The organism is Paenibacillus sp. plas6 (genome assembly GCF_057221655.1).
Map to the genome: position 1 here is coordinate 2,353,358 of NZ_CM170151.1, position 115,343 is coordinate 2,468,700.

The following is a 115,343-nucleotide window of genomic DNA, read 5'->3' on the forward strand; positions in this document are numbered from 1 at the left end:
ATCAAGTACTATGGGGATTTCCTCATCCTTCAGGGGCCAATGGTCATCGACAGAAGCAGTATGCAGAGAAGCGATCTTGTATGATGAAGCAAGTTGAGAGATGGAAAAATATTAAAGCAGATTGTCAGAGGGACTAATGGCTTGAACAGGTTATCTTTATTGCTACTTCTAATATATCCAAAAAAGGGATTCGGTTACAGTATATTAGCAATAGTAAGCTCGAAAGGGTGTAATGTGGAAAACAGACTAAATAAAAACAGAAGTTATGCAGCCTTTGTTTAGATGAAAGTTTACCAGACAGGGCTATATTATTTTATTTGAAAAATAAAATGATTATAAGAGTAATTGTCAGTATCATAAAAGATATTGCGTAATGTGACGTTACCTGATATTATTAAATTAAGCGAATACTTCTACTTACTATTTTTCTATTTTTTACTCTTCCTCTTCTCTTTAATAAGTATTGGATACGTTTTACACTTATACCGTAATTAAAATCTACACAATATGATTAACCAAGTTAAATTAAACTTTTAAAAAATTCGAAAAAACATAGTAATTATACAGAAGGACATATTGGAAATTATAAAGAAATGCTGGATAATACCTTTATTATATGCTAAATTTCGATTTATTTCCTTAAAATGGAAACAAATGTTTGGTATAATTGCACTAGATTTTAAAAAGTTAAAAGAAGGAGGTTAAAATCATAATGTTAGGAAGTTGTGAAGTCATTAGTCCAGGTTATAATTTAGAATTACTAGAAGAACAATTACCTCAGAATATAAAAAAATTGTAATCGATCTGATTAATAGCGATTCTACGTCAAGCTTCTACTACAAAATTCATAGAAATGAGGATTATTTTAGCATATTACTTATCGAGCAAAATAAAAAAGAAGACTTTACAGTCTGCCACTATTTAACAACTGATAACTATTCATGTTCACAGAACGATTACACATATATGAACATTTCTTTAGAAACCCTATCTGAAATATATTTGAATTACTTAAAGCAGTTAAACTATTTTAATTTTTTGTTGGAAATTACACGTTCGTATTCTTCTTCAATGGTCTTGGTCAATAGTTCAGTAGCTGTCATATTTAATTTTTTGGCAGCCTCGGCAAGCTGCTTTTTGATATAGACTGGTACATCATAATGAAATTTCACCTTATTACCATAGGCCATTGGTTTACCTCCCTTGTTCCATAACTTCTTGGTATTTTTTTTCAATTAGCCGTATGAGCAGTTGCGTGGCAGATATATTTTGTATTTCTGCAGCTTCAATCAATTTTTCTTTAACTTCAGGTTGAAAGGCATAAGGTAATTTGATTCGTGGTTCACTTATATGCCCTTTTAAATTTTGTTCTACTTGAATAGCAATTGAGATTAACTGATCTAAATTTGCCTCATTAGAAATTTCAACACCGTATCTAGGTAATGCACGAACCAAATAGTTCCGTAAAGCTTTTTGCTCTTCTTCAGCAATTTTAATATTAAGCTTTCCATTTTCAACAGTTAATGCACTATCTACATTATAGCCAAATAAATTAATCGAATATTTCATAACAAGTAACCTCCCTCTATAGCATTATTATAGAGCGTTTTGATACGTTACACAATACCAAGTCTGAATTACTTTCTGTCCTTTATTAAATCAACAAATATTGCACTGCCATATGCTCTATAGTTTTCAATTAAACTATGAGTAGCAAGAACAACTAATTGTGTTTGAGAAATACCTGTTTTTTCCGACATCTCAATTAACTTTTCTTTTACTTTGGGTGGGAAATAAACAGGTAATCGTGATGACTTGTCCCTTTCTGCCATATAATTCACCTCTTTCTAAAAGATAACATAAATAATGTGCTATGTTAACGTCTTTTTTGTGCTAAAATAGCACATTATTTTGTATTTCTAAAAATCAATGTAAAAAACCTGTTGCCATTCTTGCGTTCAATATTGATGGTCAAATAAAACTTTTGACTGATTCAAATATAAGATAAAGAAATTCATCTTTTATAAAGAGGAGTGATTTATTATGAAACGATTGATCGGACTTGTTTTAATATGTATGTGTTTACTCTCTGCATGCACGGTGAGCTCACAATCAATCAAGGAAGAGGATCCGTTAGTAAATTCAAAATCTTTGCTTTCTTCTCAGATTAATTTAGATGAATTGGAGTTAGCATCTGCAACGGAGTATCAATCAACAGAATATTCTAAAGCGCAATTGCAGCAATTAGCACAAGATAAAAATAATAAGGACTATATGCAAGTAGTTCATAATTTCGTTGAAAAAGAATTAAACAGTTCAATACTGTATGTTGATTCGCTTGATGGCTCATATAATCCAAAACGATTAACGGTTGGCACAAGCGATGGAGATGTATATTTATTTAAATTAGTCCGTTATCATAATTACAATGGAATTTGGGCAGTAAACCAATACGCTAAACTCGACAGCCTAGATATTGAACGCACTATAAAATATGAAGAGATTGAACTTAATCAAGCGGAAAAGGTTATACAGGACTGGGCCAATGAGCAAATCATGAAAAGACAGCGCAGTCAAAATTACATGATTGTTAATGACAAAGTATTTATTTTACTTACGGCAAATGAAGGGGAGAATGTAGAGCTTATCGACATCCGCGGGAATAGTGAACGTATTGTTGTAGCTCATGGCAACAGTAAACTTGATACAGAGGTTTATGGGGAAAAGCCATTTGTCTTAATTCAGGTGCATTCACCCATATTAGAAGTTAAGTTTAATCAGTTTAGCGAAGTTCAAACGGAACATTCGAATTTATTTCTTCCTTAGAAAAAAATGAGTGTCTAATTTTCCCACACATAGCTAAGCGCAAATGAGAGATACTGTCTAATGAGGTGATAATAATGGCTAAAGCAGGGATGAGACGCCCAGACCCTAAAGAACCCCATGGCACAGAAAGTAATCATAAAATGCATATGCCCAAAAATGATATTCCACCAGTCCCTGAAATTCAAGGGAAAGCAAAAAACTAATGGTTTAGCCGCTTAAAGAAAAGTAAGCAGAAAGCAAGTAGCGCTTCGGTTGCGACAGCGCTGTTTGCTATTTATGCAATGTTGCCGGAGAGCGAATTTATCTATTGAATAAATCAAATAAATTACCGATGCCGCCTTCCCCGCGAGATTTACCGCCGCCGCCTTGAATAGCAGGAGCTGCAGCAAATACACGGCTTGCCAAGCGGCTAAAAGGCAATGATTGAATCCATACTGTACCTGGTCCAGTTAAGGAAGCAAAAAATATTCCCTCACCGCCAAATAGTGCAGTTTTAATACCGCCGACCGCTTTAATGTCATATGTAACTTCCTGAGTCATTGCAACAAGACAGCCTGTATCTACCCTTAAAGTTTCACCTGGCTGGAGTTGTCTCTCATAAATCGTTCCTCCTGCATGAATAAAAGCTAGTCCATCTCCTTCAAGCTTCTGCATAATAAATCCTTCGCCGCCGAAGAAGCCGACTCCTAGCTTACGCTGGAACTCAATTCCGACGCTAACCCCTTTCGCTGCTGCAAGAAAGGCATCCTTCTGACAAATGATTTTTCCTCGATACTGACTTAAATCCATAGGAATTATTTTACCTGGATAAGGTGAAGCGAAATAAACGCGTTGCTTTTGGTAGCCTTCATTCGTGAACATCGTCATAAATAAACTTTCACCTGTTAACAAGCGTTTACCTGCACCAAGCATTTTGCCAAGAAAGCTATTATCATCTTGACCAGAGCCATCTCCCATAATTGTTTCCATTCTAATAGCTTCATCTAGCATCATTAAGCTGCCAGCCTCTGCAATAACTGTTTCCCCTGGATCAAGCTCAACCTCAACAAACTGCATATCATCGCCATAAAGCTTGTAATCAATTTCGTGGTTATTCATTAAGATAACCCTCCTTATTTAAGCATGTCCCTCGCTAATATTATACTGCCAGCTCTCCAAGTATGTATATGTGTATATCGTGCATAATGCGATCATTTGGAATTAATTACATAAAAAATATTGCAGCGGTCATACTAACGCTAATAGCTAATCGTGATGTTACATAGATAGCCATTGGGTGGAAATAAGACGAATGGAAACAGTACTTTCATAAATTTACTACCATAGGAGGTTAGTATGAGCTACAAAGATCATGATAAACATACATTAACGAATCAACAAGGACATCCTGTAACGAATAATCAAAATGTACGAACTGTAAGTAATCGAGGTCCGATTACACTAGAAAACTATGATTTTCTTGAAAAAATCAGTCATTTTGACCGCGAACGAATTCCTGAACGGGTTGTCCATGCGCGTGGAGCCGGAGCTCATGGATATTTTCAATCATACGGAACCGTAAATGGCAAACCAATTTCTCATTATACAAGAGCAAAAGTTTTTACGAATACTGAAATTAAAACGCCTGTCTTTGTTCGTTTCTCGACAGTTACGCACGGTGCAGCTTCCCCTGAGACGCTACGTGATCCGCGCGGGTTTGCAGTCAAATTTTATACCGAGGACGGAAACTGGGATCTTGTAGGAAATAACTTAAAAATCTTTTTTATTCGTGATCCGCTGAAATTCCCTGACATGGTGCATTCCTTTAAGCCTGATCCTGTGACGAATGTATCGAATCCTGAGCGAATGTTTGATTTTCTTGCAAAATCACCGGAAGCGACACATATGATTACGTTTCTGTTTTCACCTTGGGGAATTCCAGCTAACTATCGTCAAATGCAAGGATCAGGCGTACATGCCTATCGCTGGGTAAATGCAGAGGGCAAGTCTGTACTGGTGAAATATCATTGGGAGCCATTGCAAGGCATTCGCAACCTAACGCAGAAGCAGGCTGATGAAATTCAAAAGCTAAGCTATGATCATGCCACCCGCGATTTATATGAGGCGATTGAACGAGGAGATTATCCAGAATGGGAGCTTTACGTGCAAATTATGGAGGATCATGATCATCCTGAACTAGATTTTGATCCGCTCGACCCAACGAAGCTTTGGTATAAGGATCAGTTTCCTTGGTATAAAGTAGGCAAGATGGTGCTGAACAAAAACCCTGAAAACTATTTTGCTGAAGTGGAGCAAGCAGCATTCGGTACAGGGGTGCTGGTAGACGGGTTAGACTTCTCTGATGATAAGCTATTACAGGGCAGAACTTTCGCGTATTCAGATACACAGCGTTATCGTGTTGGTACAAATTACTTGCAATTACCAATTAACGCGCCGAAAAAACGAGTTGCAACCAACCAAGAAGGAGGACAGATGAATTACCGTACAGATTTTGCTGCAGAGAAAAACCCTCATGTTAATTACTAGCCATCTTTCCTTGGAGGGCTTACAGAGGCGAAAAACGGAGGTAAGGAATTTACACCATATGTAGAATTTTATACACAAGGGAAATGCCTATTGAATACGATATGCTATCAGAAAGTGAGGATGATAGCATGTCAGAGGCATTTCCTATATCAACAAGAACATTAACGGTTACCGCTGGCGAGGATAAAGTGATTCATTATCCTGAAGTGGTCGGTTTACAGGATAAACATTGGCAGAATACCGTAAATGCTCTAATTGCCAAGCAAGCGCAAGAACTAATTGATTTACAAGTAGCGGGAGATATGTCTACCGTTAGTACATTGCTTGGTCAATATGAGTTAAAAAATAATCAACGTAATATATTGAGCCTTATGCAGAGCAATTATATATATCGTTATCAAGCGGCGCACGGCATGACCGTTGTGGCGTCGCTGACATTTGATATGGAAAAGCAGCGGGTCTACAGCTTAAAGGATTTATTTAAAGAAGGCAGTGATTATGTAAAGAGTCTATCTGAAATCGTAGCAAAGCAAATTAAAGAGCGCGATATTTTTGTGCTAGATCCACCGTTTACCAGTATTTCAGCTGAACAACAATTTTATGTTGCTGATAAAACGTTAGTACTCTATTACCAGTTATATGATTTGGCGCCATATGCGTATGGCATCGTCTACTTTCCTATTTCGATTTATGAGATTAGTGATATTATTGATGAGGAAGGACCATTAGGGAAATTAATGTAGGGAAAAATCAATTTGCCAAATAATTTGAACCAGTTAACGTCAAAAATCCCCAAGGCGGTGCAAACGAAACTGAACCTTGGAAAACCATTAACCAATGGCATCAGTTCCAAGCCTTACACTAGTCTTGGGGATATATTCGTCAGTAGTAAATTAGCTAATCAGATGATACGCTGCATTATGGCAAAACATTGCCTGCTGCACGATAAATGCTATACCATTCTTCACGTGTTAAATATATTTCGCTTGCTTTGCAGCTATCCTCTAAGCGCTTCATATTCATTGTACCTATAACTGGCTGCATTTTTGCAGGGTGACGCAATAACCAAGCAATGGCGATCGTTGTGTTGCTTACGTTATACTTTGCAGCTACCTCATTAATTTGCGCATTTAGCTCTGGAAACTTATCATTGTCAAGAAATACACCTTCAAAGAAACCATATTGGAATGGGGACCATGGCTGAATAGTAATATTATGGAGTCGACAGAAATCTAATACGCTGCCATCACGATTGATTGCTGCCGCATTTTCCATATTTACATTAAAGCCTTGTGTAATCATTGTCGAATTTGTAATACTAAGCTGTAATTGATTTGCAATGAGTGGTTGCTTAACGTATTTTTGCAGCAATTGAATTTGCATCGGATTTTGGTTGGATACGCCAAAATGACGAACTTTGCCTGAGCTTTCAAGCAGATCGAATGCTTCTGCAACTTCCTCAGGTTCAACAAGTGTATCTGGACGATGCAAAAGCAGCACATCTAAGTAATCTGTACGTAAACGTTGCAAGATGCCATCGACAGATTTCAAAATATGCTCTTTAGAGAAATCAAACATTCCTTGGCGAATGCCACATTTGGATTGTAAAATTATTTTTTCTCGCACATCATCATTCATATGTATTGCTTCGGCAAAGATCGATTCACATTCCCCGCCGCCGTAAATATCGGCATGATCAAAAAAGTTTGCGCCAAGTTCAAGGGCAGATTGGACAAAGCGCTCTGCCTCAACCTTATTCAAAGAATTTAATCGCATACATCCTACTGCTACAACTGGAACCTCAAGATTAGACACACCAAGCTTTATTGTTCTCATTTCATTATCCTCCTTAATCGTAACGCTAAGCTGGAAAGTCATATCTTAGCAACTACAGATATTAGTTTTAATATCAGCATAAGTCTAAGACAGTAAATCGACATCATATGACCAATTCCGCATATCGTTATTGTCGTATGTTATGTTAAATATGTCCATATACTCAAACACAGGATTATATGTAATTTTGTCTGATGATGATTAGCCATTGATTACTTTAAGGATAACCTGTCTAGTACGCGGTCCATCAAACTCACATAAGTAGATACCTTGCCATATTCCAAGCACAAGCTTGCCTCCATGAATAATAACATTGGCACTCGAGCCTGTCGTAATCGCTTTTAGATGTGCTGCCGTGTTTCCTTCTGCATGTCGATCCAGCTCATGATGCCAAGGATATTGCTCATCTAGCCTTCTTAGTACATCTCGCACAACATCAGGATCTGCATTTTCATTAATTGTAATACCTGCTGTAGTATGCGGGCAGTAAACAAGTACATACCCTTCGTTAACACCAGTAGATTGTACATATTGAACAACTTTACTTGTAATATCGATCATCTCATCACGTTGATGTGTTGTAATAGTTAAAGTATGCATCATTGCAGTGAGTCCTCCTTTATTAAAATGTGACGTGACTGCTGTTAACAGCAACCACTAGTGAGTATTTCACCGATATTTATATTCCGTATTGAAACTAATCAATCAATTGCATCTAGTTTTTCTGATATCGTCTGTAACTTAACCAAAGTTAATAATCACTAACGGCCATCCTTATTTAGTACAGAATAGATTAAGTATAGCATATGTTGGAACTGAATCTTCCAATTATTTGCATACATCGTACTAACATATTTGCTTGGAGAGTGATTTTCAAAATGAATCATCTTAATCAAACAATAGAAAATACTTCGACTTCTGTCATGTATTTGCGCCAATTGGAACAAGAAAAGCTGAAAATATCTCGTGAACTGCACGACACTGCTTTACAAGATCAAATTATTGCACTAAGAGAGCTCGATTTATTACTAACAGAACCTGAGCTTGAAAATATGCTCGAGCTGAAAAAACGGCTAATACGAGTGCGTGAGCAGCAAGCAAATAGTATTTATACATTACGTAACTTCTGTCAAACTCATTTTGTCCCAAGACTTTCAGATGGAGAATTGCGTCATCATATTCAATTTTTACTTGATCATTTACAGCTGCGTACAAATATTGAAGTTATTTACGCTAATCACTGGAAGAAAAACTTAGAGGGAGAACGTGCCTTACATACATATCGCATTATTCAAGAGCTGCTCAACAATACAGAAAAGCATGCAAATGCTAAAGTAGTGGAGCTTATATTGTCCCAAGATAACGACTACTACGAAATTCATTATAAGGATGACGGCGTGGGCTGGGATGGCTCACTAAGTCAATATGATTGTCACGAAATGATGAAATTAGGGATGAAGGGGCTTTTTAGCAGAGCGGAATATTTGCAGGCTGAAGTAAAGCTCAATAGCTCTAAGCAGACAGGATTTCAAATTATGTTGCGCTTTCCGATGAGCGGTTAACTGGACAAGCAGTATTTGCAGCAAAGCAAAACTCCCATCAGTATTCAGTAGTTTACTTGTTGCAGTCAAATTGATGGGAGAAATAAACTGTTCAAAATTTTAGATTAATGATAGGAAAGTAGTTTTTTACGATAATCGCTGGGAGATACTCCATTATATTTTTTAAATACACGGCTAAAGTAAAAGCTGTCATGGTATCCAACCAGTTCGGCGACTTGAGCAACCGTATAATGCTGTGCGCGCAGTAGCTCGCGTGATCGCTTCATACGGAAATTTGTTAAGTAATGATTTGGAGTCATACCGGTATATCGTTCAAATAAATAAGCAAAGCGTCTTCGTTCAATGCCAAAGTATTGTGAAATTTGTGTGACTGAAATTGGTTTATTATAACGTTCATGCATATATTGCACTGCTTGCAGCATTAATTCCGTTTTTGCGGAAGTGATTTGCTGCTGTACAGCCTGCAATGTACGTTGAAGCAGTTGATAGAAGTCAGATTTGATTTGCAGCTTAGTAAACGGAGTTGCCTGCTGATAGCGTGTAACAAGTGAATGAATTTGCTGATTTAGATTTGTGCACTGACCGGTATGCATAGCAAAAATTTGAGAATATAGTGAATAGTTCGCTTGTTCCTCACTAGGGATGCGATAATTAACTGCCGAGTAGCTCCATGGTTCATTGCCAATTATTTGGATAAGGATCTTCATTTTTGCCGGGACATGCAAGATGACTCCTTGCTCAAGTTTATAATGAGCTCCATCAATCGTAATATATGCCGAACCGCTATGGGTAAAGACCAGTCCGCTACAATCGACAGAGGTATAACCGCATGTATCTCCATGTTTTTCCGAAATCGCATATGTGTAGGCTTCGACAAACTGGACAGGCGCATCTGTAAAATAATCTATAAGTTGATTAATATGATAATTCATATGCTCACCTCGAATATATGTAATATTGCCTAAATGATATTGATAATTATTATCAATTAAAGTTTATCAAACTTCTCCTAAGCTTGTACATGGACAAAATACCAAAATACGATAGTTACTTAGCATTACATTTAGAATTCAAGGCGCCTTATTCTCCTCCTGGATAAAGAATGACGTGGTATAAAAAAAGCACCCTTGAATTATATTGGATTAACTAGTAGGATCCAATATATTTTTAGGTGCCTTACAATTTAAAATCAAAGATGCTTTACTAGATGTAAAGGTATTATAGTGTAAGAACATTGATTGTAATTATTAATCGTATGCATTACCTGCTCCCGATATAGGATTGGTATGATAGTTCGAATTATAGATTCTTACATAAAGAGTAGTTTCTTTTGGTACGCTGCTAAATACATGAGAATACCAAGTTCCACTTTGATAATAGATGCCATCTATTGTCCATTGAGAGCCGTAAACTGTGTCGGATCCAAAAAAGTTCTTCTTAACTATTCCAATTTTTACACCGCTAGGATGTGAGGAGGAATAATCAGGCTCAGACCATCCAGAAATAGATATGGTAGAATCTGCTGAACTTGATTTAGTAAAGCTGGTTGTGGAGTAGATATATGTTGCACCGTGATTACTGTCCCACTCATTGTATTCCCAGTATGCTACAGCAGCTGCATTAATTGATTGTGTGAACAATATTAAAGCGAATAGAGATACTACAAAACTTAGAGTGATTTTTTTCATATTTACCTCCTCGAAAATTTGCAAAAAAAAAATGAATTGATGTGCTATAATTCATTACTATCTAATTTTTTTTGTGTTTCAGCATCTGGATATACATCTTGTGTTTCTTCTATAAGTATTTTCCAACCTTCTTTTGTATTAACAACATCTAATACAACATTAAACTTACCAGTATACTTATTTTCTACAGTTACTTCTGCTGAATATTTGTTATCATCTACTTTTTTCGTTGAAAGAACATCAGCACTATAATACTCGTCATTTAACAACATTTCTTGATAGCCTTTTCGTTGTGCTTCTAGGTTTGGATAAGTTTTATCAATAACTAGAGACATAACGGCATCTAGATCTTTATCTTGAATAGCTTGTAAGTAATCTGAAACAAGTTGTTTAATAGCACGTTCTTCTGTTTGATTTGCATTAGATATTGTTCCGCTAACATAAAATGCAATCACAACGATTAAAAGAGCGAGTGCACTGAACATAAAGGCTCTTAATTTAATACTCATGATTTATTTCCTTCTTTCCAAATTTAGATTAGTTGTAGGCTAGCTTACAGCTTTTCTCATCAGGTGAAGTTTCTTTTGAATGGAAGAAATCCCTCCTTTCCTAATAAATAAAACTAATTAAGTTAAGGCTGTTAAGTCCTAGACTACATTATTAACATTCTACCTTAGTAGATAGTATTAGAAACTTATTTATCACAAGTTTATAAATATGAATCATAGGTGAAGCTCTATCCACCAATATAAGAGCTATTTGTTGCACTTATTGATAAAAATACGAGTAACAAAGCAAGGTATTAACATAATAACAACTTTCTTTGTACCACAAAAGTTTCTTTTATCTATAATTATTGTACAAGGTAATATAAGTTGTTTAACTTTAAAAATGTTGCATTAGGGAAAAATATGACGTATACTATTGTAAAAATAAGTAAGGAAGAGGAGATAAAGATGAAGTTCAAAGCTGTAAAAGGATGCTTAATGATGCTTGCTATTGTTCTATCTATTGTACTTACTGGATGTCAGTCAAATGCTCAGCATAATCAAGCTAATGATAACGATACGAAATTGAAAGTCGTAACCACGATCGCACAAATTGCTGAGCCTTTATCTGTCATTGGTGAGGATTACATCGAATTAATCAGCTTAATTGGTACTGGTGTCGATCCACACTTATATCAAGTGACATCAGGCGATATTAAGCGATTAGAGGAAAGTGACATTATTTTTTATAGCGGATTGCATCTTGAAGCAAATATGCTGACTGCCTTCGAGGAGATGAAAAAAACGAAGCCGGTTTTTGCTTTAGGTGACGCTATTCCAGAAGAACAATTGCTCAAGGATGAAACAGGAGCAACAGATCCGCATATATGGTTTGACATTCCGATTTGGAAACAAGCTTTACGTTCAGCAGTTGAAGAAATTATTCAACTTGTACCTGATTATAAACAACAATTAACAAAAAATATGGAGCAATATTTTGCCCAGCTAGATCAGCTTCATACAGAAAATCAAACTCGTCTTAGTGAAATTGCGGCGGAACAGCGGATTTTAGTCACTGCTCATGATGCATTTGGTTATTTTGGTAGAGCATACGATGTGAAGGTAGTTGGCTTACAAGGGTTAAGCACAGAGGATGAAATCGGACTAAGCGATATTGAAAATGCGATTGATCTCATCACTGAGCATCGCGTACCAGCTGTTTTTATTGAAAGCAGTATTAATCCAGCAAACGTTCAAGCGGTTATTGAAGGAGCGAAAAAGAAAGGGGTGGAAGTTAGACTGGGGGGAGAGCTATTTTCTGATGCAATGGGTGCTGAAGGAACGATGGAAGGCACGTATATCGGAATGTACAGACACAATGTAACAACTATATTAGATGGGCTGCTCGGAAGAGGTGAGTAGGGTGAATGTCATTACAGTTAAAAACTTGTATGCTGCTTATCGCAAACATGAGGTTTTATCAGATGTAAACTTCCAAGTTAAGGCAGGAACGTTAACTTGCATTGTTGGACCGAATGGTGCAGGTAAGTCAACGTTAATCAAAAGCATGTTAGAGCTTCATCCGCGCAATAAGGGTGAAGTAAGCTTTTGGGGCAGACCGTATAAGGAAATGAAAAAGAACATTGGCTATGTACCGCAGCGAGGTTCGGTAGATTGGGATTTTCCTACAGATGCTTTAGATGTTGTGCTTATGGGCTTATATGGTCAAATTGGCTGGCTTAAGCGACCAAACAAGCTGCATCGTGAGCAAGCGATGAATGCGCTGCGCATGATGGGAATGGAGCAGTATGCAGATCGACAAATTAGTCAATTATCAGGTGGGCAACAGCAGCGAGTTTTTTTAGCGCGCGCTCTTGTGCAGGATGCTGATCTTTATTTTCTTGATGAGCCACTTGCTGGTGTCGATGCGGCAACAGAGCATATTATTATGGATACGCTGCAAAGTTTGCGCGACCGTGGACGTACAGTTATCGTTGTACACCATGATTTGCAGACAGTAGAAGATTATTATGATCATGTGCTGTTACTTAATCGCTCGGTTATCGCTCATGGAGCAACCCCAGAAGTATTCACTGCAGACTATTTAATGAAAACTTACGGTGGAACGTTGCGCTGGCTACGGGAGAAGGTGCAGCAATGAACTGGTTGTCTTACAATGCACAATGGGTTTTGTTAAGTACATTACTGCTAGGTATGGCAGCGGGAGCAGTAGGTGTGCTTTCCTATTGGAAAAAACAGAGCTTAATGAGCGATACATTATCTCATGCTGCACTACCGGGGGTTGTTATTGGTTTTATGCTAGCAGGAAGTAAGCAACTTTCGATTATGCTAATAGCTGCTGCGATTAGTGCAGTGCTGGGGGCATGGCTTGTGCAAACGATACGTGAATCATCACGTGTAAAAGATGATGCTGCTATGGGAATTATTTTATCTGTATTTTTTGGCTTAGGAATAATGTTGCTTACTTTTGCTAACCGTATGCCTGGCGGCGGACAAAGTGGACTAGATCATTTTATTTTTGGGCAGGCAGCAGCAATGGTGCACAGTGACGTGCTCACAATGCTTGTTGTTGCCAGTATTGTACTTTTTATTGTTATCTTGCTGTTTAAGGAGTGGAAGCTAATATTATTTGATGCTCGTTTTGCTCAAGGGCTTAGTTTTTCGCTTAAAGTCATGAACAGTATCTATTCTGCACTGCTTGTGCTTGTTATTATCACGGGGATTCAAGCGGTGGGGGTAATTTTGCTTGCGGCACTGATGATTATTCCAGCAGTGAGCGCAAGGTATTGGAGTCATTCATTTGGTGCGATGCTGCTAATTTCTATTTGCTTTGGCGGCGGGGCAGGAGTAATCGGAACAATAATCAGCACATGGGGCAAAGGCTTACCGACAGGTCCATTTATCGTTGTTACAGCAGCTGCATTTTTTATTGTTTCTTTAGTGTTTGGTAGCAGTAAAGGCTTGCTTACAGTATGGTATGCTCGTCGTCGAACGATCAAAAAGACTTCTCCTCAAATGCTGATCGCTAATCAATTTGTGGAAGGTGAGCGCACATGAGTTACTCAATGTGGATTTTGCTGACGGCCTCGCTTGTCGGTATATGCTGTGGCTTAGTAGGCGTGTTGCTCATTCTGCGCCGTATGGCGATGATGGCAGATGCCATTAGCCATTCTGTCTTGCTGGGGATTGTTGTAGCATACCTTGTAACTTTGCAGCTTAGTGGAGTCCATATGTTTATCGGTGCTGTTGTGGCAGGGTTAGCTACAGCTCTGCTTGTGCAAGTTTTTAATCAGCTTGGTGTGCAGCATGAGGCGGCTATCGGCATTGTGTTTACAACGTTATTTGCGATCGGTGTAATCTTGCTAGCGACGAAAGCTGGAAATGCGCATCTTGATATCCAACATTCATTAATGGGTGAAATCACTTTTATTCCATGGAACACTGTTGAATTACCTTGGTTAGGTGCTGTTCCTAAGTCAGTAGTTAGTTTAACTATAGTGTTAGTCGTTATTCTAATTGTGCTGTTGCTATTTTATAAGGAATGGAAACTAACGACGTTTGACGCTGTATTTGCTGCTAGTATAGGTATTCCTATAACATTGATGCATTATTTGTTTTTATCGCTTGTATCATTAACGAGTGTTGCAGCCTTCGATGCGGTTGGGGCCATTATGGTGGTTGCTATGCTTATTACTCCTGCAGCATCTGCTTATCTATGGACAGATAAATGGTCAACTATGCTACTGCTTAGCTGTTGCTTCGGTGTTGCTGCAGCTTGGCTTGGCTATTTTGCGGCGGTATGGCTTGATACGTCCATTTCAGGAGCGATGGCGTTTGCTACAGGTATCATTTTTATGATTAGCTTTTTGGTTGCTCCACGCTACGGAATTATTGCTAAGTATCGCCAAGCATAAGAAAAGGACTGGTATATACTCACAGCGAGCATATTACCAGTCCATATTTTTATATTTAATCTATTTAGCTGGAACCCATAAAGTTTCAATTTGCTCAAGCTCAACATCTTTCGTTTCAGGAACCTTTTTCAATGTAAAGAAGAAGGTGAAGATTGAAAGTGCTGCGAAAATTGCAAATGTAATCGAAGACCCGATAGAAGCAATAAGCGACGGGAACGATTGAGAAATTACATAATCGGCAACCCAAAGGGCAGTAGAACCGATGGCAGTAGCGATACCACGCACATGGTTAGGGAAAATTTCAGACATAATAACCCAAACTACTGGTCCTAATGAAACTGCAAAAGATGCAACATAAATAAGCAAGAATACAAGCAATAGTGTGCTGCTTGATTCAATCGACTGGAACGCAACACTAATGACAATTAAGCTAATCGCCATACCCGCTGAGCCGATCAGCAGTAATTGTTTGCGTCCTACTTTGTCGATAAGCCACATTGATAGAATTGTAAAGGCAAAGTTAATAAAGCCAACCAAAATCGTTTGGATAAGGGCAGCATTTGTACCAGCTCCTGCTTGTTTGAAAATCTCTGGTGCATAGTACATAACTGCATTAATACCTGTGAACTGTTGCATAATTGCTAGCACTACACCAACAACTAGAGCAGCACGTAATGTTGGACTATTAAATAGTTCGCTAAAAGTACCTTTTTTCTGCTTAAAGGATTCCTCAATTTCAACAACTTCGTGTTTGGCCATTTCGGGACCATGTACTTTATTCAAAATAGCTAATGCTTGCTCGCGTTTACCTTGCTTCATTAACCAACGAGGGCTTTCAGGTACGAAAAACAAAGCGACTAGGAAAATTAGGCCAGGAATTGCGCCTACACCAAACATCCAGCGCCAAGCATTTTCAATTTGCCAAGCATGATCTCCACTATTTGAGATCCATAGGTTTACAAAGTAAACGACAAAGATACCTGTTACTGTTGCCAACTGATTTAAGGCAACAAGTCGTCCGCGATATTTAGCTGGAGAAATTTCCGCATTGTAAAGTGGACAAAGTGTGGAGGTAATACCGATACCTAAACCACCAATGATACGCGCAATAATATATCCGTTAAAGCTTTCAGGAATTGCAGCACCGATACAGCTAATCATAAATAATACTGCAGCAACGATAAGAACACGCTTTCTGCCGAACTTATCACTTAATATGCCAGCGAATGCAGCACCTACAATACATCCGACAATTAAGCTGGATACAGCCCAGCCTACTTGAAAATCATTCAGGCTGAAGCGTTCCTCCATAAATCCAATTGCTCCGGATACTACAGCAGTATCGAACCCAAATAATAAACCGCCAATTGCGGCAATTATGGAAATAAGAGTAACAAATTTTAGGCTAGAATTTTGTTGCTTTGTCATAAAACGTCCTTTCCAGCACATGATATGCTTCTTGATAAATTCACCTTGCTGATTGTATCATGAGCGGAATGCTGTAAATGATTTAAATGCCTTCACTAATTTGTGTTAAACTAGCACAATTTTAATTATCGACTTCTTCGGCGTCCTGTGCAGCACGATAAGCCGATGGTGTAACACCTGTTACTTTTTTAAATACTCGACTAAAATAATTAGGGTCATTATAGCCGACAAGATGACAAATTTCTTTCAAACTCAGATCTTTCGACGTCATCCATTGCTTAGCTTTTTCTATCCGAATTCGCGTAAGATAATCGATAAAATTTTCTCCAGTTTGCTGCTTAAATACCTTACTGAAATAATAAGGATTCAAATGCACATGTTCAGCTACATCCTCCAAAGATAAATCACGTTGGTAGAAGCGCTCGATATAATGGATTGCTGCATCAACGAGTGAAAAAGTTTGCTGCTCTCGCTCTTGTTGAATAAGAGCAATCGCTTTTTGCACATAGGCATACTGCTCATTTTTTAAAATAAAATGTGGCTGTGGTTGCAAGTGTTCAATTTGATGGAAATAGCAAATTTGCTCAGGTTCCATAATCGTAGTTGAAGCAAACACTGCCTCGTAATAAGAGCGGCGTGCTCCCGAGATGCCTTTATGCACATTGCCAATCCCAATATGAACCTCCTGTTGCGGAACAGATGCTTTATATTGGTTCATTAACTGCTTACTTATGGAACTTGTTAAATCCATTATTTCTCGTAAAGCATCGATCGATTCATGAATAATAAACAGCACAATATGCTCATTAATATATGGACTGCTAATGATTTGATAACGTGAAGTAATACTAAGCTGCTGCTGGATATGAAGCGTCTGTTGCTCTAAAAGGCTTCGATGTTGCTCGCCTTTTGGTAAGGCGACAACAATAGCACATAGCAAAGCTGGTGTTATTTCCAAGGAATCAGCAATATTATTAATTTCTTGTTCATTAATTTCATTTGCAATAAGACGAAGAGCTAGCTCTGATTTAACTAGAGGCAGCAGCTTATTCAAGCGTTGTCGATTTTCTTCAAGCATATCTTGATTCTGCTGCTCTTGCTCTATTTGCATAATTAACCGCTCAATTAAGGCTACAATATCCTGTCGTTTAGCTGGTTTTACAATATAGTCTTTAGCCCCAAGTCGGACTGCTTCCTGAGCATATTCAAAGCTTTCATAAGCTGTAACTAAGACAAATTTCGTTTGAGGGTTGATTTGCTGAATAGCACGAAGTGCCTCTAAGCCATCCATACCTGGCATACGAATGTCTAAAAAAACAATATGCGGTTTATGAATGCTAGCCAGCTGTAGTGCCTCTCGTCCGTTTTCAGCTTCAATTACGGTGATTTTCTGCTGCATCATGTTACTAATGATCCAGCGCATACCTTCACGCTCTAAAGCTTCGTCATCAGCAATCAATATACGATACATATAATCTCCCCCTTTTCTTACATTTCATACTTTGAAAATCGCAGATCGCAGCATGAGATTTTTTCGTTTCCATTTGTAATGTACGTCTATCATTATCGGCTTTGTTTCATGTGTAACAATTGATTAAACCTGTCTAGGAATTCGTAACGTTATTGTCGTTCCTTGACCTAATTCACTTTGAATTTCGACGCTATGCCGCTCGCCGTACAGCAGCTGCAAACGTCGGAATACGTTATGTGTTCCTATTCCTGTTGAATGCCCGCTAATTGGGCGTTTATTGTTAAAAGAATCATGCTCATATTGCAGCAATTGCAAGCGAGTTTCCTCATCCATTCCTCTACCGTTATCAGATATCGTAATCCACGTATACTGCTCGTTACCATATATGCGCAGTGTAATTTTAGCACCATGTTCAAGCTTTTCAATTCCATGTACAAAAATATTTTCTAGTATAGGCTGCAGCGTAAGCACAGGAACCGTTGTATTAAGTTGTTCCTCATCAATTTCAAGTTGAAATTGGACACGTTGGCGATAACGAGCTTGCTGTATGTAAACATACTCCTCCGCATGTTTTACCTCATCACGCAGCGGTACTGGTGTATCAAGCTGTCTTAGGTTATAGCGAAGCAGATTAGAGATTGCAACGGTCAGATCGCTTGTCTGCTCTGCACCTTCAATTAACGCTAGCTTAGATACAACATTTAAGGAATTAAATAAAAAATGAGGATTAATTTGATTTTTTAGTACCTCTAGTTCCATCTCTTTTAACTGCTTGTCCTTTTCTAATGCTTGCTTTTCCGCTTCAATCCGTTGCTTTAAGGCTGTTTGCATATGTTTAAATGCGGCGGCTAAGCTATAAAAGTCACTTTTTTTACTGTATTGTGGAATTTGTTGATTCAAATTACCTTGGGATATTCCTTCTGCTGTATTGACAAGTTTCTGTATTGGGGTAGAAATCGCTTTGGAAATAATATAAGCAAGCCATAAGCATAGTAATAGAGTGCTAAGTATTAACATAATTCCCGCAATACGCATCTTGTTTACCTGATTCAGTATCGTTTGATAGCGCTCTTGATAACTTGCAAGTTCTAAGCCAATTAAGGTGTAGCCTTCCTCGCTAATAAATGAGGCAAGCAGTTGAGCTTCATCAAGATAACTGCTTAATGCTAAAGAGTTTTCTTGAGCAGCAGCGTTAATAAAGCGCTGGGCAATTTCTTGAAAGGAAATCATTAATTGCTCCAGGCTAAATGTCTCTGCAGTTGCATTTGCAGTCGGCTGGTAGCTTTTTAATTGCTCGATTAAGAGTGAAAGCTGTTCGTTGTTATTTTCTAAATCACTCAGTTGCTGTTCTTGACGGTTAGTTAGCCATTGATTAGCAAGCTGAACAGTGTGTTTTGTATGCTCGTTAATGTTCTCGTATAACAGTAGTCTTGCTTGAAACTGAGCATAACTTTCATTTACACGATGACTGCTATTAAAAAGTAACAAGCTTATTGCACCATGACATAGGAACAAGAGTGGGAGAACAACAAATAATAAATTACGTATTTTCATGGTGTTTCCTCCGATTGTCTGGCACTTAACACGGTTGTTGGCACATAAGTTTTAGCCTGATACGACAAATCATTGAATTCACTATATAACACATCGATCGCTTGCTTGCCGATGATAAAAGGCTGTTGCACGATACTGCCGACAATACGACCTTCAGCAATTAACGCCTCTGTATTGGCTAAGTTATCAAAGCCAAAAACAAGCACATCCTCTTTTCCTATTGCATCTAGTCCATCAACAATGCCTATTGCATCAAGTCCACTTAAGCCAACAATGACATTTATTTGCGGATGCTCCTCCAGCATTTCGATTGTCATTTTAGCAGCCTGCAGGCGAGAAATATTAGAGGAGCGCTTGTTTATAATTTGAATTTGGGGAGAAGATGATAGTGCAGAGCGAAAAGCATTAAGTCGAGCAAGCTGATTATCAGCTTGCTCACTGCCTATAATAATGCCTAGTTGAGCATCCGACTGCACGCGTTGCTTGACCAGCTCAGCAAGCTGCTCCCCAGCAGCAAGATTATCCGTTCCGACATAGGCGATTCTAGGGCTTTTTGGAGCATCAATATCTACGGTAACAACTGTAATATTTTGCTCTGCTGCCTTAGCAATTAACTCCTCATATTCTGTCAAGCCCTGTACGATAATGCCATCAGGTTTAGCGGCAATCGCCTTTTGCAACAACCGCTGTTGCTCCTGAGCATTGTTGCGAATAGGACCGATATATTGCAACAGATAGTCATATACCTCAGCTTGTTCTCTTGCACCTTGCTCTAACAGCTTCCAATAAGGAGTGTCCAACTCTTGTGCAATTAATATAATACGTTTTTGCACATCAGTTTGCGGTTTGCTCTGTTCGAGCTCCTGTAAGGCGGCATGGATGTTTAAGCCGGAATGAATAAAAACGATGAGAGATATTAGCACAGATAACGATAATAAAATCGAAATCAAACGTTTATACATGTTAAGCTCCTATCCAAATTTAATCGTGCTAGTGTTAGCATGACCGTAAGTTATATGAACTATTTGTCTAATAGTCAGATTATCATATCCTGAACGTAAAGCATACATATTAAAACTATGACAGTCGCAGTAATGTAAGATAAAATATAATGGAAATTAATTACTATCAAATTAGGTTTTACAAACAATACAGCTATACTTCGGAATAGGAGTAAAACAGATGACAAATCAATATGGACAATTATGTTGGGCAATGTTAAAGACAGGTATTATTGGATTTGGAGGCGGACCTTCAGTTATTCCGCTAATTCGTCATGAGGCTGTGCAACAATATCGCTGGCTTAGCGATGAGGAATTTGGCGAAATTTTCGTCCTGGCTAATACTTTGCCAGGCCCGATTGCGACAAAAATGGCGGGTTATTTAGGTTATCAATTAAAAGGAACATTGGGAGCAATTGTAGCGATCATGGCTCATATTCTTCCTTCTTCATTAGCAATGGTGCTATTAATGTCGATGGTTGGCTTCTTTAGTCATTCTCCGATAGTGCAGGGGATGATTAGTGCGGTAGTGCCCGTTGTTGCAGTAATGCTAGGGATGATGGCCTATGAATTTGCGGAAAAGGCATTTAAAGGCTTGGGAATCGTTGTCGGTCTTGTAAGCACGGCAATAGCGTTAGTGCTACTATCATGGCTTGACCTGCATCCTGCAATCGTCATTGTACTGTTTATGCTTTATGGTAGCTTTCATTATGCTTTACGTGCAAAACTTCAAGCTCGTCGTAGCAAACAAGATCAAGGAGGGCAATAACGTTGGATTGGATAGAGCTTTTTCGTTTATTTCTTGCCTTTCTTGTTTCCAATATTTTGGGTTACGGCGGTGGACCAGCTTCCATTCCGCTTATATATGAGGAAGTGGTAGAACGTTATTCATTTGTGTCACAGGGAGATTTCTCTAATATTATCGCTTTAGGTAATGCCTTACCAGGACCGATAGCAACTAAAATCGCTGCTTATGTCGGTTATAGTGGAGCGGGGATATTGGGCAGTCTGATTGCCTTAATTGCAACGATCGTGCCATCTGTTGTGGCGCTAATTATTATGCTAAAAGCATTAAAAAAGTATCGTGAATCGAAAGCAGTAAAAGGGATTAGTCTATTTGTACAGCCAGTCATTGCCGTGCTAATGATTGTACTAACGTGGGAAATGGTAGAGGATTCTGTCCTCGATATTGGCTGGATTCAAACTATTTTGCTAGCTGTTGTTGCTTGGTGGGCGATGGCAATAAAAAAAATTCACCCAGCCTTTATCGTTGTTGGTGCTTTTGCTTATGGAGCAATTGTTATTCCGCTTTTGGGATAAATGTCTTTAAAACGAAGGGTAATGTAACTTTTGAAATCTTAGCTGTACAATTAAACCTGATGCACTCCTTTATCTTTTATGGAAATGTATCAGGTTTTAATTTTGTTATTGCTTACTACAGAAATAGTACGTAATATCATTGGTTTTGGTTTGAATATGTCCTAACATGAAGGTTTTCTGTCTTAACCTACAATATGAGCGGGTTACATTGCATAACTATATCGAAATAAAGCATAGATACTTGTTTTGCTGCTATTGTATCAGCAAGAGTACTAATGCCTTGCATAAAAAGAAAAATCCGAGTTAGCAAGCATAAGCTTACTAAAACTCAGATTTAACTGGTTAATAAAGTTGATTAACTTATATACATGTAATACATTGTATTTACAAAGTAAGGCATTAAACTACCATTTACATCCCGCGTGCATATTGATATGGAGGGTTAATGCTGCCTGTTATTTTCTTAATTGCATGCAGAGCCCAGTATGGATCATCTAGCATACCGCGGCCAATAGCTATTAAATCAGCATTTCCTTCTGCCAAGACGGATTCAGCAACTTCAGGTTGCTCCAGTCTGCCGACTGCAATAATTGGAACTCCCGGAAAAGCGTCCTTATATGCTTTAGCAAGCGGTACCTGATAACCAGGAGAACTATTAGGCTGAACAGTCGATACTGGTCCTTCTCCGCCAGAAGAAATATGGAAGCAATCTACTCCTGCAGCTAAATAGCGTTTGGAAATTTCAATTGCGTGCTCCACATCATATCCGCCTTCCATATACTCCTTTGCAGATATACGGAATAATAACGGCATTTGCTCTGGCATTACACTGCGCATAGCTTTAATTACTTGTTCACCAAATAGGGCAAGATCTTTGCCATATTGATCCTCTCGTTTATTAATGGCAGGTGAGTGGAATTGGTGAAGCAAATATCCGTGCGCACCATGCAGCTCGATGCAGTCAAACCCAGTAGCTACAGCACGTTCTGTTGCTTCCTTAAAGCGCAGCACCATTTCCTCGACTTCCTCTGTTGATAAAGCATAAGGCTTAGGTGTTGTATCATCGTGAGATACGGAGATGCTTGATGGCGCCACTGGAAGCGGGGCATCCTGTGCCTTGCGACCAGCATGAGCAATTTGAATACCAGCTTTGGCACCGTAACGATGTATTGTATCAACGAGATTTTTAAAAGCAGGAATATGTTCATCTGACCACAGGCCAAGACAACGATTCGTAATTCTGCCGCGCGGTTCAACATTTGTCATTTCTACAATGATTAAGCCTGTCCCGCCAATTGCGCGTGAAGCATAATGGATATTATGCCATTCCGTAGGGATGCCATCTTGAGCTTCAACAGAATATTGACACATCGGTGCCATGACAATTCGATTTTTTAATTGTAATCCTTTTATGCTATAGGGTTGATCTATATAGGTCATCCATATCTGCCTCCTTCATTCTTGCTTCAGCATTATTTCATTATGTATGACTGTAAAAAGTATATCATATTAAAGGTAATATTAAAGGCTTACGACATATTGCAATCTTATTCAGCAAAAATATTCGTAGCCCCAGTAATGAAATCAAGCTGCCCGATCGGACAGCTTGATTAGCCGTTACATATTATGTTAACCTGCTGGTCGATTATTTGTATAATCTATTATTTTTCCAATATATTAGCAGAGCCATTTAGGAACCATGTTCTACTGCCGTCTTTATTTACTTTTGAATCTATTAGAAAATATACGGATCTTCCGTCCCCTTTTTCCCATAACAAAATCACTTGATCTTGTTTAGGGCTCCACACCATTTTTATACCATTCAAAGTATATTCTTACAAATGTTACTTGTGGATAGTACCCATTGTCACTTGCATACTGCATACCTCGAACGTAAGAAGTTGAACCAGGACCGCAAGTTGTCTCAAGATAAATATCTCTAGAGTAACTAGGGCTTGCTGAAGCTGAGCTGATGAACAAAAAATAACGGGAATAATAAATATAGCCATTCTACCGCTTATCAAATTAAATCCTCTAATTGTCCATTTGATGGGGAACTAACCTAGAGTAAACTATTAAGTAATTAAATAAATTCACTTTCATTAATCCGTACCAAGATTGGTTCGAACATACATTTACAATTATAACTTAAAATTGTATTTTTTTTTGCAGTCGTCTTAATATGTCCTATTTTCATCATAAGTGAATGTTATGATCGCTTAGTGAACTCGTAAAATGATCTAATTAATTCCTGCTACAAAATAATGAAAACTTACTTAAAAGTTGAAACGGAACGGAACGTGAAAGCGTAAATAGACTGTTGCTACTTGTTCCAAGTCAATTAGCTTAAGCTTTTTAAAGCATGCGGTCATGCGTTCATATTCAATCCATACATAATCTCAGCACAGATCGCTCTAGCTCTGACGAAATGACTGTTGCTTATTATAAAATGAAACGAGATTGGCGATATGCTGAGAGCCTGGAAAATTGCGCAAATTATAAAGCATACCTTGAGCAATAGCAGATTGTGGAGTATTGCTTTGCAGCTCCTGCTTCAATAGCATTAATGATTCCTTCTCTAGATCTTGCTCAGCTTGGGACAACGCTATTTCAATTTGCTGCTCTATTTTTTCAAGCGTCACGACAGCTCTGGGGAAACAGGCTGGATGATCAAAGGTGTCCTTAGTTAAAAAAGTTTTTCTGGAATGAAGAGCCAGCGCATGAATTTTATCGATAAGACTTTCTGCCAGTGCAGGGATGTCAATCGGTCTTTGTTCAAATAAAATATATTCTATATATCCCTTGAGCAGTCCTTTAACACAAACGACTAGATCATACTTCGTTTCGGCGACAGCTTTTCCATAAAGCGAATCCAATAGCTCAAGGAAGGAATAAGAAAACTGTTGCTCGTAGAATACTAGCTTTTGAATGACTTGCTCTTCAATTTGCCTTGGACGTTCCCACGTGAAAATAGTCGCTAGGCTTCGATGAGATAGCACAAACTCAAATAAATGTGAAAAGTACAAATAGAGCTTGCGTTCTGTATCTATGTTGCTGCTGACTGCTCGGTCAATAGTTGTGCTTATTTTAGCTGTGATATGATCGATAATGGAAAGGAATAATTCTTCCTTTGATTTGAAGCTTAAGTAAAAGGCTCCTTTGGAAATTCCGCAATACTCGGTTATTTCTTGTATTGATGTGGATTCATAACCTTTTTTTGCGAATAGTTCAATCGCAGCATCAACAATTAATGCTTTTTTTGACATACTTTCACTCCTTGCTTTAACTTGACCTAAAGTCCAAGTTGACAACTGACTGATTGGTCATTAGTATAAAAAACAGATTAGATATAGTCAAGAAAGGATAGGTGGATCTGTGAACTCTATTGTAAATTTTGTTGTACGGAACAAACTAGCAGTTTGGCTTCTTACTTTAATTGTATTGTTTTCGGGAATGTATTCTTCATCTCGTATGAAAATGGAGACGATTCCAGATATTTCAATTCCTTACTTAATTGTAATGAGTGTTTATCCTGGGGCAACTCCCGAACAAGTCATGAACGAAGTAAGTATACCGCTTGAAAAAACGATTGAAAACTTAAGCGGGGTAAAGACGGTACTGTCTAATTCATATTCGAGTATGGCAAATATCCAGGTTGAATATGATTATGGTACCGATATGGATGAGGCGAAGCGTGAATTAAAGTCTGCGCTTGAAGATGTTGTCTTACCAAATAATGCACAAGAACCTATGGTGACAGCAATTAGTATGAATATGATGCCTGTACTTGCGCTTAGTATCAGTAGTACTACTGAGGATATTGTAGAATTGACAAGCACAGTAGAGGACATTATTCTTCCTAAATTGCAAAAAGTAGAGGGCGTTGCATCGGCTTCAATTACAGGTCAACATATTGAAGAAGTAGAGATTACTTATAATCAAGAAAAAATGGAAAGCCTCGGTGTAACTGAGGAAACCATTTCAAACATGATTAAAGCAAGTGATATGTATACTTCGCTTGGGTTGTTTGAATTTGCTGAAGCTGAACAAGCGATTGCTGTTGATGGTAAATTTACAACTCTGGAACAGTTAAAGGAAATGTTAATTCCGGTTACACCGAATGAACAGCACCCAATGCCATTCGCAAAGCTTAGTGAGCTTGCTAATATTGAATTGGTCGGTAAAGTAAAATCACTTTCTCGCACAAATGGTGAAGATGCAATATCGATCCAAATTATTAAAGCGCAGGATGCGAACACGGTTACTGTTGTCAATGCAGTAAAAGATTTGATGAAGGAAGAGCAAGAGCGCTTAACTGGACTTGTTGTTGAAACAACACTAGACCAAGGAGAACCGATTGAAGAATCCGTATATACGATGGTAGAAAAAGCGTTATTTGGCGGTCTTATTGCGGTTCTCATCATTTTAATTTTTTTACGTGACTTAAAGTCAACGATTATTGCGATTGTTTCAATCCCAGTTTCAATTTTCTTGGCTTTACTTATTTTGAACTGGCTTGATATTACATTAAACATTATGACGCTCGGTGCGATAACGGTAGCAATTGGACGGGTTATTGATGACTCGATTGTCGTTGTCGAGAATATCTATCGACGTCTTCATCTTAAAGGGGAAAAGCTTAACGGACGAGCATTAATTCGCGAGGCAACAATTGAAATGTTTAAACCAATTATGTCCTCAACACTTGTAACGGTGGCTGTATTTGCGCCGCTAATGTTCGTAAGTGGTATGATTGGCGAATTGTTTGTTCCATTTGCATTAACAATGTCATTCGCATTGCTTGCTTCCTTGTTAGTTGCGATCACGATTGTTCCAGCATTATCCCATTTCTTATTTAAGAAAAAACTATACAGTGAGAAAGAGGATTCTAAAAAGCATAAAGAAGCTGGAGCGCTTGCGAGAAAATATCGAGGATTGCTTGATTGGACACTAAGACATAAAGTGACGACAATTCTTATTTCCTTAGCATTATTAGCAGGAAGTGTTGGATTGGCATTTACTACAGGGCTTAGCTTCCTAGGCAGTGACGAAGAAAAAGTAATGTACTTAACGTATTCTCCTAAAGCTGGTGAGCTAAGAGAGGATACAATTAAATATGTATCTGAAGTTGAGCAAAAGTTGCTCGAGCGTGATGATGTAAAAATCGTACAAATGTCTATTTCCTCATCAGATAGTGCTGATACAGCAACGATGATGATGGGTGGCGCTGGCGGCGCATTAATGTATGTTATTTTTGATGAGGATATGGACAACTTCCAAGAAGTTCGTGACGAGATTGAACAATATGTTACTGAAATTGGTCATCCAGGAACTTGGAAAAATCAAGGCTTTATGACAAGCTCACTTTCAAGCAATGAAGTAAGTTACACGTTGTACAGTGAAAACTTGCAGGATCTAGAGGATTCCGTATTGATGGTCGAAGAGGTGATGCAAAACAGCTCACATCTTACAGATGTTTCCTCTTCCCGTGAAGAAAGCTATAAGGAATATGTATTCCATGTCGATCAAGCGAATTTGTTACAGTATGGGTTAACAACTGGTCAAATTGTAATGATGCTATATCCAGATAACTCAAAAGATGTGTTAACAACGCTTGAAAAGGATGGCAACAAAATCGACGTTATTGTTCAAAAAGAAGCATTTACACCACAATCGGTTAATGATTTACTTGCAATTCAGGTGCCTACCGCAATGGGTACTACTGTGAAACTAAGCGAAATTGTTGAGGTTGAAGAGGGCTATGCATTAAATACGCTAGCTCGAAGCAAGGGTCAATATTACGCAACGGTTTCAGGAACAATTATCGGTAATGATGTCTCCAAGGCATCAAACGAAATTGATAAACAAATCGACGAGCTTGAATTCCCTAAAGGAGTCGAGCTTGGCAGTGACGGCGTAATGGCTGATATATTAGAGGCATTTACTCAGCTTGGTATAGCGATGTTGGCAGCTATATTAATTGTTTACTTTATCCTTGTTGTAACGTTCGGTGAGGGCTTGGCTCCTTTCGTAATCCTGTTCTCATTGCCATTTACTATAATTGGGGTAACGGTTGGCTTGTTTGTTGCAGGCGAAACCATTTCTGTTCAAGTTATGATGGGGTTACTGATGCTAATTGGTATCGTTGTAACTAACGCTATCGTGCTTGTAGACCGAATCATCCATATGGAACGTGATGGTATGGGATTGCGTGAAGCAATTTTAGAAGCAGGTACGACACGTCTTCGTCCAATTCTAATGACAGCTATCGCAACTATCGGCGCGATGATTCCGATGTTGTTTGGTGGCGGAGGAGGGCTGATCTCCAAAGGCTTGGCGATTACTGTAATTGGCGGTTTAACAAGTTCAACGTTGCTAACGTTAATTATCGTACCAGTCATTTATGAAATTTTCTCTAAAATGTTGAAGAAAAACCGTCGTGAAGTAATGGATAACTAGTCAAAACAGAACAGCTTCGTTCAACTGCATTTAGCAGGGTGAACGAAGCTGTTTTTTAATTGCTTGGTTATTAATAATTTGCTTGATAAAAAATGATGCGGTTAATCAAAGAGGAACATTAATTGTAGAAGCAACAGTACGGATATAAGTTGCTGCTTCCTTATATTGCTCATTAGTGGATAAATGTTCGATAATAACTGGAATATCCCGTTGCAGTGCGTGCAGGCGCTTTAGCAGAACGTCGTAACGCAAGTTGCCGCGACCAGGAATCACTTCATCCAGATGCATTGTAAGCTTTGGCTGCAAATTAATATCTTTTGCATGCACGTTAACAATATGGGCTCCTAGCTTATTAATGAAGTCGTTAATAAGTTGATCGTTATGGTAATAGGTATGTACGCTATTAATAATATTAACTGGATCGAAGTGAACAGCGAATTGTGGTCGATCGATTGCCTTAAGCAGTTTAACGTAGCTATCGGCGCTATTAGGATATACCCAAGGCATCATTTCAAGAGCATATTTTGTTCTTTTTGGCTTAACTTCATCAATAATTGAGCGCACCGTATCAACAATGAAAGTAAAAGTGTCTTCCGTTAAGTTAAGCTCATGTGGACCGTCCCATACTTCTCCTCTTGAACCAGCAATATTGACACATACACGTGCTCCGATTTCATCAGCTAGTTGAAGTCGTTCAATACAGTAGGCTTTAGCTTGCTGAGCTATTTTTTGATTTAAGCTAATTGGATTGCTCCAAGCGCCAACCTCAGCAATAACAATATCGTTTTGCTCAGCAACTTCAAGATATGCCTTCATTAAGTCTTGATCTTTTCCATCAAAAGGACAGGGGCAAGCGCGAAATCCAGCTTGTTTCATAGCTTTTGCCCACTCATCTGGACTTTGCTTATCCATAAATACTTGTCCGCCAAGACGCAGCATAATGTTATCCTCTCCTTAATATACTGTTGTACGATGTAGATTGATAGAAATCGCTGTGAAGCAAAAATTGCTTTTGTATTTCTCTAGCGTCAGAATATCATGAACACGCGTTTATGTAAACATGTTAGTATAAGTTATGAAGCCTTATAAATGAATTAATGAAAAGTTGACAAGAAACAGACAGTGTGGCTAATATAAATGTAAACACGTGTTCATCGGAGGAAGTTTTGTTGAAGAAAGCAAAGATCAATAGTAATGAAGTAGCTTTATTAGCGGGTGTTTCACGTAGTACGGTGAGCAGAGTTATAAACAATTATGATAACGTGCCGCCAGAAACGCGAGAAAAGGTAATGAAAGCTATTAAAGAGCTAAACTATTTTCCTAATGTATCAGCGCAAATGCTGGCTGGTAAAAAATCTCGAACAATTGGTTTGTTTATTGTCAGTTCAAGTGAAATTGTTGATGATATTTTAACAAATATGATGATCGTTAGCGCTATGGAAAGCGCTTCTGATTTGAATTACTATTTGCTCACCTATATTATTCGCGATATTACAGACGAAAGTACAATGAATAATGTGCGTGAAATGTTTCATCAGCGGCGTATTGACGGAGGCATCTTTATTGCTGTAAAGACGGAAGAGCCGCTTGTCGATGAGCTTATTCGGGATGGGTTTGTTGTTGGTGTATTTGATCAAGTACATAATGGAGACCATCGAGCCAATCGTATTGTTGCAAATATGAATAATGTATCAGGCATGAAGCAAGCGATTGCCTATTTGCTAGGCTTAGGTCATCGCAAGATTGGCATAATAAATGGAGATCTTAAGCGTCTTTCCGGTATCCAACGATTTGAAGGGTTTATGGACGCGATGCAGCAACAAGGTCTGCAAATTAATGAGGATTGGGTGCTGGCAGGAGATTTTAATGAGACGGCTGGCTTTGAGGCGATGGATAATTTTTTGCATGGGGCTAAAGAGCAAGAATTGCCCACTGCTTGGATTGCTGCGAACGATAGCGCAGCATTTGGCGTAATTCGTGCCTTGCAAAAACATCAGCTTTCCGTCCCTGAGCATATGTCGATTATTGGCTTCGATGATCATGTTCTTAGCCAGCGTCATCATCCGCCATTAACAACCGTTAGAGTAAACTTTAAGCATATGTTTAAAGATTTGATGCAGCTGGTAATTAGCCAAATTGAAGAGCAAGGCGTACGGCTTCGCGAAGTAACCTATGACTGTACTTTAATCGTTCGCGAGTCTTGTCGACGCCTTTAGCATTTGAGGAAAAGTGATCAAGGCAAAACACAGACAACTACTGATGGTACAGTGAATTGAAATAAAAGGAGAAATGACAATGTCAGGCTTATTAGGAAATAACGTAGTTACGCAAATTGGGATTTTGGTGCATGATGTAGATAAAGTGAGCAAAGCATATGCAGATTTTTTTGGAGTAGAACAGCCGCAAAGCTTTTGGACCGATGATTATGAGTTAGCTCGTACAGAGTACAATGGTAAACCGACGACTGCTAAGGCAAAGCTTGCTTTTTTTGATATGGGCTCGTTGCAGTTGGAGCTTATTCAGCCAGATGAAAATGAAAGCACATGGAGACAGTATTTAAATGAGCATGGTGAAGGTGTGCATCATATCGCTTTTGAAGTAAAAGGAATGAATGAAAAAATAGAGCTTTTAGGCAAGGCGGGCTTTCCATTGCAGCAGCGCGGTGAATATACAGGGGGACGATATGCTTATATTGACACCTTCCCACAATTAAAAGTTATTCTTGAGTTGCTAGAAAACGATTAAAAGATAAAGGAGAAACTGGCGATGAACGTATTGATTACAGGGGGAAATCGCGGTTTAGGGCTAGAGCTTGTGCTGCAGGCAGCCAAAAGAGGGCATCATGTATTGACAACAGTGCGAGATAAGCAAGGCGCTACACAGCTAGCACAGGCACTAGATAGTCATGCGATACCGAATAACAAAGTAACTGTTTTTCAGGCGGATGTACGTGATGAAGCTTCTATAGCTGCTATTGCCGAGCAAGTGCGACAATCTGGAGTAATGCTAGATAGCATTATTAATAATGCAGCAGTTCTTCTTGGTAGGAATGCAGATATTGAAAGCTTGGATTTAAAAGAGGTAGAGCTTAGCTTTGATATTAATCTGTTTGGTCCGATACGGGTTGTTAAGCATTTTCTTTCCTTGCTCCGTGATCAAAACGGCACTGTCATTAATATATCGTCAGAGGCAGGCAGCCTTCAGGGGGCATACGGAGGAGATTACCCGTATGCCTTGTCTAAGGCTGCCCTCAATATGTTTTCCATGCAGCTAAAACAATTGCTAGCTAAGCGCGGAATCAATGTCTGGAGTATTCATCCTGGTTGGATGCGAACAGATATGGGGGGCACTAATGCTCCATTATCTCCTAACGAAAGTGCGGTAGCAATTATTGATATTATGGAACGAAAAGTTGCTGTGAAATCCGATTTAGTTTTCATTGATTATAGCGGTAAAGCAATGCCGCTTTAGAAGGTGACAAAAAATTTAATAAAGAAAGCGTTTTATTTATTTTTTTCTTAACAATTGTTGGATAACCATTTGTAATTCTCAAGCAAAATGGATATGATTAATAAGTATAGGTAGTGGAATCACGTTAGGAGGAATAATTAATGGCATTGGAATCAATGAAAGACATGTTAAACAAAGCGCTTAAAGGTGGATATGCGGTTGGTCAATTCAATATCAACAACCTTGAATGGACTCAAGCGATCCTTGCTGCAGCACAAGAAGAGCAATCACCAGTAATTCTTGGGGTTTCTGAAGGCGCAGCTCGTCATATGGGCGGTTTCAAAGTTGTTACTGCTATGGTTAAAGCGCTAATCGAGGAAATGAATATTACAGTTCCAGTTGCGATTCATCTAGACCATGGATCCAGCTTTGAAAAATGTAAAGCTGCAATCGATGCTGGCTTCACTTCTGTAATGATCGACGCTTCTCATCATCCGTTTGAAGAAAACGTTGAAACAACTAAAAAAGTTGTTGAATATGCACATGCACATGGCGTTTCTGTAGAAGCTGAGCTAGGTACTGTTGGCGGTCAAGAAGATGACGTTGTTGCTGACGGCGTAATCTATGCTGATCCACAGGAATGCTTAGAGCTTGTACAACGTACAGGTATCGATGCACTTGCTCCAGCTCTTGGTTCTGTTCATGGTCCTTACAAAGGCGAACCAAAACTAGGTTTTGATGAAATGGAAGAAATCTGTAAGCTTACTAATATGCCTCTTGTTCTACATGGTGGTACTGGTATCCCTACAGAGCAAATCCAAAAAGCAATTGCTCGTGGTACTTCTAAAATTAACGTTAACACTGAAAACCAAATTGCTTTCACTGCTAAAGTTCGTGAAGTGCTTGCTAACGACAGCAAAGTTTACGATCCTCGTAAATACATCGTTCCAGGCCGCGATGCAATTAAAGCAACGGTTGTTGGTAAAATTCGTGAGTTTGGTTCTAACAATAAAGCGTAATAAATCATTAAGCTTTATTAGCTAGACAAGCTTAGGTGGATTCAATCTAACCTATTATTGAACAATTTAAGACCGTAAGCTCTATAGGTAATATACGATAGGGCTTGCGGTCTTTTACTTGTTTCCTTATTTAATTTATATAGGGAAGCTAAGGGCTAAGGTTTTAGTTTAAATGTTCCTGTAACGGGGTTATGATCGCTGCTGACAAATTGGTTATCTGTTGTATCGACACTAATAAGTTCTACGTTTGAGGAAATAAGAAAACCGTCGATGATTGCTGTAAAGTTATTGCCCGGCTCATATGGAATATCTAGCGTGCGCACTGTTGGTACACTGTTGTTAACAGCCCAGCTAAAGTTTGAAGGGATTAGATCCTCAGGGAATTTTTGCAGCCATTCTGGCCAAGTTTGCTGCGATTTAAAACTATGAGGATCTGTTCCAGGCAGAGCGTGATTCCAATCGCCACCGACAATAATATAGTTATTTTTAGCTGACTCGGCCTCAAGATAGTTGCGTAAAAACTGCAGCTGCTGTTTACGGATTTCTCCGCCCTTGTCAAAGGCTGATAAATGAACATTTAATACAATAAGCTCCTTGCCATTATCTACTGGCATGCGCAACTCGATAAAGGCGCGATCAAGCTCAAACAACTGCACAGGCCACTTTTCCTTGCCAGGTAAATCAAAGCGAGTTTGTTGTGAAATCTGATATTTGCTTAAAGCGAGCAGTCCGCTTTCTACCTTGCCCATTGGATGAAATAAAGGAACAGGAACCCATTTTACTTTGTAATTATAGGCAAATACACTGCTATGTAGCGGGAAGGCTTCCTGGAGGGCAGTCACTTGGTTAACAGAATACGAGCGAGAGGCATTAACATCAACCTCTTGCAGTAAATATACATCAGAATCTAAGTTAGTTAGCAGCGTTGTTGTCGTTTGTAAATTTTTTTGCACTTGTTCTTTGCTGGCAGCGCGGGATCGTTTTCCGCCATCCATAAAAAAGTCTTGTTGCGCATCAAGTCCAGCATAGCCGATATTCATTGTTGTAATCGTGAACGGTCTAAATACTTCGATTGTGTTATGTTGAGGGTGACGTATAAGTAATTGTTCTTGCTGCTCAGGTTTATAATCTGTTATGGTGATATAACCGATTAAAGCACCAAAGGATAAAAATAATATTCCAATCAACCAGCCAAAGAACTTAAAAAAGCGTCTTTTCAACATATCCCCTCCTAAAAGAAAGTGAGCAAGCTATAATTTCATTATAGCATTGCCATTTATGTAAAAGGAAAAATTATATAGTAAAAGCTGTTTAAAATGTAAATACTAAGACGAGTGAAAAGAGCATAAGCATCGTATACCAATCAAAAAAATTACTTCTTTATCCAGGTAGTAAAGATGTATAATAAGGTATATATAAATTACGTTCAAATAAGCTGTCCGAGAGTATGCTCTAATATTATGTCATTGTCTCGGGAGCTGCAAATAGTTCGGAGGTTGTGCCTAATGGAAAATGAACAAATTGTATTAACACAAGAAGGATACGACAAGCTAGTTGAAGAATTGGAACAATTGAAAGGACCTAAACGTCGTGAAGTAGCGGAGCGTTTGAAACTGGCGATTAGCTATGGGGATTTGCGTGAAAATAGCGAATACCATGCTGCGAAGGATGATCAAGCATTTATGGAAACTCGAATTAAACAGCTTGAAAATATGCTTCGTAAAGCGACTATTGTGAAGTCCAATCCGAATGCTGGTGTACAAATCGGTTCGACAGTTGTATTGTATGATGAAGAATTTGATGAAAATGTGGAATATACTATTGTAGGTCAAGCAGAAGCTGATGTAGCAAATAATCGCATTTCCTTTGAAAGTCCACTAGGTAAAAGTATTATTGGTAAAAAGGTGAACGATATTATTGAAGTAGAAGCGCCTGTCGGTACAATTATTTATAAGCTTTTGGAAATTAAATAATAAGCAAGTCGGTTTAAATTAACTACATAACCGTGCATTCAATGATTCTCTTCTAAAATTTAGATGGGGAATATGTTGATTGCACGGTTTTTTATTATGCAGGAAAAGGGGTAAAATGTATAATTGGTTTGTTATAATAAAAATGATTAATAATTTAATTAACGATGAAAAATGTCTTCTAAAAATTTTAAAAATCAATCAAATTAGATATTGACTATGCAAATTTGATTGGTTATATTTACGTTAACGAAATAACTAATAATTAATATTTGAATTAAGAAACGTTTGCGGAATTTACCTTGCGAGCAGTAAGAATACTGTTTTTTGAAAGCGATTACTGTAAACGTTTTCTTGTTAAGAAAGGAGGTTAAAGGCTAATTAATCTGACCATGCTGCTTGAATCTTAGATAAAACAGCTAAGCGTAAACAGTAATCAGAAGGGGATTTTTTGAATGGAGCTAGCAATCTTATTTGAAGGAGGCAAGCAAAATGGTGCGTAACAAATTAAAGTTATGGTTGTGCACTTTACTAGCATTTATGCTTATTTTGCCGAATGGCGCTATATTATCAGCACAAACAGCAACTGGTCATTGGGCAGAGAGTACTTTGAAAAAATGGGAGGAACGAGGATTGCTGCCTGATGGGTTTGAACCGAATGAGCAGCTAACTCGACTAGGCTTTATTAAAATCATTAATCATGTGTTAGGGCTTAGTGAGCTAAGTGATATTTCATTTAGTGATATTGATCCGCAATCAGATGATGCTAGAATCGTTAATATCGCTGCTACGGCAGGATATATTAAGGGCTATGAGGACGGAAGTTTTCGTCCAAATAAGCCGATTTTACGAGAAGAAGCAGCAGTTATTTTAAGCAGAGTTTTTTCAGTTCATAACGCTAAGCAAAGCTCAGCTTTTAATGATGATGCATCGCTCAAATCTTGGAGCAGAGCTTCCGTACAATCATTAGTTGCTGAGGGATATTTAAATGGGTATCCAGATGGAAGCTTTAAGCCTGAAAAAGGGGTCACATTTGCTGAGCTAGTTACGATGCTGGACAATATTGTTGATGTTATTATTACGGAGCCAGGCGAGTATAGCGATCTTAAAGCAAAAAATATTTTAATTAATTCACCAAATGTTGTCATAAAAAACAGCTCGATTGAGCGTAATGTTTATATTAGTAAAGGTGCTTCTGCAGGCAATGTAGATATTCAAAATAGTACAGTTGGTAGACGAATTATAGCTGACACGCAAGAGGGCATCACCTTAACCGATGTTAGATTCGGCGATGCAACGACTCCAGCACCAAGTCATACTCCAACTCCAGAACCAACTGCAACTGCGACTTCGCGGCCAACAACGAAACCAACAGCATCACCAGCGCCAACCACATCACCGGAGCCGACAATATCACCGGAGCCAACCACATCACCGGAGCCGACAACATCACCGGAGCCAACCACATCACCAGAACCATCAACGTCACCACAGCCGACAGCAACACCAGAAGCTCCTCAATTTGCTGAAGTATCGGTTCATGATCCTTCAATTGTAAAAGCTGATAACCAATATTATGTATTTGGCTCTCATGGGGCTGCTGCAGTATCCTCAGACTTAATTGGATGGGAATCGATTGGTAATGGCTATGCAGAAACTAATAATAAACTTTACGGCGAACTAGTTGAAAATTTGCAGGAATCATTTAAATGGGCTGGTTATAACGATTCGGACAGCTTAGGAGGCTTTGCTGTTTGGGCACCTGATGTCATTTGGGTTGATGAATTTGACAATGGAGATGGTACTACAGGTGCATATCTAATTTTCTATTCAGTATCATCTACCTATATTCGTTCAGCGATAGGGGTCGCAGCTTCAAAAAATATTGACGGCCCATATCAATATGTTGCTACTATCGTTTATTCTGGTTTTACGAATGTATCAGCCAAGGATGCCAACAGCAACATCGACAAGCATTGGCAAAATACAAATATTGCAGATCTAATTGAAGATGATGTAATAGAAAATGTACGTTTAGACTGGTTTAAAAACGATGGAAGCTATAATAATTCTTTATTCCCGAACGCAATTGATGCAAATTTATTCCGTGATACCGAAAATAGATTATGGATGAGTTATGGCTCCTGGTCAGGTGGAATTTTTGTTCTAGAAATTGATCCGACTACTGGCTTACCAATTTATCCAGGAGAAGACGGAGAAACGGAAGATGGTCGCATGATTGACCGTTATTTCGGAACAAAAATTTCAGGCGGCTATACAAAATCAGGTGAAGGACCTTATATTAAATATGATCCTGAAACAGAATACTTCTATCTTTTTGTAACCTATGGCTGGCTTGGTATTGATGGGGAATACAATATGCGAGTATTCCGTTCCAAATCGCCAACAGGTCCATTCCTTGATGCTGCTGGCAACAACGCAGTTTTGCCAAACTCATCAGCATCGCTAGATAATTACGGTAATAAACTAATGGGGCATTATTCATTTGATCGTTATGTAGGAGAGCCTGGAAGTGGTAACGGTATTCAATATATTTCTCCTGGACATAACTCAGTATTGCTCGATGAGGATGGAAAACGTTTTGTCGTATTCCATACGCGTTTCTCGCAAAGTGTTGACGGTCATCAGCTTCGTGTACACCAGCTAATTGTTAATGAAGATGGCTGGCTTGTTGCTACACCGTATCGTTATAGCGGGGAAAGCTTAGCTAAAGTAACAACTGACGAAATTATCGGCGAATATCGCTATATTAATCATGGTCGTGATGTCTCAAAAACTGTTCATCATTCACAATATATTAAGCTGGAGCAAGACGGTACAATTAGCGGGGCTGTCAGCGGAACATGGGAATTGAAGGATGAATATAACGCAGTTCTTTCAATTGATGGAAAGCAGTATAAGGGAGCATTCCTCTATCAGTGGGATTCAGCTTCAGAAGCTTATGTGATGGTTTTTGCCGCAATGAGCAATGAGGGAGTAAATGTTTGGGGAAGCAAGCTGGACTATATAGAAGGACTTGCTGAGGACATTCTCAATGATTTGTCAATTGGCAATACAGAACTTGTTGCTAATGACTTTACATTACCAACAATCGCAACGAGAGGAATAGAGATAAATTGGAGCTCATCAAATCCAGAGCTAATAACTAATGAAGGAAAAATAACTCGACCATCCTCTGCTGAAGAAGAGGAAGTAGTTACGCTAACAGCAAGCTTTACAGTAAATGGTGCGCAATATTCCAAGCAATTTAACGTAACATTAAAACCAGTGCCTGCAGCGAGCTTAAAGGCGCATTACGCCTTTGAAGATAACTTAACAGATTCATTAGATAGCAGTATGACAGGAACAGTTGTAGGCGATCGGATCATTAGTGCTGGCGGTTCAGTTTCCTACGATACAGGCATTGTCAATAAAGCTGTCTATTTTAACGGTGCGTCTGGCGTGCTGCTGCCAAATGATTTACTAGACAGCTATACTTATTCCGTGGCAATGTGGCTTAAACCTGAACAGCATACTAACTATACGACAGCGTTTTTTGCAGCAGAATCTACCGATGATTGGATTAGTGTATTGCCTGGAGGCAATGCGGCTGGTGATACGCAGCTATGGCATCGCGAAGGGAAAATTGATCGTTGGTTCGATGCTAAAGGAAAAGGTAAATTAAAAATTGGTGATTGGACGCATCTTGCGTTTACCGTTGAAGAAGGCTTAATTAGTCTTTATATCAATGGGGAATTAACATATCGCAGCTATGGTATCGCTGACCTATTCTCCGATGGCGACTCGATTAGCTCGCTTGCTGTTAACTATTGGGATGCTCCATATAAAGGCTATATTGATGAGTTAAAAGTATACGATGGCATACTGACGCAAGCTGAAATTCAAGCTCTGTTAGATGATACGATTGATGTAACTGGCATCTATATGCCGATTACAGACAAAATCATTTCAGTAGGGCAGACTTATACGCCTAAGCAAGTTGCTGCTATGCCAGGACCAGCAGCGGACACAGAATTAATTTGGAGCATTGATGATAACAGCATTGCTTCGATTCATTCGCAAACTGGTGCAATTACGGGGCTCACTGCAGGAAAGACTACCGTTACAGCAATTTCAGCAGTAAATCCGAGCATTTCGGAAAGCTATACCTTATATGTCGTAGATGGTCCAGTCGCTTACTATGATTTCCAGCAGGATCTGGATAACAAAGCGATCAATGGTCTAGAGTCGGCAACATATGTAGGCAATGTTATCTCCAGCACTACTGCTGATCAGCCTAGCTTTTCTAGCTTCAATGACCAAGAACAGGAGCATACTGGTCTAGTGTTAGATGGCAGTCACGGGGTTGTCTTGCCTAATCATTACTTTAGCGGTCAAGATTATACGATTTCTACTAGAGTAAAATTTGACCAGTTTAGCTTATACAGTACGCTGTTTTTTGTCCAAAATACTGAAGGAACATGGCTAAGCCTAGTTCCAGGAGGCTTAAATTTCGATAACGATGCTAACCGCACAGGACAATACTTGTTATGGTCAGGGGACAAAAATTGGTTTGACGGCTTAAGTGGAGTGAAGCTAGAAACTGATAAATGGGTAACTTTAACCGTTACGGTGCAAGGCAGTAACCTTAAGCTATATATTGATGGTGAGTTAGTGAATCAATACAGCAATATGCCGGTATTGTTCAATGAAACAGATGCTTCGACAATCGCTATTGCCGTCAACCATTGGGATGCACCAACGAAAGGCATTATTGATGAGCTATATATTTTCGATTATGTCTTAACTGATGAGCAGGTTGCCGAGCTTCATAAATAAGATGGGCTGCTTAACTCATGACTTAAGGAAAGATAAGCAATAAAGCAGAGCAAAATAATTATTGTAGATGTTTTATGGGATAATAAAAAGAGCCTGGGACAAAACTTGTCTCTTAAAACAAGCAAACGGTGAAATCTGTTCAAAGATTTCACCGTTTGCTCATTTTAGGCTCTGTTTTTCTAATGCTATGCTACGTTCGTAGCACATATTTCCTTAAGTTTACTGCCATTAAGGCAAGTCCAATCTCATGCTCAACTTTCCGTTTTCCTCGAACTGAAAAGCGAGTGAAACCTAAATTAGCCTTCAAGAATCCAAAAACTGGTTCTACGTCAATTTTTCGTTGACGGTAGATCTCCCCTGTTTTTTCTTCTGAAAGCTGTTCTTGTACATATATTTTTTGTTGTTCCCAACGATCGTTTATTAACAGTTGTCGATTTCGTCCTTCTCCTGCCTTTGTGCAGCTTGTTCGGAAGGAACAGCCTGTACAATCCGAACATGAATAGATCTTAAACTGACGTTGGAACCCGCCTTTATCTTTACGAGTAGCATAGCGTTGAAAGGTGAGATATTGATCATTAGGGCAGGTATATCGATCTTCCTCCGTATCGTACTGCCAGTTTCTCGGTTGAAAGGGATCGTTCTTTACCTTCTTCTTTTGTTCGCGCTCATACATCGTATACTTCATCAATGGAACACGCTTGCGATTGGTGATGACATCCTCATAGTTTTGTTCACTTCCATAGCCTGCGTCCGCCACGATGTAGGTAGGTAAGTCGAAGTATTGGTTTTCAATTTCATTAAGAAAAGGAATGAGCGTCTTCGTGTCTGTTGGATTAGGATAGATCCCATACGCCAGTGTATATTGTCCTTCTGTCGCAATTTGTACGTTGTATCCAGGCTTTAACTGACCATTCTTCATATAGTCATCTTTCATCCGCATAAACGTCGCATCCGGATCGGTTTTCGAATAGCTGTTTCGATCTCCAAACTGTTGTTGATGCTGCTTGTATTTTTTCTTTCGTTCAATCCATTCACGGACTTGCTTGAGCATTTGTTTTGGCACTTTACGCTTGCTTCGTAATTGCTTTCGTTCGCTCGTATTTTCGGATGCTTCCATCTTTTCTGTATAGCTTTCAACCACGTGTTCGAGGTGTTCTGCGATCTCCAACAAGTTTTCCGTAGAGAGTTCCTGCTCATGTTCGAGCTCTGGAATAATCTTTTGTTCCAATAACTCGTTGTACAATTGATTCGACTTCTCGATTAGACGAGTATGATGCTTGTCCACGGCTTTTTTCCATACAAACGTAAACTTGTTGGCATTCGCTTCAATCTTTGTACCATCAATGAAAATCGCTTCTTGGTGAATGATCTTTTCTTCTACTAACTTCGAGCGAAATTGAACAAAGCACTGGCGGATTAATTCCTTCATCTCAGGATGAACACGGAAACGATTGATTGTGCGGTAGCAAGGTTCGTAGCCTTGTGCCAACCACATCATCCGAATACTGTCTTTCGTTAGAGCTTCAATTTTACGACCAGAAAAGGCAGATTGGGTGTAGCCACATAGAATGATCTTGAGCATCATGCGAGGATGATAGGATGGACAACCATCACGACGAACAAACGAACGAAACGCTTCATCGGGAATACTTTCGACCAAATGATGAATGGCAAACGCAATATCTTTTTCATTTAATTTAACTTCTAAATTTAGAGGCAAAACTAATTGGTTCATGTTATACTGTTTGTACATAAGGAACACCTTCTTTAATGTTTTTGTAGGAGTACTAAAATTTTAACAGATGGTGTTCCTTTTGTATTTAAAAATTTAACGGCGATGACATTTTACTTTCGTAAACGTCACCGCCGTTTTTAGTTAGGCTGGGTTATTTTGTCCCAGCCTCTTTAGCTTCATTTTATCAATATGACTGATTACAATTTTGATGTTAATGCACGCATCGCCTTAAATAATTGAAAGCGCGAATAACGAGCATAGGCGCGAATTGGACGCGGCAGCGGCTTCCAAGTACCGCTTTGATTTAATGTATTATGAGCTAAAGCTAAAATAATAATCAATGTTCCGCCAATTTCAAAGGCATTAATGCTGTAGCCTTGGAATGCAATAATAATAAATGTTGTAATTGGAACAAAGTTAATAAATAACACACCATGTGTAGATGATAGTAATTGTAATCCTTTATTCCAGCTAAGAAGTGCGATAAGTCCAGGCAGCAAGCTCATAAATGCCATTTCATATTTAATCGAAACTAACGTTTCTAAGCTCGGTATGCTTAGCCAACCAGCCGCAGTTGCTATAGCAACTACGATGAATGCGACACCATTACCAAGCAGACAAGTTATTGTAGAATAACGCAACGTCGACCATGTCTTAAATTGCGAACCGCCAAGCGAATAAACGACCCAACCGATGACGCCAATAAAAATCGAAAGCAGCGGGAGAAGTTTGCCGTCGGCCGTTGTGAAAAATGTAAAGTCGCCGCGAGTAATAACAAATAGTGCTCCTATAAAAGCAACGAAAATATTACGCAATGTAAATGCACTTGGTCTGCGACGAGCAAAGATCCAAAGCAAAATAATTGTAATAACTGGCATTAGCACTTCCATAATTGAGGCGATAATTGTACCTGTCGTCCCCATCTGTTGTTGACCTAGAAACACACACATATTGTAGACGACAAATGCCATCGAGCCGAAAAAGGTTAACGCTAAACCGCGACCTTCGAGGCGGAATGCAGCTTTGCCTTCTTTAACAAATAAAATGACTGCAAGTAAGATGCCAACAATAAAATAGCGAATAAATGAAAAATAGAAAGGATCAATATGTTTTAACGCTTCATGTGCAACTGGAAACATTGCTCCCCATGACATACTAGCGATTAAGCATAGCGCTGCACCAAGTAAAATCTTATTTTTGGCCACGAGTATTCTCCACCCTAATTTAAGATAAGTTATGTACGGTCTTTATCATTACGTACTTTATCATATTAAAATCGAGATAACATGTAAAATGATTGTAAATAAAGTTTATTATCATTTATAATGATATTTAAACTAGGATGCAAGGAAGATTGCAATGGAATTAAACGATCTAATTATATTTCAGAAGGTTGCAGAGCTTGGGAGCATTAGTAAGGCTGCTGCAGAGCTTAGTTATGTGCAGTCCAATGTTACTGCGCGGATTAAGCTGTTGGAGAAGGAATTGCATACGCCTTTATTTAGCCGACATAAGCGCGGTATGATTCTTAATTCTGAAGGCAAGCGATTGTTAGAATATGCAAAAGATATTATCGCTAAGGTGGAAGAGCTTAAAATGAGCTTTCAGGATAAAGCAGAAGCGAGCGGGCTATTGAAAATCGGGATTGTGGAAACAGTAACTGCACTTCCGCATATTTTATCCTCCTTCAACGATCATTATCCGAATGTTGAAGTTTCCTTGATGGCAGGAGTTACCGATCAATTAGTACAGGATGTGCTGGATATGAAGCTTGATGGGGCATTTGTTACAGGTCCGCTCCGGCATCCGAATGTAGAGCAAATTCCAGTCATTTCTGAGCGGCTTGTTTTGGTAGCAAAGCGAGATAGCTTTACGATGGATCAGCTTACAACAACACCGTTTCTGCTCTATCATAAAGGCTGCGGTTATCGCGGTCGGCTAGAAAGCTGGATGAAGGTTGAAGGGATTATTCCGCGAAAAATTATGGAGTTTGGTACATTTGGAACGATTATTGGAAGTGTGGCTGCTGGTATAGGTGTAACAGTTATTCCGCAATCTACGGTAACGGAGCTTGTTGAAAAGCAGGTTGTCGAGGAGCATCCTCTGCCAGAGCCGTACTGTGATATTACAACGATCTTTATTTGGCGCAAGGATGCGTATATTACACGTTCGCTGGCGCATTTTATCGAGGAGATTCGCAATCATAGTCAGGACAAACTTCGTATAAATTAAGCAAGATAAACTTATTTCTACAATAAAAAATAAAGTAACTTGAAAAAATATAAAAATACAGGCACAATGGAGTAGAGCAACCTTTTATTCGTTTACTGGGAGTGATTATTATGGAGCTTGGAATTTCATCATTTGTCGAGACTACTCCTGATCCACATACTGGAGAGCTAATCTCTCATGCAGAACGGATTCGACAAGTTGTAGAAGAAATTGTGCTTGCTGATGAGGTAGGGCTTGATGTGTATGGTGTAGGAGAGCATCATCGTCGAGATTATGCTGCATCAAGTCCAGCAACGATATTGGCTGCAGCGGCTGCTCGCACAAAAAATATACGGCTGACAAGTGCAGTAACTGTGCTGTCCTCAGATGATCCTGTTAGAGTATATCAACAATTTGCAACCGTTGATGCAATTTCGAATGGGCGTGCAGAAATTATGGCAGGCAGAGGATCGTTTATTGAGTCCTTTCCGTTATTTGGTTATGACTTAAACGATTATGATGAATTGTTTGATGAAAAGCTGGATTTACTTATTAAGTTAACGCAAAATGAAATGATTACATGGAGTGGCACTCATCGTCCAAGCATTAATAATCGCGGTGTTTACCCTCGAGCGGTACAGGAGCCGTTGCCCATTTGGATCGGCAGCGGGGGAAATCAAGCGTCTGTAATTCGTGCTGGTGTGCTTGGCTTGCCGCTTGTGCTTGCGATAATTGGCGGGAGTCCGTATCATTTTGCACCTCTTGTAGAGCTGTATAAGCGTGCCGCACAGCGCAGTGGACATGATATTAGCAAACTTCCTGTTGCCTCGCATTCGCATGGCTTTGTCGCTGACACGTCAGAGCAGGCTGTAGAACAGTTTTATCCATCGACAGCTGCTGTGATGAATCAACTTGGCAAGGAGCGTGGCTGGAGCCCTTATACAAGACAAACCTATGATTATGCGCGAAGTATCGAAGGGGCATTGTATGTAGGTGATCCAGAGTATGTCGCACAAAAAATTATAAATTTACGCAAACATGTTGGCATTACTCGTTTTATGCTTCATATGCCACTTGGCACGATGCCGCATGATCAGGTGATGCACGGAATTGAGCTATACGGAAAAGTGGTTGCACCGATCGTGCGTGAAGAAGTGGCAAAGTGGGAGAAAGAACAAGGAATAAAAGCATAATGGATTATTAGTAAAAAAATGCCCAGGCCGTTATTTCAGACAGCTTGGGCATTTTTTCTTACAGCTGCTTTACCATATGCCAATAAGGATGATGATGCAGCATTTTTTGTCCAACTGGAGTATAGCCTTGGCGTAAATAAACTTTTTTTGCACGTTCGTTGTCAACATCAACAAGCAGTGCGATTTTATGAATCCCCTTGTTAATAGCGTCTTGCTCTGCTTGCAGCATTAATTGAGCGGCCAAACCTTGCCCTCGATAGTTAGGAGCAATCGCTAGCGCATCAATGTAATATTCATCAGGTTCGGCCTCAAGCTGATGCTTCACCTCTTGTTGCAAGCATGTAGAACGAAATTGCTCAACAGGTGCGTACAAGGCTGGGGCAGCTTGTCCGCTATAGCAAAGAATCATACCAGCCACTTCTCCAGCCTGCTCAAAAACTTTAATTTGCTCAGCGCTAAAGCGATTGCCCTTCTGTAAATAAAATTGAGCGAGGATACTTGCTGCTGCATTAGCATCCCTTTCTCCCGTATATAGCTCTGTTAACTCACCAATTGCCGATATAATTAATGCAACAACCTCTTGTACATCCTTTGCTTCTGCAGCTCTAATCATATTATTGCTCTCCTTGTTACAATAGCTTAAAAAGCGCAGGCAAGGAAGCAGCACTCCATTACCTACGCTTTTTATTAATACGTTCTAGTGATTAAGTCCACTAAGTCGAAACATTGCTTTCGCTTTATGAACATCTTATTAATCATATTATTACTTTTTATCAATTGCTACAATTAGCATCTCATATGGAGCAAGTGTCCACTGACCAGCATTTTGCTCTGGGCGAGTACGAGCAACAAAACGATACGCGCCATCAAGTGCTGGAATAGGGGCATTTGCATTGCTAAAGTTATGAATAAAAATATATTTAGCTGCTTCATTCTCACGGCTTACAGCATAAACTGGAGCTGGCAACTGTACAGGCAATGCTCGTTCTAGCTCTAGCTTTTGAGCTAGCTCATAATAGAAGTCTTCGTAGAAAGCATCTTCAAAATGACTGCCAATATGATAAGCTTCACCTTTACCAAAGGAATTACGAGTAAGTACAGCACGACCAGCATAGAAGTCATCACGATAAGTCATTAACGCCTCTGCGCCATGTAAATTTACAAGATCGCAAAGCATTGTGCAACTATAGCTGCCAGATAGCTTGCCTTTTGCAAGGGATTGCTGAACTACACCATAGTTTGTTTCGTGATCATATAAACCATCGATTTCTTCACTAACTAGACCTAGCACCTCAGTTAGGCCATGTGGCGCATCACCCATAAACATTAAGTCGTTTTCATTGACCATGCCAGTCCAATATGTTGTAATAATCGTCCCGCCATTTTCAACAAATTGACGAAGTTTATTCTCAAAGCTGGCACGCAGCATATAAAGAAGCGGAGCAATAACTATCTTATAACCTTCTAGCTGGCATTCCATATCGACAAAATCAACAGAAATTCCTTGCTTAGCAAAGGCACGATAATGAGCCTGAACTTCTTCAATATAGCCCATACCTTTGTTGCGAGGTCCTTGAGAATCTTCTAAAGCCCATTTATTTTCCCAATCGTATACGATAGCCACTTCAGCTTTAGTTGTTGTAGCTGCGATTTGCGGCAATTCAGAAAGCAATTGACCTAGCTGAGCAACTTCCTTGAATACGCGTGTATCGTTGCGATCGTTATGGGAAACTACTGCACCGTGCAGTTTTTCGCTGGAACCACGACTTTTTCTCCATTGGAAGTATTGAACAGAATTTGAACCATGGGCTACTGCTTGCATGGAAGCCAGTAGATGCATACCTGGTTTTTTAAGTTTAGATACGCTTTGCCAGTTAGTGCTGGACGGCGTGCTTTCCATTAGCAGGAATGGTTGCTTTTTAATAGAACGCATAAGGTCATGCATCATTGCTGTATCTAGACCGATTGAAATATCGTCACGTTTATGCCATACCGGATAGTTATCCCATGAAATTATATCGACATCGTTTTTGAATTTGAAGTAGTTTAAGCCATCAAAGTAATACATAAAGTTAGCAGTTACAGGCAAATCTTTATTAAATGGCTTAACAGCAGCGATTTCATGTTTCATAAAATCTAGCGTTTGGTCAGAAACAAAACGCTTCCAATCAAGGTTCATCCCATGAATTGCATTTTCACCATGCGGTGCAGGCGATTCAATTTCAGAGAAGTCGCTGTAAGTGTGGCTCCAGAATGTTGTCCACCATTGCAAATTAAGCTCTTCAATTGTGCCATATTTATTTTTTAACCAATTACGGAATGCCTCTTGGCAGTATTCACAGTGACATTCTCCGCCATACTCGTTAGAAATATGCCATAATTTAACAGCTGGATGTTTCGCATAACGCTCAGCAAGTTTAGCATTAATAATGCTAATTTTTTCACGATATACAGGAGAAGTATAACAATGATTATGACGTGCTCCGAATAGATTGCGCTGACGATTAGGAGCTACGCGCAATACTTCAGGATATTTTTTTGCAAGCCACATTGGTCTTGCACCTGAAGGTGTTGCCAAAAATACAGAGATACCGTTTTCATATAAGGAATTGATAACGTTATCTAACCATTCAAAATTAAATACACCTTCTTCAGGCTCTAGTTTTGCCCAAGAGAAAATACCTACAGACATAACATTGCAGCCTGCAGCTTTCATATATTCGATATCTCTTTTAAGAATTTCAGGATCATGCAGCCATTGCTCTGGGTTGTAATCTGCTCCGTGTAGTAAAGCATCCGAAAATAATTGCTTCATTTTTCGCTCTCCTTTAAATATCCGATAGTAGTTCAAACTTACTGAATAATCGACAAGCCGTGCTTCGCTTTCGAAGAACGGCTTGTCGCCACTCCAGCGCAATAAGCCGATTGAACTATAGCTTACTGCACATGTTGTGTTGTTATAGTGATGCTTAATTATTTTTTTGCTTATTTTACTGAGCCAAGCATACCTTGGACGAATTGCTTTTGCAATAGGAAGAAAATAAGCACTGTCGGAATTGTTGTAATAACAATTGCCACCATAATAATCCCGTAGTCAGGGTTATAAGATGATGCTAAGGATGAAACGATTAGCGGCAATGTTTTCTTTTCCGTCGTACGCAATGCAATCAACGGCCAAAGGAAGTTATTCCAGTTTGACATAAATGTAATGATCGCTGCAGCAGCATAAGTTGGCTTCATTGTTGGTGCGTATACATGCGTAAACAGTTTCCATTCATTTAAGCCATCGACACGTCCAGCTTGAAGTAGCTCACGCGGGAACGACTTCGTATTTTGCATAAAGAAGAAAATCATAAATGCTGTTGTCATAGTTGGTAAAATTACCGCTACCGCTGAGTTCAACAATCCCCAGGAACTGAATAGTTTGAACAACGGAATCATAATTGCGGCAAAAGGCATCATCATTGAAAGCATAAGAACACCAAATAGTCGATCTGTACCTTTCGAACGATAAATTTCAAAGCCATAACCAGCTAAAGAACAAAGAATTAAAGTTAAAATTGTACCGACAACTGCAATGATTAGTGAGTTGATGAATGCAGTGCCAATATTGGCAGTGTCAAATAGATTATTGACATTGTTCATAAATTCTGAACCAAAGCTAAATTTACCTTTAACAATATCGCTTGATGAATTGGTCATCCCAATTAGCATCCAAACGAATGGGAATAACGAGACGATAGAAGCAATAAGTAGAAAAGCATGCTTGAAAAACGCTCCTAAAATTCTCATTTTTTCTCACCTCCGACTTTCATTTGTAGGAAGGCAAGTACTGCTACGATAATAACAATCGCATAAGATACAGTTGCTGCATAACCGAAGTTAGGCGTGTAAACGAAACTCAAATTGTAAATATATTGCGAAATCGTCATTGTAGAGTTACCTGGTCCACCGTTTGTAATGTTAACGACCTCATCGAATAGCTGTAATGTACCATTTGTTGAAATGATCGCTGTAAACAAGATAATCGGTTGTACCATTGGAATAGTAATTGAGAAAAATTGACGGAATTTAGAAGCACCATCTAATGAAGCCGCCTCATAAATACTAGGGTCAATATTTTGCATAGCAGACAGATAGAAGATCATGTTATAACCTGTCCAGCGCCATGTAATGGCCAATATTATAACAACACGAGCCCAAACCGGATCCATTAACCATGCAATAGGTTCGTTGATAATATGCAAATTCAAGAGCAGTTTATTGAATACACCATCAACTGCGAAAATACTTTTGAAAAGAACTGAATAAGAAACCAATGATGTTACACAAGGCAAAAAGATTGCTGTTCGATAGAAACCTTTAAACTTCAAATTTGGAGAATTCAACAAGTGCGCAATAATCAAGCCCAAGAACAGCATGATTGGAACTTGAATCACTAAGTATAAAATTGTGTTCAATAATGCCTGACGAAAAATAGGGTCTGATAATAGTCTGGAATAATTTCCTAAACCTACAAATTCGGATACATTACCTTTACCGGATTCAAAGCTTAAAATGAACGATTGAATCATCGGATAAAAGCTAAACAATAGGATTAATGCGGATGGCAGTATTACAAACTGCCATCCGATTAGAGAGGATTTCTTCATACCGCCCCTCATTTGATCACCTGCTAACTGTTAGGATTATTGTACTTGTTGTTCAAATAGTGATTGAACGTTAGCAAGACTTTTCTCGATGTCTGCACCATTCAAGATATTTGGAAGCTCATTTTTCAAGGCATCTTTAGCTTCTTGAGTGTACATGCCTAGAGAGATACCAGGAACTTGAGTAGACCATTCTGTAAAGTCTGCATAGATTGCTTGATTGCTAAAGAACTCAGAAGTTTGTTGGTATGCTTCACTAGAGAATGCTGGGATATAAGAACCAACACCGCCAGCTTCAGTTAGGAAACGCTCATAGAATTCGCTGCTACCGCCAATTGTGCTGCCTAGGAATTCCATTGCTAGATCTTTGTTAGCAGAGTTTTCAAGAACGAACCAGCTTGAGCCGCCTTCGTTAGATGCATTTACGCCGCCTTCGATGTTAAGACGAGGAGTTGGAGCTACTGCCCATAGACCTTTTTGATCTTCCGCTTCCATAATAGAAGAGATTTGCCATACACCAGAAGTAACAGTTGCAACGTCACCAGAGTTAAAGCTTCCTACAAATTCACTCCAACCAGTAACAGGTTTTGCGATACCAGAATCAGAAATCGCTTTATATACACGAAGTGTTTCAGACATAACAGGGTTATTTACGAAGTTACCTTTGTTATCTTCAGTAATGAACCAGCTGCCAGCAGATTGAAGCATAATGGAATGCAATGTTTCATCGTTAGGGTTAAGAGTTGTCATATATTTACCAGTTTTTTCTTTAACAACTTTACCGATTTCAATGAATTCATCCCAAGTAATATTTTCTAAATCTTCAGCAGTGAAACCAGCTTCAGATAGGTAGTCTGTACGATAGAATAGACCAGTTACACCAACGTCAAATGGAATACCGTAAATTTTACCGTCTACAGTTGCCGCATCAACTTTATATTGAGAGAATTGGCTAAAGTCCACGTTGCTGTTTGTAAAATCAGCAAATGTACCAGGGTAAGCATTTACATACTTTTGAATGTTAGGGTCATTCACCAAAATAATATCTGGCAATCCTTCAGAAACGCCAGCTGCCAAGTTAGTGTTAAGTTTTTGCTCCAAGTCAGCTTTCGCCATATCGACTACTTCAAGCTCAAACTCAGGATGTTCTTTTTGATAAATATCAGCTGCGATATTTAACGCTGCGCCATTGAATGCTGGGTCCCATGCCCAAGCTACAACTTTTTGTTTTCCGCCTTCGTTACCGCTTGCATTATTAGCTGCAGTATTTTTGCTGTTGTCGTCACTACCGCATGCAGCTAGAGAACCAACCATAAGTGCAGCGACTGCCATTGTTGAAAGTGCTTTCTTCAATTGTTACAACCCCTTATTTATATATTTTGAATACCTTTTCATTTTAGAAAAAACAATACAGGCTGTATAATAACTATTTTGTATGTATGTGCTAAAATTTATAGAGTTTTAACACAGTAAACATTTTTATTAGTATTTATTTTAGATGTTAGTAAAAAATTTTGATAACTATAAAAATTAATGTAAGTTGTATACTTACCTGAAAAAATCCATTATGTTTAATACAATGATCTTATTACGTCTTAACACAATGCTTAACACAATGACTTTAGAAGGTGACGACAAAATGACAATGTATCGTGTCATGATAGTTGATGATGAAGCAATTTTCCGTACAGGCTTAGCACATCTGCACAATTGGAACAATGAAGGAATCGACATTGTAGCACAAGCAGCAAATGGTGCAGAGGCATTAGAGTTAATTGAGGTTGTCCAGCCGCATGTCATTATTACTGATATTATGATGCCTGTTATGGATGGAATTGAATTAGTGAAAGTGGTTCGAAATCGCTATCCTCAAATAAAAATTATTATTTTAAGCAGCTATAGTGAGTTTGAATTAGTTCGAGAGGTATTTAAATATGGAGTGGATGATTATTTATTGAAGCCCAAGGTGACTGCTGAGGAGCTTATTTCACTCATTTATAGCTCTTGCAATCCAGCAGAGCGCTCTGCTTATCCAGCAGTGCCAGCTAAGCCTGACCCTGCATTGATCCTAAGTCAATGGTTTGAACAGGAGAGGCTGTCAGAGTCTGATCGTGAGGAGTTAGAGCGTCAATTACCTGAGCAGGGGTTTGCTATGTTGCTTGGCAACGTTGCACCGCTGCAGAGCTTATCAAACTCCAATCAATATGAACTGGAGCAATATGTGCTAGAACAATGCAGCAAGCATTTATCTTCTGTTTCTCATGTTGCTGTATTTACGAAGCAGTATGTGGCGATTGTCCTCAATTATAGCTATGATCAATCACGCTTGCTTCAAAGCAGCTCAATATTAAACGATTTTGCCGAGGGGATATATCAGAAGTATCCATCGTTAATTTTTATTTATAACCATCATGTTAAGGGATTAGCTAAGCTTCAAGAAGCGTATAGCAAGTTGCAACAGCTATTTTCTAAAGCGCTATATTTTGATAGCGAAGTCTTTATTCGTGCGGAAGAAATTAAACTAGAGCGAACAGAAGTGATGTTCGATCATGATCGCTTTACTAATGCAATTAAATGGTTAACCTTTAATCAGGCAGCAGAGCAATTAACCGATTATTTTCATGATGTACAGAAGGTACAAGGGCTTGATGACTATGAGCTCAAACGTTTTACGCAGCATATTATTTACACAGTAATGAGTGTACTAGAGCACCTGAAGCTTCCGTTTACAGAAAATAATACAGAGAAGTTAATTTGGTTTAAACGAATTGATCTAGCTACGAGACTAAAGGAGCTTATTGATATTGTTGCACAGTTTATTGCTATGGTTGAACAACAGGTCAATGAGCAACAAGAGCAAGGACAAGCTCAAACATTACGACAAATTATCGACTATATTCATGAACATTATGACCAGGATATTTCTCTTTCTGAACTTGCCGAGCAATTTCATATGAACTATAGTTATTTGTCCTGGTACTTCAAGCAACATACAAATGAAAATTTAACGGCTTACATTAATAAGGTTCGCGTGGAAAAAGCGAAGGAGCTGTTGAAATATACAGATGAAACAATCTCGCATATTAGCGCTAAAATTGGTTTTTCAGAACATAACTATTTTTCTAAAGTATTTAAGAAGATTGTTGGCATGACTCCACTCGAATATCGTCAAGCCAATAGCGGAACAAGGTGAGCATATGTTAAAGCGTAACAGTATTTTTATGAAATTTTTAGTTGTCGCTTTAGGCACAACGATTATTGTTTCTGCGCTGATCGCCTTTGCTGCTTCACAAATTTCAGAGCAAATATTGTTAGGGCAAACAAAGCAAAATGTGACCGTCAATTTGCGTCTCGTTAAGGATGAATTGCTAAAGTATAATGAGGAAATTGTTAACACGATGGTGCAAATTAATGCAAGTGATGCCTTTAAGAAATATTTAACTCGGCCAGCGGAATCAACGTTAGAAAAATTAAATATCATTATTGATCTTGGGCGCTATATCGATACGTATAAGGATTACTTAAGTCCAGATAATACGCATTTTATCGTATCAGGAATCGGAGTGAACCATAATCGTAATTACTCCAGCAATGCATTGAAGTGGGATCATGTTCCTCCTAATATTGTGCAAGATTATATGACTGTGGATGGGTTAATTGCACAAAAGATGCTGTATCATAGCGGTCAAGGTTTATTTAAGGATTCTGTTCCCTATGAAAACTATATTTTTGCGACAAAGCCGCTGCTTGATCGGCAGACAATGTATGGTTTTGCAATCGTTATTATGGATGAGCAGACGATATACGAACGATATAGATCATATTTGTCAGCAGGGTCCAAAATAACTCTTGTGAAAAGTGATGGGTTTGTACTTTCCAGCAGTGAACGTGAAATTATAGGTTCATCACAGCCGCAGTTATTGAAAAATGCGACAATTGCTGACAATGACGAATATTACGGGATGCAAACTAAAAATGACTTTACCTATATTTCCTTATATTTGCCTGAATTTGATGCGTACTTATTACAGGAAATTAATCAACGAATCGCGTTTGCTCCTTTGCAGGAATTGGTTTGGAAAATTGCTACAGTTGTGCTAGTACTCAGTGTTGTCATTATGTTTGTTGTTTACTGGATTACGCGACGTATTACAAAGCCCTTATATCAGCTTGTTAATACGATGCAGGCAGGTACAGTTGATGCTTTGAAGCTTTATCCGCTGCAGGGCAAAAATAGCTATGAAATCAATGTTGTTGCCAAAACCTACAATACTTTGGTTAAGCAAATAGATAATTACACTAAGCAGGTCATTTATGAGCAAACGGAACGGCGCAAAGCGGATTTGAGCGCACTGCAAATGCAAATTAATCCGCATTTTTTATACAACACATTAACATCTATTAAATATTTAGCTAAAATGAATCGAATAGATGATGTGGATCGTACAATAACAAGCTTAAGTGCCATGCTGCAAAATACAATCGGAACGACGGAGGATACGATTACTGTTAGCCGAGAAATTGATAGTCTAAAACATTATGTCTACATTAATCAAATTCGTTATGGAGATCAAATCGCTGTTCACTTTAATGTATCGCAGGATTGTTTGGATTTAGTTGTTCCGAAACTAATTATTCAGCCATTTGTAGAAAATGCATTTTTTCACGCATTTCCTGGAGGCAGACGAGGCAATATTTATGTTTTTGTGAGACAGCAAGACAACAGATTGCTAATCGAGGTGCTGGATGACGGAGTAGGAGCAGAGGAATCTGCAGCTGCAGCTAATGTTAAACGACGTTCTGTATCGGGAATAGGGATTGAAAATGTACATCATCGCATTGTGCTACTGTACGGGCCTAAGTATGGTGTGTCGATGACCAGTGATAAAGCATATGGCACAGCAGTTAAAATTAGCTTACCGATTTTGAAAAATATTAGCATCGAACAGTAGCGAATTTTACGCTATAATGATAGGGTTGTCATCTGAAAATATGAAGCTATTCATTAATTTACTATATAGATGGAGGGGAACGTTTGACAATATGAACCCAAGAGCACAGCAATTTACGATGCCAGCAGAATGGAGTAAGCATGAGCGTACTTTTATTTCTTGGCCTATTCAAGCGTCGATGTGTTATCCAGAACAGTACAATGAGGTATGTGATGCTTATGCTGAAATTATTACGGCTATTGCAGAATTCGAGCCAGTTACGGTTCTAGTTAATGCCGTTGATGAAGCAGCAGTAAAGGAGAAGCTAGCTGGTCAACATCCGTATTCAATTGAGCTGCTAGTTGTCGAGCATAATGATGCTTGGTTACGCGATAATGGACCGACCTTTGTTACTTCACCAGACGGAAAACTCGCAGGAGTGAATTGGGGCTTTAATGCGTGGGGCGGTAAATATTCCCCTTGGGATCTTGATGATGCTGTGGCACCACAGGTTATTAAGCATGTAGGGGCGCTGCAATTCGATGCACCTCTAGTGATGGAAGGCGGCTCTATTCATACAGATGGAGAAGGTACGTTGCTTACTACTGAGGAATGTTTGCTTAATCCGAATCGTAATCCTGAACTAAGTCGTGATCAAATTTTTGAATTGCTTAAGCAATATGTCAATATAGACAAAGTGATTTGGCTTGAGCGCGGTTTGAGCGGCGATGAAACGGACGGTCATGTCGATAATATTGCATGCTTTGCTGCACCAGGGAAAGTCATTTTGCAAATGTGCTATGACCCAGCAGATGAAAACTATGAAATTACACATCGTAATTTACAAATTTTACAGCAAAGTGTTGATGCAAAAGGACGCAAGCTTGAGATCATTGAAATCGAGCAGCCTCCAGCAGTTTACTATGAAGAGCAAAGATTGACGCTTAGCTACTTGAATTTTTATTTTGTGAATAATGGAATTGTTTTACCGATATTTGGTGGAGAAGCTAGTGAAACAGATAATAAAGCGATTGAGACGCTTGCTGCTGCGTTCCCAGATCGTCGCATTCGTACGGTAAATGGAATGGGGATTATTAGAGAGGGGGGGAATGTGCACTGCACAACCCAACAAATGCCCTCTGTTAATAGGTAATGTAAAAATTGGACTTTGATGACGACGTTAAACCGTTGCAGCGTATGCGGCGTCGAATATGAAACTCAGCCGAAATTTGCGGTGCTCACGTAGGTTGGATCTACGCTGCGCTCCTCAATTTCTAGCTTCGTCTCATCTTCTCGGTCCTGAAAGCCCAATTTTTACATCTTCATTGAAAAGGTAATGGAAAAACAGGACTTTGATGACGACGTTAAACCGTTGCAGCGTATGCGGCGTCGAATATGAAACTCAGCCGAAATTTGCGGTGCTCACGTAGGTTGGATCTACGCTGCGCTCCTCAATTTCTAGCGATATGATTGGAGGAATTGAATGGTGAGAAAGGTTAAGGTTGCGGCTACACAGATGAGCTGTGCGGCTACACGTGAAGAAAATATTGCGAAGGCAGATGCATTTGTACGTCGTGCGGCAGAGCAAGGGGCACAAATTATTTTGCTTCAAGAATTATTTGAAACGTATTATTTCTGTCAAAAGGAAAAGGCAGATTATTATGCTTATGCCACTGAGCAGGAGAAAAATCCAGCTATCCTGCATTTTCAAAAAGTTGCTAAGGAGCTAGGCGTTGTTTTACCGATTAGCTTCTACGAGAAGAAAAATAATGCACGTTACAATTCAGTTGTTGTAATTGATGCTGATGGTGAAATATTAGGTAAATATCGTAAAAGTCATATTCCTGACGGTCCTGGCTATGAAGAAAAGTTTTATTTCAATCCTGGGGATACAGGCTTTAAGGTATGGGATACAAAATATGCGAAAATTGGTGTCGGAATTTGCTGGGATCAATGGTATCCAGAAGCTGCACGCTGTATGGCGCTAATGGGTGCAGAAATTTTATTCTATCCGACTGCAATCGGCTCAGAGCCACAGGATAGCGGCATTGATTCTAAAGATCATTGGCAAGTATGTATGCTTGGACATGCTGCTGCTAATCTCGTTCCTGTTGTTGCTTCGAATCGTGTAGGTGTAGAAACTGATGAGGATTCTTCAATTACATTCTATGGTTCTTCTTTCATTGCAGGTCCACAAGGAAATAAGGTAGCAGAAGCTGATCGCAGTGAAGAAACTGTGCTCGTTGCTGAATTTGACCTTGATCAAATTGAAACAATGCGCATTGAATGGGGCGTATTCCGTGATCGCCGTCCTGACTTGTATGGCGCGATTGCTACCTATGACGGCAGTGAGCGTTTTATTAAAGAATAGAAAGACAAGCTTGCATATGATGTGAACGCTAGTGAAAAAATCTAAGCTAGTATAGCAAAGCTAAAGCTGGACTACTAATTGTAGAAACTAACAATTAGCGGTCCAGCTTTTTTACTAGCAGGCTAGCAGTGTTCATATCAGCAGGATCGTTAAATAAAGCGTACCAAATATTAAAGTGCTCGCTATGAATAATGGGAAGTGAGAATTCTTCATCTTTGGTTGTTAATATAATGTGATTTGATTCTTCTGTAATCGGTGAACTTCCATAAACTAAGCCAATACGTTTATCTTTATCAATTCCAAAGCTTTCGAAATCATAATCAATTTCATCAGAATCTAATCTTGGTTTTGCACCAGCAGCGACAAGACTCCATTTTTTATTTTTGCGTTGAAAAACTTTATAACCCAACAGTTCATTTTGCTTTACTTTAACTTTATGAAACACAATCGCTATTTCATAATTTTTAAAATGGTGTGTTTTTATATACGAATTATTCAGTAGATGATGTCTTTTAAGAACATGCAAAAGCTTGCTGTTGTAATAATCATCAACGGCTTTGTAGCCAATACATACACTTATCAGAATTAAGATTAACACTAAAAAGTTTTTATTTTCATAAAGCGTCTCCCAAATTATTAATCTCTTAAGTTATAATATATGTCCTAATATTCAGGTATTCATAACCAATAAATTATGCTATGTTCATAGTTGATTAGTTAGTGTATTACTGAATGAAAGGGTGAATGCACAACATGTCAGGCTCTAATATTGAAAATAAATATACGATTTTATTTCAAGGTGATTCAATTACCGACGGAGGCAGAAGTAGAAATGATGATCCAAGTCATCATTTAGGGCAAGGCTATGCTTATTTAATTGGAGCTAAACTTGGCTATGAATGGGCTGATAAGCATCCTGTTTTCTATAATCGTGGAATTGGCGGGCATCGTGTATCTGATTTATATGCGCGCTGGAACGAGGACGTCATCAGTTTAAAGCCGAATTTGCTAAGCATATTAATTGGAGTGAATGATGCTTGGCGCATTGTCGATCAACTCCCAACAGGTGTAACCGATCGCTTTGAACGTGCATACAGACATATTCTAGAGGAAACTAAACAGGTTCTGTCCAATACAACGCTTGTTTTGTGCGAGCCATTTATTTTAAATACAGGAGCTCCTGCTGAAAAATGGGCAAAATGGTCAGAACTTATGCCATCTTATCAGAAGATCGTTAAGGAGTTAGCTGAACAATTTGATGCAATTTTCGTTCCGCTGCAAGCTAAATTTAATGAAGCATGCCAACGTGCTGAGGCAGCATATTGGCTTTGGGATGGCGTTCACCCAACTCCAGCAGGACATCAGTTAATTGCTGATCAATGGTTGTCGATTGTGCTTGGTAAAAAGTAAATGAATAGCTCGTTTTCAGCTCTAGCTTCTGGGTTGCAGAGGCTGGAGCTTTTTTAATAGACATCGATTAAGATTGATTGGATTGCTCAGTTAACTTAACTTCTCCTTCAAGAATGGAGACAATATCTATGTCAGAAACTAATTTTGCTACTTGTTCGCTAATCTCTTCTGTTTTTGTAGGTACAATAATGACAACTTGATTGTTTTCAATATTGATATATGAGGATACTATGGAGTTGGATAATTGATTAGTTAGAAGCGTAGCAGTTTGTTGCAGCTGGTTGATCGAGTATTTGACTATTTTAAAGGTTACATTCTCTAACGATTTTAAGCTTTCTATACTATTGTTATCTTTATCTGTCTCAGAATTTTCGGTTACATAAACGATAATATTGCTACCATCTAACGAAACACCGCCATACAGTTCAGGAAAATCCTCAATTTCTGCATTAATCCTTGCTATTGCTTGAGTGACCTCCATTTTATTATTTGTAAGTAAGTTGTTCTTCTCTTCTACGGTAGATGTGCTTATTACTTTTTCATTTTTAATCGTAGAGTGCCCATTAGCAGCCATTAAGCAAAAAATTATAAATAGTGCAATGATTAATATCCGCTTTCTAACAGGTTTTTTCATCGGTCCTCCTATGAGAATATTGGTTTATATTTACATAATATCATAAAAATTACCATAAATGCACATCAACTGATTGTAATCTCTTTTTATTGAGCATTTTGTGGAAACGGGATTTTTAGAAAGTACAATCTCACATATGTTCTGTGTTATAATTAATAAAAATATGAACGGAATGAAAGCAGGGTCGATTGTGGAAGCGAAGATGAAGTATTGTATTAGCTGTGGGCAAGAGAAGCCGCTCAATGATTTTCTTCGCCGTACAGGCAGACGAGAACGACCAGATAGCAGACGTGGTACTTGTAAGCAGTGCAGACAAGCAGGTACTACGGTAGGACAGTCTCTAGACCAAACAGTCGTTTCTGTTGTTCCTTATTTATCTGTTGCTGGCAGAGCAAGATGGAATCGAAAAAAACGTCATCCATTGCTTTATGTTACGCCGTCCCATGCAACCAGTAAAGGCGGCTTGCGTTCGGAGGACTTACGTCCAACATGGCAAGGCTTTGTCCGCATGCGCGGTAGATCAGATACTGGACGTCGTTGGATTCAAAATATTGACCTCGCACAGGCTAAGCAGCTGGTGAAGGAAGGGGCTGCTGTTATTATTAATCCGTATACGATTCGGATGATTTTTAGCAGCAAGGAGTTCCGTAAATTTATTTTGGCTCGTGATCATCATACCTGTCATTATTGCGGGGAATATGGGGACACGGTTGATCATTTGCTGCCGCGTGCGAAGGGCGGCTATACCACCCCTGTAAATTGTGTATGCGCATGTTTGCGCTGCAACCAACAAAAAGGCAATTTGACTCCTGAGCAGTTTATGCAGGTGCTGCTCGAGCAGCATAAGGAGTAGTTGCAGTAGTTTATACTGGTTATAGTCGTAATGAGAGGCTTGTATAAAAAATAGCTTATATTCAATAAAAGCCGAGTTCACTAACAAAAGGTGTTTCTCGGTTTTTTAATATTCCTGAAAAATGACTTTGGTTTGCAGTGTTTAGCATCATAAGTGTTTACTTGGGAGTCAGGCAAGAGCTATACTTTAAAAATGGTGATTACAGGTCCTGTATTGTACCTTTATATCAATGGGGAACTAGTGATTGAACATATCATTAAGGGTGATTACATGAGTGAAATTGTAGTAGTAGGCAGCATCAATATGGATCTTGTGACAACCGTAAAGGCTTTTCCTAAGCCGGGAGAAACGATTCATAGTACTTCATTAGCTTATTTTTCAGGTGGCAAAGGTGCTAACCAAGCGGTAGCAGCGGCACGCAGCGGCGCTAAGGTGCAAATGATTGGAGCAGTAGGAACAGACAGTTTTGCTGATGAATTAATTGCTAATTTACAGAGCAGCGGTGTTAACACAGAAAGCATTCTTCAACAGCAAGGAAATTCAGGACTAGCCCTAATTACTGTTGAGCAAGCGGGAGAAAACCATATTATTCTTGCTCCGGGCAGCAATATTTCCTTTACATATGAAGACATCGAGAAGCAATTTTCTTGGCAAAGTGCTTTTGCTGTATTATTGCAAAATGAAATTAATTGGGAGACTACGGTAGCTGTAATGAAAGCAGCTAAGCAACAAGGTGTGCCTGTTTGGTTTAATCCTGCACCTGCGCTCAAAATAGAGCATGAGCTGATGCAGTATATTCATACTTGTATTTTAAATGAAACAGAAATCGAACTTATTACCGGGATTACAATTAACGGCGTTGAAGATGCAATGAAGGCAGCTACATTTATGCTTCAGCAGGGAACAAGAGAAGTAGTGGTAACGCTTGGCGATAAAGGTTGTGTTTATGTTAATGAGAAGGAACAGCTAACGATTCCCGCCTTTAAAGTAGATGCAGTAGATACGACTGCAGCGGGTGATACTTTTATTGGTGCCTTTGCCTCAGCTTCAAGCATTGGCAAATCTAAACGTGAAGCGTTGCAATATGCAGTTGCAGCTTCAGCTTTAACGGTAACTAGACATGGTGCACAAGCTTCGATTCCTACAGAGCAAGAGATTGTACAATTTATGAAAAATCAAGCGTAAAATGATGTTTATTTAAAACGATGAAACTATTTATGAGTGTATTAAATAGAAGGTTGGAGTGAAAACGTAGCAAGTTTTCGCTTCAACCTTTTTATTTTGATATTTTATAGAAATACGATGAGCTGATTTCTGCTTTGTTCAGCAAATTATAATAAAGGATGTCATTTTTCCAGGTGAACAACATAATCTATATTGATAATCATTATCAATAACGTTATAATAGAAAAGATAGAAATGTTAGGAAAATTTAAATCTGGCAGCAGGAGGGCACAATTCGGTGTTAACAGGATCGAAGACTAACAAAACTATGCTTCTTGCGGCAGTATTTATACTCTTGATCCTAGCTACACTCTTTGCGATTGGGATTGGTAGTGTAAGTGTAAATCCAATTGTAACATTGCAAACGCTGCTGGGACACGGAGATGATACTAGCTCCGTTATATTATGGGATATTCGTATACCTAGAGTTTTACTTGCTTTAATTGTTGGGGCTAATCTGGCAATTTCGGGAAGCTTATTGCAGGCTGTTGTGCAAAATCCGCTTGCTGACCCAGGTGTAACGGGGGTATCGAGTGGAGCGGCGGTTGCAGCACTGTTCATTATGCTTGCACTTCCAGGCGCTAGCGGCTATATTCCGCTCGTTGCTATAGCAGGTGGTGTAATAGCTGCTGTTATGGTATATGCTATGGCTTGGCAACGCTCAACCGGCTTTCAGCCTGTGCGGATTGTTTTATCGGGAGTTGCTGTAAATGCGATTTTTGGCGGAGTTATTGGTTTACTTTCATTATTATATAGCGATCGCTTACCAGCAGCGATTCAATGGATGAACGGTAGTCTCGCTGGCAAGGAAATGAGCGATGTATTGCTTATTTTGCCTTATTCAATCGTTGGTTGGATTATTGCATTACTTTCTATACGACATATCAATGTGCTTAGATTAGGGGAACAAACTGCGCATAATCTAGGTCAAAATATGAATGTAGTAAGGTTATTGCTTAGTTTATTAGCGGTAGGCTTAGCAGCTGTTTCGGTGTCGATGGTTGGTTTAGTAGGCTTTGTCGGGCTTGTTGTGCCGCATATGGCACGCTTGTTAATTGGCTCAGATTATCGATTTAATTTGCCGCTAAGTATTTTGCTTGGTGCATTTATTTTACTAATTGCTGATTTAATTGGACGTTCACTATTTAGTGCTACGCAAATTCCTGCTGGTATTGTAATGGCAATGATTGGCGGTCCTTACTTCTTATACCTGATGCGTAAAGGGGGAGCGTAGAATGCTTGCTTTGAAAAATGTAAGTATTAATTATTCGGAGCGCAATATTATTAATAATATCTCGCTAGAAGTGCAAGCAGGAGAAATTGTATCGATTATTGGTCCTAACGGAACTGGTAAATCAACGATTCTTAAGGCAATTTCGAAGCGCATTTCGCTTGCGGGCGGAGCAATAACGTTTAACGATCAAGAGATTTCTAAAATGTCAATTAAGCAAATTTCTAAGCAAATGTGTATGGTATCGCAATCTAACAGAAGCCCCCACGATATGACGGTTGGCGAGCTTGTAGGCTATGGAAGGTTACCATATAAAAAATGGTATGAACGAATGTCTAAGGAAGATGAGGAGATCGTAGAGTGGGCGCTTCAGCTAACAGGAATGATGTCTTATCGTGATCGCTTGCTGCAACGTTTATCAGGTGGCGAGGCACAACGTGCCTGGATCGCGATGGCTTTGGCGCAAAAACCGAAAATATTACTGCTTGATGAACCGACAACCTATCTTGATATTGCCCACCAACTTGAAGTTTTGGATTTAATAAAACGTTTAAATAAAGAACTTGGTCTTACTGTAATTATGGTGCTGCATGATTTGAATCACGCCGTGCAATATAGCGACAAAATATGCGTTATCCATAGAGGAGAGGTTCACGCATATGGTACCCCTGAACAAGTGATGACGACTAGCTTAATCGGCGAAGTTTACGGTGTAGAAGCAGATATACAGTATGTTGATCATAAACCGAGAATTCATATTATGAAAAAAAGTAAAGCAAAGGATGTGTCCCAAATGATGAATATTAAGCCAATGGATGTTGCTGTACTTAAGGAAAACTATCAAAAGCTAGTTGAGCACACAAAATCAATTTTTTTAAGCACGATTACGCCTGACGGTGAACCATTTTTGTCGTATGCCCCATTTGTTGCTCATGAGGGCAAGGTTTATGTTTATTTAAGTCAAATTGCTGAGCATTATCGCAACATAGAAAACAATCCAAAACTTGATGTCATGCTAGCTGCTGACGAGTCGGAAACGAAAAACATCTTTGCACGTGAACGTGCTCGCTTTAAAGGACAAGGTAAAAATGTCGGTAATGAAGGCTATGAAGAAGTGTTTGCTAAGTTTGAGGCTAAGTTTGGTACACCAACCTTTAAAATGCTGCGTACGCTTGACTTTTCCTTGTTTGAGCTAACTTTAGATAAAGGGCGTTATGTTGTTGGTTTCGGTCAAGCATTTGATGTTGACTTTGCTGGCGAGCACTTTGAGCATATTAATCGTGACCCACATGGCCAAGGGGTAAAATAAAAAGTTAAACATAAAGTAGAGTTTGCCATGAATAATGAACAATGAATAAGTTCAGGAGGGAAAGCAATGGATTCAGCAACAATACTAGCAATGTGGGAAGCTACACAAGGTCGTTTTCATAAAATGGTGAAGGAACTTCCAGAGGATTCATTGAAGCTTGCAATTGGTCCTGCCACAATTGGTTATATGATTCGTCATAGTGCTGAGGTAGAATATGTGTATGGAGAGTGGGTGTTTGGCAAGAAAAAACCAGATGATTTAGAATATTATACATTGCGTGGACCAGCTCATACAACGGCACAATTTAATAATTTGGCGGAGCTAATTCAACTGTTAGAAGCTTCAAATGCTGTTATTAAGGATGCTATTTTATCCTTGCCAGCAGAGGATTGGACGAAGGAAGTAAAAACACCGCGCGGTACATTTACACCGCTTGATGCAATCTCGCAATTACTTTATCATACAGGTATTCATGCAGGTCAAATTTCATTGATTCAAAAACATGGATAATCGCGTGAGGCCACCATAATTATATTCTTTCGTATGTTGGGAAGCTATTTCAGAAGCTGTAGGCAGCAAATGTGCTATAGCTGTGAAATGGCTTCTTTTGCTTTGATTAAGTTTGATCGGATTTGCTACTTGTATTGTGCTACACAATTTGGGAAAATAGAGAACGAACCATGATAAAATAAGCTAGAGGCAGCAATAAGCTGTTGAAGCGAAAGAGGTTAAAGAGCTATGAAGTCATCAATTTATGGACTAACATTAGAACAGCTAAGCAATTGGCTGGAGCAACAAGGAGATAAACGCTCGCGTGCGATTCATATTTGGCGAGGCTTATATCGTCAGCGCGTACGCAGCTTCAAAGATATGACAGGGGTTAATGAAGCAACGCTTGCCTTGCTTGAGGAGCATTTTACAATTGAGACGCTTAAGGAGCATACACGGCAGCAATCACAGGACGGTACGGTGAAGTTTTTATTTCAACTTGCCGACGGCAATTTAATTGAAACGGTGCTAATGCGTCATAAATTTGGTTTGTCCGTTTGTGTAACGACACAGGTTGGTTGTAATATTGGCTGCAGCTTTTGTGCGAGTGGTCTTATAGCTAAAAGCCGTGATCTAACGAGCGGTGAAATTACAGAGCAATTGATGCAGGTACAGTTTTTCCTTGATCGGCAAGGTAAAGGAGAACGAGTAAGTCATATCGTTGTAATGGGAATTGGTGAACCATTCGATAATTTCGAGCACATGTCCAATTTCATTCGTACTGTAAAGGATCATCAAGGACTGGCAATTGGTCCGCGTCATATTACGGTATCAACAAGCGGGTTAGTTAATCGATTTAAAGACTTTACTGACAGTGATCTTGGTGTGAATTTGGCGATTTCCTTGCATGCTCCGAACAATGAGCTACGCTCACGTATTATGAAAATTAATAAAGCTTATCCATTAGAAAAGCTAATGCCTGCGATCGACTATTATTTGCAGCATTCTAATCGTCGGGCAACTATCGAATATATTTTATTGAAGGGTGTCAATGATCAGCCAGAGCATGCAAATGAGCTAGCTGCATTATTAGAGCCGCGTAAAGATATGGTTAATATCAACCTTATTCCATACAATCCTGTTGATGAGCATAGTCAATATCAACGCAGCACTCAGGAGGATATTCGTACCTTCTATGATATTTTGAAAAAACATAAAATGAGTGTAAGCGTACGTATGGAGCATGGGGCAGATATCGATGCTGCCTGCGGTCAATTGCGTAGTAAACAGCTCAATCAAGCATCCAATAGTTAATGCGATAAACCAATCATTTATTAGAAATAAAAAAGGGACGAGTTCGCTCTTTTGCTATGCGGCAAGAAGTGCGGTTCGTCCCTTTCGTTTTATACGATTAAAAAGCCCATATTGCGTTTTGCTTTAAGCAACGTTTCATTAGCAATGGCTGCAGCACGTTCAGCGCCATCGCGCAAAATATTGTCAAGCTCTGAGGAGTGGTAAATTTCATTGAAGCGTTGTTGGATCGGCTCAAGCTTAGCGATAACAACTTCAGCAAGCTCTTTTTTGAAATTGCCGTAGCCTTGACCTTCAAATTGCTTTTCAACTTCTTCAATCGAAATGCCTGCAAACACGCTGAAAATTTCAATCAAATTACTTACTGCAGGCTTGTTTTCCCAATCGTAGCGTACGGACATTTCAGAGTCAGTTACTGCACGTGAGAACTTTTTGCGAATAACAGCAGGCTCATCTGTCATCAAAATGTAGCTGTTTGTGTTAGGGTTGGATTTGCTCATTTTTTTCGAAGGATCATCCAGTCCCATAATACGAGCTCCGACTTCTTGGATTACAGGCTCAGGCACAGTAAATGTTTCGCCATATCGGTTGTTGAAGCGAATCGCTAAATCACGGGTTAGCTCAAGATGCTGCTTCTGATCCTCACCAACAGGAACATGAGTTGCTTGATATAGTAAAATATCTGCTGCCATAAGAGCAGGGTAAGTGAATAATGCAGCGCTAACGACGTCTTGACCTGCAGATTTGTCTTTAAATTGAGTCATGCGACTTAGCTCGCCAAAATGCGACTGGGTTTCCATTAACCAGCCTAGCTCAGCATGTGCAGCAACCTGTGATTGCAGAAATACAGTTGAGCGTTTAGGGTCAATTCCTGCTGCGATATAAAGTGCAGCTAGCTCGCGTGAACGTGTATGCAGCTCTTTCGGATCTTGATAAACTGTAATTGCATGTAAATCTGGAATAAAGAAGAAGCATTCATATTCCTCTTGATTGCGAACAAATTGGCTAAGTGCCCCTGCATATCCCCCAATATTTAGCACGCCACTAGGTTTAATACCTGATAGTATACGTTTCATTTTACACACCTCTTTATTTAAAATAAAAAAGCTTCATCCCTACACAAAAGGGACGAAGCTGAAAACTCCGCGGTACCACCCAAATTCGACATAACGTCGCACTTGAATCTTGCTTTGCAGCAAATAAACTGCAACAAGAAAGCTCAGATAACGGTGAGCGCCGACAATGCCTACTGCTTGCAATAAAGGTTCGGATTGTAGCCAGCAGACCCATTCACTATGCAGCATGTACCGATCTTTGCACCGACCATCGGCTCGCTATAACATGCCTCGCATAACTACTCTTTCTGCTCATTGCTTTTTCTTAATGGTTTACGATTAGCATACTGATTATTGCTTTGCAAGTCAAGTCTGATTCACAGTTATATACTTAATGTGTTTAGTTGACACTTATCTTTGCATTTGTTATCTTAATTTTAAGATTATTTTAGGGTGAGGAGTTTAGTTATGAGCGAAACAAGTCGTTATCACGAGCAAGGAGCTGCGCTTGAATTATATATCGCCCTATCACGAGCGAATTTATGGGTAAGCGCTCATGCTGATCGTGATATTCGAAAGCATGGATTAAACCGTACGGAATTCGGTGTGTTAGAATTGCTCTATCATAAAGGGCCTCAGCCGCTGCAGCAAATCGGCAATAAGGTGCTTATGAGCAGCGGAAATATTACTTATGTTGTGGATAAGCTTGAACAAAAAGGATTAGCGAAGCGACGTGTATCTACCGAGGATAGACGATTAATTTATGCTGAGGTAACTGAGCAAGGTTCAGCATTTATGGAGAGTATTTTTCCTGTGCATGCAAACGTAATTGCTAAGGCTGTTGCGGGACTGGATATTGAGGAACAAAAGCAAGCACTAACATTGCTGCGAAAGCTTGGCATCTATGCTGAGGAAACATTTAAGCAGGGTTAATTTCAGGAGAACATAGCAGTTAATCCAGAGCTGTTTGTATGATAAAGATAGCTGCGAACTAGGGCGAGCTGATGTTAAGCAGGCTTGCTGCAAATAATAATCTTAATTTTAAGATATTCAGTGTAATTAAGCTGAAATTTAATTGCTCCAAATGACTATGAAATTATTAAGGAGGAAATGACAATGAAGCATATTTATGAAGCAGGCTCTGATCCAGCAGCTCCCGTGCTGTTGCTTTTGCACGGAACGGGTGGTACAGAGCGTGATCTGATTGGGATTGCTCAATATATTGATCCCACTGCATCCATTTTAAGTGTTAGAGGAAATGTAGTTGAAAATGGCATGTCACGTTTTTTTAGAAGGTTTGCGGAAGGAATTTTTGATATTGAAGATTTGAAGGCTCGTACAGTGGAGCTAAAAGCATTTATTGATAAAGCGGCTAAGCAATATGGATTTGCTCGAAACAAGGTTATAGCAGTCGGCTATTCCAACGGTGCCAATATTGCCGCAAGCTTGTTATTTCATTATGATAATGCTTTGCTTGGTGCAAGTCTGCATCATCCAATGGTTCCGCTGCGTGATGTAGAGCTTCCAAACTTAACAGGAACGAACGTTTTTATTGCCGCCGGGGATAATGATCCGATCTGCATCCCGCAAGAAACAGAGGAACTTGCGGCGCTTTTGCACGGTGCTGGTGCCAAAGTACAGTTAATATGGGAAAGCAATGGACATCAGCTTACACGCAGTGAGATTGAAAAAGCGAAAAAATGGTACGAGGCTAGTTTTAAACAATAAAATATTAGCTAGTTAGAGTTCATACATTATAGTAAAACAAAAAAGGTGTGTGAGCTTATGTCAGTTGCGATAATCGGAGGAGGTCCAGCAGGACTTAACGCAGCCTTAATGCTAGCTCGCGCAAATCATCGAGTGCTGTTGTTTGATAATGGTAAGCCGCGCAATGCTGTAACGAAGCAGATGCATGGCTTTATTACTCGTGAAGGAATTGCTCCTCAACAGTTTCGCAAGCTTGCTCATGAGGAACTGCGTCAATTTTCGCAGGTGAAGCGGTATCGTACTGCGATAGAATACGTTCATCGCTTGGCTGACGGATCATTCTTATTAACAGCTGAGCAAGGCAAGCGCATTAAAGCTGATCGTATTTTGCTGGCCACTGGATTAAAGGAAGTATTGCCAAACGTCCCTTATATTTCGCGATATTACGGGATTTCCTTATTTAGTTGTCCATATTGTGATGGCTATGAGCTAATTAATCAACCATTAGCGATTATTTCAGAGGGAAGAAATGCAATAGCGCTCGTAACAACAGTAAGTCAATGGAGCAGTAAGCTTCATCTATTTACAAATGGGAAATTTAATTTAACAAGGGCAGATCTGAACATATTGCAGCTAATGGGAGTTAAGCTGTATACTTCACCAATTACTGCTTTAGTAGGCAAGCAAGGAAAACTAAGAAAAATTGTTACTGCTGATGGACAGCGGGTTGAGTGCAAGGGAGGGTTTATTTCCCCATACTGGCAACATTCTGGTTCGTTAGCACAGCAATTGGGCTGTAGATTTGCTCCACACGGTGGAATATGGCAGGACGGACGAGGCAGGACGAGTGTTGCAGGTGTATATGTAGCAGGGGATGTGAGCAGTGTTTCACCTGCACAGGCAGTTTTAGCTGCTGGTGATGGAGTGCGAGCAGCGATCAGCATAAATCAAGATATTATTCAAGGGCGTTTAGCACGTCGCGCTGCATTCATTCGATGACTGTATCAATGGATAAGCTGCTTCTGAGTTCATTACATTTAGTAAGTATAGTTTTAAGTATAGCTTTGAAATAAAAAGTAAAAGCCTGCAAGGCGCCTTGTCATATGCAGATACATATGTCAGACAGCTTTACAGGCTTTATTTAGCTAATAATAAATGAATAATTAGTGCTACAGTTATTCGCGATAGTCCTCAACTAGCAGCTTAAGTTCACCTGTTGTAGGATCTATAACGAATCCGTGAACAGGAACATGAGCAGGGAATAAAGGATGGTTTCTAATCATTTTAACGCTATGCATGACTCCATCGGCTGGATCTGAGAAGCCTCGTAAAAATTTCTCCATCTTAATGCCAGAGCGTTCCAAAGTTTCGATTACTAGAGGATCTACGCCGCCCTCGGTAATGAATTTTTCGACCATGCCTTTGCTGTCCAAATTTGTCATGCCACAGCCATAGTGACCGATAACAAGGACTTCTTGCGCTTTAAGCTCATAAATAGCAACAAGTATACTGCGCATTGCAGAACCGAAAGGCTGAGTTAGAACAGCACCTGCATTTTTAATAAATTTAGCATCGCCATTACGTAAATTTAAAGCCTTTGGCAAAAGCTCCATTAAGCGTGTATCCATACAGCTTAAGATCGCAATTTTTTTCTCAGGGTACTTATCTGTAATATATTTCTCGTACTCCTTATTTTCGACAAACTGTTTATTGTATTCTAATAGCTGAGAAACGATACTCATTATGGTTCCCTCCTTCTACTGTCTGAAACAGTGGGCAAAAAAGTCATGTTTTATTATTGTCCTAATTGAAGTGGAAAGTCAAATTACATTGAATGATAAAGGTAAGAATATTATCCAATTTTAGCGCCTTATGGACATTTTGTATTGCTGCACGCACTCCTTAAGATGCATTTGGAGGTTCAATAGGCAGTTTTACAATAGCGCGAGTTCCTTTACCTGGTTCACTTTCAAAGTAAATACTTCCGTGATGACCAGCAATAATTTGCTGAGATACAAGCAATCCAAGTCCGTTACCCTCTAGCTTGCTTGTGTAAAATGGCGTAAAGATATGTTTAAGTTCTTCTTCATCCATTCCAACACCGGTATCCTCGATAATAACAATAAGCTGTTTATCCTCTTTGGCATGTTCAATCGTAATCGTAAGCTTGCCTCCATCTGGCATCGCTTCGATACTGTTTGTAATTAAATTGACAAAGACCTGCTTCAGGTGTTGCTCTGAACCTAGCACAATAGATTGCTGTTTGCAGCCAATAATTTCGGCTGTTGTATGTTCATTAAGCTTACCTGCTGATGTCATCAACGTTATAATATCACGTATAATGCGCTCAATATGGATCGGTGCCCACTGATCAATTTGTGGCCTAGACATAGTAAGAAATTGACTCACAATAACATTCATATGTTCAATTTCTTGCATCACGAGCTCATAATGGTGCGGCGAAATTTTACCTGAGCTGCGATTAAGCGTTAAAAATCCTTTAATCGTCGTTAAAGGATTGCGTAATTCATGAGCAATACTTGCAGCAAGGCGACCTACGGCTGACAGCTTTTCATTGTTACGTCTTAGCTCTTCATTCTGTTTATACTGTGTAAGATTTCGCGTAATGGAAGCGATCGCCATCGTTTCTCCGGCTTCATTAATAATCGCAGATAAAGAGCTGCTGACATCCAGAGGAGTACCTGATTTTGTATGCATAATTGTATCAAAATGATACGGACCATTATTGTTCATTACGCCAATAAGTAGCTGCTCGTATGAGCGTTGTTTTTCAGGATTGTTAGGGAACAGCGGCTTGCCTAACAATTCACTAATATCATATTGGAACATTTCCTCGAATGCTTTATTTACTTGTATAATATTGAAGTTTAAATCCATAATATGGATAGCTTCTTTTGTATGGGAGAAAAATGATTCCAAATACTGCTTTGTATGAAGCAGCTCATGGTTCGTCTGTTTAAGTTGCTCGGTATACTGGTATAAATGATCTCCCATCTCATTCACTTGCGCCGCGAGTAAGCCAAGCTCGTCCTTACTATTGAGCTCTAACGGAGTATTAAATTGCTTCATTGCAATTGCATTAACCTTTAGCATAATTTTTGTTAAAGGAGTTGTCAGCAACTTAGCGATTAAATAGCTGCTAACGATAGTAAGAAGCAATAAAATAATGCTAATCAATGTGTGATCGATGAACTGTCTTTTTGTACTAGCGTTTAATAAGTCGTAGTCAAACACCATGCTAATAACATATGGTTGGTCAGCGGTAACTGGTATAAACGTACGAATTAGACGATAATCGTCATCATAATTAAATTTGGACAACAGAAAGCTTTGTTTAGCTATAGCGTCCTGTACAAGTGCAACATCTTTTTCAAGATTACTAAACTCATAAGAGCCAAACTTCACATCTCGTACATCTAAGTTATAGACAGGTTTTCCCTGCTTTAGTTTAATAATTTTTTCTTTCCCAAAAAACTGTGGATCGAAAGCGGTAATTTCCAGCAGCAATTCATTGTTCGCAATTAAATCTTCAACAATTTTATCCTTACTTTGTATATATCCATCAGGAAATACTTGTTCAGTATTCAGCACTGTGTTAATCATGTAATTTGTTTTTCCAGAATAATAATATCCCCACTTATTGATTTTCGAAGGATCTGATACAGCAAAATTGATTGGACCAGAATAAAAATTAGTGGAGGACATCCCTTGAGATACAGAAACAGGTTGCTGGTGCATAACTTCCTTCATTGCCACGTCCCAATAATCCCAGGTTTTTGAACGCAAATTTACTTCTTCAGGATTTGTGGACGTAACGGAAACAAGCTCACCTTCCTTTAACACCCATAATGTAATATCAGTTATTTCAAGCTGATCACGCACCTGCTTTAATTGCTCGATTGAAATCTCTTCTACTCTAGATGGTAACATTTGCTCAGCTGATTGTGCCGCAAGCTTAAGTCGCATAGCCAGCTCATTTTCTATTTGCAAATTCGTTTTTTCGATTAGCTCGATAGATAGCGCCAACTGATTAGACATCGACGTTATTTGCTGTTCAATATTATTTTTTTGCGTTGTTATCGCATTAATCTGTGAAAAAGCAATATTTAATATAAGTACTGCGCAAACAATGAGAGAGATAGCCACTGATAACTTTGCTCGTATTGTCAAGCCATATCCCTCCAGATAGATGTCTAGGAAGTGAGATAATTATATAATGCTTAATTCCTAGTAGATGAGTTTAATTTAATAATTATAGTATTGACAATAGGTAATTGGCAATATAAAATTAAATTATGTACTTTATTAAAGTTAGTTAATATAAATAATAAATCAACGGAGGTTTTTAATGATGGCGAAATGGATTGTTGACCCTGTACACAGTACAATTGAATTTTCAGTTAAGCACTTGATGATTGCGAAAGTAAGAGGAGTATTCCATAAGTTTGAAGCGGATATTGAAGCAGATATTAATGATTTGACGACTGCAAAGGCTGAATTTAACATTGACCTTGCTAGTGTAGATACGCGGAATGAGGATCGTGATAATCATTTACGTTCTGCTGACTTTTTTGACGTTGAGAATACACCTACATTAAAATTTGTAGTTAGCTCCATCGAGAAAGTAGCAGACGACGAGTATAATGTAGTTGGCGATGTAACGCTTCATGGTGTTACAAGACAAGAAACTTTCAAGCTTACTTTTGAAGGCACATCAACTGACCCGTGGGGTAACCAAAAAGCAGGGATTAGTGCTTCAGGTTCCTTAAAGCGCAGTAACTACGGCTTAACATATAATGCTGCACTTGAAACAGGCGGCGTTCTAATTGGTGATGAAGTTAAAGTCAATATTGAGCTTGAGGTGCAAAAAGCATAATTGACATCCATTTGAGAAATTATAAATCATAATCCTCCTCATAAATTTCGGTTAACAATACATTCGGTGGATTAAAAAAGGTCCTTAAGTAAAAAGCTGGTGCCATTCAGACGGCATCAGTTTTTTTTATTTTTGCATTTAGACGTTAAAAAATCTTGTTTATATGTGCTTATGCATGATATATTAATAGAGAACATATGTTCGATTTTGGATTTCGATCACCTTTAGTTACTTCTCTCGATACAGCATGAAAGAACAATAATTCCCCTAATGTATCACAATTCCAGTAAACAGCCATGTAAAAAGAAAAGAATTAAAATCAATAATAGTCTGTATGGAGGTAGAAATGAAAAATCAAAATATTTGCTACAGTGATGCAGCAGCGGTTTCGTATATTAAAACTTGTCTAAAGTTTAGAGCTATGCGTTTACATAAAAAATGGTCTGCACAATCTACACGAGAACAACCTACCTTAAATTCCTTCGTTTCTGATCAAGATATTACTGAACAGATCGATTTGCTTACCTATAATAACCGTCCGCTAGAGCATGATGTTATCGATAAAATATTTGTTGAACAGGCTTTTTCCAGGTTAACAGAAAAAGAAAAAGTGATCATTACGAGATTATTTCATTATGACATGAAAATTCGTGAGATTTGTGATGAATTGCGTATATCGAAAAATACGGTTTTAAAGACTAGGAGGAATGCCTTGAAAAAAATGAGAGCATATGAGGTGAAGCGTTCATGACGGAGCCTAGTAAACATTCAGAAAGTTTAACTCTTTTACTGGAGCGGGCAAAAGAGGGACATCTGGAAGATTTAGAAAAACTATATGAACGCTTTAAACCACTAATTCAAAAGATGGTTAAAAAAATGGACATACAGTATCAAGAAGATGCCAAGCAAGAATTAATTTTAGCATTATTTGAAGCGGTTCAGCGTTATAAGCCGAATAACGATTAGTTAGGTAATTAATGATTGAGGCTTTTGCTTTTGCAGAAAGACAACGACGAAAGGATTTTACTGCAAAATTATATTTTTGAGGGATTACCTTTTTCTAAATCAGTGTCTTTTATATATATAAGGAAGTGAATAGAGCGCTCTTTCCTTTCTGCATTTATAAAATACAAAAAGGAGAGATTTATTTATGGCAACAACATTACCTTATACACTCGAATTTAGAACTGTTCAGCCGATGGGAAAACCACGGTTTGCGATCATAAAAACGGAATTAAGCCGTGTAAAACCTGAGATCATTAATACGCAAATGGCGAAGACGCCACATATCGGAATAAATGGTGGATTTTTTGCTGCTGATAACGGCTATAATAAACCGCCGACAGGGCTAAGATCAATTAGCTACTGGAAAGGTGACAGCAATTATTACGCTTATAACGGAACTAGCAGCGATCAAATCAAACGAAAAACGTTCGTTTCCTACACTGATAGCAACAATAAAGTGAAAGCCACTCATATTTATGCGAAAAATCTCAATGAGGTTTTAGCGAACTATCCTACTGCAAAAGCTGTAATAGGTGGTATTGATTATAATAAAGAGAGTTGGGGAGATGATCCTTTTATTCTTGGATATGATTTGGCGGCTTGGCGCACCGTTTTAGCTTGGGACGATACCTACGGCTATATGATCGTTACAGATGGGAATTCCGCTACAATTCCAAGTCTAAAAATTTATATGGAGAATATCGGATTTAACCCTGTAAATTCGATTATTTTGGATGGCTCAGGTTCAACAGCGATGCGAGTTGTAGAGAATGAGCAAATTAAATGGTATGGTTCACCTACACACGATCGCTATATTGGAAATATGGTTCGCGTATACGGCATCGACTGGTATAGCTAATTCTTGCAGGTGATGTCCTCTTATAGAGGGCATCACTGTTTTGAATTTTTAGTATAATATTGGTATATTTTACTATAGTTAATAATAGTACCATGATAAGGGGGATTCGATGGATAAGCTGAAAAAAGAATTTATATTTAATGTATGTTTATTTTCATTTTTATTAAGCGTGCTTTATAGTTTTTTTCTTGTATATGTAGAAAATCCTTTAGTTGCAAATTACGATGAAGTTAGCGATCCTGGAAATTCTGTTGTATTTATTTTGTTTTTTTTAATTCTTTACGCTGTTCATGTTATCTTCAGCATAATATTTTTCGTTGTAGCTCGTATCGTAGGTACAGCTCTTACGAAAAGGATGATTGTATCAAATGGAATTGCTATTGTGTTAATTGGACTTATTAGTTTTATCACTAAACAAGAAGTTATTTTATTTTTAATAATTTCTTTGGCGGTATTCTCAACTTTTTCTGTAATATTTGCTCGAAAAGACTCATACAATTAACAGTCGATAAATTTATAGCAGTACCGATCGTATCCTTTTGAAATAATAATAGTGACTACATTATTGAGATAAATTTAAAATCTTTAGACCAATGTGTAATTTTTAGGATTGACAACAATAATTAACCAATGATAATCTTGAGAAAGATTGTAAATTTATCTAATAAACAAAGTGAAAGGAGGATTACGAATCATGATTCATGTAATTGGAATTAACTGGGTAGAAATGAATATGGATAGTGATTACGTAATCCGCGTCGTTCATATATAAAAATTTAGCGGCGCATGATTACGTAGCGTAGTCGTGCGCCTTGTCTTATATAGTGATAAATATCTCATTGTTATGATTGCTATTTATCTAGAAAGGAGCATGCCTACGAACAGGTGTGCTTTTTTTTGTTCTCTCAGAGCAAAGAAAAGCAAGAGCTTTACAGTAATACCATTAAAAATGCTGAAATTGAGTAAAGCAGGGGGTTGTTATACGGTATGCTAAGTGTGTTAAAGAAGCTTAGTTGGTTCTTTAAACTAGAGCGAAAGCGATATATTTGGGCTATTAGTCTGCTTTTTATTATAGGTCTAGTTGATTTGCTGCCGCCGTGGTTAATTGGGCTAGTAATTGATGGAATACAGCAAGGACTATTTACAGATAAATCATTTATGTGGATGATTATAGGCTGGTCGGTCATTGCTGTTGTTGGATATGCCATCAATTATGTTTGGCATTATTTATTGTTTGGCGGGGCCTTTGTGCTGGAGCGTAATTTACGAATGAAGCTAATGGTTCATTTTTTGCGCATGAAGCCAACCTTTTATGAACGCAATCGTACAGGCGATTTAATGGCGAGAGCAACGAATGATCTTGGAGCAATCTCGAATACGGCAGGCTTCGGAATATTAACTTTATTTGATTCAACAATTTTTATGATTTGTATCGTTATTATGATGAGTGTAGCGATAAGCTGGAAGTTAACTTTAGCTGCGCTGCTTCCATTGCCATTAATTGCACTCTTACTTTATGTTTTAGGTAAAAAAATTCATCAGCGTTTTATGGCTGCACAGGATGCATTTGGCGAACTCAATGATGATGTATTGGAATCAGTATCAGGGGTTCGTGTTATACGTGCGTTCGTGCAAGAAAAAGCGAGCGAGCAAAAATTTCATCGCAAAACAGAGGAAGTACTGGAAAAAAATCTTGATGTTGTAAAGATCGATGCGCTATTTGAGCCGGGGATTAAAATCATTGTCGGAATTAGTTATTTAATTGGAATTGGCTATGGAGCGTATCTAGTGTTTAATAGTGAGCTAAGTCTAGGGGAACTGGTTACCTTTAATATGTTTTTAGGTATGTTAATTTGGCCAATGATTGCGATGGGTGAACTGATTAACATTATGCAGCGCGGTAATGCTTCTCTAGATCGGGTAAATGAAACATTAGACTATGAGGCTGATGTTAAGGATAAGGAAAAAACCGTTAGCAATCCTAAGCCTTCGAGTTTAACCTTCAAGCAATATTCTTTCCAGTATCCTAGCTCGAAACAAACCAATTTGAATGCACTTAATATTGCGATTAAGCAAGGGCAAACATTAGGTATTGTAGGAAAAACGGGCAGCGGTAAGACGACGATTCTTAAACAGATTTTACGTGAATATCCACTAGGTGGAGGACGTTTGGCGCTAGGAGAACATAGGCTGGATGAAATCAAGCTAGCGGATCTTATAGGCTATATTGGCTATGTGCCGCAGCAGCCGTTTCTATTCTCGCGCTCAATCCGGGATAACATTTTGTTCGGTAAGCCAGATGCTACGGAGGAGGAGCTTTGGCATGCATTAGAACGAGCTTCATTCGCTAAGGATATTCAATTTTTACCGGATGGCTTAAATACGATGGTTGGTGAGCGGGGGGTTGCATTATCTGGTGGTCAGAAGCAGCGGGTTAGCATCGCAAGAGCACTTATAGCTGATCCTGAAATTCTTTTGCTTGATGATGCTTTATCTGCCGTTGATGCGAAAACAGAAACAGAAATTATTAATAGTATTAAGCAGGAACGGAAGCAAAAAACCACCATTATTACAACCCATCGATTATCGGCTGTGCAGCATGCCGATTGGATTATTGTGCTTGATGATGGTGTCATTGTTGAAGAAGGCACTCATGAAGAGCTATTAGCACGCGGCGGCTGGTACAAAGAGCAGTATGATCGTCAACAAATTGAACAAGAACTTGGTGCGTAAAGCTAGGCTGCTAGTTTTAGCTACTATAAGTATATACAGGCATCAGGGGCTGAAGGTTAGAGAGGTGATTAAAAGATGGCAAAAGAACAAAAAAATAAGCACCACCTGAAAAAGATAGATCTAAGCCAAGCACAGCATTCGAACAATGAGCAGCCATCTCATTCAGCGGTTGGTACGGGCAGGCGGCTATGGCAGTATGGCATGCTTTATAAGAAAACGATTATTGTTGCACTTATATTTCTTATTATTGCTGTAGCTGCTGAAGTTGTTGGACCGATAATTGCTAAGCAAATTATTGATAAGCATATTACGAGCATTAATCGAGTGTGGCACTATGTAGAAGAAGGTACGCCTAATGCTATTGCATTAGGAGATAAATGGCTTGTACGTGAGGATAAGCTTGCTGATATGCAGCTATCTTTAGGAACAGCAAACTTTGTCCAAAAGGGGCTAACATTTACACTGGTGGACGAGGGTAACACGGAAGCCCAGGGAGTAAAGCTGAGCAAGGGAGAGCTGTACCAGTTTTATAAGCCAGAAATTAAACCAATTATTTCTCTTTCTCTTATTTATCTTGCACTATTAGCGATTACAGCGATTTTTATTTATGGTCAGCGTATTTTACTGCAAACTGCTGCAAATCGTATCGTGCAAAAATTACGTCATGATGTTTTTGCTCATACTCAACGGCTGCCGGTTCAATATTATGATCACTACGCAGCTGGTCAAATTGTATCGCGGGTAACGAATGATACAGAAGCAATTCGTGAGCTTTATGTTGGTGTTATTGCTAACTTTAGTATGGGGATAGTCTACATTGTTGGAATATATGCTGCAATCTTTATTATGGATGAGCAATTAGGTTTAATCACTTTGCCTTTTATTCCAATTTTATTCGTATGGATTTATGTGTATCGTCGCTTTGCAACGAAATATAATCGTATCTTGCGTGCGAAGCTAAGTGAAATTAATGCGACGATCAATGAATCGATTCAAGGAATGCCGATTATTCAAGCTTTTCGTAAGGAAAAAGCAATGAAGGAAGAGTTTGAGGAACTAAGCACTTATTATTTTAAGTATCAAAATAAAATGCTTAGTCTAAACTCCTTAACCTCACATAATTTGCTTAACTTATTGCGCAACATTGTCTATGTCGTCATTATTGTGCTGTTTTTTTATAACATGTTTAGTTCAGCGATTACAGTAGGTCTGTTGTTTGCGTATGTTGATTATATTAATCGACTGTTTAATCCGATCGTCGGGATTGTTAACCAACTTTCTAACCTTGAAGTGGCACGTGTGTCGGCGGAGCGGGTATTCACGCTAATGAATGAACCAGGTGTTGATGTGGATGAAGGACATATTCCTCGTTACCGCGGAGATGTCGCATTCCATAATGTGAACTTTGCCTATAAAGATAACGAGTATGTCTTAAAAAATATTAGCTTTTCTGCAAAGCAGGGCGAAACCATTGCCTTAGTAGGTCATACTGGTTCAGGAAAAAGCTCAATCCTCAATCTATTGTTCCGCTTCTATGATATTAAGCATGGCAGTATAACGATAGATGGAGTGGATATACGAGAATATTCCAAACAGCAAATACGTGAGCATATGGGAATTGTATTACAAGATCCGTTTCTCTTTACAGGAACCATTGCCTCAAATGTTAGCTTGAACAATCCTAAAATTAGCCGTGAGCGAGTAATTCAAGCTTTAAAAGATGTAGGGGCATATGAAATGTTTATGGCTTTGCCAAACGGAATAGATACTGAGGTTATCGAGAAGGGCAGCACGCTATCCGCAGGACAACGTCAATTAATTTCGTTTGCACGTGCGCTAGCCTATGACCCAGCTATTCTTATTCTTGATGAAGCAACAGCAAGCATAGATACTGAAACTGAGGCAATTATTCAAAATGCGCTTGATGTTTTGAAGCGTGGACGTACGACATTTGTCATTGCTCATCGTCTGTCGACGATTCGCTCTGCCGATCAAATTCTTGTGCTAGATCGCGGAGTTATTGTTGAGCAAGGCAATCATGATTCACTAATGGAGAAACGCGGCAAGTATTACCTTATGTATCAGCTTCAGGGCGGCGGGGCAGCAGTTGTTTCCTAACCGACAGTCATCATATTAGATATTATAAAAAGTCGTGAGCAAGGATTGATGCTCACGACTTCTTTTATTTAATAACTATTTAGTAAAGGAATGGAGAGCTCTATAAAAGCGAAGAAATGCTGATTCCTGCGCAGGGAATAATAGATCTCGAAAGCTATATAATCGTAGCTAATTTGTGAAATTTAGGAAAAAGTTGTTTGATGGACAAATAGTTCGGTGATAGAATAGTTTCATAATGAAACTATTTATAGAAGGTAAAGGAGGTGGGAAAGTGGCTTCAGATCAAGTAATGGCTCAAATCGTTGAACGCTATGAACGAGCGACCTTTTTAATAGAAAGGCGAATGTTTCGCAAAATAAAAGAGGTGCTACCGGGAGATATCACGTCTGAACAGTTATTTATTATTCGATATTTAATGCGTAACAATGGAGTAACTTCTTCAGAGCTTGCAGATCAGCTTTGCGTTGGAAGAAGCACGATTACTTCAATTTGTAATCGCCTTTTTAGCAAGGGCTTGATTGAACGGACAACCAATCAAGCAGATCGGCGCGTCGTCTATTTGACCTTAACGGATGAAGGGCGTCGCGAGTACCATACTATGGAGCGAGCCATTTATAAGATTATTCAGCCTTATCTGGATAAAATCGGTGAACGTAAGGGCTTTGAATTTATTGAAGTATTAGAGTTTGTTGCCGACATATTAAAGCATGATATTGAGGAGGAACAAGTTTGAAATCAATCTTAAAAGCTAGATGGTTTGTACTTGTACTTTGGCTTGTCGCTGTTGTTGTGATGATGGTTACTGCGCCAAACTTAGGAGAGCTCGTTAGAGAAAAAGGGCAAATTACTGTGCCAGACAACTACTCTTCGTCGCTTGCCAATGAGCTGCTTGCTGAAAAGAGCAGCAGCAGAAGTGAGGATGGTGATGCAAGTGAGGGTAACTCTACCGCACTAGTTTTTTATCATGAAGGCGGTTTGTCAGAAAGTGAGAAAAACGAGGTTAAAAATGCTATTGAACAGTTAAAAAATCAACAAGCTGAATTGGGCATTACGAAAATTACGACTCATTTTGAAAATGAACAGCTTAAGGAGCAAATGGTTTCATCCGATCAATCAACTATAATTGTTTTACTTAATGTTGATTTGCAAGATCGAGAGGCTGAAGTTGTAATTGATGAATTATATGCTGCGTTGGACAATGTTTCAATCGAACATTATCTTACAGGCAGCTGGATTATTAGTCAGGATGTTTTACTTAGCTCAGAGGAGGGCTTAAAGCGGACAGAGCTAATTACTGTAGCATTTATATTAGTCGTATTATGTCTTGTTTTTCGCTCGGCAGTTGCTCCGCTTGTGCCGCTACTAACTGTGGGTTTATCATATCTTGTTGCACAAGGCGTTGTATCTTATCTTGCTGAGTATACAGATTTTCCTTTGTCGACGTTTACGCAAATCTTTATGCTAGCCATTCTATTCGGGATAGGAACTGACTATTGTATTTTGCTTATTAGCCGCTATAAGGAAGAAATGAGCAAGCATGGAGATAAATATGAAGCGATTTTAACAACGTATCGTACAGCGGGGCGTACAGTATTTGTTTCCGGCATCGCTGTGCTTGTCGGCTTTAGCGCAATTGGGCTTTCGACTTTTATTTTATATCGTTCTGCAGTTGCAGTAGCAGTTGGTATTGTTATTATGCTAATTGCGCTTTATACCATTGTTCCATTCTTTTTATATACGTTTGGTACAAAACTTTTCTGGCCTAGTACTAAAAAAATTGAACATGGTCATAGCAAGCTATGGGATAAGGTAGGTGCCTTTTCCTTAAATAAACCGATCTTTTCATTATTAATTATTGCTATCATTATTGTTCCGTTACTGTTAACGAAGGACGATCTTGTTTCTTACAATTCATTAGATGAAATTGGAGAAAAGTACGACTCAGTTAAAGGCTTTAACATTATTGCAAACAATTTTGCACCAGGTGAATCTATGCCCACGACAATTGTCGTGAAAAGTGAACAGCCATTTGATAATTCAGAAGGGATGGCGATTATAGAGCGGACAACACGTGCGTTGCTTCAGTTAGACGGTGTGTCAGGTGTACGCAGTGCTACCCGTCCATTAGGTGAGCAGATGGATGAGTTTCTCGTCACCGATCAAGTCAGCTTGCTGGAAGATGGATTGTCACAAGGGCAGGATGGATTAAATGAAATTGCCAATGGTTTATCTGAAGCTCAAGTGGCATTAAATGAACATACACCACAGCTTAACACTGCGATTTCGGGGGCACAGGAGCTTGTCGATGGCAGCAAAAAACTGCAAGATGGCGTTAATCAGCTATCTAAAGGATTAACAGAAATTAGCTCTGGCATGGAGCAAGGAGCCAAGTCCGCTGAGCAGCTTGAAGCGGGACTTAAGGAGCTGGAAGATAATGCGCTTAAGCTTGCCGCTGCGAGCGATCAATTACTACAAGGATATCGTGAGCTTTATTCAGGTGGGCAGCAGCTTTCAGCTGGATATACAGAGATTGCAAAACAGCAGGCTACGTTAGCTGAAGGCTTGGCAGGAATTGAGCAAGGAATGCAAGGACTGCAAGCCCAGTACCCAGAGCTTGCTGAGGATGCTGCCTATCAAGCGTTAGTTGCTTCGATGCAGCAACTATCTGCTGGAGCAAAAGCATTATCGACGAGTATGCAGGAGTTGAATAGCGGACTAACAGGTTTGCTTGGCGGTTTAGCTCAAGCAAATAGTGGCTTAGAAAGCGCAAGTAGCGGACAACAAGCATTTTCAAACGGTATGAAGCAGGTAGCAAGCGGCATTAGTGCATTGCGTGAAGGTTTACAGCAGCTTGCTGCTGGTTCTAAGCAAGGCAGCAATCAAGTTCCGCTTATTGCAGATGGTCTTGGCGGGATCGCTGACGGCGGAACGCAATTAAAACAAGGCTTTGTTGACATCCAAGACCAGCTTAAGCAATTAACAGATGGGCTAGGACAAAGTGTTGATGGCTTGCAGCAAGTGACAGAAGGCTTTAATTCAGCACAAGATTATTTGCAAGGACTAGTTGAATCTCCAGATAAGGAGTTAGCTGGTTGGTATATGCCAAGCGAAGCAATTACAAGTGAGGATTTTGCCCCTGTGCTGGAGCAATATATGTCTGCTGATCATAAGATTATTACGCTCGATGTAATAATGGAAGATAATCCTTACTCGATGAATTCAATTGACGTAGTAGACGGATTATTGCCTGTAGTTGAAGAGCAACTGGCTGGTACGGAGCATGAAGGAGCAGAGGTTCAAATTGCAGGTATAACGAGTATGAACCATGACTTAAAAACTTTAAGCGATGAGGATTATTCTCGCACCGTAACGTTAATGCTGATAGGTATATTCATTATTTTGCTGTTGTTATTCCGATCCATTGTTATTCCGATTTATCTTGTATGCTCGTTATTAATTACGTACAGCACGTCTATGGCGATTACAGAGTTAATCTTTGTCGATATTGTAGGATTATCTGGCGTAAGCTGGGCAGTACCATTCTTCGGCTTTGTTATGCTTATTGCGCTTGGTGTAGACTATAGTATTTTCTTAATGGATCGCTTCAAAGAAAATAGTGATATGTCGCCTACTACAGCTATTCATGAAGCTATGAAAAGCATGGGTTCAGTAATCATATCTGCGGCAATTATATTAGGAGGCACTTTTGCAGCAATGCTGCCATCAGGCGTTATGAGTTTGTTGCAAATTGCTACGCTTGTTCTATGTGGACTTATGCTGTACGCGCTAATTATTTTGCCATTATTTATTCCTGTAGCGGTTAAGCTATTTGGAAAATATAATTGGTGGCCATTTATTAGAAAGTAAGAGGGAAAATATGATGAAGCGAATTATGATTGTATTTACTGGCGGTACAATCGGCAGTTTAAAAGAATCACAATCAATTGATGTGAGCAGCTCGGGATCTTATCTTATTATTGAGCAATATAAGAAGCAGTATGGCGAGGAGGTTGAGTTCGATACGATTCAGCCGTTAAATCTATTGAGTGAAAATCTTCATGCTCAGCAATGGATAGACCTCGCGAAATGCATTCGCAGCATTCCGCAAGAGCAATATGCGGGCATTATTGTAACCCACGGGTCTGATACATTAGCTTATAGTGCGGCAATGCTTGGCTATATGCTCTCGGCAACGCAGATTCCTATTGTGCTTATTGCCAGCAACTATCCATTGGATGATGAACGTGCCAACGGCCTTAGAAATTTACGCGAGGTAACCCAATGGATAAAGCGGCAAGCTCCGCCAGGTGTGTTTGTAGCTTATGAAAATGATCGCGGAGAATGTAGACTGTATTTGGCTACGAGAATTATGCAATGTGAGTCATTTACAGATCAATTCCGTTGTCCGTATGAGCTTAATTTAGGGATATTACGCGATGGAGAGTGTCAATTGCAGCAAGATGTACGCAATCCTTCGCTTGCAGAGCTAGCTCCTGCCAATCATCGCTGGGGCGATGCAATTAGCAAGCTAGAGCAATTAAACAGTGATATTGTCTATATTAAGCCTTTTCCTGGGCTTAACTATGATTTGTATCAGTGGGCTGATAAGAAACCAAGAGCGATTTTACATGAGCTCTATCATTCTGCCACAGCGTATTCTTTGCCAGATGGTTCTGCGTCATTACCAGCCTTTATTGCTCGTTGTCAGCAACAAGGTATAGATGTATACTTAGTGCCTGCCAAGAGCTTAGAGGAAGCACAGTATGCCTCTACTGCTCGTTTGCTGGAGGCTGGCGGTAAGCTGTTAGCTGGGATGGCTCCGGAAGCAGCTCTCACGAAACTGATGCTGGCTTACTCATTACTTACAGATCGTGAGGAAATATTTGCGTTTATGAGCGATGAGGAGCTTTATTACGAGCTGCATCGAGCTAAACACGAATAGATAGGTTGTGCTATACAAAATAAAGATTACTTCAATTCATATTTATCATAGTAGTTAAAAAGTTGGATGAGGCATTGTAATGCCGCTATCCAACTTTTTGTTTTATTCAGGTTTAAAACATGCGAGCTTACAATAGCACCATCCTACTATTAGAAAGCGGTTAAGTCTTCACAACACCAACTGCTCGGACAGACGAGGTTTTTGAAGGAATTAAAGATACAGTGGAAGAAGTTATAAAAATCACTAAAATATGATGTATACTTTGAACATTAACCTGCAACAACGCTTACAATCCAAAAATCATTTACTTATTAAATAATAAATAATAAAGGAGCTGAAATATGATGCTGACTGATGAAATTCAATTGTGGGAAGATGGAGAAGGTGCCAAGCTGCAATTATATGTACAAAAAAATTCAACAGAATTTCAAAGCGGAAAAAGACGCCCAGCCATTATTGTATGTCCTGGCGGTGCTTATTTATGTACATCTGATCGTGAAGCAGAACCTGTTGCTTTACGGTATGCTTCTCGCGGCTATCATGTATTTGTTCTTCGTTATACGACGCATTATAAGGAAATTAATTTTGACCTATTTACGGATCCTCCGCAAGGCAACCCGAAAAGTGCTTATCCGCAGCCTTTACTGGATTTAGCGAAAGCAGTGCTTACAGTGAGGGAGAGAGCAGATGATTGGCTTGTTGAGACTGATCAAGTGACGGTATGCGGGTTTTCCGCAGGCGGTCATCTCGCTGCAAGTCTTGGTGTTCATTGGCAGGATGATTACTTAAGCACACAGCTTAATGTTTCATCATCGCTGTTAAAACCTAATGCGTTAATTCTTGGATATCCCGTATTCGACTATACATTGATGAAAGCTAAGATTGAAGCGAACCCAAGTAAAGAGACAACTGCTTTTTGGAATTTAGCAAATCAAGCAGTGTTCGGCAAAGCAAATCCTAGCGATGCGGAACTTATCGAGCGAAGTCCTATCACGCATGTTTCCTCTTTAACGCCTCCTTGTTTTATTTGGCACACTGCAGGTGATTCGCTTGTATACGCTGAAAATTCACTTCGCTTTGCAATGCGGTTGGCTGAAAAAAATGTACCGTATGAGCTGCATATTTTTGCCGATGGCGATCACGGCTTGTCATTGGCAGATGAGACAACAGCGAGAGGGTCAAAGGATATCATCCCACAAACAGCAGTTTGGTTCGATTTAGCGATCAACTGGTTGAAAAATATACATAAGGGAAAAGGTTAACCATGAATAGAAAAGGTTGGATGAGATAAACTATCTCAATCCAACCTTTTGATATTTTGCTTCCTAAATCAGTAACCAAGCTGACTTCTCAAACTCATTATTTTTTACTGCTGCCTGCATCTTTATTTTTATCTTTTAGCGGCAGGCTGTTAACGTAGCTATCAGATAACTGAAGAAGTTCAAGAGCTCGTTGGAACTCTTCCTCTGTAGCACCTTCTGTACCTACACTAGCATCAGATAAGGAGTAATGTTTACCATCTTCATAACCGCTGCCAGATAGGAACAGTTCCTCACTTGTTAAGAAGGAACCAGTCGGCAAGTAATAACGCTGCGGCAATAGATTATCTTTATTGTTTAAGATGTCTTGCCCAAAGTGAATTTGACCATCTAATGATACACCTAGCAAATTCGCTACAGTTGGCAAAATATCAACCTGTCCACCAATCTGACTAAATACTTTTCCTTCTGTTACCCCTTCATTAACGATAACAAGTGGAATATTAATCATATCCGTATACGTGTACTCACGGCCGTAAATTTCTTTCATTAAATCCATCTCATGGCTGTCTAGTGAGTAGATTGGCAAGCCAAGGTGGTCACCATAAATGACAATTAAGCTGTTATCCCAAATACCTGTTTCTTTTAAGTTTTCAATGAATTTACCTAATTGTTGATCGGCATAATGTTGGGAAACAATATAATCACCAACAAGAGTATTATTATAGCGCTCAGGTAATGTAATGAGACGTTTATCATCTGGAATTGTAAATGGATGATGTGCCGTCATCGAAATGACCTGTGCATAAAACGGTTGCCGGGATTGATTAAATTCAAGCAACTTATCCATCGTTTTACGATAGAGTACTTCATCCGATGGACCAAAAAATACCGTATCTTCATCACCAAAATATTTTGCGTCAAAGTATTGATCAAAGCCTAACGATTCATATAACTCGCCACGATTCCAGAACTCCACGACATTTGTATGGAAAGTAGCAGAATGATAACCTTCCTGCTTTAGCAGCTTAGGAATGCTAGGCAGCTCACGGTCAACATACATCTGTGTCGCTGCCCCGCGCGGCGGAATATACAATGAAGTGTTGACTACATATTCTGCGTCAGATGTATTGCCTTGTCCTACTTGTTGATAAAATTTATCAAAATAATAGCTTTCTTTAATAAGCTTATTCAGATTTGGCATTATTTCTTGTCCTTCAATTTTTAGATCAACAAGAAAGTTTTGCATTGATTCCATTTGGATAATAATTAAGTTTTTACCTTTTGCAGAACCTTGCAATAGCGGTTGTTCAACTGGATGAATCTTTTTAATATCGTTGATGTAGCTTTGTGTTATTTTTTCTGGTTCTACAAGTTCCTGTTCTTTGCTAGAGAAAATCATATACGCTTCGTAATTGAGGATACCCATTTGTTCTGCTTTTACAATTTCGTTCATACTCGCGCGGTTTGGCACGATATTAAATAAGCACAAAACTAATGAAATAATCGTTAGTGACAATGCAACCTTTCGACTGCTTGGCTGATTGAATTTAGCTTTCCAATCAATATCTCGTTTTTTCTTAATTAATAATGCGGCAAAAATGATTACATCAGTAAAGATAAACAAGAAGTACGGATCCATTAATGAAAATACGCTATTTTTTACTGCTGTTACTTGATTGACTTGCGCCAAAGCAAAGTATGTTACAATGACTCCGTAGTACTTGTAATACATGATGACCGCAAATAAAATAGTAGTCATGAGCAAATTGGAGATTAAATAGTAGAGCATTTTCCGCTTTTTAGCAAAAGCTTCGATTAAGCTAAATACAATTAATACGAATGGCAGCTCTTTTAATAAAACCATCCAGGATGCTCCATCTTCGAAGATAACAAACCAAGCTAGAGCACTTTTTAGCAGCATGATAAAAGAAAAGAACAAAATTGGCGGCATACTAAAAATGCGTTTGTAGCTTTCTTGTAACACCATACATCCTACCCTTCATAATTCTATATATTCTGTATTCATTAAAGCTTTATAAGTGATATAATACTTACTTATTATGCTGCTCAATGATGTTAATGTCAAAATCGAAAAAATGTAAATTGATCACAATTTTACAGTTTAGACATCAAATCAATACAGTTCATCCCTGTTTCCTCAAAAAAGAGCGCATTTTTTAAAGGGATTTTATTAAGGAGGCAATATAAACATGAAGTTAGGCAGGTTATTATTATTTTTACTCTCCCTTGCCGTATTAATTGCAGTAGTCGTATATTTTGTAGGTCAGAAGCAAGATCAGAAGCAAGCAGGTATAAACCCAACATCAAATGCAATTACTAACAATGACGAAAATAAAGGAGATAAAGTTGCAGAAGGCACAACAATTCAGCCTACGGATGACGTTTCGCAAAATAAAGATTTAAGCGAGACAGAGCCAGGAGTATCGGAACAACCAATTGAACCGGATACTAATGCTGAAAGCATTGGAGTTATCGTTAATCCAAATTTTAAACTGCCTGACAATTATGAGCCAAAAGATCTTGTTTATCCAGATGTTCGCTTTACTTTTAATGAAAAGATTGAAAAACGGATGATGCGAGAAGAAGCTGCTCATGCGCTCGAAAAAATGTTTGAAGCTGCGGAGGTTGATGGCATTTACTTAGCAGGCGTGTCCGCTTATCGCTCGCATAGCACCCAAACTGCACTTTTTAATCGCTATGTGGAACGTGACGGCTTAGAAAAGGCGAAAACCTACAGTGCCGAGCCCGGAACAAGTGAACATGAAACTGGGTTGGCAATCGACGTTTCAGGTAGTGATGGTAAGTGCGCTGCGCAGGATTGCTTCGCAGATACGGTTGAAGCGGTATGGCTCGAAAATAATGCAGCAAAATTTGGCTTTATTATACGATATCCAAAAGGTAAAGAAGATATAACAGGTTATAAATATGAGCCATGGCATTTGCGTTATGTGGGCGTAGAAATTGCTGAATATATAGCTGAACAAGGAATTACATTAGAGGAGTATTACGGTGTAGAACCAGTAAAGCGTTAAATAACAGTGAAGGAGATTTAAGAAATGGTTATTGGGCAGCAAATATATTTGGTCATTACAATTCTTAATATCTTTCTTGCTATGACAATAATTTTCCTTGAACGGCGTAATGTAAGCTCAACATGGGCATGGGTTATGGTACTATTTTTTATTCCGATAGTTGGCTTCGTACTTTACTTGATTTTAGGACAGAAGTTCAAAAAACGTAAATATAGCAAGCTGCTTGGCATAACACCGAGCATGATTCAGGATCTTGTGCTAGAACAGCGAAGAAAGCTTTATTCTGGAGAGCTTGATTTTGCTGGTCCTGAGGTTGAACATTATGCTGATCTTATTGCTATGAATTTAACAACTGATTTTTCATTGTTTACTTCTCGTAATGAAGTAGATATTTATACAGATGGCAATGAAAAGTTTAATGCACTTATTGATGATATTGAACAAGCTAAACATCATATTCATCTTGTGTACTATATTGTTCGCGATGATGAGCTAGGTAGACGGCTAATGCGTGCCTTAACAAAAAAAGCTCGTGAGGGAGTTGAGGTTCGCTTTCTTTACGATCATGTTGGCAGTCATCGATTAACTAGAAAGTTCTTTCAAGAGTTTCGTGAAGCAGGCGGCAGAGAAGCAGCCTTTTTCCCATCTCGTATACCGCTGCTTAATATAAAAATTAATTTTCGCAACCATCGTAAGCTAGTTGTTGTTGATGGTCAAATTGGTTATATTGGCGGTTTCAATATTGGCGATGAATATTTAGGCTTAAATAAACATTTTGGCAAGTGGCGGGATACCCATTTGCGAATTAAAGGAGACGCTGTTTTACAGATGCAAGCACAGTTCATGATGGACTGGAATATTGCTGTGAAAGACAAAATTAGCTTCGATCGATTGTATTATCCAACAATGCCTGAAACCTATAACAAGCATATTGGTATTCAAGTTGTAGCAAGCGGACCGGATTCCGAGTTCCAAGAGATAAAAAATTCTTACATTAAGATGATTTATTCGGCTAAGCAATCCGTTTATTTACAAACGCCATATTTCGTTCCTGACGGCAGCTTATTAAATGCGTTACGTACTGCGGCGTTGTCAGGCAAAGATGTTCGCTTAATGATTCCGAGCAAGCCCGATCATTTCTTTGTATTTTGGGCGACGCAATCTTATTTGGAGGATTTACTATCTTGTGGAGTAAAGGTTTATCGCTATGAAGCAGGTTTTTTACATGCGAAGACATTAGTGGTTGATGGCATGGTTGCTTCAGTAGGGACAGCGAATCTGGATATTCGCAGCTTTAAGCTTAATTTTGAAATGAATGCATTTATTTATAACCAAGCGGTAGCAGAGCGACTGGAGCGAATCTTCCATGAAGATATGAAAGCCTCGCATTTGCTTACCTTAGAGGAATATCAGCGCAGACCGCTGTTTCATCGCTTTAAGGAGTCTATTTCAAGGCTCTTAAGTCCTATTTTATAGCCTTATTGGCAGAAATAATTGACGTCAGTCGATATTAGATTTATACTTAGTCTAACATAGAAGGAGGGTGGAAGGAATGGCTCAAAAAATAAACTTAACAGTACAGCGTAGAGCGATACTAGAGGTTGTTCAAGAGTCGGATGATCATCCAACAGCGGCAGATATTATTGAGCGTTTGCGTAATAAAGGGTTTAACTTCGCTTATGGAACTGTATATAATTCCTTGCGTTATTTGACAGAGGTTCAGCTAATTAAGGAGTTAAAGCTTGGCGAATCCGTTAGTCGCTATGATGCCCGTACGGAGGAGCACCAGCACATTGTTTGTACATCCTGTGGCAATGTTGAGGAGGTAATGGTTGATATTCCGCAAGCATGGCTTGAGCAAGTGGCAGAACAGACGAAGTATACGATACAGCATCCCCATATTGTTATGGAAGGATTGTGTGAAAAATGCGCGATCAAACATTAATAGCTTCAACGCAGTCAACGCAAGAATTGCATATATCGTTATGCAGTATGACGAAACGAGTTATGATTGTTAGTCTTAATTTAGAACGCATGAATAATCTCATGGTATCATTATCGAATGCTTGCTTTGACTTGTTTTGCTTGCATGGATTAGATGAGAATTTGCTAAGCTCACTAAAACCAGACCTAATTATATATGATGCTTTGCCTTTGCCGCAGCTTGAGATAGATTTGCTCAAACGTGATGAACAGCTATTGCGTAATATAGCAGATATAGGTATACCAAATATTATCCTAATGGATGAACAGCAACTAAACGATCCTGAGAGCCAAATTGAGCTTAAAGGGTGCGAAGTCATGCTTTGGCCAGTTGATGCTGGGACAGTACTTACTAGAATAGATGAATTGTTTAAGATGAATTCTGCTGCACCGAGCTTACAGGATATTCTGCTATTTAAAGATTTGATGGTAGATTTAAAGAAAATGGTTGTTACGAAAAATGGGGAGCGGATTGAGTTAACAAAAACAGAGTACGATTTGCTGCTGCACTTTTTGACCTCTGATGGTTCAGTACAGAGCAGGGAGCAGTTGTTAGATGTTATCTGGGGACTTCAGTTTTTTGGTGGAAGCAATGTTATCGATGTGCATATTAAAAGCTTGCGCAAAAAATTGGAGGATAGTGCAGTTGACCCTAAATATATTGCAACGGTACGCGGTGTTGGCTATCGTATTGCAGATTAGTAATAAAATATCGTTTTTAAGGGTTGCTTAGTGTGCTGGCTTACTTGTCGGTCTTAAGCAACCCTTTATTTTTGCCATACATTGAAGGTTTACTTATTTTATTAGTACACTTAATTGGATGAGTTATTGATTGCAGAGTATTGACTAGATACAAGCCATATTTTACAGGTTGAACGAATAAGCGGTAGCAACTGATAAATGATAAAGCTAATAAAGGTTACCCATAGCATTGATAATGCATGGATCGATAAACTGATAAGTCCGTAAAGCATGGCAATAATCAGTGCGAGTAGAACGATTTTTTGAATATGCTTCAAACTGCTTGTGAATGCCTTAGTTAGCGGCAATGCAGAACCAATGCCAAGCTGAACTAAATAGCCGATAATACTTATGAGCGCTGTCCACATAAGAAATGCCAACCATTTCCAGGCAGAGGAAGTAAGCAGTGTTTGCAGGGCGACGGCTTTATTGCTTTCCTGAAATAAGGGAGAGAGAAGCCATAATAGTGGAACGATAATAAGTAAGCTTTTGAACCAGTATAACAGCATCATTGGCTTCCAACATGTGCGCACTCCTTTAAGAAAGCTGGACTGCTGCTCCCCGTTGCTCATTGCGTGAACGCTGTAAAATATGCCGCTTTGCCAAAGTGGAGTGATAAGCATACGCAGCAGTAATAGCAAAAAGAAAGCGAGCAAATAAGGTGATAATAGATCTGTTTTTAACAGTTGAAACTGAACTTCAATCCAGAACAACTGCAAAGCTTCAGGGCTAGCTGTAATCGAGGGGTAACGCAGCAGGAAAGGGGCTGCAATTTGATCAATGGTACGAAACAAAAGAAATCCCCAAAGTGCTTGATATAAAAAGAGCAAAAGGTTGATTTTGAAATGCTGAGTTGTAATGCGCCAGCCTTGTCGTAACCGTTGAGACATATGGTCTACCCTCCTATAACTTTTTATGGTTTGCTACAATTGCTTCGATGCACAGGAAAAGCACATCGGAGGTATCTTTTAAGCCAAACGTATGACTACCAACTAAATAAGCGCAGCAGCAAATCAACAATGGATGTAGCAGAAATAGCGACAGCTTTACGCTCTTTCAGTGGCAGCTCAACACGCATAAAGTTATTGTTAAGATTAGCATCCAGCTTATTGGTCTGCTCAGGATCAAGCTTCACATATAAGAGTGGAACTTCTGAGCGTTCGATAAAGTGGGTATTCGCATTTAGACCTATCTCCCATGAACGACGAATTTTTTGACCATCTGCATAAGTGAGCTCAATCGGTATTGTTCGGTTTACTGCACTATTTTGTGCTAACAACAAGCTATATTCATATAAAGTAGTATCTTGCTCATTGATTTGCTTTGTATCAATTTGAACAATGGAAAGATCATTTGCTTCATTAGAATAAACGTACCTATCAAAATATTGCTGCCAAGACTGTTTAGTTAACCTTTCAAGTAAGGATTGAAATTGTTCAGTAGTCGGATGTTTAAATTTATACGTTTGAAAATAGCTCCGCATTAGCTTAGTCATCATTGGCTGACCAATGATTTGCTCAATATCGAGCAAGAGCAGTTTGCCTCGCATATAAACATTTTCAGCGTAGTGCTGATGGTTATTATATTCCCATGCATTAAGTTTTAGTGGAGCTCGATTAGTCATATAAGAAGCTTCGACGCGATAATTGCTTGACACACCATAGGCATTTTCCATTACCTTATCTTCTGAGTAGGAGGTAAAGGCTTCATCTAACCATGCTTCCTCAAATTCATTGTTAGCGATAATTCCATACCAATATTGATGTGCAATTTCGTGAATAACAGTGCGCTCCAGCTCGTAGCCAGGGCTCTCTTTATCGGCTGCTAATGCAGTAACAAGCGTTGGATACTCCATGCCTCCTGCACCTGAGGCACCAGTTGGCGGCACAACAATCGATAATGTGCTGTAAGGGTATGAGCCATAATGCTTGCCAAAATAAGATAATGCTGACGAAGCGGCATGAAGATAACGATCTGCCAGATTTTCGTGTAATGGATCCACATAGAGTTTAATTTTTACGCCAGGAATCGTTTCAGAAGAAAAGGATGATTCACGCGTAATAAAATGTGGTGAAGCTGCAAACGCAAAATCATGCACATCCTCAGCATAAAATTGAACAACCTTTCGTCCTTCTCCAAGATTAGTAGCCTTTGTTTGTAAACCTGTGGCAGCGACAATATAGTTTTCTGGTACATGAATTTTTACTTGATACACACCGAAATTACTGTAGAATTCAGAATTGCCATGATATTGATGTACATTCCAGCCATCGGTACTGCGTCCTCTCGTTCCTGCTTTTTCATAAGCGGCTACTTTAGGAAACCATTGACCAGCCATAATAAAATCACCATAATACCCCATTCTGGCAAATACTTCTGGTAGCTTAACCTCAAACGTTAATCGAAAGCTTACTTCTTGTCCTGAATAAAGCGGTTCAATCAATTTAAACATTGCGACGGTTCTGTCATTCGTATTGCCGTCATCAGGGGCAACGTACTTAAGTCGCGGCAGCAAGCTTTCACCTTCAAGTGTTTCAAGGCTTGTCAGGTTTATATAGCCTTGGCTATTTTTTGTCGCCACGTCTGTGCGAAGTTTTCCACCTGATTCCTTCATAAAAGTAGTTTGTGGTGATTGAAATGCGTTAGCATAAAGCAGTAAATAAAAATCATGGACTGGTTGTTTTCCAGGATTGCGCCAAGTAATCACTTCTTCACCAATAAGCATCCGCTCTTCTTCATTAAGAGTTACTTGAATGTGATAATTGACGATTCGTTCACTTAATGCTGGTTTAGCAGTAATATTGTTGAGATCGTTGCCTAATGGCTGTGAAATGCCAGGCTTGGACTCACTGGAGGCAAGTGCAGCTATAACTGGTTCAATAACAGGATTTGCCTCAGTAGCGGCAGATTGAATAGCTTGGGCAGGTGTTAACGCATACGTAAATCCTGATTGCCATGCATGCTGAAATTGATACGGCCATGCAGCAAACAAGAATACAACAATGAGTAAACCAAGCAATAGATAAGAATATGGCTTTTCAGACATCGTACGATTCCCTCCCGTTGACAAGCATCTACAGCATGTATATGTTGGCTTTTCCAATAATATTAGCTAAAATAGAATTAATGTATTGGAAGGTGTGAGAAAAGTGACTGAAAACATAAATCAACCTCAACAGTCTGAGAAAAAGGAAAAGAAAAATTTATCGCTCAACCTGGTTAGCAATAAAAAACATAGAGGCTTTGGCGCAGGATCCATTGATTTAAGTGATGTAGCTTGTGTCATGATCGATAATGGTGAAGCTTACATTGATGTAGGAGCCCTCCATGCTAAAAGTAAAATTGAACGCGGCATTAAATTTACTCCAAATAAGGAGGATACACCGAATGGTCGTCCTTGCTGGGTCGTGTGGGTAGCAGTTGAACGCGATGAGGAGGGAGCTTATTATGCAGGTGCAGCATCCTGTGAAATGCTGATTGATAGTGAGGCAAAGCGTGGATGGAAAATTCTTGCTGATCATGTTAATCGACTTGATGCTGCAATTAAACGCAGATACGTTCTTGATAATATTGGGCCAGTCGAAAAAGCTGCACTGCGCAAGCTGTTGATGGAGCACAATATTGAATGGTGGAATCGTTCTCCAGAGGAGCTTAAAAATTTGTTAGCTTAGATGACTACAGCAGTTTTTAGGTTTAACAACAATGATTTAGCCCATATTCTCAACTTGCCATATACTCGATGCCCTCTATCTACAAATCAAGTAAATGGATTTTGTAGATAAGGGGTAATAAAAGAGTAAGTAAGGCTTAAGTAGAGAATATGGGCTTAATTGATCTTGCTGGATTTTCCGAAGTAACAAAGCGAATTTGACAACATAGTCTGAGGTGAATGAGATGAAGATCAATGTATTATTAGTAGAGGATGATCCCGTCTGGAGTAAAATGTTAACTATGTTTTTACATAATGAGCCTGATCTCCATGTCATTCATGTCGTAGCGACTAGGGAAGAAGCAGTGTCCTTTTGTACTAACAATCAAGTAGATGTAGTTTTAATGGATCTCAATTTAACGGAGAATCGATTAGATGGAATCGAGGCTATACTGGAGCTGAGCTTAAATAAGTATCCTGCTAAAGTGATTGCTTTAACCTCACTAAGTAATGAACAAGTAATTATTGATGCATTTACTGCTGGAGCAATCTCTTATGTAAGTAAAAGTAATTATCGCAGTATCTCTAAAATAATACGAGAAACCTATCAACAAACTATCCCACAAGAAATATTGCTTAAGGATTATATTCGACTTAAAGAGGCCGAGCAATATAATAAGCTGACAAGTGCTGAAAAGGAAATTGTAATGTTGATCGAGCAAGGCAATACCCGCTCGCAAATCATCAATACGTTGAATAAATCAGAAGGAACATTGAAAAATCAGATTACGACCATACTTCGTAAGTTTAGGGCCAAATCAATGAAAGAAGTTGTGCATAAAATTAAAAGCAGAGGACTTCACAATCAGGAGTCTAAGCTATGATTTTAACATTAATCATTTCTATCTTCTTGGGCACTACTATATTATGGATGAATCCTAGCAATGCATCGCTTAGATGGTTCAGTTATGCAATTTTTGCAAGCGGGTCAGAAATTTTCGCATATGTTCGGTATTGTATATTCGGAACGGTTTGATAAGAAAACAGAACGGCGAATCATGCTGCTTCTACTGCTTATGCTTTTTATTGTACTGCTGCTTACTCCTTTGGGACCGACTCGTAAAATCAACTATGCTGGTAATAACGAGATTCCGATGGTGTTATATGAATGTATTTGTTTATTAAGCAGTGCGTTTTTACTTTTTTGTTCTTATATACGAGAAGAACATACTTTTAAGAAAATAGAGCGTTATTTAACAAATCTATTAGCATTGCCAATACTTATCTCATTAAGTATAGGTTACATGCTGTATATGTTTGATATTGATTTATTTCAAAAAAATTATATTTTATCCTTATATATTTTGTTGCTGTTTTTAGTAATAGCAACGAAGCGCGGCGTGCTCGGTGTGAAAATTAAAATCGAAAGGATGAAAACGGATGCAGCTAAAGGGGCTATGAAAGCTAGCAGCCAGTTTATCAATCATACGATTAAGAACGAGATAAATAAACTCGATATATTGCTGTATCAAATCCGTAGAACAGCTGACCAGCACAACCAGTCAAACAAGGTAATTGAAGAAATAAGTGAGATGGCAACACTTGCAGCAAATTCTGTAGAGCATCTGCAGCAGATGTTACAGAAGGTTAACGAAAAGATTAAAGAGATAGAAGTGAAAATTGAAAAACATGATCTGATTTCTTTATTGGAGCAAATTATTCATCAGTATGAGGTCATGTATAGCCCCGATATTACAATAAACAAAAGCTTTCCCACAACAGCTTTTGTTTACATGGATCCGGTTCATCTTAAGGAAGTTATTATGAATCTGCTAAACAACGCTATCGAGGCAATGGACCATAAAGGAATTATCAATGTCCATGTTATGCATAGTAATAAGCAGGTTACAATAGAAATACAAGATTCGGGTACTGGAATTGAAGCAAAAGAGATTTCTGAAATTTTTGAGCCGTTCTATTCTACTAAACATAACAATTTTGGTTTAGGATTATATTATTGTAAAAATGTAATGCTTAAGCATAATGGTTCAATTGATGTTCGAAACATTACTGGTCAAGGTGCTTGTTTTATTTTACAGTTAAATAAGTAAAAAAGGACTATAAAGCCGCTTATATAAGCGGCTTTTTTTAGTTGTCAAGTCCTATTAAATATATGACTTACATATTATATTGTCGATTGCTATACTTTTAGCTATGACGGAATATGTCGAAAGGGATGAATAAAAGTGAAAATTGAACAAAAACACTTAAAACGAGTAGGAGTTACAACGGCATTATCAGCTTTGGCAATTTGCGTGTTTGCCATCCCTGCTTTTGCAAAGTCTAGTACGACTAAGACAGTTAGTAATGAGCTGCCAATGGAATTTAACGTTGCTCCAAAAATTGATATTGAGGACACCGTCGTTATTTCCTGGAATTCTGAGCTAAATACAAGCTTGAGAACCTACGATGTGACTGAAGGTGAGTCACAAGCAATTTCTTATTATATTAGTCCTGGTGAAGAAAATGATGATGATATTATCGTCGATGTATTTTTGAAGGTGCCAGTGGAAGTTGCTGAAGCCATCGAATCCGTTAAGATTGATGACAATGTAATTGACAGCTTATATACAGAAGATGACTTTGCCTACTATATGGTGAAAGAAGACCTCGAATTTAAAGTAGATGATGAGGATAATCATTTCTTCAAGGATGAGTTCGATATTACATTTAAGAAGACTACGTCGACTACACCATTTACAGCAAGCTTAGTTGCAATGCAAGAGGTAATTGAAGAACCGGAGCCTATTAAAACAGCAACTCCACAAGAAGGCATTTTCTATTCATCTACTTTCCCGGTCGGATCTACTGGCGAAGTAATATATATGTTTAATGCTCCACTAGGGATTGTTAACGGAACTGCTGTTATCAATTTAGGTGGTGGGATTACTGGGTTTGATCTTGCAAACAGCGCATATTATGATGTGAATGGTATTCATGAAGATTTAACAGAATACTACAATGCGGCAAACAAAACATTGACTCTGCCAATTTCCGGAGGGGAAATTGTGGAATTGTATTTGAATAATGCTACCTTTGCTAGTGTGGCTGGCGGTTACATAGCAACATTAGCTATCGATCAAGATGGCGAAGGTTCTGCTTATTCATTGAGTGATGCAGCCGGTACTGTATACATGTTAGAGTGGTATGATTAATCTGTACACATTATATGAACAAGTGCTTCCCTAAATAAAAAACAACAATTAATTGGGCTGTCCAAAACGTCAGTGAACATTGCTGACTAATGGCACAGTCCTTTTTTAGTAGTTAAGTTTTAGTAGAAGTGATGAAAAAAGACTTCAATACTCTAAGAGCTTGGGAGCAATCCCATTCTCAACATAGATTGAGGTCTTTTTTAGGTATTTAGTCAGTTAAGCGCTCTTTAATTTCCAATAATTCGGGTAGACGCTCAAAAAAGACATCGACAATTTCAGGATCAAAGTGTCTGCCTCTCTGCTCATTAAAATACGTTAAAATTTCATCAAGCTCCCAAGCAGGTTTATAAATACGTTTCGTACTTAGTGCGTCAAATACATCCGCAACAGCAGTAATTCTTCCATAAATATGAATTTCCTCGCCCTTTAATCCGTGAGGATAGCCTGTTCCATCCCATTTTTCATGGTGCTGCTCAGAAATAATTGCCGCTGTATGAAGCAGTTTACGTTGCGAGGAACCTAGCAACTGATGACCAATTAAGGTATGGGTTTTCATAGTTGCAAACTCCTCATCTGTTAGCTTGCCAGGCTTGTTCAAAATATGATCAGGGATCGCGATTTTACCTATATCATGCATAGGAGAAACATCTCGCAGTAGTTCTGCTTCCTGCTGACTTAATCCGTAGCCTAATGCAAGTACATAGGAATAGGCTGCAACACGTTTGATATGATTAGCAGTTTCTCGTGAGCGAAGCTCACTAATTTCACCCATTGCAGATATAATTTCTCGTTGGGTATCGATAATTTCTTGATGTAATATAAAGTTTTCAAGAGACTTTCCAGTGTAAGAAGCAGCAAGTGTTAAATACTCCAAATCTTGAGCAGAGAACACTGCTGATTCGGTTAATTTGTTGATAGCTTGGTATGCACCAATGATTTCATTATCATTATTACGAAACGGGACAGTAATAATAGATTTCGTACGGTAACCTGTTCGTATATCGTTCTCAACATTATGTCTAGGATCAAGATAGGCATCGTCAATCACGATAGGTTTACCCTGCAAAATGGCTGAGCCAACGATCCCCGAGCCAAACGGGATTCTTATTTCTTTAATGCCGTGTGCCACTGTCGTATATAGTTCATTTCGCTCATGATCAATAAGCCACACGGTACAGCGATCGGCAAGTATCATCTCTTTCCCCATATTAGCCATTAGCATAAGCAGTTCATGTAAATCGCGAGCTGCTGATATTTTAGCAACATAGCTAAAGATGATACGCAATAAATGTTCAGGGGTATGCTCAGCTACCACAGTTAATTCCTCCTACCTTATACCCTTCTGTATTCAAATTATACCGCTTAATGCTTGAAAAATATTTCGACACCTATTTTCAAAATCCTGCAATATTCCTAAGAAGTAGATATTATAATCCTGCTTACATGCTTAAAACACTGGTAATAGGTTGACAGTATTAAAATATAAATGGTTCAGCAGTTTATTTTTGTTGAATTATATGGAAAATTACCAGTTCAAAACGATAAAAACTCCTTGTACATCCATATTTTATGGTATAGAATATGGGAAGTAATACCTTTATATTATTTCTATTAGTTCTATTGTCCCAATCTTTTATTCTTGATGTATGCTCTAGAATTGTCGTAAATTGACGGTTCTTCTGCTATATAAAATTAACTTGGAGGTAAAAGAATGAAGAAGGTAAGACAAAGCCTAATTGGTTTGCTTGCAATCCTAGTATTTCTATCGGTTTTATCAGTTCCTTTATCTGTATCTGCTAATGAAGCTAGTAGATTTGCAGATACGAATGGACACTGGGCAGAGCAATCCATTAACAAAGTAGTTGAAGAAGGATTATTTAATGGTGTAACAAAAGATTCGTTTGACCCGCAAGGTTCAATGACTCGTGCAATGTTTATTACAGTTCTTCACCGTTTAGCAGAAAAATTAGACGGTCCTGCTGTTGAGCAGAAAGAGCTGACTTTCTCAGATGTATCTGCTAATGCATGGTACGCTGAAGCTTTGCAATGGGCAGTAAATGCAGATCTAACACAAGGATATGGGAATGGTAAATTCGGTCCTAATGATGAATTAGATCGTGAGCAAATTACTGTTCTAATGGTTAGATTTTTAGAATCTTATTTGGGATATGATTTGAGCAGCTATACATCCGATTCTTTATTTGCTGATGATGAGCAAATTAGTAGCTGGGCTAAAGATGCGGTTTACAAAGCTGTAGCATTAGAGCTTATTAATGGTGAAGGAAACAATCAATTTAATGGCAAAAACAAAGCTAGCCGTGCAGTGGTAGCTGTCATTGCAGAACGTTTCCTAACAGCTTCTGCTAAACTGCAAGCTGAGCAGCCAAAAGAAACTCCTGAACCATCGGTATCCCCAGAGCCAACAGCTTCAGCAGAACCAACTGCTACACCAATTGTTGAAACAGGCGATAGCGGCAGTGGAAGCGGCGGCAACAAAACAATTCAATTGACTAGCGCTACAATTAAACGTAACGGTGCTGATGCAACAGGGGCTACACTTCGCTCTGGCGACGAGCTGACTGTATCAGTAACTCCCGCAAATGCACAAGTATCTGTAAGATGGCTTGTGTATGGTAAAGTTAAATCTGAGCAAAAAACTTATACTGTTCAATCTCTTGATGTAGGTTCTGAAATTGTTGCTGAAGTAACAGGCACAGGTAAATATAGCGGTACAGTAACTACTCCTGCAACAGGTAAAGTTTTAGCAACTGTAGATCTTTCTAATAAAGAAACAAAAAGCGCTCCAGTTGTCGTTGCAGATAATGTCGTTTATAAAGATGCCAACGGTAATGATGTCACTTTGTCAGAAAACGATAAAGTATTGTTTACTGTAGCAGCGTCTGAGGCTGAAGTTCCTGAAACTGAAAAAGATAAAGTAGTTTCAACTCTTCAAGAGCAATTCGCGGATAGCGATGTCAATGTTGAAGAGCTAAACATTAATTATTTTGCAATCGATGCTAATCTATTAGTTGAGCCTGAAGAGGGAGATCCAATTGCAATCCACCCTGTCGGTGAAACAATATTGACACTGTCCAAAGAAACATTTGGCTTTAAAGCAGATGAAGATATTAGCCAGCATATTTTCTTTGTTGGTCACACTAACAAGGACGGTGTAGAGGAAACTGTACCTGGTGAGGTTGTAGAGATTGACGGCGCTCAATATGTGCAAATTAAGCTTAATGGCTTAAGTACAATTTATATCGGTAACGTTCCTCCATTAACAGTAACATTTGATACAGATGGCGGAAGTGAAATTCCAGCTAAAAAAGTTAAACTAGGTGAAATTACACCAGAGGTTGAAGCTCCAACTAAGGACGGATACTTCTTCATTGGTTGGAATATTGACTTAAATAAAACTCCTATTCATAGAGATATTGTAGTTAAAGCGCTTTGGCTTGCTGGAGCAAATGTATCCCAAGAACGTTTAACTATCTTGGATGCCAACGGTGATACAGTAGATAACTATAGCGTTAGCAACGGTGTAGTTAAATTTAATTTGGAAGAAGCTAATGATTATGGCGCTGAGCTAACTTATACATTAATCGTTGAAGCTCCTCAAGGTGCAGCTTCCTATGTATTGAGTGATACGGCAGAATTGTCAGCTGCAGCTAAGGCTGAGGAAGCTGAAGCTTTAAGCGATGGCATTGTTGAGATTCCAGTAGTCATTACTGATGCAGATGGAAAAGTGATTGTAGGTAAGTACCCTTCTTACATTAAATGGTTTGATGAAAATGGAGAAGCAATCATTTTAGAAGCGGTAACTGTAGTGGTTGAAACGGATGCACGTACATCAACTAGAGAGGCTACTATTAATGTCAATCGCGGTGTTGGTAAGCTGGAAGCCATTTTGCTTGCAAAAAATGAAGAGTATAAAGACTACCATGCATACTTAAATGGCAACTTATCAGGCAGCGGTTCATCCAATAACTTTACCCTTAACTTAAATGCTACATTTGATAAGTTTGATTTAAATTGGGATTACAAACTTAATGTTGATTATGCAAATTATAACGGTTTCAAGTTGCTGTTTACTCCTTTTGAAGGTGAATCTTACGCAGAAAAAGCGATTAAAGTAAGTGCATACTATACTGATGAAAATTATGAAAGAAAAGACTTTGCATTCAATTCAAAAGTAAATGAAGAAGGTTTGCTAGAAGTAACTGCTAAAGATAATTTTGATCTAGTGCAATTGGCAGGCAAATCTTATAGTTTCTATTTATATGTAACAGTAGAAGTCGGAGATCGTAAACAGCAAGTTAATGTACGTTTCTACGATGTTTATAACACTAATAATGAATATGAACATGTAACAACTGATCAATGGTCTGAAGTTATTGATGCACTTGGTAAATATGATAACGTTAGCGTATATTACAATGGCGAAGATGTAACTTTGGACAAAGAGTTAGTGCTAAAACCGCAACAAACCCTTCAACTAGGCTCTAACCTTACAATAGCTTCAGGCGGTAAGCTACAATTAAATGGTAATCAGTTCAATGCTGCGTATCTTTATGTAGAGAAAAACATAAATGTTGCTAACGGCGGTAAAATTACAACTAACTCTCAAGAAGCAAATCAAAGAATTTATTCTATTGCAGGTATTCGCTTTTATGGTAATTTTACAGTAGCTTCTGGCGGTGAAGTTGTTATACCAAAACACGGATATCTTGATATTAGCTCTAATGAAAACAATACTATTGTATTTGAACAAGGTTCTGTGTTGAAAACATCTTCTTTGCTTTACATTTATGCAAATATCGAATTGAACGGTGAAGTTAGCATTGATGGTGGTTACGTTAATACTCATAACAATGTCAATATTAATAACAAAATTGAATTGACTAATAATGCAAGATTTTGGTCTTATGCTCAAACTACAATTCAAGAAAACGGCGAATTGCTAGTAGCTAATGGTCAAGTTGGTTTATACGGTAAAACATATATTGAAGGTAAAGTCACTTTGCAAAAAGGCTACATTAACATGTCTAATGTAGGATATACCTTCATTAATGATGGCTCGATTGACATTGCTTCTGGTGCTAACGTATATCTTCAAGGTACGACGCTAGTGAACAATGGAAATCTAACTGGATCAGGTGCAATTAATCTGGTTGAGGAAATTAATGCTGCTGCTAACTACGATAACGGTATTGAATATGTTATTGCAGAAGGTGAGGTAACACCAAGCAATTATAGCCGTTATATGTTTGTAAGAGATCCAGAAACAAGTGTAACAGGTACTATTTTTGAAAGTAAAATTACTGGTACAGGTACTGTTGCTAACAGTTTGAAAATTAACGAAAGCAAAATTGAAATTTCTGAATAAATAATTAATCAGAGGCTTTGCTTAATTAAAAATGCGTCTCGTGACTCTAAGGTTACGGGACGCATTTTTGCTATTAGACTGAACGGAAGTTAAACTAAACGTATAATTGATAAAGAAGAGCAGTTAGAGAGGAGGTAATTTATGAAGCTTATTGCCTCTTATGGTCAAGATGCAGAGACAATCATAGTTTATGAAACCAATACGTTATTTGGTGAAACGGGGCACTTTCGTGTGCTGCAATTTGCTGATGAAGCTGTTCAAGGGGCAATCGATTTAAGGAAACCGGAGCGAATTGTATTCGAATATCCTCGTGCTCTTATCCATCTTATCGAAGAAAATGAACAATATGTACGCTCTTGCGAAGATATATTCATTATCGGTCACGGAATTGGTACACTCTCCAGTTATTTTGCCAGTAAGCATTGCGTCACTGCGGAAATTAACGAAGCCGTCGTACAAATAAGCAAACAATACTTTAATTGGAGCGGAGATAATCTATACATAGAAGATGGACGCAGACTGCTAGAAGAGCAGAACCGTCTTATTGATTACATTGTGCTTGATGCATTTACAAGCAGCGGAGTACCGTCACATTTGTGTACGCAGCAGTTTTTCTCATTAGTATATTCCAAGTTGAGAGATGATGGAGCGCTTCTTATTAACATTACAGGACGAGGGAAGCAAGATGTGAAGGTTGGAGCGATCTATCGTACGTTGCAAGATGTATTTCCGTATACGATGGCATTTACACTCTCAGAGGCTGCAGAGCGTGATATACGCAACAGCATTATTGTGGGCAGTAAATCATTAATTCATTTTCGACTGCGCAGCATGGCAGGCTTTGAGCCTTACGAACCGCAGGCAGGCTATATTTTATACGACTAAAAAAGGATAACTCAAAATTAAAAAGGCGACTCCCGTTAATGAGAGTCGCCTTACATTTATAATTTGCAACTTAGCAAAGTGCCTTACACTGCTACTTTATTGTAAGTCATAATCCAGATTGAGCCAATAATAATCGTAAGCAGAATAATCGCTGCAAAAATTAACGAAATCAAGTTGTAACGTGGTTTATCTTCTTCACGAATATGCATGAAGAAAATTAACTGTACAAGGAATTGCAACACGGCAGTAACAAGGATTACACCGATAGTTGTCGTGCGGTTAAACCAATCATTCAATACTGCAAGCAGTGGAATGATAGTAAGTACAATCGATAACACGAAACCAAGTACATAGGATTTCAGCGAGCCATGTGTATGGCCTTGTTCTTCATGAGAATGATTTTGAGATGCCATACTACATCACCTCCATAAGGTAGACGATGGAGAATACGAAGATCCACACAGCGTCCAAGAAATGCCAGTATAAGCTAATAATATTAACTTTACGTTTTGTTACAGGTGTAATACCACGTTTTGCGATTTGCATAATAATTGCTGTCATCCATACGATACCGACAGATACGTGAAGTCCGTGTGTACCGACTAGTGTATAGAAGGATGACCAGAAAGCACTTGTTGAAATTTTAGCACCTTCATGTACTAGATGAATAAACTCATTAACTTCAAGATATACGAAGGATAAGCCTAGTAGTGCTGAAATTGCCAGCCATAGTATTAACCCTTTTTTATCGCCTTTATTCATCGAAAGCAATGCCAAACCACTTGTAAAGCTACTTGTTAGCAGGATGAATGTAGAAATAATAATCCCGTTCATCTCAATCAAATCAGATCCAATTGGACCTGCTGCTGTATTATCACGCAACACAACGAATGTTGCGAATAATGTTGAGAATAAAATTACGTCGGTAATCATGAAAAGCCAAAAGCCAAACTGCTTTAATGACTCTAAATCGTGATGACCGTGATCATGATTGCCATGACCATGAGCAGTAGAATGTGCTTGTGCCATTAGTTAGCCCCCTTTGCTGCAGCGGCTGCCTCAGTGCGCTCGATTTCTTCAACTGATACGTAATAGTCGTCGTTATAGTTAAAGGAACGTGCCAACATACAAACGATAACTCCAGCAAAACCAAGAACGATCATCCATTTCCAATCCCAGACAAAGCCGAAACCAAGCAGGAACCAGAAGCCTGACATAATAATCGGAATGCCTGAGTTTTTCGGCATATGAATTGGCTCAAGCGGTGCTGTTTTTGCTGCAAGTACATGCGCAGGATCGGATTGACCATTTTCTTGACGTTGTTTTGTCTCCCACCAGTCATCTTGCTCAACAACCACTGGTGTGCGAGCAAAGTTGTAGTGCGGCGCAGGAGAAGGAATTGACCATTCAAGCGTACGACCAACACCCCAGTTATCGCCCGTTTTTTCCATTTTCAAGAAGCGAATGCTATGTGCAATTTGCCATACTTGGAATAGGAAGGCGATACCCATCAATACTGCACCGATAGTTGAAACAACGTTTAGAGGCTGCCAGCCCATATCGAAGTTATATTCGTTAAAGCGACGAGTCATACCCATCAAACCAAGTAAATATTGTGGCATAAAGCAAATATAGAAACCGATGTTCCAGAACCAGAATGCCCATTTGCCAAGCCCTTCATGCAACTTGAAACCGAACATTTTTGGCCACCAATAATACATACCTGCAAAATATCCGAATACGACACCACCGATTAGTACTTGGTGGAAGTGCGCAATTAGGAAGTAACTGTTATGGAATTGGAAGTCAGCAGGCGCTACAGATAGCATAACCCCTGTCATACCACCAACAACGAAACACGGAATGAAAGCTACCGCCCAAAGCATTGGTGTTGGGAACGATAATTTACCGCGATACATTGTAAACAACCAGTTAAATACTTTAACACCAGTAGGAATAGCGATAACCATCGTCGTAACAGCAAAGAATGCGTTGACGTTAGCGCCAGAGCCCATTGTAAAGAAGTGATGCGCCCAAGTAAAGAAGGAGAAGAAGCTAATTGACATTAGGGCAAACACCATTGATTTGTAACCGAAAATTTTCTTTCTTGAGAAAGCTGCCACAACTTCGGAGAAAATACCGAATGCAGGCAAAATAACGATGTAAACCTCAGGATGTCCCCACATCCAAATTAAGTTAAGGTACATCATTGGGTTACCGCCACCGTCAACAGTGAAGAAATGAGCACCTAAGTAGCGGTCAATAAATAGTAAGAACAGTGTAACTGTTAATACTGGGAATGCGAACATAATTGTAACGGATGAAGCAAGAACTGACCAAGAGAACATTGGCATTTTCATAAGCTTCATACCAGGTGCACGCATTTTTAAGATTGTAGCGACAAAGTTAATCCCTGACGCTAGTGAACCGATACCTGAAATCTGAATACCCCAAATGTAGAAGTCTTGACCAAGACCAGGGCTACCTGTACGTTCAGACAATGGCGGATATGCTAACCAACCAGCATCAGGTGATCCACCGATTACGAATGAAATGTTAAACAACATTGCTCCGGCAAAGAATAACCAGAAGCTAAGTGAGTTCAAAAACGGAAATGCTACGTCACGCGCACCGATTTGCAACGGTACAGCAATGTTAAATAAACCGAACATTAGCGGCATTGCCATGAATAGAATCATGATAACACCGTGTGTTGTAAAAATTGCATTATAGTGATCAGGATGCAAAAATTCAAGTTGCGGTGCAGCTAACTGTATACGCATCAATAATGCGTCAACACCACCACGGAAAAGCATTAGGATCGAACAAATAATGTACATAATCCCGATCTTCTTATGGTCAACAGTTGTCAACCATTCTGTCCAGAGCCACTTCCATTTTTTAAAGTACGTTAGGACGAATACAATCGCAACCATCGCAAGAGCGATAGATATTTGCGCTCCAAGAATCATTGGATCGCCCGTAACGAAAAACTCGGATGCAAACTCTTTTATCGTATCCAACATCGAGTAAGAACTCCTTTCATGCCAACATTTATAATTTTACTAATGGTTATGGTTGTGCTCGGAAGCAGAATCATCATTAGTTTCTTCTGAAGACATATGACCTGCATGTGCACCTTTTTCACCATCTTCAACATACTGCATCATAATGTCATAGAACAAATTGTCTGGGAAGCTGGAGTATTGTGCTACTTGCGCAGTACCTTTCTCTTTTAGCTTTTCCACATCTGCTTCAGTTAGTGCATTTTCATTAGCTTTTACTTCATCAACCCATGCATCAAATTCTTCCTGTGATGTTACATCAGCAGTGAAGGTCATTTTTGCAAAATGTTCACCGGTAAAGTTTGCACCAGAACCATAGTATTCTCCTTCTTCATCAGCCTGCAAATGAAGCGTCATTGCCATACCGCTCATTGTGTACAGTTGGCCGCCAAGATTTGGAATCCAGAATGAGTTCATCGCCATATCAGATGTCAGTTTAAAACGTACTGGTGTATCTACTGGCATTTTGAAGTAATTGACAGTTGCAATCCCTTCTTCTGGATAAGTGAACAACCATTTCCAATCAAGTGAAGTTACTTGAATTTCAATAGGTTCTTTTTCTGATTCTAAAGCAACAGCAGGCTCAAGTTTGTAAGTGTAGCGTACTGTTACAACTGCTAAAATTATAATTGCGACAATCGGGATACCCCACCAAATTGTTTCTAGCTTCGCGTTGTGCTCCCAGTTAGGTTTATAGGAAGCTTTGGAATTCGGACGCTCCCGATAACGCCAAACAATGACAGCAGTAATCGCAAAGACAGGTATTGCTATTACAGCACAAATGATTGCGGAAATTATAATTAAATCCTTTTGAGCTGAAGCAATTGGTCCTTTCGGGTCAAGTACCAGATATTGCTCGCTACAGCCCGAGAGAACTAGTAGAAACGCAACACTGAGTAATACCGACAGCTTGCGAAAAACAGGTCTCATGACAATGTTCACTCCTTGATTAATTGACTTACGTCTAAAGATAACAAATCTTTAATAAAAACACTCTACCGTTTTCGAATCCGTAAATAATTCGACTAATAATCGACAAATATTCTTCACTTGTTAGACATAACATTTCATAAAGTTAGAAAAAGCAGTGATCTTTACTGAATTTATAGTGATTTAAACACAAAAAAAGGAAGCGAGTCTCTCACATAAGAGAGCTTATCGCTTCCTAAATAATGTAAAGGTTATGAGCAAACTTAGTCGATGTCAGAGGACTTTTCAGCGGCTTGATTCATCATCCGTTTGTGAACAAGGCCAATTGCAGTACCAATGACATAAATGTGAACACTTCCAACTAAAAAACCAATGCCGACCATAAGTCCCCAGTTACGATCGTTAAATTCTGCAATATTCGCGATGCAGAGAACAACACCGATTGCCAAAACGATCCAGGCAATGGCTGTCATAATTTTAACCAGTTTATTGGCATCTGGCTTGGTTGATTTTAGTTCATGTATATTAACAGTTCTTGTGTTAGAGTTCATATCGATCACTCCTTAGAGGTAATGTAAGTGCTTTCTTGATATAACTATAACACAAAATTGTCACTTTGTTCAAATATTTTTCACTTTTTAATCAAATTTTGGACAAATATTAATTGAACCACCATTTTTTTACTTGCTCCCACCATCTGCGATAGCCTTTATGCTCTTGGATTTCTGGGGAGTATTGTTCTTGTTCAAGCTTTAGTTCATCTGAATCAGCATTGTCTTCAGAGGACTGACAATATTGTGTTGGCTGCGTTCCTTCCAAAAAATACTCTAAATGATCTGAAGTGCAAGCCTCAGAAGCTAGTAGTCCCGTTGCTTCATCAATATAAACAGCAACAATGGATTCGGGCACTGGAAACATTTTTGGAGGAATATCCTGTAATGCTTCTTCAATAAAATGAGCAAAAATCGGTGCCGCTCGCCTTGCTTCGGCAACTGTTAAATAACGATCTTTATCATATCCGACCCAAACAGCAGCACTTAATTCAGGTGTATATCCTACCATCCATGCATCAACAGGTGTCGTGCCGCTTTTCCCTGCAACAGGACGATGAATAATGGATTGTACACGATGAGCTGTGCCACCTTCATCGAACACATCCTCTAGCAATGACGTCATTAGAAAAGCCTCATCCTCACTCAGTGCAGGTTGGGGATGATAATCAGCTTCATAAATCGTTTTTCCATATTTATTTACAATTTTTAAAATCGCTATTGGCTTATGATAAACCCCTTGATTAGCGAAAACGCCGTATGCGGCAGCTAATTCAAGCGGGCTAACTGGTGAGGAGCCAAGCGCAAGTGAAGGCACTGCTTCTAACTCTGATGAAATACCAAGCTTGCGTGCCATTTCGATAACTGCTTCAGGACCAACCTCCATCATTGTATGTACAGCATAGATATTATCTGAGCTTGCGATCGCTTTACGCATTGAGATATAGTCATTGACATATTTGTCACCGTAATTTTGCGGCTCATATGTTTTGCGACCATCATCATAAGTGAAAACGGTTGGTTCACTTTTAAAGGTAGAAGTGACCGTTAGCTTATGCGAATTAAGCGCTGCGGCATACAGAAATGGTTTAAAGGTTGAGCCTGGTTGTCTTGTTGTAACGATTGCGCGATTATATTGATTTTGTTCATAATTACGACCGCCAACCATTGCTTTAATATGCCCATTACGTGGATCGATCGCTACAAGCGCTGCCTGCTGTTCACTGCTGGCAGGAATTCCATCGGCAATTTTTTTTTCAGCAATCGCCTGCATCTTTTGATCTAAGGTTGTATAAATGGTAATGCCACCTTCATAGAGCAGTTGCTCATCAATCCCTAAGGTGTGTATTGCCTCTTGAATAACGTAATCGCGAAAATAGGATGCCTCGCTTGAATTATCCGTTTCATTGTAGGCAGTAAATTTAAGTGTTTCGTTGTAGGCAGCCTCTTTTTCTTCCTCGTTAATATCTCCGCGATTAACCATTGCTTGGAGAATGAGAGCTTGGCGATGCTTTGCGTTGAACATATTGTTAAGAGGTGAATAATAAGTTGGTCCTTTAGGAATACCAGCTAACATCGTGCTTTCTGCTAAATTCAGCTCACTTGCTGATTTATTAAAATAGTAGCGAGCGGCTGCTTCGATACCGTAAGCGCCGTGACCATAATAAATTTGATTTAAATACATTTCTAAAATTTCATCTTTTGAATATTTCATTTCGAGCTGTGCAGTGTAAATTGCTTCCTTAATTTTGCGTTGAAATGTCTTTTCATGCGACAAATATAAATTACGCGCAAGCTGTTGTGTTAAGGTGCTTGCTCCTTGCTTTGCCGATAAGTTACTAACATTAACGATGACAGCTCGTGCTAATCCTTTTAAATCAAAGCCAAAATGTGAATAAAAGCGTTTGTCCTCAATCGCTAATGTAGCTTTTTGTACGTAAGGAGATATTTCGCTTAATGGAACAGCAATCCGATTGACCCCAGTATGAAAATAACTTATCAATGCTCCATTACGATCAACAAGCTGGCTAGACTGGCTAATTGTAGGGACAGGCAAATCTTTTTGCTTCAAATAATAAAGTCCACCTGCTAGTATTGCCATTACACAGAGTAGAAAAATAATTCCTCTACGCAACCAGCGGTGAAATGCAATTAAAATAAACAAATAACGTTCAGTAAGTAACGGAAAACGCGATCTTTTTGAACGATGATGTGCTCCTTTTGCCATGCTTAGTCACCTCGATGTTTGCCAATAATAGGTTTTATTACTGTAGTATGGGGTGTTCCAAGGTTGGATATTCATGGCTAGCCGTATATAAAAATTTATTATTGGTAATGGAGGGAGAATATTATTGATTTTTTAAGCGGTTAATCTATAATCAACTTGAACCACTGATGGAAGGAAGGGATTGGACATGGAATTATGGTATACAGAGAAGCAAACCGAAAGTTTTGGCATTACGGCAAAAATTTCAAAAACGTATGTAGATGAGCAAACAGAGTTTCAAAAGCTTGATATTATTGAAACAGAGCAATTTGGAACAATGCTTGTCCTTGACGGTATGGTTATGACGACGGTTAAGGATGAATTTGTATACCATGAAATGGTTGCTCATCCCATCTTGTTCACTCATCCGAACCCTGAGCATGTACTTGTTGTAGGTGGCGGAGATGGTGGTGTTATTCGAGAAATTATGAAGCATCCAAAAGTGAAAAAAGCGGTGCTAGTCGATATTGACGGTAAAGTGATCGAATACTCTAAAAAATATTTGCCAAGTATTGCTTGTGAATTGGAAAATCCTCGTGTAGAAGTCATTGTCAATGATGGGTTTATGCATATTCATGATCATAAAAACAGCTATGATGTCATTATGGTTGATTCTACTGAGCCAGTAGGACCTGCAGTTCATTTGTTTACCCGCGGTTTCTATCAAGGGATTTATGAAGCTTTGAAGGAAGATGGCATGTTTGTAGCGCAAACGGATAATCCTTGGTTTAAAGCTGATCTGATTAAAAATGTCAATCGTGATGTAAAGGAAGTATTTCCGATTGTACGAGTATATACGGCAAACATTCCAACTTATCCAAGCGGCTTATGGACCTTCACAATCGGTAGTAAAAAGTATGATCCGCTTGAGGTAGATGCTGCAGCAATTCCAGAACTGGATACGAAATATTATAGTCCTCGTCTTCATAAAGCAGCATTTGTTTTACCGAAATTCGTTGAAGATTTGGTAAAATGATTTCATAAAATGGATTAGTAAAATCATGAGCTATGTTTCAAGCTTGCTTTTGGTACGGCTAAGCCCTTATCGCAAAGACCAAAAGCAAGCTTTTTGCCGCTAACAAGCGGTTGAAATTGAACGATTTCCTGTATTATAGTAATAAGATATAATGAGTAAGGATATGGAGAAATCGGTAATGAATCATAAACAATCTGTGCTCATTCAGTTTGAAAGCATGCAAGATAATGAGCGTGTTTCACAGCAGCTAACAGGTGAATGGTATTCGAAAGGGAAGGCCATTTACATAACGTATGAGGAGAAGAGTGAGCTAGGAGTCGTGCGCAATGTGTTGCGTTATGATGCTAAGGAATTAAAACTAATGCGCAGAGGAGCGTTAGATTCAGAGCAGTGCTATCGTGCGCATGAACGAATAGCAGGCTATTATAATAATTCCTTATTAAAATTAGATCTGGACGTTTACACCCATCAATTAGTTGTAAGAGATCAGCATGACGGCGTTATCCTTGGTTTACCATCGAAATTGCCTTTTTCGTTGCAATGGGAATATGACTTGTATACTGGGGAGCAAGCGCTAGGACGTTTCAAGCTGCGTTTATATTTGAAGGAGGCTGTACATTAATGAAAAGCTATGTGTTAGATCGAACGTATTCGGCGCTGAAGGAGGCAATCGCTAGTGCTGTAATTAAGGCTGGGCTTGTAGAGCAGGAGCAGTTACCAACAATTGCACTCGAGGTTCCGAAGGATAAGGCTCATGGAGACTTAGCAACAAATATTGCGATGCAGCTTACCAAGATTGCTAAGAAAAATCCTCGTCAAATTGCCGAAGCAATTATTGAAAATTTAGATTACACTGCTGCATTTGTGCAAAGTGCAGAAATTGCAGGACCTGGTTTTATTAACTTCCGTATGGATAATCGCTATTTGCATGCTGTAGTAGATGAGGTGCTGCAAGCAGGCGGGGACTATGGACGTGTAGCGGACGGTAATGGCAAACGTATTGAGGTTGAATTCGTAAGTGCTAACCCTACTGGTAATTTGCATCTAGGACATGCCCGTGGTGCTGCTGTCGGTGATGCATTGTGTAATGTGCTTGATTTTGCTGGTTACGATGTAACAAGAGAATATTATATCAATGATGCAGGTAAGCAAATTGAAAACCTGGCGCTTTCCATTGAAGCGAGATATTTGCAGGAGCTGGGTCAAGATGCAGCAATGCCAGAGGATGGCTACTATGGAGAAGATATTATTGGTTTTGCTAAGGAGCTTGTTGCAGAAAAAGGCGATTCTCTATTGAAAATGTCCGATAAAGAGAAATTTGCGTTTTTCCGCAGCTATGGACTAGAGCGTGAATTAAATAAAATTAAACGCGACCTTGAGCGTTTCCGTGTAAGTTTTGATATTTGGTATAGCGAAACTTCCTTATATGAGCAAGGAAAAGTAACAGAGGCGTTGGACAAGCTTAGAGCTTCAGGACATGTATATGAGGAAGATGGCGCAACTTGGCTTAATACAACTCAGTTTGGTGATGATAAAAACCGAGTACTTATTAAAAATGACGGTTCCTATACGTACTTAACGCCAGACATTGCTTATCATTTAGATAAATATAGTCGCGGTTATGATAAGCTAATTAACATTTGGGGTGCAGACCACCATGGATATATTCCTCGTATGAAAGCTGCGATGGAAGCTCTTGGCAATGATCCGAATAAACTGACGGTTTTAATTGCACAAATGGTTAGCTTGTTCCAAAATGGCGAAAAAGTTAAAATGTCTAAGCGTACTGGTAAAGCTGTAACGATGCAGGATCTAATGGATGAAGTTGGCGTTGATGCAATCCGCTATAACTTTACTGCCCGCAGTATGGATTCTCATCTAGATTTCGATATGGATTTAGCAGTTGCAACTTCTAATGAAAATCCAGTTTTCTATGTCCAATATGCACATGCACGAATTTGCAGTGTATTGCGACAAGCTGAGCAACAAGGTATTGCCTTGCCACAGGCTGGAAGTGTAGATCTTAGCGTGCTTGGTACTGTTCAAGAGTTTGATATTTTGCGCAAGCTTGGTCAATTCCCGCAAGAAATTAGTGAAGCTGCTGCAAATTATGCGCCGCATCGCATTGTACGCTATGTATATGAGCTTGCTGCAGAATTCCATAGCTATTATCGCGCTGAGAAATTCTTAACAGATAATAAGGAGCTTACAGCAGCTCGTTTACTATTGCTTCAAGCGATTAAAACAACACTTGTCAATGCATTAACGTTAATTGGCGTGTCAGCACCAGAGCAAATGCACAAGCAACCAGAAGAAGGTTCTGAAGAATAAAAAGTTATTGCTTGTAAAAGTAAAAACTTCTTGAAATATAATGAAATTAATATTTATTAAGCTAGATGTATTAGAAATCAATGTTACTTAATAACAATGTGAAGAGAGTGGATCGAGTATCCACTCTCTTTTTCTGATATTAAATTCCACTAATTTGAAAATATGTTAAATTATCTAATTTAATTCTATAGTTTTTGAAGTGAATTGAATACGCTTACATCCTATAATCGAATATGAAAGGGGGGGTGAAGGTAGGCAGACATCATAGATAGACAGTCGACAGCAACATGAGAACTTCAAGAACTTCAACTGACAAAATTAAAATTTGACAAAATCAAATCAAAAATTATTTTTTTGGAGGTTGGTTGTAATGAAATTTTCAAAAACAAGTATCAAATTATTAATTGCTGCGACATTGTGCTTCTGCATGCTTGCAACAACAGCAAGTGCTAACACCTATTGGCAGAATTGGACTGATGGCGGTGGTACTGTTAATGCAGTTAACGGAGCTGGCGGTAACTACAGCGTTAGCTGGTACAATACTGGTAACTTTGTTGTTGGTAAAGGTTGGGAAGTAGGTTCTCCTTATCGTACAATTAACTACAATGCTGGCGCATGGGCTCCATCTGGTAATGCATATTTAACACTATATGGATGGACAAGAAATGCACTAATTGAGTATTACGTTGTTGACAACTGGGGCACATATCGCCCAACTGGTGATTGGAAAGGTACTGTGTACAGTGATGGCGGTGTGTACGATATTTACACATCAATGCGATATAATGCGCCATCCATCGACGGTACTCAA

Annotated in this window: 98 protein-coding genes, 1 pseudogene and 1 other annotated feature (2 of these 100 running past the window's edge); of the genes and pseudogenes, 60 read left to right on the forward strand and 39 right to left on the reverse strand. The window is 38.9% G+C overall.

Annotated features, from left to right (window positions below; genetic code table 11):
• Positions 1-137 carry the 3' end of a hypothetical protein gene (locus AC2TDL_RS10625; protein ID WP_484696108.1) on the forward strand. The gene continues 628 nt to the left of window position 1, outside the view, so the window shows 137 of its 765 coding nt (coding positions 629-765); its start codon lies off the left edge, out of view; the stop codon is at positions 135-137.
• A gap of 888 nt (positions 138-1,025) precedes the next feature.
• Here the strand turns inward: AC2TDL_RS10625 and AC2TDL_RS10630 are convergent.
• The 3 genes from AC2TDL_RS10630 to AC2TDL_RS10640 form a co-directional block, all read right to left on the reverse strand.
• Positions 1,026-1,190, reverse strand: coding sequence for a hypothetical protein (locus AC2TDL_RS10630; RefSeq protein WP_484696109.1), 165 nt, complete (start codon positions 1,188-1,190; stop codon positions 1,026-1,028).
• 4 nt (positions 1,191-1,194) lie between these two features.
• A complete protein-coding gene (locus tag AC2TDL_RS10635; RefSeq protein ID WP_484696110.1) occupies positions 1,195-1,569 on the reverse strand; it encodes a hypothetical protein in 375 nt (124 codons plus the stop codon).
• Between the two features lie 68 nt (positions 1,570-1,637).
• Positions 1,638-1,832 (reverse strand): hypothetical protein, encoded by a 195-nt coding sequence (locus tag AC2TDL_RS10640; RefSeq protein WP_484696111.1) that lies wholly within the window; start codon positions 1,830-1,832, stop codon positions 1,638-1,640.
• Between the two features lie 211 nt (positions 1,833-2,043).
• On the opposite strand from AC2TDL_RS10640, the gene AC2TDL_RS10645 reads away from it, so the two are divergent.
• Entirely contained in the window at positions 2,044-2,826 is a 783-nt protein-coding gene (locus AC2TDL_RS10645; protein WP_484696112.1) for a hypothetical protein, read from the forward strand.
• Positions 2,827-2,900: 74 nt separating this feature from the next.
• Positions 2,901-3,029 (forward strand): hypothetical protein, encoded by a 129-nt coding sequence (locus AC2TDL_RS10650; protein WP_484696113.1) that lies wholly within the window; start codon positions 2,901-2,903, stop codon positions 3,027-3,029.
• Positions 3,030-3,126: 97 nt separating this feature from the next.
• On the opposite strand, the gene AC2TDL_RS10655 is transcribed toward AC2TDL_RS10650, so the two are convergent.
• Positions 3,127-3,924 (reverse strand): TIGR00266 family protein, encoded by a 798-nt coding sequence (locus tag AC2TDL_RS10655; RefSeq protein ID WP_484696114.1) that lies wholly within the window; start codon positions 3,922-3,924, stop codon positions 3,127-3,129.
• A gap of 237 nt (positions 3,925-4,161) precedes the next feature.
• Between AC2TDL_RS10655 and AC2TDL_RS10660 the strand changes: the two are divergent.
• Positions 4,162-5,418, forward strand: a pseudogene (locus AC2TDL_RS10660) (catalase); the annotation flags it as partial.
• 62 nt (positions 5,419-5,480) lie between these two features.
• Complete coding sequence (locus AC2TDL_RS10665) at positions 5,481-6,095, forward strand: DUF3298 and DUF4163 domain-containing protein (RefSeq protein ID WP_484696115.1); 615 nt, start codon at positions 5,481-5,483, stop codon at positions 6,093-6,095.
• 175 nt (positions 6,096-6,270) lie between these two features.
• Here the strand turns inward: AC2TDL_RS10665 and AC2TDL_RS10670 are convergent, their stop codons facing one another.
• Together AC2TDL_RS10670 and AC2TDL_RS10675 are read right to left on the reverse strand one after the other, a co-directional pair.
• On the reverse strand, positions 6,271-7,188 hold the full coding sequence (locus AC2TDL_RS10670) for an aldo/keto reductase (RefSeq protein ID WP_484696116.1): 918 nt from the start codon (positions 7,186-7,188) through the stop codon (positions 6,271-6,273).
• Between the two features lie 201 nt (positions 7,189-7,389).
• Positions 7,390-7,791: a secondary thiamine-phosphate synthase enzyme YjbQ gene (locus AC2TDL_RS10675; RefSeq protein WP_484696117.1), complete on the reverse strand. Its 402-nt coding sequence runs from the start codon at positions 7,789-7,791 to the stop codon at positions 7,390-7,392.
• Positions 7,792-8,066: 275 nt separating this feature from the next.
• Between AC2TDL_RS10675 and AC2TDL_RS10680 the strand changes: the two genes are divergently transcribed.
• Positions 8,067-8,750, forward strand: coding sequence for a sensor histidine kinase (locus AC2TDL_RS10680; protein WP_484696118.1), 684 nt, complete (start codon positions 8,067-8,069; stop codon positions 8,748-8,750).
• Between the two features lie 104 nt (positions 8,751-8,854).
• Here AC2TDL_RS10680 and AC2TDL_RS10685 read toward each other — a convergent pair whose 3' ends face one another.
• The 3 genes from AC2TDL_RS10685 to AC2TDL_RS10695 all read right to left on the reverse strand — a co-directional run bounded on the left by AC2TDL_RS10685 (position 8,855) and on the right by AC2TDL_RS10695 (position 10,947).
• Positions 8,855-9,682: a helix-turn-helix domain-containing protein gene (locus tag AC2TDL_RS10685; RefSeq protein WP_484696119.1), complete on the reverse strand. Its 828-nt coding sequence runs from the start codon at positions 9,680-9,682 to the stop codon at positions 8,855-8,857.
• Positions 9,683-9,997: 315 nt separating this feature from the next.
• Positions 9,998-10,438 (reverse strand): hypothetical protein, encoded by a 441-nt coding sequence (locus AC2TDL_RS10690; RefSeq protein ID WP_484696120.1) that lies wholly within the window; start codon positions 10,436-10,438, stop codon positions 9,998-10,000.
• 44 nt (positions 10,439-10,482) lie between these two features.
• The gene (locus tag AC2TDL_RS10695; protein ID WP_484696121.1) at positions 10,483-10,947 is read right to left on the reverse strand and encodes a hypothetical protein; all 465 of its coding nucleotides are present in this window, start codon (positions 10,945-10,947) and stop codon (positions 10,483-10,485) included.
• Between the two features lie 447 nt (positions 10,948-11,394).
• Between AC2TDL_RS10695 and AC2TDL_RS10700 the strand changes: the two genes are divergently transcribed.
• From AC2TDL_RS10700 to AC2TDL_RS10715, 4 genes are read left to right on the forward strand one after another with little or no spacing between them, the layout of a single operon-like run.
• Positions 11,395-12,348: a metal ABC transporter solute-binding protein, Zn/Mn family gene (locus tag AC2TDL_RS10700; RefSeq protein WP_484696122.1), complete on the forward strand. Its 954-nt coding sequence runs from the start codon at positions 11,395-11,397 to the stop codon at positions 12,346-12,348.
• A gap of 1 nt (position 12,349) precedes the next feature.
• Entirely contained in the window at positions 12,350-13,087 is a 738-nt protein-coding gene (locus tag AC2TDL_RS10705; RefSeq protein ID WP_484696123.1) for a metal ABC transporter ATP-binding protein, read from the forward strand.
• Entirely contained in the window at positions 13,084-14,004 is a 921-nt protein-coding gene (locus AC2TDL_RS10710) for a metal ABC transporter permease (RefSeq protein ID WP_484696124.1), read from the forward strand. The genes AC2TDL_RS10705 and AC2TDL_RS10710 overlap by 4 nt, the downstream gene beginning before the upstream one ends.
• Positions 14,001-14,861 (forward strand): metal ABC transporter permease, encoded by an 861-nt coding sequence (locus AC2TDL_RS10715; RefSeq protein WP_484696125.1) that lies wholly within the window; start codon positions 14,001-14,003, stop codon positions 14,859-14,861. Before AC2TDL_RS10710 ends, AC2TDL_RS10715 begins: the two co-directional genes overlap by 4 nt.
• Before the next feature lie 60 nt (positions 14,862-14,921).
• On the opposite strand, the gene AC2TDL_RS10720 is transcribed toward AC2TDL_RS10715, so the two are convergent.
• The 4 genes from AC2TDL_RS10720 to AC2TDL_RS10735 form a co-directional block, all read right to left on the reverse strand.
• Positions 14,922-16,289, reverse strand: a complete 1,368-nt coding sequence (locus AC2TDL_RS10720) for a sugar porter family MFS transporter (RefSeq protein WP_484696126.1) — start codon at positions 16,287-16,289, stop codon at positions 14,922-14,924.
• 121 nt (positions 16,290-16,410) lie between these two features.
• Positions 16,411-17,760, reverse strand: a complete 1,350-nt coding sequence (locus AC2TDL_RS10725; RefSeq protein WP_484696127.1) for a response regulator transcription factor — start codon at positions 17,758-17,760, stop codon at positions 16,411-16,413.
• Between the two features lie 123 nt (positions 17,761-17,883).
• Positions 17,884-19,314, reverse strand: a complete 1,431-nt coding sequence (locus AC2TDL_RS10730; protein WP_484696128.1) for a sensor histidine kinase — start codon at positions 19,312-19,314, stop codon at positions 17,884-17,886.
• Positions 19,311-20,276: a substrate-binding domain-containing protein gene (locus AC2TDL_RS10735; protein ID WP_484696129.1), complete on the reverse strand. Its 966-nt coding sequence runs from the start codon at positions 20,274-20,276 to the stop codon at positions 19,311-19,313. Before AC2TDL_RS10735 ends, AC2TDL_RS10730 begins: the two co-directional genes overlap by 4 nt.
• A 220-nt stretch (positions 20,277-20,496) precedes the next feature.
• Between AC2TDL_RS10735 and chrB the strand changes: the two genes are divergently transcribed.
• On the forward strand, positions 20,497-21,084 hold the full coding sequence (gene chrB / locus AC2TDL_RS10740; protein WP_484696130.1) for a chromate efflux transporter ChrB: 588 nt from the start codon (positions 20,497-20,499) through the stop codon (positions 21,082-21,084).
• An 11-nt stretch (positions 21,085-21,095) separates the two neighbouring features.
• The gene (gene chrA / locus AC2TDL_RS10745; protein WP_484701138.1) at positions 21,096-21,635 is read left to right on the forward strand and encodes a chromate efflux transporter ChrA; all 540 of its coding nucleotides are present in this window, start codon (positions 21,096-21,098) and stop codon (positions 21,633-21,635) included.
• Between the two features lie 411 nt (positions 21,636-22,046).
• On the opposite strand, the gene AC2TDL_RS10750 is transcribed toward chrA, so the two are convergent.
• Entirely contained in the window at positions 22,047-23,075 is a 1,029-nt protein-coding gene (locus AC2TDL_RS10750; RefSeq protein WP_484696131.1) for an NADH:flavin oxidoreductase/NADH oxidase, read from the reverse strand.
• Between the two features lie 974 nt (positions 23,076-24,049).
• Complete coding sequence (locus AC2TDL_RS10755; protein ID WP_484696132.1) at positions 24,050-24,901, reverse strand: TetR/AcrR family transcriptional regulator; 852 nt, start codon at positions 24,899-24,901, stop codon at positions 24,050-24,052.
• A gap of 109 nt (positions 24,902-25,010) precedes the next feature.
• Here AC2TDL_RS10755 and AC2TDL_RS10760 point away from each other — a divergent pair, with 109 nt between their 5' ends.
• Positions 25,011-28,094 carry an efflux RND transporter permease subunit gene (locus tag AC2TDL_RS10760; protein WP_484696133.1) on the forward strand — a complete coding sequence of 1,028 codons (3,084 nt, stop codon included), beginning with the start codon at positions 25,011-25,013 and terminating at the stop codon, positions 28,092-28,094.
• Between the two features lie 105 nt (positions 28,095-28,199).
• Here AC2TDL_RS10760 and AC2TDL_RS10765 read toward each other — a convergent pair whose 3' ends face one another.
• Positions 28,200-29,033 (reverse strand): sugar phosphate isomerase/epimerase family protein, encoded by an 834-nt coding sequence (locus tag AC2TDL_RS10765; protein WP_484696134.1) that lies wholly within the window; start codon positions 29,031-29,033, stop codon positions 28,200-28,202.
• A 230-nt stretch (positions 29,034-29,263) separates the two neighbouring features.
• Here AC2TDL_RS10765 and AC2TDL_RS10770 point away from each other — a divergent pair, with 230 nt between their 5' ends.
• From AC2TDL_RS10770 to AC2TDL_RS10785, 4 genes are all read left to right on the forward strand, one after another.
• Positions 29,264-30,310, forward strand: a complete 1,047-nt coding sequence (locus AC2TDL_RS10770) for a LacI family DNA-binding transcriptional regulator (RefSeq protein WP_484696135.1) — start codon at positions 29,264-29,266, stop codon at positions 30,308-30,310.
• Between the two features lie 79 nt (positions 30,311-30,389).
• Entirely contained in the window at positions 30,390-30,839 is a 450-nt protein-coding gene (locus AC2TDL_RS10775) for a VOC family protein (RefSeq protein ID WP_484696136.1), read from the forward strand.
• A gap of 21 nt (positions 30,840-30,860) precedes the next feature.
• Complete coding sequence (locus AC2TDL_RS10780) at positions 30,861-31,565, forward strand: SDR family oxidoreductase (protein ID WP_484696137.1); 705 nt, start codon at positions 30,861-30,863, stop codon at positions 31,563-31,565.
• Positions 31,566-31,705: 140 nt separating this feature from the next.
• Positions 31,706-32,563: a class II fructose-bisphosphate aldolase gene (locus tag AC2TDL_RS10785; protein ID WP_484696138.1), complete on the forward strand. Its 858-nt coding sequence runs from the start codon at positions 31,706-31,708 to the stop codon at positions 32,561-32,563.
• Between the two features lie 155 nt (positions 32,564-32,718).
• Here the strand turns inward: AC2TDL_RS10785 and AC2TDL_RS10790 are convergent, their stop codons facing one another.
• Complete coding sequence (locus AC2TDL_RS10790; RefSeq protein ID WP_484696139.1) at positions 32,719-33,786, reverse strand: endonuclease/exonuclease/phosphatase family protein; 1,068 nt, start codon at positions 33,784-33,786, stop codon at positions 32,719-32,721.
• Positions 33,787-34,068: 282 nt separating this feature from the next.
• Between AC2TDL_RS10790 and greA the strand changes: the two genes are divergently transcribed.
• Together greA and AC2TDL_RS10800 are read left to right on the forward strand one after the other, a co-directional pair.
• A complete protein-coding gene (greA, locus tag AC2TDL_RS10795) occupies positions 34,069-34,536 on the forward strand; it encodes a transcription elongation factor GreA (RefSeq protein WP_484696140.1) in 468 nt (155 codons plus the stop codon).
• Positions 34,537-35,025: 489 nt separating this feature from the next.
• Positions 35,026-39,372 (forward strand): LamG-like jellyroll fold domain-containing protein, encoded by a 4,347-nt coding sequence (locus tag AC2TDL_RS10800; RefSeq protein ID WP_484696141.1) that lies wholly within the window; start codon positions 35,026-35,028, stop codon positions 39,370-39,372.
• Between the two features lie 190 nt (positions 39,373-39,562).
• Here the strand turns inward: AC2TDL_RS10800 and AC2TDL_RS10805 are convergent, their stop codons facing one another.
• Together AC2TDL_RS10805 and AC2TDL_RS10810 are read right to left on the reverse strand one after the other, a co-directional pair.
• Positions 39,563-41,125 (reverse strand): IS1182 family transposase, encoded by a 1,563-nt coding sequence (locus AC2TDL_RS10805; RefSeq protein ID WP_484696142.1) that lies wholly within the window; start codon positions 41,123-41,125, stop codon positions 39,563-39,565.
• Between the two features lie 179 nt (positions 41,126-41,304).
• Entirely contained in the window at positions 41,305-42,312 is a 1,008-nt protein-coding gene (locus tag AC2TDL_RS10810) for a DMT family transporter (RefSeq protein ID WP_484696143.1), read from the reverse strand.
• Between the two features lie 154 nt (positions 42,313-42,466).
• Here AC2TDL_RS10810 and AC2TDL_RS10815 point away from each other — a divergent pair, with 154 nt between their 5' ends.
• Both AC2TDL_RS10815 and AC2TDL_RS10820 read left to right on the forward strand, forming a co-directional pair.
• Positions 42,467-43,339: a LysR family transcriptional regulator gene (locus tag AC2TDL_RS10815; protein ID WP_484696144.1), complete on the forward strand. Its 873-nt coding sequence runs from the start codon at positions 42,467-42,469 to the stop codon at positions 43,337-43,339.
• A 110-nt stretch (positions 43,340-43,449) separates the two neighbouring features.
• Positions 43,450-44,511, forward strand: coding sequence for an LLM class flavin-dependent oxidoreductase (locus AC2TDL_RS10820; protein ID WP_484696145.1), 1,062 nt, complete (start codon positions 43,450-43,452; stop codon positions 44,509-44,511).
• A 58-nt stretch (positions 44,512-44,569) separates the two neighbouring features.
• On the opposite strand, the gene AC2TDL_RS10825 is transcribed toward AC2TDL_RS10820, so the two are convergent.
• The 5 genes from AC2TDL_RS10825 to AC2TDL_RS10845 all read right to left on the reverse strand — a co-directional run bounded on the left by AC2TDL_RS10825 (position 44,570) and on the right by AC2TDL_RS10845 (position 50,513).
• Positions 44,570-45,124, reverse strand: a complete 555-nt coding sequence (locus AC2TDL_RS10825; RefSeq protein WP_484696146.1) for a GNAT family N-acetyltransferase — start codon at positions 45,122-45,124, stop codon at positions 44,570-44,572.
• Positions 45,125-45,274: 150 nt separating this feature from the next.
• Complete coding sequence (locus AC2TDL_RS10830; RefSeq protein ID WP_484696147.1) at positions 45,275-47,326, reverse strand: beta-galactosidase; 2,052 nt, start codon at positions 47,324-47,326, stop codon at positions 45,275-45,277.
• A 170-nt stretch (positions 47,327-47,496) separates the two neighbouring features.
• A complete protein-coding gene (locus AC2TDL_RS10835; RefSeq protein WP_484696148.1) occupies positions 47,497-48,303 on the reverse strand; it encodes a carbohydrate ABC transporter permease in 807 nt (268 codons plus the stop codon).
• Positions 48,300-49,163: a carbohydrate ABC transporter permease gene (locus AC2TDL_RS10840; RefSeq protein WP_484696149.1), complete on the reverse strand. Its 864-nt coding sequence runs from the start codon at positions 49,161-49,163 to the stop codon at positions 48,300-48,302. Before AC2TDL_RS10840 ends, AC2TDL_RS10835 begins: the two co-directional genes overlap by 4 nt.
• Before the next feature lie 36 nt (positions 49,164-49,199).
• Complete coding sequence (locus tag AC2TDL_RS10845) at positions 49,200-50,513, reverse strand: ABC transporter substrate-binding protein (protein WP_484696150.1); 1,314 nt, start codon at positions 50,511-50,513, stop codon at positions 49,200-49,202.
• A gap of 286 nt (positions 50,514-50,799) precedes the next feature.
• Here AC2TDL_RS10845 and AC2TDL_RS10850 point away from each other — a divergent pair, with 286 nt between their 5' ends.
• The 4 genes from AC2TDL_RS10850 (at position 50,800) to aguB (ending at position 56,462) form a co-directional block, all read left to right on the forward strand.
• Positions 50,800-52,353, forward strand: a complete 1,554-nt coding sequence (locus AC2TDL_RS10850) for a response regulator transcription factor (RefSeq protein WP_484696151.1) — start codon at positions 50,800-50,802, stop codon at positions 52,351-52,353.
• A 4-nt stretch (positions 52,354-52,357) separates the two neighbouring features.
• Entirely contained in the window at positions 52,358-54,112 is a 1,755-nt protein-coding gene (locus tag AC2TDL_RS10855; protein WP_484696152.1) for a sensor histidine kinase, read from the forward strand.
• Positions 54,113-54,203: 91 nt separating this feature from the next.
• Positions 54,204-55,244, forward strand: a complete 1,041-nt coding sequence (locus AC2TDL_RS10860; RefSeq protein WP_484696153.1) for an agmatine deiminase family protein — start codon at positions 54,204-54,206, stop codon at positions 55,242-55,244.
• Positions 55,245-55,577: 333 nt separating this feature from the next.
• Positions 55,578-56,462 carry an N-carbamoylputrescine amidase gene (gene aguB / locus AC2TDL_RS10865; protein WP_484701140.1) on the forward strand — a complete coding sequence of 295 codons (885 nt, stop codon included), beginning with the start codon at positions 55,578-55,580 and terminating at the stop codon, positions 56,460-56,462.
• A 94-nt stretch (positions 56,463-56,556) separates the two neighbouring features.
• On the opposite strand, the gene AC2TDL_RS10870 is transcribed toward aguB, so the two are convergent.
• Complete coding sequence (locus AC2TDL_RS10870; protein WP_484696154.1) at positions 56,557-57,060, reverse strand: hypothetical protein; 504 nt, start codon at positions 57,058-57,060, stop codon at positions 56,557-56,559.
• 155 nt (positions 57,061-57,215) lie between these two features.
• On the opposite strand from AC2TDL_RS10870, the gene AC2TDL_RS10875 reads away from it, so the two are divergent.
• Positions 57,216-57,872 carry an SGNH/GDSL hydrolase family protein gene (locus tag AC2TDL_RS10875; RefSeq protein WP_484696155.1) on the forward strand — a complete coding sequence of 219 codons (657 nt, stop codon included), beginning with the start codon at positions 57,216-57,218 and terminating at the stop codon, positions 57,870-57,872.
• A 67-nt stretch (positions 57,873-57,939) separates the two neighbouring features.
• Here AC2TDL_RS10875 and AC2TDL_RS10880 read toward each other — a convergent pair whose 3' ends face one another.
• Positions 57,940-58,506: a hypothetical protein gene (locus AC2TDL_RS10880; protein WP_484696156.1), complete on the reverse strand. Its 567-nt coding sequence runs from the start codon at positions 58,504-58,506 to the stop codon at positions 57,940-57,942.
• Between the two features lie 172 nt (positions 58,507-58,678).
• On the opposite strand from AC2TDL_RS10880, the gene AC2TDL_RS10885 reads away from it, so the two are divergent.
• From AC2TDL_RS10885 to rlmN, 6 genes are all read left to right on the forward strand, one after another.
• On the forward strand, positions 58,679-59,359 hold the full coding sequence (locus AC2TDL_RS10885; protein WP_484696157.1) for an HNH endonuclease: 681 nt from the start codon (positions 58,679-58,681) through the stop codon (positions 59,357-59,359).
• Positions 59,360-59,629: 270 nt separating this feature from the next.
• Complete coding sequence (gene rbsK / locus AC2TDL_RS10890; RefSeq protein WP_484696158.1) at positions 59,630-60,544, forward strand: ribokinase; 915 nt, start codon at positions 59,630-59,632, stop codon at positions 60,542-60,544.
• Positions 60,545-60,821: 277 nt separating this feature from the next.
• Positions 60,822-61,817 (forward strand): FecCD family ABC transporter permease, encoded by a 996-nt coding sequence (locus tag AC2TDL_RS10895; protein WP_484696159.1) that lies wholly within the window; start codon positions 60,822-60,824, stop codon positions 61,815-61,817.
• A 1-nt stretch (position 61,818) separates the two neighbouring features.
• Complete coding sequence (locus AC2TDL_RS10900) at positions 61,819-63,123, forward strand: ATP-binding cassette domain-containing protein (protein WP_484696160.1); 1,305 nt, start codon at positions 61,819-61,821, stop codon at positions 63,121-63,123.
• A gap of 66 nt (positions 63,124-63,189) precedes the next feature.
• Entirely contained in the window at positions 63,190-63,633 is a 444-nt protein-coding gene (locus AC2TDL_RS10905) for a DinB family protein (RefSeq protein ID WP_484696161.1), read from the forward strand.
• A 228-nt stretch (positions 63,634-63,861) separates the two neighbouring features.
• Positions 63,862-64,926: a dual-specificity RNA methyltransferase RlmN gene (gene rlmN, locus AC2TDL_RS10910; RefSeq protein ID WP_484696162.1), complete on the forward strand. Its 1,065-nt coding sequence runs from the start codon at positions 63,862-63,864 to the stop codon at positions 64,924-64,926.
• An 89-nt stretch (positions 64,927-65,015) separates the two neighbouring features.
• Here rlmN and trpS read toward each other — a convergent pair whose 3' ends face one another.
• The gene (trpS, locus tag AC2TDL_RS10915) at positions 65,016-65,999 is read right to left on the reverse strand and encodes a tryptophan--tRNA ligase (protein WP_484696163.1); all 984 of its coding nucleotides are present in this window, start codon (positions 65,997-65,999) and stop codon (positions 65,016-65,018) included.
• A gap of 45 nt (positions 66,000-66,044) precedes the next feature.
• Positions 66,045-66,303: a binding site (T-box leader), on the reverse strand.
• Between the two features lie 143 nt (positions 66,304-66,446).
• Here trpS and AC2TDL_RS10920 point away from each other — a divergent pair.
• From AC2TDL_RS10920 to AC2TDL_RS10930, 3 genes are all read left to right on the forward strand, one after another.
• Positions 66,447-66,911 (forward strand): MarR family winged helix-turn-helix transcriptional regulator, encoded by a 465-nt coding sequence (locus AC2TDL_RS10920; protein WP_484696164.1) that lies wholly within the window; start codon positions 66,447-66,449, stop codon positions 66,909-66,911.
• Positions 66,912-67,094: 183 nt separating this feature from the next.
• Positions 67,095-67,706, forward strand: a complete 612-nt coding sequence (locus tag AC2TDL_RS10925; protein ID WP_484696165.1) for an alpha/beta hydrolase — start codon at positions 67,095-67,097, stop codon at positions 67,704-67,706.
• A gap of 57 nt (positions 67,707-67,763) precedes the next feature.
• A complete protein-coding gene (locus AC2TDL_RS10930; RefSeq protein WP_484696166.1) occupies positions 67,764-68,684 on the forward strand; it encodes an NAD(P)/FAD-dependent oxidoreductase in 921 nt (306 codons plus the stop codon).
• A 176-nt stretch (positions 68,685-68,860) separates the two neighbouring features.
• Here the strand turns inward: AC2TDL_RS10930 and AC2TDL_RS10935 are convergent, their stop codons facing one another.
• Positions 68,861-69,427 (reverse strand): beta-class carbonic anhydrase, encoded by a 567-nt coding sequence (locus AC2TDL_RS10935; RefSeq protein ID WP_484696167.1) that lies wholly within the window; start codon positions 69,425-69,427, stop codon positions 68,861-68,863.
• Between the two features lie 160 nt (positions 69,428-69,587).
• The gene (locus AC2TDL_RS10940) at positions 69,588-71,876 is read right to left on the reverse strand and encodes an ATP-binding protein (RefSeq protein ID WP_484696168.1); all 2,289 of its coding nucleotides are present in this window, start codon (positions 71,874-71,876) and stop codon (positions 69,588-69,590) included.
• A 178-nt stretch (positions 71,877-72,054) separates the two neighbouring features.
• Here AC2TDL_RS10940 and AC2TDL_RS10945 point away from each other — a divergent pair, with 178 nt between their 5' ends.
• The 11 genes from AC2TDL_RS10945 (at position 72,055) to AC2TDL_RS10995 (ending at position 85,501) form a co-directional block, all read left to right on the forward strand.
• Positions 72,055-72,582, forward strand: a complete 528-nt coding sequence (locus AC2TDL_RS10945) for a YceI family protein (RefSeq protein WP_484696169.1) — start codon at positions 72,055-72,057, stop codon at positions 72,580-72,582.
• 346 nt (positions 72,583-72,928) lie between these two features.
• Positions 72,929-73,333 (forward strand): sigma factor-like helix-turn-helix DNA-binding protein, encoded by a 405-nt coding sequence (locus tag AC2TDL_RS10950; protein ID WP_484696170.1) that lies wholly within the window; start codon positions 72,929-72,931, stop codon positions 73,331-73,333.
• Positions 73,330-73,548 (forward strand): helix-turn-helix domain-containing protein, encoded by a 219-nt coding sequence (locus AC2TDL_RS10955; protein ID WP_484696171.1) that lies wholly within the window; start codon positions 73,330-73,332, stop codon positions 73,546-73,548. The genes AC2TDL_RS10950 and AC2TDL_RS10955 overlap by 4 nt, the downstream gene beginning before the upstream one ends.
• Positions 73,549-73,732: 184 nt before the next feature.
• Positions 73,733-74,446, forward strand: coding sequence for a phosphodiester glycosidase family protein (locus AC2TDL_RS10960; RefSeq protein WP_484696172.1), 714 nt, complete (start codon positions 73,733-73,735; stop codon positions 74,444-74,446).
• A gap of 109 nt (positions 74,447-74,555) precedes the next feature.
• Positions 74,556-74,948, forward strand: a complete 393-nt coding sequence (locus AC2TDL_RS10965) for a hypothetical protein (RefSeq protein ID WP_484696173.1) — start codon at positions 74,556-74,558, stop codon at positions 74,946-74,948.
• Positions 74,949-75,433: 485 nt separating this feature from the next.
• Complete coding sequence (locus tag AC2TDL_RS10970) at positions 75,434-77,179, forward strand: ABC transporter ATP-binding protein (RefSeq protein WP_484696174.1); 1,746 nt, start codon at positions 75,434-75,436, stop codon at positions 77,177-77,179.
• 201 nt (positions 77,180-77,380) lie between these two features.
• Positions 77,381-79,297 carry an ABC transporter ATP-binding protein gene (locus tag AC2TDL_RS10975; RefSeq protein WP_484701142.1) on the forward strand — a complete coding sequence of 639 codons (1,917 nt, stop codon included), beginning with the start codon at positions 77,381-77,383 and terminating at the stop codon, positions 79,295-79,297.
• A gap of 271 nt (positions 79,298-79,568) precedes the next feature.
• Positions 79,569-80,030 carry a MarR family winged helix-turn-helix transcriptional regulator gene (locus tag AC2TDL_RS10980; protein ID WP_484696175.1) on the forward strand — a complete coding sequence of 154 codons (462 nt, stop codon included), beginning with the start codon at positions 79,569-79,571 and terminating at the stop codon, positions 80,028-80,030.
• A complete protein-coding gene (locus AC2TDL_RS10985; protein WP_484696176.1) occupies positions 80,027-83,164 on the forward strand; it encodes an MMPL family transporter in 3,138 nt (1,045 codons plus the stop codon). The genes AC2TDL_RS10980 and AC2TDL_RS10985 overlap by 4 nt, the downstream gene beginning before the upstream one ends.
• Before the next feature lie 10 nt (positions 83,165-83,174).
• Entirely contained in the window at positions 83,175-84,239 is a 1,065-nt protein-coding gene (locus AC2TDL_RS10990) for an asparaginase (RefSeq protein ID WP_484696177.1), read from the forward strand.
• Positions 84,240-84,580: 341 nt separating this feature from the next.
• Positions 84,581-85,501 carry an alpha/beta hydrolase gene (locus AC2TDL_RS10995; RefSeq protein WP_484696178.1) on the forward strand — a complete coding sequence of 307 codons (921 nt, stop codon included), beginning with the start codon at positions 84,581-84,583 and terminating at the stop codon, positions 85,499-85,501.
• Between the two features lie 97 nt (positions 85,502-85,598).
• Here the strand turns inward: AC2TDL_RS10995 and AC2TDL_RS11000 are convergent, their stop codons facing one another.
• Positions 85,599-87,422, reverse strand: a complete 1,824-nt coding sequence (locus tag AC2TDL_RS11000) for an LTA synthase family protein (RefSeq protein ID WP_484696179.1) — start codon at positions 87,420-87,422, stop codon at positions 85,599-85,601.
• 289 nt (positions 87,423-87,711) lie between these two features.
• On the opposite strand from AC2TDL_RS11000, the gene AC2TDL_RS11005 reads away from it, so the two are divergent.
• The 4 genes from AC2TDL_RS11005 (at position 87,712) to AC2TDL_RS11020 (ending at position 91,239) form a co-directional block, all read left to right on the forward strand.
• The gene (locus AC2TDL_RS11005) at positions 87,712-88,554 is read left to right on the forward strand and encodes a M15 family metallopeptidase (RefSeq protein WP_484696180.1); all 843 of its coding nucleotides are present in this window, start codon (positions 87,712-87,714) and stop codon (positions 88,552-88,554) included.
• Between the two features lie 24 nt (positions 88,555-88,578).
• Positions 88,579-90,030: a cardiolipin synthase gene (gene cls, locus AC2TDL_RS11010; RefSeq protein WP_484696181.1), complete on the forward strand. Its 1,452-nt coding sequence runs from the start codon at positions 88,579-88,581 to the stop codon at positions 90,028-90,030.
• 76 nt (positions 90,031-90,106) lie between these two features.
• Entirely contained in the window at positions 90,107-90,499 is a 393-nt protein-coding gene (locus AC2TDL_RS11015; RefSeq protein WP_484696182.1) for a Fur family transcriptional regulator, read from the forward strand.
• A 47-nt stretch (positions 90,500-90,546) separates the two neighbouring features.
• Entirely contained in the window at positions 90,547-91,239 is a 693-nt protein-coding gene (locus AC2TDL_RS11020) for a response regulator transcription factor (RefSeq protein ID WP_484696183.1), read from the forward strand.
• 110 nt (positions 91,240-91,349) lie between these two features.
• On the opposite strand, the gene AC2TDL_RS11025 is transcribed toward AC2TDL_RS11020, so the two are convergent.
• Both AC2TDL_RS11025 and AC2TDL_RS11030 read right to left on the reverse strand, forming a co-directional pair.
• Positions 91,350-92,168, reverse strand: a complete 819-nt coding sequence (locus AC2TDL_RS11025; RefSeq protein WP_484696184.1) for a hypothetical protein — start codon at positions 92,166-92,168, stop codon at positions 91,350-91,352.
• Between the two features lie 95 nt (positions 92,169-92,263).
• Positions 92,264-94,324, reverse strand: a complete 2,061-nt coding sequence (locus AC2TDL_RS11030; protein WP_484696185.1) for a M1 family metallopeptidase — start codon at positions 94,322-94,324, stop codon at positions 92,264-92,266.
• Positions 94,325-94,427: 103 nt separating this feature from the next.
• On the opposite strand from AC2TDL_RS11030, the gene AC2TDL_RS11035 reads away from it, so the two are divergent.
• The 4 genes from AC2TDL_RS11035 (at position 94,428) to AC2TDL_RS11050 (ending at position 98,142) form a co-directional block, all read left to right on the forward strand.
• Positions 94,428-94,949, forward strand: coding sequence for a YwhD family protein (locus tag AC2TDL_RS11035; RefSeq protein WP_484696186.1), 522 nt, complete (start codon positions 94,428-94,430; stop codon positions 94,947-94,949).
• A 223-nt stretch (positions 94,950-95,172) separates the two neighbouring features.
• Positions 95,173-95,811, forward strand: a complete 639-nt coding sequence (locus AC2TDL_RS11040; RefSeq protein WP_484696187.1) for a response regulator transcription factor — start codon at positions 95,173-95,175, stop codon at positions 95,809-95,811.
• A gap of 60 nt (positions 95,812-95,871) precedes the next feature.
• Complete coding sequence (locus AC2TDL_RS11045) at positions 95,872-97,038, forward strand: sensor histidine kinase (protein WP_484696188.1); 1,167 nt, start codon at positions 95,872-95,874, stop codon at positions 97,036-97,038.
• 135 nt (positions 97,039-97,173) lie between these two features.
• Positions 97,174-98,142 (forward strand): hypothetical protein, encoded by a 969-nt coding sequence (locus AC2TDL_RS11050; RefSeq protein WP_484696189.1) that lies wholly within the window; start codon positions 97,174-97,176, stop codon positions 98,140-98,142.
• Between the two features lie 208 nt (positions 98,143-98,350).
• Here the strand turns inward: AC2TDL_RS11050 and AC2TDL_RS11055 are convergent, their stop codons facing one another.
• Positions 98,351-99,457, reverse strand: coding sequence for an HD-GYP domain-containing protein (locus tag AC2TDL_RS11055; RefSeq protein ID WP_484696190.1), 1,107 nt, complete (start codon positions 99,455-99,457; stop codon positions 98,351-98,353).
• 396 nt (positions 99,458-99,853) lie between these two features.
• On the opposite strand from AC2TDL_RS11055, the gene AC2TDL_RS11060 reads away from it, so the two are divergent.
• Both AC2TDL_RS11060 and AC2TDL_RS11065 read left to right on the forward strand, forming a co-directional pair.
• A complete protein-coding gene (locus AC2TDL_RS11060) occupies positions 99,854-103,528 on the forward strand; it encodes an S-layer homology domain-containing protein (RefSeq protein WP_484696191.1) in 3,675 nt (1,224 codons plus the stop codon).
• 141 nt (positions 103,529-103,669) lie between these two features.
• The gene (locus AC2TDL_RS11065) at positions 103,670-104,413 is read left to right on the forward strand and encodes a spermidine synthase (protein ID WP_484696192.1); all 744 of its coding nucleotides are present in this window, start codon (positions 103,670-103,672) and stop codon (positions 104,411-104,413) included.
• 83 nt (positions 104,414-104,496) lie between these two features.
• On the opposite strand, the gene cyoD is transcribed toward AC2TDL_RS11065, so the two are convergent.
• From cyoD to AC2TDL_RS11095, 6 genes are all read right to left on the reverse strand, one after another.
• Complete coding sequence (gene cyoD / locus AC2TDL_RS11070) at positions 104,497-104,826, reverse strand: cytochrome o ubiquinol oxidase subunit IV (RefSeq protein WP_484696193.1); 330 nt, start codon at positions 104,824-104,826, stop codon at positions 104,497-104,499.
• 1 nt (position 104,827) lies between these two features.
• The gene (locus AC2TDL_RS11075) at positions 104,828-105,442 is read right to left on the reverse strand and encodes a cytochrome (ubi)quinol oxidase subunit III (protein ID WP_484696194.1); all 615 of its coding nucleotides are present in this window, start codon (positions 105,440-105,442) and stop codon (positions 104,828-104,830) included.
• Positions 105,442-107,439, reverse strand: coding sequence for a cbb3-type cytochrome c oxidase subunit I (locus AC2TDL_RS11080; protein ID WP_484696195.1), 1,998 nt, complete (start codon positions 107,437-107,439; stop codon positions 105,442-105,444). The genes AC2TDL_RS11075 and AC2TDL_RS11080 overlap by 1 nt, the downstream gene beginning before the upstream one ends.
• A 39-nt stretch (positions 107,440-107,478) precedes the next feature.
• Positions 107,479-108,408, reverse strand: a complete 930-nt coding sequence (gene cyoA, locus AC2TDL_RS11085; protein ID WP_484696196.1) for a ubiquinol oxidase subunit II — start codon at positions 108,406-108,408, stop codon at positions 107,479-107,481.
• A 263-nt stretch (positions 108,409-108,671) separates the two neighbouring features.
• The gene (locus AC2TDL_RS11090; protein ID WP_484696197.1) at positions 108,672-108,959 is read right to left on the reverse strand and encodes a hypothetical protein; all 288 of its coding nucleotides are present in this window, start codon (positions 108,957-108,959) and stop codon (positions 108,672-108,674) included.
• Positions 108,960-109,068: 109 nt separating this feature from the next.
• A complete protein-coding gene (locus tag AC2TDL_RS11095) occupies positions 109,069-111,186 on the reverse strand; it encodes a transglycosylase domain-containing protein (RefSeq protein WP_484696198.1) in 2,118 nt (705 codons plus the stop codon).
• 187 nt (positions 111,187-111,373) lie between these two features.
• On the opposite strand from AC2TDL_RS11095, the gene speE reads away from it, so the two are divergent.
• The 4 genes from speE to AC2TDL_RS11115 all read left to right on the forward strand — a co-directional run.
• Positions 111,374-112,201, forward strand: a complete 828-nt coding sequence (gene speE, locus AC2TDL_RS11100; RefSeq protein WP_484696199.1) for a polyamine aminopropyltransferase — start codon at positions 111,374-111,376, stop codon at positions 112,199-112,201.
• Between the two features lie 178 nt (positions 112,202-112,379).
• Positions 112,380-112,823, forward strand: a complete 444-nt coding sequence (locus tag AC2TDL_RS11105; RefSeq protein ID WP_484696200.1) for a YwiB family protein — start codon at positions 112,380-112,382, stop codon at positions 112,821-112,823.
• Positions 112,823-114,532 (forward strand): arginine--tRNA ligase, encoded by a 1,710-nt coding sequence (argS, locus tag AC2TDL_RS11110; protein ID WP_484696201.1) that lies wholly within the window; start codon positions 112,823-112,825, stop codon positions 114,530-114,532. Before AC2TDL_RS11105 ends, argS begins: the two co-directional genes overlap by 1 nt.
• Before the next feature lie 370 nt (positions 114,533-114,902).
• On the forward strand, positions 114,903-115,343 hold the 5' portion of the coding sequence (locus tag AC2TDL_RS11115; protein WP_484696202.1) for a glycoside hydrolase family 11 protein. 189 nt of this gene lie beyond the right edge of the window; the window shows 441 of its 630 coding nt (coding positions 1-441); its start codon is at positions 114,903-114,905; its stop codon lies off the right edge, out of view.

Excerpts from the sequence above, each read along its gene's own strand:
- AC2TDL_RS10775 (WP_484696136.1), top strand. The coding sequence starts at position 30,390 with ATGTCAGGCTTATTAGGAAATAACGTAGTTACGCAAATTGGGATTTTG.
- AC2TDL_RS11045 (WP_484696188.1), top strand. The coding sequence starts at position 95,872 with ATGCATCGCTTAGATGGTTCAGTTATGCAATTTTTGCAAGCGGGTCAG.
- AC2TDL_RS11040 (WP_484696187.1), top strand. The coding sequence starts at position 95,173 with ATGAAGATCAATGTATTATTAGTAGAGGATGATCCCGTCTGGAGTAAA.
- speE (WP_484696199.1), top strand. The coding sequence starts at position 111,374 with ATGGAATTATGGTATACAGAGAAGCAAACCGAAAGTTTTGGCATTACG.
- AC2TDL_RS10975 (WP_484701142.1), top strand. The coding sequence starts at position 77,381 with ATGCTTTATAAGAAAACGATTATTGTTGCACTTATATTTCTTATTATT.
- greA (WP_484696140.1), top strand. The coding sequence starts at position 34,069 with ATGGAAAATGAACAAATTGTATTAACACAAGAAGGATACGACAAGCTA.
- AC2TDL_RS11025 (WP_484696184.1), bottom strand. The coding sequence starts at position 92,168 with ATGTCTCAACGGTTACGACAAGGCTGGCGCATTACAACTCAGCATTTC.
- AC2TDL_RS10790 (WP_484696139.1), bottom strand. The coding sequence starts at position 33,786 with ATGTTGAAAAGACGCTTTTTTAAGTTCTTTGGCTGGTTGATTGGAATA.
- AC2TDL_RS10690 (WP_484696120.1), bottom strand. The coding sequence starts at position 10,438 with ATGAAAAAAATCACTCTAAGTTTTGTAGTATCTCTATTCGCTTTAATA.
- AC2TDL_RS11105 (WP_484696200.1), top strand. The coding sequence starts at position 112,380 with ATGAATCATAAACAATCTGTGCTCATTCAGTTTGAAAGCATGCAAGAT.
- AC2TDL_RS10750 (WP_484696131.1), bottom strand. The coding sequence starts at position 23,075 with ATGACCTATATAGATCAACCCTATAGCATAAAAGGATTACAATTAAAA.
- AC2TDL_RS10715 (WP_484696125.1), top strand. The coding sequence starts at position 14,001 with ATGAGTTACTCAATGTGGATTTTGCTGACGGCCTCGCTTGTCGGTATA.
- AC2TDL_RS10695 (WP_484696121.1), bottom strand. The coding sequence starts at position 10,947 with ATGAGTATTAAATTAAGAGCCTTTATGTTCAGTGCACTCGCTCTTTTA.
- AC2TDL_RS10640 (WP_484696111.1), bottom strand. The coding sequence starts at position 1,832 with ATGGCAGAAAGGGACAAGTCATCACGATTACCTGTTTATTTCCCACCC.
- AC2TDL_RS10930 (WP_484696166.1), top strand. The coding sequence starts at position 67,764 with ATGTCAGTTGCGATAATCGGAGGAGGTCCAGCAGGACTTAACGCAGCC.
- AC2TDL_RS10785 (WP_484696138.1), top strand. The coding sequence starts at position 31,706 with ATGGCATTGGAATCAATGAAAGACATGTTAAACAAAGCGCTTAAAGGT.
- AC2TDL_RS10945 (WP_484696169.1), top strand. The coding sequence starts at position 72,055 with ATGATGGCGAAATGGATTGTTGACCCTGTACACAGTACAATTGAATTT.
- AC2TDL_RS10875 (WP_484696155.1), top strand. The coding sequence starts at position 57,216 with ATGTCAGGCTCTAATATTGAAAATAAATATACGATTTTATTTCAAGGT.
- AC2TDL_RS10990 (WP_484696177.1), top strand. The coding sequence starts at position 83,175 with ATGATGAAGCGAATTATGATTGTATTTACTGGCGGTACAATCGGCAGT.
- AC2TDL_RS10800 (WP_484696141.1), top strand. The coding sequence starts at position 35,026 with ATGGTGCGTAACAAATTAAAGTTATGGTTGTGCACTTTACTAGCATTT.
- AC2TDL_RS10735 (WP_484696129.1), bottom strand. The coding sequence starts at position 20,276 with ATGTATAAACGTTTGATTTCGATTTTATTATCGTTATCTGTGCTAATA.
- AC2TDL_RS10960 (WP_484696172.1), top strand. The coding sequence starts at position 73,733 with ATGGCAACAACATTACCTTATACACTCGAATTTAGAACTGTTCAGCCG.
- AC2TDL_RS10780 (WP_484696137.1), top strand. The coding sequence starts at position 30,861 with ATGAACGTATTGATTACAGGGGGAAATCGCGGTTTAGGGCTAGAGCTT.
- cyoA (WP_484696196.1), bottom strand. The coding sequence starts at position 108,408 with ATGAGACCTGTTTTTCGCAAGCTGTCGGTATTACTCAGTGTTGCGTTT.
- AC2TDL_RS10815 (WP_484696144.1), top strand. The coding sequence starts at position 42,467 with ATGGAATTAAACGATCTAATTATATTTCAGAAGGTTGCAGAGCTTGGG.
- AC2TDL_RS10630 (WP_484696109.1), bottom strand. The coding sequence starts at position 1,190 with ATGGCCTATGGTAATAAGGTGAAATTTCATTATGATGTACCAGTCTAT.
- argS (WP_484696201.1), top strand. The coding sequence starts at position 112,823 with ATGAAAAGCTATGTGTTAGATCGAACGTATTCGGCGCTGAAGGAGGCA.
- AC2TDL_RS10935 (WP_484696167.1), bottom strand. The coding sequence starts at position 69,427 with ATGAGTATCGTTTCTCAGCTATTAGAATACAATAAACAGTTTGTCGAA.
- AC2TDL_RS10680 (WP_484696118.1), top strand. The coding sequence starts at position 8,067 with ATGAATCATCTTAATCAAACAATAGAAAATACTTCGACTTCTGTCATG.
- AC2TDL_RS10755 (WP_484696132.1), bottom strand. The coding sequence starts at position 24,901 with ATGTCAAAAAAAGCATTAATTGTTGATGCTGCGATTGAACTATTCGCA.
- AC2TDL_RS10880 (WP_484696156.1), bottom strand. The coding sequence starts at position 58,506 with ATGAAAAAACCTGTTAGAAAGCGGATATTAATCATTGCACTATTTATA.
- AC2TDL_RS10840 (WP_484696149.1), bottom strand. The coding sequence starts at position 49,163 with ATGAAGAAATCCTCTCTAATCGGATGGCAGTTTGTAATACTGCCATCC.
- AC2TDL_RS10820 (WP_484696145.1), top strand. The coding sequence starts at position 43,450 with ATGGAGCTTGGAATTTCATCATTTGTCGAGACTACTCCTGATCCACAT.
- cls (WP_484696181.1), top strand. The coding sequence starts at position 88,579 with ATGGTTATTGGGCAGCAAATATATTTGGTCATTACAATTCTTAATATC.
- AC2TDL_RS10765 (WP_484696134.1), bottom strand. The coding sequence starts at position 29,033 with ATGCTGCGTCTTGGCGGACAAGTATTTATGGATAAGCAAAGTCCAGAT.
- AC2TDL_RS10900 (WP_484696160.1), top strand. The coding sequence starts at position 61,819 with ATGCTTGCTTTGAAAAATGTAAGTATTAATTATTCGGAGCGCAATATT.
- AC2TDL_RS11090 (WP_484696197.1), bottom strand. The coding sequence starts at position 108,959 with ATGAACTCTAACACAAGAACTGTTAATATACATGAACTAAAATCAACC.
- AC2TDL_RS11095 (WP_484696198.1), bottom strand. The coding sequence starts at position 111,186 with ATGGCAAAAGGAGCACATCATCGTTCAAAAAGATCGCGTTTTCCGTTA.
- AC2TDL_RS10955 (WP_484696171.1), top strand. The coding sequence starts at position 73,330 with ATGACGGAGCCTAGTAAACATTCAGAAAGTTTAACTCTTTTACTGGAG.
- AC2TDL_RS10710 (WP_484696124.1), top strand. The coding sequence starts at position 13,084 with ATGAACTGGTTGTCTTACAATGCACAATGGGTTTTGTTAAGTACATTA.
- AC2TDL_RS10685 (WP_484696119.1), bottom strand. The coding sequence starts at position 9,682 with ATGAATTATCATATTAATCAACTTATAGATTATTTTACAGATGCGCCT.
- AC2TDL_RS10835 (WP_484696148.1), bottom strand. The coding sequence starts at position 48,303 with ATGAGAATTTTAGGAGCGTTTTTCAAGCATGCTTTTCTACTTATTGCT.
- AC2TDL_RS11005 (WP_484696180.1), top strand. The coding sequence starts at position 87,712 with ATGAAGTTAGGCAGGTTATTATTATTTTTACTCTCCCTTGCCGTATTA.
- AC2TDL_RS10830 (WP_484696147.1), bottom strand. The coding sequence starts at position 47,326 with ATGAAGCAATTATTTTCGGATGCTTTACTACACGGAGCAGATTACAAC.
- AC2TDL_RS10655 (WP_484696114.1), bottom strand. The coding sequence starts at position 3,924 with ATGAATAACCACGAAATTGATTACAAGCTTTATGGCGATGATATGCAG.
- AC2TDL_RS10720 (WP_484696126.1), bottom strand. The coding sequence starts at position 16,289 with ATGACAAAGCAACAAAATTCTAGCCTAAAATTTGTTACTCTTATTTCC.
- AC2TDL_RS10635 (WP_484696110.1), bottom strand. The coding sequence starts at position 1,569 with ATGAAATATTCGATTAATTTATTTGGCTATAATGTAGATAGTGCATTA.
- AC2TDL_RS10950 (WP_484696170.1), top strand. The coding sequence starts at position 72,929 with ATGAAAAATCAAAATATTTGCTACAGTGATGCAGCAGCGGTTTCGTAT.
- AC2TDL_RS11015 (WP_484696182.1), top strand. The coding sequence starts at position 90,107 with ATGGCTCAAAAAATAAACTTAACAGTACAGCGTAGAGCGATACTAGAG.
- AC2TDL_RS11075 (WP_484696194.1), bottom strand. The coding sequence starts at position 105,442 with ATGGCACAAGCACATTCTACTGCTCATGGTCATGGCAATCATGATCAC.
- AC2TDL_RS11030 (WP_484696185.1), bottom strand. The coding sequence starts at position 94,324 with ATGTCTGAAAAGCCATATTCTTATCTATTGCTTGGTTTACTCATTGTT.
- AC2TDL_RS10665 (WP_484696115.1), top strand. The coding sequence starts at position 5,481 with ATGTCAGAGGCATTTCCTATATCAACAAGAACATTAACGGTTACCGCT.
- chrB (WP_484696130.1), top strand. The coding sequence starts at position 20,497 with ATGACAAATCAATATGGACAATTATGTTGGGCAATGTTAAAGACAGGT.
- AC2TDL_RS11020 (WP_484696183.1), top strand. The coding sequence starts at position 90,547 with ATGACGAAACGAGTTATGATTGTTAGTCTTAATTTAGAACGCATGAAT.
- AC2TDL_RS10805 (WP_484696142.1), bottom strand. The coding sequence starts at position 41,125 with ATGTACAAACAGTATAACATGAACCAATTAGTTTTGCCTCTAAATTTA.
- AC2TDL_RS10645 (WP_484696112.1), top strand. The coding sequence starts at position 2,044 with ATGAAACGATTGATCGGACTTGTTTTAATATGTATGTGTTTACTCTCT.
- AC2TDL_RS10675 (WP_484696117.1), bottom strand. The coding sequence starts at position 7,791 with ATGATGCATACTTTAACTATTACAACACATCAACGTGATGAGATGATC.
- AC2TDL_RS10920 (WP_484696164.1), top strand. The coding sequence starts at position 66,447 with ATGAGCGAAACAAGTCGTTATCACGAGCAAGGAGCTGCGCTTGAATTA.
- AC2TDL_RS10825 (WP_484696146.1), bottom strand. The coding sequence starts at position 45,124 with ATGATTAGAGCTGCAGAAGCAAAGGATGTACAAGAGGTTGTTGCATTA.
- AC2TDL_RS10850 (WP_484696151.1), top strand. The coding sequence starts at position 50,800 with ATGACAATGTATCGTGTCATGATAGTTGATGATGAAGCAATTTTCCGT.
- AC2TDL_RS11060 (WP_484696191.1), top strand. The coding sequence starts at position 99,854 with ATGAAGAAGGTAAGACAAAGCCTAATTGGTTTGCTTGCAATCCTAGTA.
- AC2TDL_RS11065 (WP_484696192.1), top strand. The coding sequence starts at position 103,670 with ATGAAGCTTATTGCCTCTTATGGTCAAGATGCAGAGACAATCATAGTT.
- AC2TDL_RS10905 (WP_484696161.1), top strand. The coding sequence starts at position 63,190 with ATGGATTCAGCAACAATACTAGCAATGTGGGAAGCTACACAAGGTCGT.
- AC2TDL_RS10730 (WP_484696128.1), bottom strand. The coding sequence starts at position 19,314 with ATGAAAATACGTAATTTATTATTTGTTGTTCTCCCACTCTTGTTCCTA.
- AC2TDL_RS10970 (WP_484696174.1), top strand. The coding sequence starts at position 75,434 with ATGCTAAGTGTGTTAAAGAAGCTTAGTTGGTTCTTTAAACTAGAGCGA.
- cyoD (WP_484696193.1), bottom strand. The coding sequence starts at position 104,826 with ATGGCATCTCAAAATCATTCTCATGAAGAACAAGGCCATACACATGGC.
- AC2TDL_RS10670 (WP_484696116.1), bottom strand. The coding sequence starts at position 7,188 with ATGAGAACAATAAAGCTTGGTGTGTCTAATCTTGAGGTTCCAGTTGTA.
- AC2TDL_RS11080 (WP_484696195.1), bottom strand. The coding sequence starts at position 107,439 with ATGTTGGATACGATAAAAGAGTTTGCATCCGAGTTTTTCGTTACGGGC.
- AC2TDL_RS10855 (WP_484696152.1), top strand. The coding sequence starts at position 52,358 with ATGTTAAAGCGTAACAGTATTTTTATGAAATTTTTAGTTGTCGCTTTA.
- AC2TDL_RS10650 (WP_484696113.1), top strand. The coding sequence starts at position 2,901 with ATGGCTAAAGCAGGGATGAGACGCCCAGACCCTAAAGAACCCCATGGC.
- AC2TDL_RS10725 (WP_484696127.1), bottom strand. The coding sequence starts at position 17,760 with ATGTATCGTATATTGATTGCTGATGACGAAGCTTTAGAGCGTGAAGGT.
- rbsK (WP_484696158.1), top strand. The coding sequence starts at position 59,630 with ATGAGTGAAATTGTAGTAGTAGGCAGCATCAATATGGATCTTGTGACA.
- AC2TDL_RS10995 (WP_484696178.1), top strand. The coding sequence starts at position 84,581 with ATGATGCTGACTGATGAAATTCAATTGTGGGAAGATGGAGAAGGTGCC.
- AC2TDL_RS11000 (WP_484696179.1), bottom strand. The coding sequence starts at position 87,422 with ATGCTGCTAAAAAGTGCTCTAGCTTGGTTTGTTATCTTCGAAGATGGA.
- AC2TDL_RS10700 (WP_484696122.1), top strand. The coding sequence starts at position 11,395 with ATGAAGTTCAAAGCTGTAAAAGGATGCTTAATGATGCTTGCTATTGTT.
- AC2TDL_RS10860 (WP_484696153.1), top strand. The coding sequence starts at position 54,204 with ATGAACCCAAGAGCACAGCAATTTACGATGCCAGCAGAATGGAGTAAG.
- trpS (WP_484696163.1), bottom strand. The coding sequence starts at position 65,999 with ATGAAACGTATACTATCAGGTATTAAACCTAGTGGCGTGCTAAATATT.
- AC2TDL_RS10925 (WP_484696165.1), top strand. The coding sequence starts at position 67,095 with ATGAAGCATATTTATGAAGCAGGCTCTGATCCAGCAGCTCCCGTGCTG.
- AC2TDL_RS10885 (WP_484696157.1), top strand. The coding sequence starts at position 58,679 with ATGAAAGCAGGGTCGATTGTGGAAGCGAAGATGAAGTATTGTATTAGC.
- rlmN (WP_484696162.1), top strand. The coding sequence starts at position 63,862 with ATGAAGTCATCAATTTATGGACTAACATTAGAACAGCTAAGCAATTGG.
- AC2TDL_RS10965 (WP_484696173.1), top strand. The coding sequence starts at position 74,556 with ATGGATAAGCTGAAAAAAGAATTTATATTTAATGTATGTTTATTTTCA.